Here is a 112,214-nt window from a genome sequence, read left to right as displayed (position 1 = left end):
GCGCCCGTGGACGGCGCCACCAGCGGGATCTTGTGTTCGGCCAGCAGCGGCACGATGGCCTGCGTGTGCGGCGTGCCGCGTGTCAGGAACAGCGCGATGACGCCCTGGTCGATGAGCTTCTTGGCGTTGGCGGCGGCTAGCTTGGGGTCGAACTGGTCATCCAGCGAGACGAGGCTGATGTGCTGGCCGTTGATGCCGCCCTCGGCGTTGATCATGTCGAAATAGATCTTGGCCCCCTGGGTCACTTCCTTGACGCTGCCGGCCACGGCGCCGGTGATGCCTGCCGTCTGGCCGACGGTGAGGTCTGCACGCGCCAGCCCCACGAGGCCACCGGTCAGGACGGCGGCGGCGAGCAGGCGGCGGGCGAGGGGGGGGAATGCGGTCATGGGTGTCTCCCTGCTCCCCTGCACGAAGGGGCGGGGTGGCGTTGTTGAAGCGAGCAACATTCAAGCATGGCTCGGCGCCGGTCGTGCGCGCAGAAATGAGACCGGACGAGGAGAAGTAGGCACGACGGCAGGGCTTGATCGCTCTGGTGCGGCTGCCTGGCGTTGGCCCGTTACCGTTCAGCGCACGTCGCGTGCCGCCAGGAACTTTTGCCGCAGCACGGCATCGCCGTCCGCGCGCCAGGCCGCGAACACCGTCGAGCCCTCGATGGTCTCGGCCAGCGGCCTGAAAGCCGCCCCCTGGATGCCGGCGCGCTGGAAGGCCGCCGGCACGATGGACACGCCCAGCCCCTGCGCCACCATCGAGACGACCGACAGCCAGTGACGGCCTTCGTGCTGCAGCCGCGGCCGGAAGCCATGCTGGTGGCAGATGTCGACGATGCGGGCGTGATAGTCCGGCGAGCCCCGGCGCGAGAACAGGATGAACGGCTGCTCGCTCAGCGCCGTCAGCGGGATCTCGGCCTCGGCCGCCAGCGGGTGGCCCGCCGGCAGGCAGGCGAGAAAGGGTTCGCTGTACAGCGGCTGGCCGGCCAGTTGCGGCGGCAGCCGGTCGGTGTGCACAAGGCCCAGGTCCAGCTCCTGGCCGAGCAGCGCGTCGATCTGGTCCTGGGAGTTCAGCTCGACGACGACGATTTCCACGCGCGGATGGCGCACCTGGAAGGCCTGCAGCCACATGGGCAGGCCGTTGAAAAGCGTGGAGCCGACGAAGCCCAGCCGCAGCCGCCCCACCTCGCCGGCCTGCACCTCGCGGGCCCGAGTGCAGGCCTCCTCGGCCCGTTCGAGCAGCTGCGTCGCACTGGCGCGGAAGGCCTCGCCGGCCGGCGTCAGGCGCACGCCCTTGCTGTCGCGGTCGAACAGTCGAGCGCCCACGCTGGCCTCCAGCTGCTGGATGGCCACCGACAGCGGCGGCTGCGAGATGGCCAGGCGCTGGGCTGCGCGGCCATAGTGCAACTCCTCGGCCAGCGCCAGGAAATAGCGCAGGTGGCGGAATTCCATCGACCGTGCAGCGGTCGCAGTTTCGATAGGCATGTCGAATCGTCAAAGTCGATTCTTGAATTGGACACGAATCGTCGGCGCAGGAATACTGGTGACCTTGCGGGCCCGCGCCACCGCCGGGCCTGATCGATCACACGGAGACCGCGTCATGGCCCACAAGGCAAGCTTTCATTGGGACGACCCGCTGCTGCTGAATGCGCAGCTCGACGAGGACGAGCGCCTCGTCCGTGACGCCGCGGCGGCCTACTGCCAGGACCGGCTCAAGCCCCGCGTGCTGCAGGCCTTCCGCCAAGAGCAGACCGACGCCGGCATCTTCCGCGAGATGGGAGAGCTGGGCCTGCTGGGCCCCACCATCCCGGCCGAGTACGGTGGCGCCGGGCTCAACTACGTGGCCTACGGGCTGATCGCCCGCGAGGTAGAGCGCGTGGACTCCGGTTACCGTTCGATGATGAGCGTGCAGTCCTCGCTCGTCATGGTGCCGATCTTTGAGTTCGGCAACGAGGCGACGAAGCGCAAGTACCTGCCCAAGCTGGCGACGGGCGAGTGGATCGGCTGCTTCGGCCTGACCGAGCCCAACCATGGCTCTGACCCGGGCTCCATGGTCACGCGCGCCCGCAAGGTGGCCGGCGGCTACGAGCTGACGGGCGCCAAGATGTGGATCACGAACAGCCCGATCGCCGACGTCTTTGTCGTCTGGGCCAAGGACGACGAAGGTGCCATCCGTGGCTTCGTGTTGGACAAGGGCACGCCCGGCCTGAGCGCCCCAGCCATCCACGGCAAGGTGGGGCTGCGAGCATCCGTCACCGGCGAAATCGTCATGGACAAGGCCTTCGTGCCCGAGGAGAACGCCTTCCCCGACGTGCGTGGCCTGAAGGGCCCGTTCACCTGCCTGAACAGCGCCCGCTACGGCATCGCCTGGGGTGCGCTCGGTGCGGCGGAAGACTGCTGGCATACGGCGCGGCAGTATGTGCTGGACCGTCACCAGTTCGGCAAGCCGCTGGCGGCCAACCAGCTGATCCAGAAGAAGCTGGCCGACATGCAGACCGAGATCACGCTGGGCCTGCAAGGCTGCCTGCGCCTCGGCCGCATGAAGGACGACGGCACGGCCGCGGTGGAGATCACGTCCATCATGAAGCGCAACTCCTGCGGCAAGGCTCTGGATATCGCCCGCATGGCGCGCGACATGCTCGGTGGCAACGGCATCTCCGACGAGTTCGGCATCGCGCGCCACCTTGTCAACCTGGAAGTGGTGAACACCTACGAGGGCACGCACGACATCCATGCGCTGATCCTCGGCCGTGCGCAGACCGGGATCGCGGCGTTCTGAGCTTGTTGGCGGGCTCAGTCCGTCACGCTGTCGACGATCTCGCGCAGGTAGGCCACATGCCGGCGGAACGCCTTGCGCCCCTGCGCGGTCAGCGTGACGAGGCTGCGTGCACGCGCGCCGCTGTTGTCCTTCTCGATGGCCACATAGCCCGATTGGTCCAGCGCCGTGAGGTGGCTGCCGAGGTTACCGTCGGTGGCTTCGGTCAACGCCTTCAGACGCGGGAAGTCCAGCGCCTCGCCGTCGGCATTCGCGTAAAGCGCCGCCATCAGCTTCAGCCGCAGGGGCTGGTGGATGAAGAAGTCCGGTTCCGCCATGGCTTCAATCGCGCATCAGCCAGACGCCGCCCAGCAGCAGGCCCAGCGACGCCGCGGCCATCCAGTACGGCAGGAAGGGCTTGAAGACGAAGAAGCCCACGAGCGTCAGCACGAAGACGTACGCGCCGACCCACAGGTAGCGGCGTGGCCCGAGCGACCCCACGACGCCGTAGATCAGGCCGATGAACAGGCCTGGCAGCGCCATGACGGCCGCGGGGTCGGCCGGCTGCGTCACCAGCGTCACGCAGGTCATGAAAACGGTGCAGGCGAGCCCGAAGCTCACCAGCCGCAATCCGACGCCGCGGCCGGCACCCGGCAGCGACTGCCCGCGCAGCATCGCCAGGCTGCCGGCCATGCCGATGGCGCTAAGCGCGAACCATGCAAGGCCCCATTGCGATCCCGGCAGCCAGGCCATGACCAGATAACCGGCGGCCCAAAGCAGGCCCCACATCATCAGCACCGGCCCGCCGGCGCGGTAGCTGCGCGACAGCTGCGTGCGCTGGATGGTGGCGTCGATGTCGGCCAGCGCGTCGGCGGCGTGCTGCGGCGAGATGGACATGGCGGGCTCCTGTTTGCTCTGTGTGGCAGAGTGTGCGTGCGCGGGCGAACTCTGTCAAACAGAGTGAGGCGGACGCCAGCAGCGATATGACTTGCAGCAGGCCGCCGGCGCGTGGGCATGCTGGACGCTTTCATGCCCGGGAGCTCCCATGACGACGCGCCGCCTTGCCTTGTTCGCGACCGCCAGCCTGCCGGCCTTGGCGCCATCCACCGCAGCGGCTGCCGACTGGCCCGGGGCCGACGAGATCGCACGTCGCGTGGCCGAGGTGACCGCGACGGAGTCCGCCTTTGCGAAGACGCTGGCCGACCGCGACCCGGCGGCTTTCCGGCACTTTCTCGCGGCCGACACCATCTGGCTCAACGGACGCCAGCCGTTGCACGGTCCCGACGCCGTCATGGCCGCCTGGGCTCGGTTCTTCGACGGACCCAAGGCGCCGTTCGCCTGGGTGCCGGAACTCGTCGTCGTGCTGCCCAGCGGCGAGCTGGCACAGAGCAGCGGGCCCGTCACCCGACCGGACGACGGCCTGGTGACGGCCCGTTTCCAGTCTGTGTGGCGCCGCAGGCCGGCCGGCGGCTGGGAGATCGTTTTCGACCAGGGCAGCGAGGTCTGCAGCTAGCGAGCGGCTCAAGCGCTCGCCGCGTTCAAGCTCCGCCAAGCGCCTTGAAGAGCTGCGCCTGGCGCAGCCACTGCTGCAGGCGCAGCTGGATGCGGGTCTGCTCGGCGTCCAGCAGCGCACTTCGTGCCTGCAGCCAGTCAGCACGGGCGATGACGCCGGTGTCGTAGCGCAGCGCGGCCAGACGCTCGTTCTGTGTGGCCTCGCGTAGGCGGCCGGCGTTTGCCTGCAGCTGCTGGCCGAGGCGGTCGGCCTCGATGTATTGGGTTTCGATGTCGGCCAGAGCCTTGTCGAGCGTGTCGCGTAGCGACAGCGCAGCGCCATCAAGCTCGCTGCGGGCGCTGTCGCGCTGCAGGGCCAGACGCTGCCAGTCGATCATCGGCACGACGAGGTTGGCGCCGAGCGAGGCCAGTGGCTGGGCCAGCCAGTCGCTCATGCGGGTGCCCCCAGTGCTGATGCCGCCGGAGAACGTCAGGCGCGGATAGCGATCGGCCTCGCTGACGCGCAGCCGCGCCAGCGCCGCGTCCACGCCGAGTCGGGCGCGCTGCACGTCGGGGCGCCTCGCCAGCACATCGGCCGGTTCGGCCAGGTGCCAGCGTGGCGGCTCGCCCGCAGGCAGCATGGCTTCGGGCGCCGGGCCTGGCAGCGGCTCACCCAGCAAGAGCGCCAGGCGCTGCCGTTGCAGCAGCGTATCGGCGGTCAGGTCGGCCAGGCGGTTCTCCGCCGCCTGCACGGTGACGGCGATCTTGTCCAGTTCCACGGGTAGCAGCTTGCCTTCGCGGACACGCTCGCGCGTGAGCGCCAGCGTCTCGCGGGTCAGCGCTAGTTGCGTGTCGGCCAGCGGTCGCTGCGCCTGCAGCGCGGCGAGGGTCCAGTAGGCCTCGGCCACCTGGCTGCGGATGGACAACCGCGCGGCCTCAATGTCGGTTCGCGCCGCTTCGGCGTTGGCCAGCTGCACCGCGTGGGCCTGCGCCAGGCGGTTCCACAGGTCCAACTCGTAGCCGACTCCGATGTTGGCGCCGTAGCTGCGCGTGATGCCCGTGGAGGTGGTGATGGGTACCGTCACACCGCCCACGTCGATGTTGCGCGTCGAACTCTGTGTCTCGATGGGGCGACTCGCGTTGGTGGACAAGTTGGCGCTTGGGGTCCAGCGCAGCGCGGCCTGCGCCGCGGTGATGCGGGCCTGCTGCCAGCGCTGGGCGGCCAGCCTGATGTCGCGGTTGGCCTCCAGCGCGCGCGCCTGCAGCGCGGCGAGCCTCGGGTCCAGCAGGCCGGACCAGTCTGGCGCCACATCCCCGCCGGCAAGGCTCCATGCAGCCGGCGGCGGCGCTTCCGGGGGCTGCGGAGTGGGGCCGGCACAGCCGCAGAGCACCGCCGCTGCCAGCGCCATCGAGGTCAGTCTCGTCATCGTCACCTTGTCACTCCCGGGCCAGTGCTTCCACCGGACTCAGTGCCGCGGCGCGCCGCGCCGGCAGCGTGCCGAACACCAGGCCCACGCCGCTGGACACTGCGAAGGCCACGCCCAGCGCCGTCCAGCTGACAACCACATCCACCTGCTTCTGCACTGCGTTCAGCGCCTGCGCGCCGAGCCAGCTCAGCAGCACGCCCACCAGGCCGCCGAGGCAGCACAGCACGACGGCCTCGATGAGGAACTGCAGCCGCACATCACCCTGGCGCGCGCCGACGGCCATGCGGATGCCGATCTCGCGCGTGCGCTCCGACACCGACACCAGCATGATGTTCATGACGCCTACTCCCCCCACCAGCAGCGATATCGCAGCCACACCGGCGAACACCGCCGCCATGGCGCTGGTGATGTTCTGGAACTTGCGGAACTCTTCCTCGGCGTTGAAGCTGCTGAAGTCCTCGCGGCCATGCAGGGCCTTCAGGCGATGGGTCAACTGCTCGCGGATCTGCTGGGGCGATACGCGGGTGTCGAGTTGCACATCGAAGCTGTAGATTTCGCCGCGTGCATCCAGCTTGCGCGTGAAAGTGGTGTGCGGCACGTAGAGCTGGCTCGTGCCGCCGTTGAAGCCGAGCGCGCCGCCGTCCGCCGCCGCGACGCCGATGACGGTGAAGGGCAGGGCGGCAGTCGGCAGCGCCTGCCCTGCGGACACCGCCATCGCATCGCCCAGCTGCAGCATCACCACCTGGCCGAGCGGCGACTCACCCCGCTTGAACAGTGCGTCGCGCGCCTTCTCGTCCAGCACCAGCACCTGGGCGCGCGACTCGAAGTCCATCGCACCAAAGTAGCGGCCGTCCACGAGCTTGAGCTTGCGCGCCTTCAGCGTGTTGGCGTCACCCCCGACGGCCTGGACTGTGGCGTCCCTGGCGCGGTGTTGCGCCGTCAGCTGCAGCTGGCGGTTCACGGTGATGCTGCGCACGCCATCCAGCGCGCGCAGCGACTCGATCTCGCTGGGCCGAAAGGGCTTGGCCTGCACACCCGGCGGCAGCGTCGGGTTGCCGATCCACACCGGGATGCGGCCCGACATCAGGCTGGCCACATCGCGTTCGATGGACGTCCGCGCGGCCGTCGTCAGCGCAACAATGCTGACGACCGAGGCGATGCCGATGCTGATGCCCAGCATCGACAGCGCCGTGCGCAGCCGGTTGCTGCGCAAGGCCAGCCAGGCCGTCGTCAGCGCCTCGCGCCATTGCACCTGCAGCCGCCGCAGCCAGCCGCCGCGCGGGACGGGCGGTGCCTCGGAGGGCTGCACTTCCCCGAGGCGGTGGCCGGCGGGCGTGCCGTTGTCGGCAATGACCTTGCCGTCCTTCAGCTCGATGACGCGATGGGCGTGCGCAGCCACGGCGGCGTCGTGGGTCACCAGGATGATGGTGTGACCGCGTTCGTGCAACTCCTTCAGCAGTGCCAGCATCTCGGCGCCGGACGCCGAATCCAGCGCGCCGGTCGGCTCGTCGGCCAGGATGATCTGGCCGCCGTTCATCAGTGCGCGCGCGATGGAGACGCGCTGCTGCTGGCCGCCTGATAGTTCGTTTGGGCGGTGGTGAAGCCGCCCGCCGAGCCCCAGGCGCTCCAGCAAGGCCTGTGCGCGTTGCCCGCGCGGCCCCGCGCCCACGCCGGCGTAGACGGCCGGCAGTGCGGCATTGGCGCGTGCGTCCAGGTGCGGCAGCAGGTGATAGCGCTGGAAGATGAAGCCGAAGCGTTCGCGCCGCAACGCAGCCAGCTCGTCGGCACCGAGCGTGCTCGCGTCCGTGCCGCCAATGAGGAAACTGCCGCTGGTAGGGTTGTCCAGGCAGCCCAGCACGTTCATCAGCGTGCTCTTGCCCGAGCCGGATTGGCCCATGATGGCGACGAACTCGCCGGCCTCGATGGCCAGGCTGACGCCGTCAAGCGCCGGAACGTCGATCTCGCCGAGCTGGTAGTGGCGGGCGACGTCGCGCAGTTCGATCAGCGGCATGTCAGCCGCCTGCGGCGCTGGCCGCCACGCCACCGCTCGGCGGCGCAAGCAGCACCTTGTCGCCGGCCTTCAGGCCGTCGATCACTTGCACCCTGGCGCCGTCCTGCAGGCCGGTCTTGACCTGGCGGGGCGCTTGCTGATTGCCCGCGTCCAGCAACTGCACGGTGAAGCGGCCGTCCTTGCCGCGCTCGCCGAGCGCGACGATGGGCATGGCCAGCACCTGCCGGGCGGTGCCGGTCTCGATGTCGACCTGCACCGTCATGTCGCTGAACAGCGTGTGGTCTCGGTTGTCCACGTCGAACAACACGTTGTAGAAGACCGCGTTGCCGACGCGCTCGGGCACCGGCTGAATGACCCGCAGCCGGCCCTCGTAGCGCTTGCCTTCGCCCGACAGCGTCGAGAAACGGGCGATTTGTCCGATCCGGATGGACTGGATGTCGGACTCCGGTACGCGGGTGCGCACGGTGATGGTGTCGAGGTCGGCCAGCGTCAGCATGACGGGCGTGACCTGCACGGCGATGACGGTCTGGCCGGCCTGGACCGGCAGGTTGACGACGGTACCGTCCATCGGCGCGGTGATGCGGGTGTAGGACAGGCGCAGCCTGCGGTTCTCCAGCTCGGCCTCCAGCCGTGCGACGGTCGCCGCCTGGCCGCGCAGCGCGGCCTCGATCTTGGCCAGGTCGGTCTCGGCGCGCTCTGCCTCCGTGGCGGCCGTCGCCTGGCCGCTCAGCAGGCGGTGCTGCCGTGCGACCTCACGCCGCGCCGCGTCGGCGTCGATCTTGCTGCTGTCCAGCTGCGCGCGGGCTTGGGCGAGTGCCGCCTCTGCCTGCGTGACGTCGCTGCGCGCCAGCTCCGGGTCCAGGCTGACGAGCAGGTCGCCTTTCCTGACCTGCTGGCCGAGCTGCACGTGCAGCGTCTGGATCTGGCCGCTGACCTGCGCGCCGACGTCGACGCGGGTTTTGGCCTGCAGCACGCCGGCGGCCTGCACGGTCTGCGTGATGTCGGCCAGCGCGACGAGGCCGCTTGGCGGCGCGGCCGGTGCGGCCGGCGTGCGGGTGAGCCACCAGCCCGTGGCGCCGGCGGCGATCAAGGCGACGACGGTCAGGCGCAGGCGCCAGCGTTTCCAGGCAGGGGATGTCATGTTCCTCCGGGGGCCACCAGGTCTGCGCCTGGCTGGCGGTGGTCAGCGTGATGAGGGTGTCGGGTCAACCGCGGACGGCATGCCGGCGCGGATGCGGCAGGCGCATGTTCTCGCATCGCGCCCGCCCAGGCGAAGGTCATGCGGGGGCAGTGCTTGCCTGTCAGCGGCTGTGTGATGTCAGCCGCGCCAGCGGCGACGCGGTGCTGACGCCCGGTGTCGCGATGCTGGCGCCGCGCGCGGGCCGGGCCTCGTCGTCCTCGCCGCTGGCGTCAAGTGCGGCGATGCTGTCCGGGCTGCGGCGCATCGCCACGCCGACCGCGAGGATGTCGATGAACAGCAAGTGCAGGATGCGGCTGACCATCGGCAGGTGGGTCGCGATGTCCTCGACGTGGTCGACGATGAGCGTCACGTCTGCCTTCTTGGCCAGCGGGCTCTGGCTGGCGGTGATGGCCACGACGCGGGCGCCGCGCTCCTGGGCCTTCTCGACGACGTCGAGCAGCTCGGGCAGGCGCCCGCCGCTGCTGATGACCACGGCCACGTCGTCTTCCCGCAGCACGCCGGCTGCCAGGCCTTGCAGTCGCGGGTCGGTACACGCGCCGCAGGGCATGCCGAAGCGCAGGAACTTGTACTGCGCGTCCTGCGCGACGACGCTGTAGTGGCCCAGCGCGAAGAATTCGATGCGGCCGGCGGCCAGCAGCATCTCGATGGCGCGGTCGATGGTGTCGCGGTTCAGGTGGCTGCGCACCTGCAGGATGGCGCTGGCGGTGTTGCCCAGCACCTTGGCGCCCAGTTCCAGCATCGAGTCGTTGGTGTTCACCTGCGTGTGCGTGACTGGCACCGTGCCCGTGAGGCCGGAGGCCAGGCGCAGCTTGAAGTCCGACAGGCCCTCGCAGCCGAGCGAGCGGCAGAAGCGGATGACGGTGGGCTGGCTGACGCCAGCGGCGCGGGCGATCTCGGCGATGGGATCGTTCAACACCGAGCGCGGCTGGGCCAGCACGAGGTCGGCCACGCGCAGCTCGGCCGGTGACAGCTCGCTGCGTGCGCGGCGGATCTGGCCCAGGATGGCCGAGCCGGGCGACGCCTGCAGATTGCGCAGCTGGTTCTCGAGGATGGCTGAGGCGCCCTTGAAGGTGGCTTGCTCGGCGGTGATGACGAAGGTGGGGATGGCCGAGACGTAGTCGCGGAAACGCCCCTTGTCCTCGAAGCGGGTGCGGAACGGGCTGCTGTCGAAGTAGGCGCCCAGCCGCGGCACGATGCCGCCGCCGATGTAGATGCCGCCCAGCGACCCCAGCGTCACGGCCAGGTTGGCGGCGGCCGTACCCAGCAGGCCGCAGAAGACGTCCAGCGTCTCGCGGCACAGCGCATCGCCGTCCTCCAGCGCGCGCTGCGTGATGGCGGGAGCGGGCAGCGGCGGCGTGTCCACGTGGTTGCGGGCGGCCAGCGCGCGGTAGATCAGCTCCAGGCCTGGGCCGGAGATGAGCCGCTCGTAGGAGACGTGGTCCTGGTCCGGACCCAGGCTTTGCCAGGCGAACTTCAGGATGTCCATTTCGCGCTCGTCACGCGGGCCGAAGTTGGTGTGGCCACCCTCGGTGCCCAGCGCGATCCAGCCTTCGCCGGCCGGGATCAGCCCCGACACGCCCAGCCCCGTGCCGGCGCCCAGCAGCCCGATGACGCTGGGCCGGCGCGCCTGGCCGCCGCCCACCTGGCGCACGTCGGCGTCGGCCAGCCGCGGAAGCGCCATGGCGAGCGCCGTGAAGTCGTTGACGACGACCAGGGTGTCCAGCCCCAAGCGCTGGCGCATCTCGTCGATGGAGAACTGCCAGTGGTAGTTCGTCATGCGCACGCGGTCGCCCTCCACCGGGTTCGCGATGGCCACCGCAGCGTGGGCAATCAGCTGCGGCTCGCCCTCGGGCCAGCTCAGGCCGCCAAGGTAGGCCCGCACGGCGGCGTGGAAGTCGGCATGGTCCGCGCAGCGTAGTGAGGCGGTCTGCGTGAATTCACCGGGGCTGGTTTCCAGCGTGAATCGGGCGTAGGTGCCGCCAATATCGGCAAGCAGGCGCGGGCTGTCGAAACGGGGCATGACGAAAATCGGGTCGGGAGGACAGAAAACAGCGGTCGATTATTCAGCAGCGCCGGCCAGGGGCGGTGCGACAAACTGGGCTGTAGCTTCACTACAAGGGTGCAGCGCGCCGCTTTCTCCTGGGAGAAGCGCCGCTTGACCGGACCCGTAGCGACGCTTGGGTGCTTCTGGGGCGGGCCGCATTGTAGATTTGATGTAGTTTTGCTACCGTCCGCGTCGACCGAAATTTCGAGCCTTCCAACCCGTGTTTGCCAAACCCTGTTTCCTCATTTCTCTCGCCCATCCTTCCATGTTTGCTGGAGCCCGCGCGTGAGCGCCGCGTATCCCTGGCTGGTGGCCGATGTCGGCGGCACCAACGCCCGTTTCGGCACCGTTTCCGGCCCTGGTGCTGCCGTGGAGGATGTGCGCGTGCTTTCGGTCGCCGGCCATGCCGGGCCGGCAGCTGCCGTGCGGGCTTATGTGGCCGGCAAGCCGGCCGGCAGCCCCGCGCCGCGCAGTGCGGCGTTTGCGTTGGCAACGGCGATCACCGAGGACCGCATTGAGCTGACCAACGGCGCGTGGAATTTCTCGCGCGCCCAGACGCAGGTCGAACTGGGCCTGCAGACGCTGCTGTGCATCAACGACTTCGAGGCCCAGGCGCTGTCGCTGCCGAGGCTGGCGCCCGCACAGTTGCGCCCGTGGGGCGAGCCGGCGCCGGCCGCCGACCGCGTGGCGGTGGGCACGGTGATGGCCGTCGTCGGTCCGGGCACGGGCCTGGGTGTGGGCGGGGTCGTGCGCGCACCCGGCCTGTGGCTGACGTTGCCGGGCGAGGGTGGGCATGCCACGCTGGCGCCGGCGGACGACTTCGAGAGCGCGGTGCTGAGCCATGCACGGCACGAGTTCCCGCATGTGTCGGCCGAGCGCTTCCTGTCCGGCATCGGCCTGCCGGTGTTGTGCCGGGCGGTTGCCGCGGTGATGGGGCAGGGGGAAGACGTGGCTGCGCTGCCCACGGAGCAGATCGTCGCGCGCGGGCTGTCCGGTGAGTCGCCGGCCTGCTCGCGCACGCTGGACCTGTTCTGCGCGATGCTCGGCGGCTTCTGCGGCAACGTTGCGCTGACGCTGGGCTGCCGGGGCGGCCTGTTCATCGGCGGCGGCATCGTGCCGCGGCTGGGCGAGCGCTTCTTCCAATCCGAGTTCCGCCGCCGCTTCGAAGCCAAGGGGCGCTTTGACGCCTTCCTGGCTGGCATTCCGACGGCCCTCATCACCGACACGCTGGCCGCGCTGTCCGGCGCTGCACTTGCGCTCGAGCAGACCGACGCCTGACCTTCCTCCGGCCTCGCCGGACGCCTCCCTCAGAACGCCGCATGGCCACGCCATGCGGCGTTTTGCTTTCTGGCGTCGTGTCTGATCCTCGTTGTGCGCATCACGCGCGAAGGACGATGTAGTTGAGCTACAAGATAGCGCTTTCCAACGGCGTATTTGTTGTGGTCGATTGGTGAAAACGCTTGGTGTACACGGGTTAACCCTTGGTATTTGGCTGAAATCCGGTCGCTTTTGCGCCACTCTAGGGTTTACGCAAGTTTGGTCGCAAATCTAGTTTTGATACAAACATGGCCAAGGCAAGACGTACTTGGCTGCCAGGACCGCGCGGGACAAGCGCGGACGCAGCGCGGGGCCGGCCGTTTTCCAATAACCCGAGGAGACTTCCATGAGCATCGACAAGCACGCGTGTGGCGCCGCGCCGACGCAGGCCACCTTCCGCATCCGTCCTGTGGCCGTCGGCTGCGCGCTGCTGATCGCGGCGGCCGCTGTGTCGGCACAGCAGCAGACCCAGCAACTGGAAACCGTGACGATCACCGGTATCCGCAAGGGCATCGAGGCCGCGATCTCGGTCAAGAAGAACGCCGACAACATCGTCGAGTCGGTCTCGGCGGAAGACATCGGCAAGCTGCCCGACGTCAGCATCGCCGAGTCCATCGCCCGCCTGCCGGGCCTGTCGGCCCAGCGAGTGGCCGGCCGTGCCCAGGTCATCAGCGTGCGCGGCCTGTCGCCCGACTTCGCGACGTCGCTGCTCAATGGCCGCGAGCTCGTCAGCACTGGCGACAACCGCTCGGTCGAGTTTGACCAGTACCCCTCCGAGCTGCTCGCCGGCGTCAACGTCTACAAGACGCCCGACGCGGGTCTTGTCGGCCAGGGCCTGTCGGGCACCATCGACATGAACTCGGTGCGCCCGCTGAACTTCGGCAGCCGCGTCGTCGCGTTGAACGTGCGCGGCCAGCGCAACTCGTTGGGTGCCGCCGCGGGCGCCAAGGCCACCGGCAACCGTTTCAGCGCCAGCTACATCGACCAGTTCGCCGATCGCAGCTTCGGTCTCGTGCTGGGCTACGCGCACCAGGAGACGCCGGTGCAGGAAGAGCAGGTTGGCCTGTACGAGCCCTGGTCCAAGTTGGGCGATGGCTCGCGCCCGGGCGTCGCGGCCGGCACCTATTACTCGGACGGCATCAAGGCGCTGCGCCGCACGGGCATCACCAAGCGCGACGCCTTCCTGGCCACCGCCGAGTTCCGCCCGACGAAGGACTTCACGAGCGTGGTGGACTACTACCACACGAAGGCGCACCAGGAAGACACGGCGAACCAGTTCGAGGTCAACCTCAGCGGCTACAACGGCAACTACACGCCGGGCCTGAGCATCACGTCGCCCGTCGTCAACGGCAACAACACCTTTGTCGGGGGCACCGCCAGCGGCCTGTATCCGCTGGTGCGCGGCATGTACAACGACCGCCACGACACGATCGACGCGTTCGGCTGGAACAACAAGCTCAAGTTGGCGGGCGGCGGTTCGCTGACGGCCGACGTGAGCTATTCCAAGGCCGATCGCGAGGAGGTCAGCCTGGAGAACAACGCCCAGCTGCCGCCCGTCGGCAGCACCGCGCCGCTCGACACGCTGAAGTTCAACTTCGCTACCGGCTCGTTCCCGACGCTGGTACCCACGCTGAGCTACGCCGATCCGACCAAGCTCTTCCTGCGCGGCACGATCTACGGCTCCGGCTACGGCAAGACGCCCAGCGTCAAGGATGAGCTGAAGTCCATCAAGCTGGCCGGCAACTTCCCGCTGCCGGAGTCGATGAAAGGGCTGTTCCAGGATGTCGACGTCGGCCTGAACTACGCCGACCGTTCCAAGAAGAAGCACCAGCCCGAGGGCAACATCAACGTCGGCTCACAGGGCGACACCGCCATTGCGAGCGACCTGCAGTACGCGCCGGTGGACCTGAGCTTCGCCGGGGTCGGGATGATCCCCGCGTGGAACGTGCCGGCCGCCGTGGCCAAGTACATGACGTTCAACCCAAGCGAGACCAGTGCGCCCTACCTGATCCCGAAGGCCTGGAACGTCTACGAGAAGACGACCACCGCCTTCGTCAAGGGCAACATCGACAGCGAATGGGCGGGCCTGCCGGTGCGCGGCAACCTGGGCCTGCAGGTGGTGCGCACGGATCAGTCGTCCACGTCCAACTACTGGGACAGCAATGCACCCAGTGGCAGCAACGTGAAGCTCAGCGCCAACGGTAAGGTGCGCACCGACGTGCTGCCCAGCCTGAACCTCGCGTTCTCGCTGGCCGACGACCAGACGCTGCGCCTGGCCGTGGCGCGGCAGATGGCCCGCCCGCGCGTGGACCAGCTGCGCTCGGGCATCGAGTTCGGCGTGGACACGGCCACCGGCAAGCCCGGCGCCAGCGGCGGCAACCCCAAGGCCGACCCGTGGATCGCCAACGCCTTCGACGTGTCCTACGAAAAGTACTTCGGCACCAGGGCCTACGTGTCCGCTGCCGCTTTCTACAAGGATCTCAAGAGCTACATCTACACGCAGAAGGTGGATGGCTACGACTTCAGCGAGTTCATCAAGGGCTACACCCCGCCGACGAGCTGCGGCTCCACGAAGGACCAGCAGTGCCCGGCCGTGCTGCCGACCGGCACGTTCACCGCACCGTTCAATGGCCAGGGCGGCAAGCTGAGCGGCGTGGAGCTGGCGGCCTCGCTGCCGCTGGAGCTGGTGTCGCCCAGTTTGAAGGGCTTCGGCATCCAGGCCAGCGCCAGCTTCACGCACAGCAGCATCAAGATCAAGGACCCCGAAAGCGCCTCCAGCGTGGGCGATGGCGACATCGCGCTGCCGGGTCTGTCCAAGCAGGTCTACAACCTGACTGCCTACTACGAGATCAACGGCTTCGAGGCCCGCATTAGCCAGCGGCGCCGCTCCGACTTCATCGGCGAGATCGGCAACTTCAACGGTGCCCGCACGCTGCGCTATGTCGTCGGCGAGAACATCACCGACGTGCAGGTGGGCTACAACTTTGCCGACACGAGCAGCTTCAAGGGCCTGGGTCTGCTGTTCCAGGTGCAGAACCTGACCAACGCGGCGTACAAGACCTACGCCAGCACGAAGGACCGCCCGCTGGAGTACATCAAGTGGGGTCGCATCTTCCTGCTGGGCGCGAACTACAAGTTCTGATCGCCCGCCGCACCTGGGCAGTGCTAGCGTGAGACCCTTGCCGGATTGTTCCGGCAAGGGTCTTTTCCGTTTCAGCGAGGCGCCCGCCTGCCATGCCCCATCCCCTGATCCGCGACATCGTCATCGTCGGCGGCGGTACTGCCGGCTGGATGACTGCCCTGGGCCTGGCCACGGTCGTGGGCGACCGCTACCGCATCCGGCTCGTCGAGTCCGACGAGATCGGCACCGTCGGCGTGGGCGAGGCAACCATCCCGCTGATCCAGCGCTTCAACCGCATCGTCGGGCTGGACGAGCGCGAGTTCCTGCGCGAGACGGGCGGTACCTTCAAGCTGGCCATCGAGTTCGTCGACTGGGGCCGCGTCGGCGAACGCTACATGCACGGCTTCGGCCGCGTGGGGCAGGACCTGTGGACGGTGGGCTTCGAGCAGTACTGGCACCGCATGCGCAGCCTCGGCCGCGCGCGGCCACTGGGTGAGTACGCCATCGCCCAGGCCGCCGCGCGCGCCAACCGCTTCATGCCGGCGCGGCGCGAGCCGGCGAATTCGCCGCTGGCCGACATCGCCTACGCGTATCACTTCGACGCCGCACGCTATGCCCGCTACCTGCGCCGGCTGGCCGAGGCCCGCGGCGTGCAGCGCCGCGAGGGGCGCATCACGCACGCGACGCTCACTCCGGCGGGCGATGTGGACGCCGTCGTGCTGGCCGGCGGCGAGCGCATCACCGCCGACTTCTTCATCGACTGTTCCGGCTTCCGGGCGCTGCTGATCGAGGAAACGCTGAAGACCGGCTTCGATGACTGGAGCCGCTGGCTGCCCTGCGACCGCGCCGTCGTCGTGCCCTGCGAGCCGGTGCGCCCGCTGACGCCGTACACGCGCTCGACTGCGCACCGTGCCGGCTGGCAGTGGCGCATCCCGCTGCAACACCGCACCGGCAACGGCCATGTCTACAGCAGCGTCCACATGAGCGATGACGAAGCGACGGCGACGTTGCTGTCCCACCTGGACGGCAAGGCGCTCGGCGAGCCCCGGCAGCTGCGCTTCAAGGCCGGCATGCGACGCCAGGCCTGGCATCGCAACGTCGTCGCCATCGGCCTGGCGGCCGGCTTCCTGGAGCCGCTGGAGTCGACCAGCATCCACCTCGTGCAGCAGGCCATCCAGCTGCTCATCGACTTCTTCCCGGACCGCGGCTTCAGTACCGCCGATGTGGCCGCCTTCAATGCACAAAGCCGCTTCCACTGGGAGCGCATTCGCGACTTCATCGTGCTGCACTACCACGTCAATAGACGCGACGAGCCCTTCTGGCGCGATGGCGCCGGCATGGCGGCGCCGGACACTCTGCGCGAGAAGCTCGAGCTCTACCGCAGCCATGGCCGTGTACGTCGTGTCGACGGCGAGCTGTTCACCGAGACGGCCTGGCTGCAGGTCTTGGCCGGGCAGGGGTTGCTGCCCGAGGGCTTCCACCCGCTGGCCGCGCTGCAGCCTGAGGACAGCGTGCACGCCTATCTGGAGGCGGTGCATCGCGCCGTGCACGCAGGCGTGGCACAGATGCCCGACCATGCCGATTTCCTGGCACGCCTGGGCCTGGCCTGAGCGCTGCGTGATTGCGCGGGCGTGCACGGGCCTTTCGGCTACATTGGTCCATCTGGGGCTCGCTTGCTGTGACACGGCCCCGACCTGGCTTGCTTGAAGCGCCACTGGCGGAAGCGTCGCCCTTGACGGGACAAGTCCTTGTGTGGAGTTGTCGGTCATGCCTTCCAGAATTCCGGTCCCCGATGCCGAGGACGCAGGCGACGCTGCGCTAGCGGCTCCGGACACCCCGCATCGCGAGCGCGCCGAGCTGCAGCGCCAGGGGGCCAAGGCGGCGCTCCGCGGCGAAGCGCTCGCCGCCAACCCGATGCTCGATGCGATCAACCGCCCGCTGACGACGGGCGAAAGCGAGTCCGTGTGGGCCGCCCGGCGCGACGACTGGGAGCGCGGTCACAGCGCGCAGCAGGACGCCGGCGCCATGCCCGCTACCGCGGTGGCCGGCAGTGCCGCGGAACTGAGGGCCCGGGACGAGGCGCTGTTCGGCGTCACGCGGGTGCTGACATTCAGCGGCGCCCGCGGGTTGTCGACCGCGAGCGGCTTCTTTTTCGAGCACGACGGGCGGCTCTTCCTCGTCACCAGCCGCCACGTGCTGTTCGATGCGCCCACCGCCCATGCGCCCGACCGCATCGAAATCGATTTGCACACCGACGCCAGGGACCTCACACGGCTGGCGCGGCTGTCGATCCTGCTGCACCGCGACGGCCTCAGCGTGTGGCACGAGGCACTTGACAGCGGCGGCGTCGTCGATGTGGCCGCCGTCGAGTTGGACCGTCAGGCGCTGCCCGTGGACGCGGTGCTGAGCGCCTTTGGGCCGCAGCACCTCGCCGCCGGGTTCGACCTGTTCGATGTGGGCGACCGGCTCGTCATCCCGGCGTTCCCGCTCGGCTTCTTCGACACGGTGCACCAGCTGCCCGTCGTCCGGCAGGCCAGCGTGGCGTCCTGCTACGGCGTGCGCTTCCAGGGCCTGGGCTACTTCCTCACCGACGGTCGCATGCACCGCGGCTGCAGCGGCGCGCCGGTGCTGGCGCGTGTCGACGCGCCCGCGGCGGGCCGCTCGCGGTGGTGCCTGCTGGGCGTGCATTCCAGCCGCATGGACATGGCCACCCGCGACCCGGTGCTGGACGAGCAACTGGGCCTGAACTGCGCCTGGTACGCCGATGTGCTGATGACGCTCACCGCCCACTCCCGTCAGGCCCAGTCATGACCCAACCCCTGCTTCAGGCCGCCGACCTGCGCGGCGCCGCGCGGCTGACGACGGATGCCGTCGCCGGCCTGGCCAGCCTCGTGGAGGCGATGCATGCACGTGTCCTCGACACCCCCGGGCTCGGCGGTGCCGGCGATGCCGGGCGCACTCGGGGCCTCACCGGTCTGGTTTACCAGACGGTGCGCGGCGTCACGCGGCTGGCGGGCGGCAGCGCCGAGGCCTTGCTGGGCTGGCTGACGCCAGCGCTGGGCGCGGCGGATGCGCAACTGGCGCCGCGGCCCGAGCGCGAGGCGCTGCTGGCGTCGCTCAACGGCGTGTTGGGCGACCACCTGGCCAGCACCGACAACCCGCTGGCCATTTCGATGCAGTTCCGCCATGAAGGCCGGCCGCTGCCGCTGGACCGCCATGCGTTGCGCAGCCGCCTGCCGGACGCCGGTCCCAAGCTGCTCGTGCTGCTGCACGGCCTGTGCATGAACGACCTGCAGTGGCAGCGCAGCGGGCATGACCACGGTCAGTCACTGGCCCGCTCCCTGGGCTACACGCCCGTCTACCTGCACTACAACACCGGCCTGAGCGTGTCGACCAACGGCCGCATCCTCGCGCAGCTGATGGAGGGTCTCTACAGCGTGTGGCCCGTGCCGGTCGAGCGGCTGACGCTGATCGGCCACAGCATGGGCGGGCTGGTGGCGCGCAGTGCCATCCACCACGCGGGGCTGCTGCAGCGCAACAACCCTCGCTGGGTGGCCCGCGTGAACGACCTCGTCTGCCTCGGCACGCCGCACCAGGGCGCGCCGCTGGAGAAGGCGGCGCACGGCCTGGATGTGCTGCTCGCCGCCACGCCGTATGCCGGCCCGCTGGCGCGCATCGGCAAGGTGCGCAGCGCCGGCATCAACGACTTGCGCCAGGGCAACGTCGTTCGGGCACCAGCAGACGGGGAAGGCGCCGGGCGCGGTGAGCGGGTGGGGCTGCCGGCGGGGACGCAGTGCTTCGCAGTGGCTGGCAGCCTCGGTCCGGAGCCTGGCAACCTGAAGGCGGCGCTGCTGGGCGACGGCCTTGTATCGGTGGCCAGTGCACTGGGCCAGCACGAGGACCCGGATCGCCGCCTGGACTTCGACCCGGACCGGCAGGCGGTGGTGCACGACACGGGGCACCTGGCGCTGCTGTCGAGCTCGGCGGTCGACGACCTGCTGCAGCGCTGGCTGCGCTGATGGAACACCGCAGGCGGGCGCGCCCGCGCAGCTATGGCGCCTCGCCGGGCTGCAGCCACAGCTCGCGGCGCTTGAGCGGCGTCTCGGGTGGCAGCAGCGGGTTGCGCAGCTTGATCACGCGGCCCGGCGATACCGGATGCGCATTGAGCACGGCACCGTAGAACTCGCGGTGCAGGCGCTGGAAGCTGCCGTCTGTCACGGCCGCCTCCAGCCCGCCCAGCAGATCGGCTGCCAGCTGCGGCCGGTGCGGGCCGACGAAGAGATAGGCTGCGGCCGGGTAGTGCAGCATCAGGTCGGGCGCAATGGCCAGCTCCGGATGGAGGTTGCGGGCCACCTCGGCATCGATTTCCAGGATGGAACGCGGGAAGTAGTCGATGCGGCCGGCGGCCAACATGCGGAACAGGGCGTCGTAATCGCTGCTCGTGCCCACCTGCAGCCCGTTGGCGCGCAGGATGGTGGTGTCCGGCCAGTCGTGGCCCTGGCCGGCCAGCCGGCCGCGGAGTTCCTCGAGGCCGGCCACCTGCGCCCAGGCGTCCAGTTCAGCGCGCCGCACCAGCAGCAGTCGCCAGCCGAGCAGGCCGCGGTCGATCGGTATGCGCACCGGCAGCAGGCCGCCGCTCTCGCGCTGCCTATCGGTCATTGTCCACATCAGGTCGACGGGGCTGCTGCCGGTGGCCAGTTCCACCAGCGTGCGCCCCTGTGTCATGTCGAGATTGACGAAGCGGATCTCGCGCCGGACGCCCGAGCGGCGAAGTGCCAGCTCGATGATGCGACGCACATAGGCCAGCTGCGGGTCCGGCATGCTGACGTGACGCGGCATGCGAACGACGTTTGGCTCGGCGGCGGTGCCGGGCTGGCCGGCCAGCAGGCAGGGCAGCGTCAGCAGGTCGCGGCGGCGCAGGAACGGCGGAAACGTGGGCATCGGCCCGCATCATGCGCCAGCCTGCCCGGCCGCCGGGCTGGCATCAACCCCGATGCCGCTCAGGCATGCGGGTAGCGGCGGGGCAGTTCAGCCCTTCACGCCGCCCGCTGTCAGACCCGAGACGATCCAGCGTTGGGCGAGCAGAAACACCGCCGTGATTGGCAGCCCGGACAGCACGGCCGCTGCGGCGAAGTCGCCCCATAGGAAACGCTGGTCGTGCAAGAAGTATTTCGACCCGACGGCGAGCGTGAGGTTGCCTTCCTCGCGCAGCAGCACGCTGGCCACCGGGTACTCGATGATTGTGCCGATGAAGGCCAACACGAACACCACCATCAGGATCGGCACGGCCATGGGCAGCAGCACGCGCGAGAAGGCCTGCCAGTGCGTCGCGCCGTCGACCTTGGCGTTCTCCTCGATCTCGACGGGAATCGTCTCGAAGTAGCCCTTGATCGTCCACACATGCGTGCCGATGCCGCCGAGGTAGGCGAGCACGAGGCCGGCATGCGTCTCGATGCCCAGCGCCGGCACGTAGTTGCCGATGGTCTCGAAGATCGCATAGATGGCCACCAGCGCCAGCACCGGCGGGAACATCTGCAGCAGCAACATGCCGTTGAGCACCGGCTTGCTGAAGCTGAACTTCAGCCGCGCGAAGGCGTAGGCCGCGGTTGTCGAGATGGCGACGATGAGGAAGGCCGAGGCGGTCGCGACTTTGATCGAGTTCCACAGCCAGGTCAGCACGGGGAAAGGGGGCTGCACGAGGCTGCCGTCGGCCGCCTGGTAGGGGATGCCCAGCGCCAGCTGCCAGTGCTCCAGGCTGATCTGCGTCGGGATCAGGCTGCCGGTGGCGAAGTTGCCGGGCCGCAGCGAGATCGAGACGACCGCCAGCAGCGGGAAGAGGGTGATGGCGATGAACACCCACATCACCGCGTGGGCGGCGAAGGAGCGCCAGCGGGCTTGCTTGCCGAGGACGATGGCCATTGGGTTTACCTCTGGGCTTTGGCGGACAGCCGCAGGTTGATGAGCGACAGCGCCGCGACCAGGAAGAAGATCAGCGTCGAGATCGCCGCGGCGAGGCCGAAGTCGGAGCCTGAGTCGCGGAAGGCGATGCGGTAGGTGTAGCTGACGAGGATGTCTGTCTGGCCCGCGGGTAGCTTGGTGGACAGGAAGTCCGGCCGGCCATCGGTCAGCAGCGCGATCAGCACGAAGTTGTTGAAGTTGAACGCGAATGCGCTCACCAGCAGCGGCGCCAGCGGCCTGATGATGAGCGGCGCAGTGATCTTCAGGAAGTTGGTCGCCGGGCCGGCACCGGCCAGCGCCGAGGCTTCGTAGAGATCGGCCGGGATGGACTTCAGCAGCCCCGAGCACAGGATCATCACGTAGGGGTAGCCCAGCCAGACGTTGACGATGACCAGCATGGTCTTTGCCAGGAACGGGTCCGCGAACCACGCTGGCTTGACGCCCACCAGCGCGTCCAGGATGGCGTTGATCTCGCCGAAGTTCTGGTTGAACAGGCCCTTGAACACGAGGATGGAGATGAAGCCCGGCACCGCGTACGGCAGGAACAGCAGCGTGCGGTAGGTGGCGCGGAACTTCATGCCCTCCCAGTTCAGCATCACGGCGAACAGCATGCCGATAGCCGTGGCGAAGAACACGGTCAGCGCCGAGAACATCACGGTCCACGTGAAGATGGACAGGAAGGGGCCGCGGAACTCCGCGTCGAACAGCATGCGGGCGTAGTTGCCCACGCCGATGAAGGCCTTGAAGCCGGGCTGCAGTGTCTCGACGCTGCCGTCGGCCTTGCGGGCCTCGAAAAAGCCGGTATCGCGGTTGGGCTTGAAAGCGATGCCGTCCGCGGCGCGCGTCAGGCTGTCGTCGGCGTTGGCCGTCCATTGCGGCTTGATGGGGCCGAACTCGCGCAGGCCGAGGTAGTGCAGTTCGGTCTTGTCGGGCAGCACCAGCACCAACTTGGCGAGCGCGTCGCGGTGCCTGATGAGCTCGGGCAAGGGCAGGGCGGTACCCGACGCCGTCGTGGCGTCTGCGGCGCTCATGTCGACGTGCAGATCCTTGCCGGCGCGCAGCGCCAGCGGTGGCGACACCCAGCGCGGCACAGCGTCGCCGTCCGCGTTCAGCACGAGGCGGTACTCGGCGCCTCTGGCGTGCAGGCTGTAGCCGAGCACCTGGTCTTCGACGGCGTCGTGCTGCTCCAGCAGGTACTCACGCACGCGGCTCTCGCCGAGCAGGTGGGTGCTGGAGTAGTTTGTGAAGCCGATCTGCGCCGTGTAGACGAGCGGGAAAGCGATGAAGATCAGCATGCCGGCGAGGCCGGGGAACAGGTAGCGCCATGCGAAGCCGCCGCGGCTGAGATACACGTAGAAGCCGGCCGCGAGCAGCACCAGCAGGCCCGTGGCCCAGGCGACCTGGCCGGTTGTGTAGACGACGAAGACGAAGTACAGCGCGCCGACGACGAGCGCCGCGACGGCGGGCCAGTACAGCCACCTTGCTAGCAGTCCGGTCAGTGTCGGTGGCAGCGTCGAGTAGCTGCCTTGTCCGAGCATGGAAGTGGTGGCAGCGTTCATTTGTTCAGCAGCATCCGTGCAGCGGCGCCGTCCAGCGCATCCTTCGGGGATTGAAGTCCGTTCGTGATGGCCTCGAGCGCCGCGTCCATCGCGGTCCAGAAACGGCCCACCTCGGGGATGTTGGGGATGGGCGCGCCGTTGCGGGCGTTGACCATGCTCGCCGCGATCAGCGGGTTGACCGACAGCTCTGCGTAGAAGGCCTTGTTGGCCGGCACGCCGATGGGCACGTCGGCATCGAGCACCTTCAGCGCCTCGGGGCGCATCAGGTGGTTTTCGATGAACTCCTTGGCGATGTCCTTGTTCTTGCTGGGCGCCGAGATCATGCAGCCCAGCACGCCGACGAAGCTCTTGCTCGGCTTGCCTGGCACGACGGCCGGGATGGGGGCGACGCCGAAGTCGATCCTGGCTCGCTTGGCGTTGTCCCAGGCCCAGGGGCCGGAGATCATCATGGCAACCTCGCCGCGGGCGAACGCGGATTCCATCTCGGCGTAGTTGGCGCCCTTGGGCATGTGGCCGCCCTTGATGAGGCGGTCGATGACTTGTGCGCCGGCCAGCGCGCCGGCGTTGTTGACGTCGACCTGCCGCGGGTCGAAATCGCCCTGCGCATCACGGCCGAAGATGACGCCACCGGCGCCGGCCATCACCGGCCAGCTGAAGAAGCTTTTGTTGTAGTGCCAGAGGATGGCGTGCTTGCCCTGGCTGACGAGCTTCTTGTCGAGGCCGATCACCTCGTCCCACGTGGCGGGCGGCTTGGAGACCAGGGCCTTGTTGTAGATGAGCCCAGTCGTCTCGATCGCCAGCGGATAGCCCCAGATGCGGCCGCGGTAGGTCATGGCCGCCCAGGCCTGGTCTTCGACCTCGGCCTTCAGCTTGGCCGACGGACGCAGCGGCGTCAGCAGGCCGGCCTTGGCCCATTCGCCGACGCGGTCGTGCGGCCAGCAGAAGATGTCAGGCCCTTTGCCGGCGCCGGCGGCCTGCTGGAACTTGTCGGTCACGTCCACCGGGTGTTCGACGACGACCTTGACGCCCGACACCTTCTCGAACGCGTTGCCCACCTTCTGCAGGCCGTTGTAGGCCTTGTCGCCATTGATCCAGACGAGCAGCTTGGGTGTTTCGGCCAGCGCCGGTGCCAGGGTCAGCGCCGCCAGCAGCGCGAGCCACTTCACGAGGCGAGCTCCGGCGCGGCGAGCCGGCGCAGCGCGCGGCCGTTGGCATCGAACACATACAGCGCCTCGGCCGGCAGGTGCAGCTCCAGCGCCTGGCCGCTGCGCAGCCGGTCGACGCCGTTGCGGCCCTCGAACTGGCAGGTCAGCGGTTCGTCCAGGCCTGGGTAGGGGCAGTAGGCGAAGGTGAGCCCGCCGAGCGATTCGACGAAGGCGACCTTGCACTGCAGTATGTTGCCCATGCCACCGAGGCGCACGTGCTCTGGCCGCACGCCGACAGTCACCGGGTCACCCACGGCGGCAGCGCCAGCATCCACCAGCGCGCGCAGCACGACCCCGCTGCCCGCCAGCTTGACGGCCACATGGCCGGCCTCGATGGCTGCCAGTTCTCCGGCGATGAAGTTCATCTTCGGGCTGCCGATGAAGCCTGCGACGAACAGGTTGCGCGGATGCTCGTACAGCTCCAGCGGCGACCCGACCTGCTCCACCTGGCCCGCCGACAGCACGACGATGCGGTCGGCCAGCGTCATGGCCTCCACCTGGTCGTGCGTCACGTAGATCATCGTGGTCTTGAGGTCCTCGTGCAGCTTGGCGAACTCGTATCGCATGCGCACGCGCAGGGCTGCGTCGAGGTTGGACAGCGGCTCGTCGAACAGGAAGACATTGGGCTTGCGCACGATGGCGCGACCGATGGCGACCCGCTGGCGCTGGCCGCCGGACAGGTCCTTGGGCTTGCGATCCAGCAAATGCTCAATATGGAGGATCTTTGCAGCCTCGCGCACGGCTGTCTCGATTTCCGCCTTGGGCACCTTGGCCAGCTTCAACCCGAATGCCATGTTGTCGAACAGGTTCATGTGCGGGTAAAGCGCATACGACTGGAAGACCATGGCAATGCCGCGCTCGGCCGGCGGCACGTCGTTGACGACGCGGCCGCCGATGGTCAGCTCGCCGCCGGTGATCTCTTCCAGGCCTGCAATGGAGCGCAGCAGCGTGCTCTTGCCACAGCCCGATGGCCCGACGAACACCATGAACTCGCCGTCGCGGATCTCCAGGTCGATGCCGTGGAGGATGCGTGTGTCGCCATAGGCCTTCTGCACGCCGGTGAGTCGAACGTCTGCCACTTCCTGACCTTTCTGTGCCTGGCGCTGCGCGCCGGCCTTGTCTCTTGTCGTTGGCCGCTAAATTCACGCATTTTGGCGGTCCGTGTAGACAATATACAGTCACGAGTTCCACATGGACAACGGCGACAACCCGCATGAAAACCAACGAATGCATTAAAGATCAATGGCTTGTGTTCGTTTGAGGGTTTTCCAGATGTAGTCAAACTACACAAGCTGTCTGGCGTCGCCGATACTTCGGCCGTCGCTGCCGTCGAGTAGCATCTTTGGCCCCCGTCGCTGGGGCCCGGCATTTCATGTCCCTGTCGATCCGCCCCAGCCCCGAGCTGCCCTTGCAACGCCATCCTCTGGCCGCTCCCGCGATGAAGAAGACCAACGCCCTGACCACCGAAGACCAGGCCCTGCGTGCGGCCTTTGAGAGCGCCTACGAGCGCGAGCTGTCGCAGTCGAGCCATGGGCCCACGCCCCAGGCCGCGCTGCATGCTGCAGCCCTGGCCTGTCGGGAGACGCTGGCCCGGCGCTGGGCCGCGACGCAGGCGCAGGATGCGCGGCGCGGTGACAAGGCGCCGACCCGTCGTGTGCATTACCTGTCGATGGAATTCCTGATGGGCCGGGCGCTGTCGAACGCGTTGTCGGCGCTCAAGCTCACTGACCCCCTGCAGGCCAAGCTGTCCCAGCATGGCATCGAGCTGGGCGACGTGCTCGAGCGCGAGCCGGATGCGGCGCTGGGCAACGGCGGCCTGGGCCGCCTGGCCGCCTGCTTCCTGGACTCATTTGCCGAGCTGGAGCTGCCGTCCTTCGGCTACGGCCTGCGCTACCGCTATGGCACCTTCGCGCAGGTCATCAGCCAGGGCCGCCAGCTGGAGCAGCCCGACGACTGGACGCGCGACAGTCCGGCGTGGGAGCTGCCCCGCCATGACGTTCGCTTCCATGTGGGTTTCGGTGGCCGGGTGGAGGCGGATGCTTCCGGCGTGCGCCGCTGGCTGCCCGCCGAGGAGATCGAGGCGCAGGCCTTCGACTTCATCGTGCCCGCTCACCACGGCGACCGCGTCTCCACGCTGCGCCAGTGGCAGGCCACGGCCGCGCCGATCGCGTTCAAGCCGTTCTGCGAGGGTGACTATGCCCGCGCTGCCCGCCACCAGGTGCTGGCCGACGCGCTGAACTGGGTGCTCTACCCGGACGACTCGACGGAAGCCGGCCGCGAGCTGCGCCTGAAGCAGGAGGCCTTCCTCGTCAGCGCGTCGCTGCAGGACCTGGTCGAGCGCCATCTGCGCGAGTTCGGCAGCCTGCACAACCTGGGCAAGACCAACGCCATCCACCTGAACGACACCCACCCGGCGCTGGCGCCGGCCGAGCTGATGCGCCTGTTGCTGGACGAGCACGGCCTGGGCTGGGACGAAGCCTGGAGGATCACGCGCCAGGCGGTGGCCTACACCAACCACACGTTGATGCCCGAGGCGCTGGAAACCTGGCCGGTACGCATGTTCGAACAGTTGCTGCCGCGCCACCTGGAAATCATCTACGAGATCAACCAGCGCTTCCTGAACGAGCTGCAGGTCCGTTTCCCCGGCGACAACGCGATCGCCTCGCGCGTGTCGCTGATCGACGAAGGCCACCACGGCGGCGAGCGTCGCGTGCGCATGGCGTCGCTCGCGCTGGTCGCGTCGCACCGCGTCAACGGCGTAGCGGCGCTGCACTCTGAGCTGATGGTGCAGACCATCTTTGCCGACTACGCCCGCATCTGGCCGGAGCGCTTCCACAACGTCACCAACGGCGTCACGCCGCGGCGCTGGCTGCAGCAGGCTAATCCGCTGCTCTCTGGCCTGCTGGACGGCCGTATCGGCGACGGCTGGCGCAGGAACCTGGCCGAGTTGGGTGAGCTCAGCACCCTGGCGGCCAACCGCGAGCTGGGCGAGGAGTTCCTGGCCGTCAAGCGCGCCAACAAGGAGCGGCTGGCCGGGGTGATCCGCCGCGAGCTGGGCCTCTCGGTCAATGTCGACAGCCTGTTCGACATCCAGATCAAGCGCATCCACGAGTACAAGCGCCAGCTGCTGAACCTGCTGCACGTCATCGCCCGTTACCAGGCGATCCGCGACAACCCTGACGCTAACTGGGTGCCGCGCACGGTCATCATCGCCGGCAAGGCCGCCTCGGCCTACCAGATGGCCAAGAACATCGTGCGCCTGGCGCACGACGTGGCGCGCGTCATCAACAGCGACCCGCGTGTGGGCGACAAGCTCAAGCTCGTCTTTCTTCCCAACTACAGCGTCACGCTGGCCGAGAGCATCATTCCGGCGGCCGACCTGTCCGAGCAGATCTCGACGGCCGGCACCGAGGCTTCGGGCACCGGCAACATGAAGTTCGGCATGAACGGCGCGGTCACGATCGGCACCTGGGACGGCGCCAACATCGAGATGGCCGAAGCCATGGGCGTGGAGAACATGTTCGTGTTCGGCCTGCGCGCCGACGCCGTCGCCAGAATCAAGCAGCTGGGCTACGACCCGCGCCTGTACGTCGAAGAGAATCGCCAGCTCAAGCGCGTCATCGACGCCATCTCGGCCGGTGTCTTCAGCAATGGCGACACCGAGCGCTACCGGCTACTCGTCGACAGCCTGCTGCATCGCGACGTGTACCTGCTGATGGCCGATTTCGCCGACTACGTCGCCACCCAGGCCAAGGTCGACCAGCTGTTCGCCGACCGGGCTGCCTGGGCCGAACGCGCGCTGCGCAACATCGCCGGCATGGGCCCGTTCTCGTCCGATCGCACGATTGCCGAGTACGTGGACCGTGTCTGGTCCCAGAAGACCTTGAACGACTGATGATTCCTGAAGCCGACCTCGACGCCCTGCTCGCCGGCCGCCACGCCGACCCCTTCTCCCGGTTGGGCCTGCACGCGGACGACGCCGGTCGGCTGTGGGTGCGCGCGCTGCTGCCCGGCGCGGCAACGGTCGCGCTGGTGGACACGGCCAGCGGCAAGCGGCTGGTGGACCTGGGCGAGCGGCGCCCCGGCTTCTTCGAGGCGCAGGTGCCGCGGCGCAAGCACCGCTTCGACTACCGGCTCGCGGTCAGCTGGGCCGGGGGCGGGGAGGGCGCGTCCTCGATCGCATCCGAGGGCCTATATGCGGACCCCTACGCGTTCTACCCGCAGCTCGAAGAGCGCGAGCTGCAGGCCTTTGCCGAGGGCCGCAACTTCCGACCGTGGCTGAGCCTCGGCGCCCACGTCGTGCAGCATGGCGATGTGCGCGGAGTGCGCTTTGCCGTCTGGGCGCCGAATGCGCGACGAGTCAGCGTCGTCGGCAACTTCAACAACTGGGACGGCCGTCGCCATCCCATGCGGCTGCGCCACCAGGCCGGCGTGTGGGAAATCTTCGTGCCGCACGCGACCGAGGGCGACCTCTACAAGTTCGAGATCGTCAATGGCGTCGGTGCGCTGCTGCCGCTGAAGGCCGACCCCTACGCCCGGCAGGCGCAGCTGCGGCCCGACAACGCGAGCGTCGTCGCGCCGCTGCCCGAGCCGGCGAAGCTGCCGCGCCAGCGCGAGCGTGCCAACCAGCGGCATGCGCCCATCAGCGTCTACGAGGTGCATGCCGCGTCGTGGCGCCGCGGGGTGGCGGGCGACTTCCCGACGTGGGACGAACTCGCCGCCGAGCTGCCGGCCTACGCCGTCGACATGGGCTTCACGCATGTGCAGCTGATGCCCGTTACCGAGCACCCGTTCGACGGCTCCTGGGGCTACCAGACGCTGGGCCTCTATGCGCCGAGCGCCCGCTTCGGCCCGCCGGAAGGCTTCGCCCGTCTCGTGAAGGCCTGCCATGACGCAGGCCTGGGCCTGCTGCTGGACTGGGTGCCCGCGCACTTTCCGATGGACGCGCATGGGCTGGCGGAGTTCGACGGGACGCGGCTCTACGAGTATGCGGACCCGAAGGAAGGCTTCCACCGTGACTGGAACACGCTGATCTACAACTTCGCCCGCACGGAGGTGCGCGAGTTCCTGATCGGCAGCGCGCTGTACTGGATCGAGCGCTGGGGCGTGGACGGCCTGCGCGTGGACGCCGTGGCCAGCATGCTCTACCGCGACTACTCGCGGCCCGCCGGCGAGTGGATTCCGAACCTCCGGGGCGGCCGCGAGAACCTTGAAGCCATTTCGATGCTGCGCGAGATGAACGAGCATGTCGGCGAGATCTCCGGCGCCGTTACCGTGGCTGAGGAGAGCACGAGCTTCCCCGGCGTCTCGTCGCCCACCTACGCGGGTGGCCTGGGCTTCCACTACAAGTGGAACATGGGCTGGATGAACGACACCTTGCGCTACATGGCCGAGGACCCGATCAACCGCCGCTGGCATCACGACAAGATGACCTTCGGGCTGATCTACGCGTTCAGCGAGAACTTCATGCTGCCGATCTCGCACGACGAGGTCGTGCACGGCAAGGGCAGCATGCTGGCCAAGATGCCCGGTGATGACTGGCAGAAGTTCGCCAACCTGCGCGCCTACTACGGCTTCATGTGGGGTCACCCGGGCAAGAAGCTGCTGTTCATGGGCCAGGAGTTCGCGCAGCGCAACGAGTGGAACCATGCCGAGGGGTTGCCGTGGGGCCTGCTGGAGGACGACCGCCACGCTGGCGTGCAGCGCCTCGTGCGCGACCTCAACAAGCTCTACCGCGAGCACAGCGCGCTGCACCGGCTGGATTGCGAGGCCGGCGGCTTCGAGTGGATCAGCGCGCACGATGCCGAGCATTCCATCTACGCCTGGGTGCGGCGCGACGGCACCGGCCGCATGGTGGTGGTCGTCGTCAACATGACGCCGGTGCCGCGCGAGGGCTATTCGCTGGGCGTGCCCGACGGCGTGACCGCGTGGAAGGAAGCGCTGAACACCGACTCGGCGTACTACGGCGGCAGCAACATGGGCAACGGCGTTGCCGCGGCAGGCCTGCCGGTGCAGGCGCAACCGGCGCATGGGCGCCGGCTGTCCATCACGATCAACCTGCCACCACTGGCGACGCTGTTCTTCACCCCGATCTGACCTGCGTGCCCGCAGCCGTACCGCATGCCGCAACTTCCCGACCTTCAACCCGGCTGGCATGAGCCGCTCGGCGCGCTGGCGCGCGACGGCGGCGTGAACTTCGCCGTGTTCAGCGAGAACGCCACGCGCATCGAGCTCTGCGTGTTCGACGGCGAAGGCCAGCGCGAGCTGCGCCGCTACGCGCTGGACGGCCCTCACGACGGCGTGTGGCACGGCTTCTTGCCGGGCGTTGGACCCGGCCTCGTCTACGGTCTGCGGGCGCACGGGCCATATGAGCCTGCGCAAGGCCACCGCTTCAACCCGCGCAAGCTGCTGCTGGACCCGTACGCCCGCGAGATCGTCGGTCGCTTCGGTTGGCGGGCCGAGCACCATGGCTATGAGCTGGGCCACCCTGACGGCCCGCGGTCGATCGACCATCGCGACAACGCCACGCAGGCGCTGAAGGCCCGCGTCGCACCGCCGCCGAGGGCGGGCGAGCGCCCGGCCAGGCCGCGCCGCGCGCCGGCCGATGTCGTGCTGTACGAGGTGCACGTCAAGGGCTTCTCCAAGCTGCTGCCCGGCGTGCCGGAGGAACTGCGAGGCACCTATGCCGGCCTGGCGCACCCCGCAGCCATCGCTCATTTCAAGCGGCTGGGCGTCACGACGCTGTCGCTGCTGCCGGTGCACTACTGCATCGACGAACCCCACCTCGCCGAGCGCGGCCTGCACAACTTCTGGGGCTACAACACGCTGGGTTTCTTTTGCCCCGACCCGCGCTGGGCGCAGGCGGCCCACCGGCAGGACCCCACGGCCGCCGCGGCCGAGTTCCGGCAGATGGTCGACGCGTTGCATCACGCCGGGCTGGAGGTGGTGCTGGACGTTGTCTATAACCACACGCCCGAAGGCAACGAGTTCGGCCCGACGCTGTCGCTGCGCGGGCTGGACAACAAGACCTATTACCGGCTGGTGGCCGGTGACTGGGGCCGCTACGAGAACCTGACCGGCTGCGGCAACACGCTGCACTGCTCGCACCCGCGGGTGACGCAGTTCGTGCTGGACTCCCTGCGGTTCTGGGTGACCGACCTGGGTGTGGACGGCTTCCGCTTCGACCTGGCACCGGTGCTCGGGCGCAGCTCGCAGGGCTTCGACCCCAACGCCGCGTTCTTCACCGCGCTGCGCCAGGACCCGGTGCTGGCCGGTGTCCACCTCATCGCCGAGCCCTGGGACGCCGCCTACGACGGGTACCAGGTGGGCCGCTTCCCGGGCCGCTTCCTGGAGTGGAACGACAAGTTCCGCGACACGGTGCGCAGCTACTGGCTGGGCGTCGGCGCCAGCCGCGGCGAGTTCGCGCGGCGCTTCACGGCGTCCAGCGACGTGTTCCACCACGGCCAGCGCCAGCCCATGGCGTCGATCAACTTCATCGCCGTGCACGATGGCTTCACGCTGGCCGACCTGACGAGCTACAGCGCCAAGCACAACCAGGCCAATGGCGAGGACAACCGCGACGGCCGCGACGGCGAGCTGTGCGCCAACTTCGGCGTCGAAGGTCCAACCGACGATGCTGCCATCGCCGCCGCCCGCGACCGCGTGCGCCGCGCGATGCTGGCCACGCTGCTGCTGGCCCAGGGCACACCCATGCTGTGTGCGGGCGACGAGATCGGCAACAGCCAGGGCGGCAACAACAATGCCTACTGCCAGGACAACGAGACCACCTGGCTCGACTGGGCCTGTGCCGATGACCGGCTGACCGGCCTCGTGGCGGCGCTGCTGGCGCTGCGCTCGCAGGAGCCGCTGCTGCGCCACCCGCGCTGGTTCGCCGCCGGGGCGGGCGAGGCCAGCATCGCCTGGTATGCGCCCAGCGGCCACGAGATGACGCCCAACGACTGGCACGACGCCGGCCAGCGCGCGTTCGGCGCCCAGTTGCGCGAGGCGGGTGCCGCCGCGCCGCGGCTGATGATCGTTTTCAACCCCGACGCCGAACCGCTGCCCTGCCTGCTGTGCAACGGGCCGTGGCAGCTGGTGCTCGACAGCAGCGGCGAGTCCGCCGCGCCTCTCATCCTCCCCGGCCAGCCGCTGAGCGTGCCGGGCCGCTCCCTCGTCGTCTTGCGCCACGTATGAACCTGAACGACCGCACCTCCGGCGTGCTGCTGCACATCACCTCGCTACCCGGGCCGCACGGCATGGGCGACTTCGGGCCCGACGCCTATCGCTTCGTCGACTGGCTGGAGTCTGCAGGGCAGGGCATCTGGCAGCTGCTGCCGACGACGCCCATCGGCCCCGGCGACAGCCCCTACCAGGGCGTGTCCGCCTTCGCCGGCAGCCCCTGGATGGTGGCGCTGGAGCCGTTGATCGCCAAGGGCTGGCTGGCCCCGCCGCAGGTGCCGGACTTCGACGCTGGTCGCGTCGATTACGGCCGCGTCACGCCGTGGCGCGAGCAGCAATTGCGCGCCGCGGCGCAGGGTTTCTTCGCCCGTGCCACGGCCGCCGACCAGGCCGCCTTTGCCGCCTGGTGCAAGGCCCAGCAGAGCTGGCTCGACGACTACGCGCTTTTCATGGCCATCCGTTCGCCGCTGAACGGCCAGCCCTGGTGGCTGTGGGACGACGGCCTCAAGCGCCGCCAGCCCCAGGCGCTGGCGCAGGCCCGCCAGCAGCATGGCGGCGAGGTCGCGTTCTGGCAGTTCGTGCAGTGGCAGTTCGACGCGCAGATCGGTGCGCTGAAGGCCTACGCCAACGAGCGCGGCGTGCATCTGATGGGCGACCTGCCCATCTTTGTCGCCCATGACAGCGCCGACTGCTGGTCGCGCCCCGACCTGTATTTCCTCGATGAGGACTTTCAGACCACCGTCGTCGCCGGCTGCCCGCCCGATGACCTCGGGCCGCTGGGCCAGCGCTGGGGCAACCCGCTGTACCGCTGGGACCGCATGGCCGCGGAGAACTACGCGTGGTGGACCGCGCGCATCCGCCGCGCGTTGAGCCAGGCGGATGTCTTTCGCATCGACCACTTCCGAGGCTTTGCCGGCTACTACGAGATCCCCGCCGACAGCCCCGACGCGCGCCGCGGTGAATGGAAGACCGGCCCCGGCATGCCGCTGTTCGACGCCATCCGCCAGGCTCTCGGCCCGCTGCCCATCGTGGCCGAAGATCTCGGCTTCATTACCGACGACGTGCACGAGCTGCGCGACGGCTGCGGCTTCCCCGGCATGAAGATCCTGCAGTTCGGGTTCGGCGGCGAGGGTGACCACGAGTTCCTGCCACACAACTGGCCCAGGACGTCGGTCGCCTACACCGGCACGCACGACAACGACACCGTGCGCGGCTGGTGGAACGCCGCCAAGCCACGTGAGCGCGCCTTCGTCGGCTCCTACCTCGCCTGCGGTGAGCACGACATTCACTGGGCCATGATCCGCGCCTGCGCCAACTCGGTGGCCAACATGGCCGTCTACCCGCTGCAGGACGTGCTGGGCCTGGGGTCCGAGCACCGAATGAACGTGCCTGGCGTGCTGGGTGGCAATTGGGGCTGGCGCTTCCGATGGGACATGCTGGGCCATGAGCCGGCGCGGGTGCTGGGCCTCATCACGGCCGCCGCCGGACGAGGGCCATTCGACCTGCTGAAGCTGCCGGACTGACCCGCTCCTCGGGCTGGTTCGCGGCGCGCTTTGCTCGCCGTCCATCGTCCATGGGATGCGAGCGTGATGGCGCTGGTGCAGGGCTTGTGGCCTCACAGGGCCCGATTTCCGAGGTCGGGAGCGCGCGTGTTCCACGCCGGCGGAGGCCCGGCAACGGCTCGCCGATGTGGTCGCGGCGCTGCACACGGGCATCCCCCCACACGTAGCGGTCTCCGGCAGCGCCTGCATCGCCGTGTCCACCTCCATAGGCGTGCATCGACTTGCTGAAGCGCCCGACTGATGGCGACCGCCGCCTGCCCCCCTCATTTGCGTGGGTCGTCGCTGTCGCGACTGGGTCTGTGGCGGCGTCTCTACCAAGGGGCGCATCTGCGGCTTCGTGGAACAAACGCCGCGATGTTGCGTTGCGGCTGTGAGGAGTGAACCGCCGTGTGAAGAAGTCCTCTCCGGCGGCCTCTCAACACGGGCCGCATCGGCGGACGTGATCGAGCCGCGCATCGCAGGCGCGCTCCCCCACACATCGACAGGAGAACGGCATGCTGAAACTTGCTTTCGTCGCTGCAGCGGCGCTGTGTTTGCTACCCGCTGATGGTGCCCGTGCGGAGACAACAACACTCCCCCTCGGCGCCTATTCCATCGCCTATAACCCGGACGGCGAGGGGCTGTCTCGTGCGACGCTCGGGTATATCGAAAAATTCAGCGAGGGGCCGAATGGCGTTTACAGTTTTGAGTGGATTCTTCCGAAGTACTCGTACTTTGGTGCGCCGGGTTCGATATATGCCGTGTCTTTCACGCTGTTGTTGAGTGAGGGTTTCGAATTCCGCGGAGGCCTTTCGGCGCAAGTCGGAGATTACATCCACGCCTGGGACAACAAAGGCGACAACGGTTTAAGTTTCTTCAACCGTTGGTCTGAAAACGTCGATGAATCTTACCATTCAATCTGGCTTAAGAGGCCCCGAGTCAAGCTCGCGAGCGCGAGCGTGCCGATCAGCGATCATGTCGAGCAATGGTCTGCAAGTGGAGTCGTGGTTGATCTGGAGGGCAAGCGAGCGCTGAAAGTCGTTTCAGAACTCTATATGGACGGCCCTGCATATAACATCCTTGACACACTGGAGGACGGTAGGCTCCGTTTCACGTTCCAGGCGGTGCCGGTCCCTGAACCCGACTCATATGCATTAATCACTGCGGGGCTGGCCGTGTTGGCGCTGTTTGCTCGCCGCCGCTTGTCAGGTTCAAACCAAGGGGCGCCATTGGGGCCTTCGTTGTTTAGGTCTGAGCCTGTGCCGCTTGCGACTGCCGAAGTTCGGCACGACCGCTCATATCCGCACTCGGGGCGTCCCGCTGCAACCTGAGTTCCCGGGACGTCGTCGCTTTGCCGATCTGAGACGCGAGCAGGCGCTCGGTGCCTCATGCCGCCACGCTGGAGCGTCTAGCTGCGGTGCTTGCAGTCCCCTGGATGCGGCGTTCTGTTGTGGCGCGCCGCCTTGCGACCAATCGTCCTTGCATTCAGGCGCCGCTCTTGCGCGCCTCTCGCGTGCTGTCAGCCGCGCCACTGCCATACATACACCTGGAGAATTTGCCATGAAAATGAAGTTTCTCGCTCTTGTGTTGATGTTGAATGCCGCCAGCTGCGCCATGGCTTTTGAGGATTCAGTAAATACTCAAGCCTATTCGTTGAACTATTCGTCGTACTTTATTGTGGGCGATCATGTTGATTTTAACGATGGTCAGGCCGCGCAAGAATTGACGTGGAAAATTTCCCCCAAAGTGAACGCTGGGGTGCCAAATGAAATCGCAAAATCCTATTCGTTTGGATTGGGTGATTTTGCGTTTTCGGCCAATGAGGGATATGTCCTGAAAGGGTTGAATGTTGAGCTCGGAGATCTAACATTCTTCAGAACCGCTACGACGTTTGGAGGTTCAGGTGTAAACGCAACGTTCTACTATGTAATTTCTGTTGATGGAGGGGAGGCTGAATGGATGCAGCCATCGTGGATGACCAGGACGGAATACGGTTCTGACGGTTACTCGTTCGGCACTTTTTCTGGAACTTACAATCTGATCGAAGGAAGTTTTAGAACTGCAGCGATGAGTCTGCGAGTAAGGCTCGACGTAACCGCGGGGCCAGGTGAGGCAGCGTTTGTAGGCGCCATCCCAGATACCCGTGCCAAGCTCACTTTTCAAGCACTTCCCGTCCCCGAGCCGCAAACCTATGCGCTGATGCTCGCTGGCTTGGCGGGTGTTGGCTTCATCGCCAGACGCCGCAGCAGCCGTTGACCTTACTTGCCCGTCCCTGGCGGTTCTCAGCATTGATCGCACGCACTGACGTGGCGCAATCGTTCTAGCGGGCCGCTGACACGTTGACGAGTCGGTAGTCGTTGGGCTCCTCAGTTAGCGCTTCAATTCCAAGATGAGTGGTGACCGCGCCGGCAAAGTGACTCGCTCACCGAGGGCAAGCCGCCGACCACTCATCACGTCAGTTGCGGATCGCTGGCCCGTAAGCCGTTCGCCGAATCGCGACAGCACCAGCTCCACCGGCTTGTCGTTCTTGTTCAGCGCGACCATCACTGTGCGCTCACTGTCGTAGCGGAAGAACACGTAGACACCGTCCATCGGCGCGTACTGCATGAGCGCGCCATCATGGATTGCGGTGGCCGTCTTGCGCCAGCTGAAAAGCCGGCGCGTCCAGTCGAGCATGTCGCGCTGCTGCTCGCTCAGGCCCTCGCCGGTGAAGGCGTTGACCGGGTCGCCCGGCCAGCCGCCGGGCATGTCGGCACGCACGCGGCCGTCGTCGCGTTCCGTCGGGCTGTCCATCAGCAGTTCGGTGCCGTAGAACAGCTGCGGGATGCGACGCGTGGTGGCCAGGTAGGCGAGGGCGAGCTTGGTGAGCCCCACGTCGTGCTTCAGCAACGGGAACAGCCGCGGCGTGTCGTGGTTGCCGTCGAACAGCACGAGGTTGCCTGCGTCGGGGTAAACGAAGTCATGCGCCAGACCTTCGTACAGCCGCTGCAGGCCGGTGTAGGCGCCATCGGCCTCGGTGAGGCCGCCCAGCAGCGCGCCGTTCATCGGGAAGTCCATCATGCTCGGCGCATAGGACACATAGCCGTCGTGGTTGTGCTTGCCGCGCTGCCAGTATGAGACCACAGCAGGGTAGGGGCTCCATTCCTCACCGACGATGTTGAGCCGCGGGTACTCCTGCATGACGCGGGCGGACCAGCGGGTCAGGAAGTCGCGGTCCGAGTAGGAATAGGTGTCGGTGCGCAGGCCCGACAGGCTGTAAGTCTCGATCCACCAGAGCGTCATCTGCGTGAGATAGGTCGCCAGCTCGGGGCGGCGTTGGTTGAGGTCGGGCATGCCGGGCACGAACCAGCCGTCGGTGAAGCGCTGGCGGTCGCTGGGCGCCGCGTACGGGTCCTGCAGCGTCATGCGCGCGTGATGCGTCTCCTGGTAGTGGCCTTCCGGCCCGTGGTTGAGCCAGTCCCGGGCCGGCAGGTCGGCCATCCACCAGTGGCCGGCGCCGATGTGGTTGAGCACCACGTCCTGGATGACGCCCAGGCCGTGGGCGCGGGCCTCGGTGACCAAGGAGCCGAAGTCGGCGTTGCTGCCGAAGCGCGGGTCGATCCGGTAGAAATCGGTCGCGGCATAGCCGTGGTAGCTGTACTGCGCGCTGTTGTTCTCTACCAGCGGCGTGGGCCAGACCTGCGTGAAGCCCAGGCCCGCGATGTAGCCCAGATGCTGGCGCAGGCCGGCCAGGTCGCCGCCGTGGCGGCCGTTGGGATCGGCGCGGTGGACGCCTTCCTTCATGCCGGCGTTTCCCAGCGCCGCGCCCTGGGCGAAGCGGTCGGGCACGACGAGATAGATCGCATCTTTCGAGCCGAAGCCCTGTCGCTCGGCCGAGCCCGGCGCGCGTGGGCGCAGCGGGTAGCGCAGCGTGGTGTCGGCCAGCGTCAGCGTCAGATCGCCGGGGGCGGCGTTGGGTCCGATGTCCAGGTCCACGAACAGGTAGTTCGGGCTGTCGGCGCGGTGGCTGCCCTTGAGCGTGACGCCGGGGTAGGGCGCCAGTTGCGGCGTCGCATCGGCGATACCGGGGCCGTGCAGCATCAGCTGCAGCGAGGTGTCGCGCATGCCCGTCCACCAATGGGGCGGTTCAACGTGTTGGAGGCCGGCGGCCAGCGTGGGCAGGGTCATCAGCAGGGCGGTGGCAAGGGTGATCAGGGACCTGAACATGGCTATTCCGGCAGTTGCAGGCGGTAGACGCGGACTGACAGCGGCGGCAGCACTGCTTTCGCTTGCCCGTTGCTGTCGGTGCGCAGCGGCGCGACGCCGCGCGGCAGCAGCGCGATGGCGCGCGCGCGCCGTGGCAGCGCATCGACGGTGACGGTGACCGGCGCGTCGCCGTAGTTGATGGCGACGAGGCTCAGCTCGCGGCCATGGCGGCGCGTGAACTGCCAGGCCGTGCCCTGCACTTGCCCGCGCTCATAGGTGCCGACGGTGAGTGACGGGGAGGCCCGGCGCAGCGCAATGAGCTCGCGGTAGAAGTTGAACAGCGAGCCGGCATCTCGCTGCTGGCTCTCGGCGTTGTGCTGGCTGCGGTTCAGCGCCAGTGGGCGAAAGGGCTGCGGGTTCGTCGAGAAGCCGCCGGACGGCGTCCAGCTCATCGGCGCGCGCAGCGGCGCGTCGTCGCTGGCGTCCTTGCCGTCGATGCCGGCCAGGCCTATCTCCTCGCCGTAGTAGACGAAGGGCGTGCCAGGCAGCAGCAGATAGCTTGCGGCGGCCAGTCGGTAGCGGGCCTCGTCGCCGTGCAGCTGGTCCCACAGGCGGCGGCCGGTGAAGATGTCGTGGTTGTGCAGGAAGGTCGCCATCGTCGGCAACATCGTGCGGTGGTAGTCCGCCACGCGCTGCACCGCGTCGGCGTCGCCCTTGGCAGCCTTCACGAGGTCGTAGTTCAGGTTGAACGCAAAGGCGCCGCCGCACAGCTCCGGCCTGCCGTAGGCGATGGGATCGGCCGTGGCTTCGCAGACGACGTAGCGTCCCGGGTAACTCTTGATCAGGTCCTGGAAGTGCTTGGTCAGCGCACGGCTCTCGGGCTGGTCGTTCCAGTCCTTCGCGTTGTTCTCGATGAGGTGCGGCGCGGCATCGAGCCGGTAGCCGTCCAGCCCGCGGTTGAGCCAGAAACGCAATGAGTCCTCGTGATAGCGCACGACGTCGGGGTTGCGCAGGTTGAAGTCCGGCATGGCCGGGCCGAAGGTGCCGAAGTAAGTGTCCGGCGCGCCGGGTGCCGGCTGAGGCAGGTCCTTGAGGTCGCCGGTCCATGTCCAGGGCTGCCGGCTAGCGTCGTACCACGGGTACTTGTCCCAGATGTTCCAGCCCGGGCCGGGGTCGGGGTTCCAGACGAACCAGCTGCGCCACGGGCTTGCGCGGTCGGCGACGGCCTGCTGGAACGGCGGGAATTGCCAGGAAGCGTGGTTGATGACGTAGTCCATGACGATGCCGATGCCGCGCCGGTGGGCCTCGCGGATCAGCGCATCAAAGTCAGCCAGCGTGCCGTAGGCCGGCTCGATGCGGCGGTAGTCCATGGTGGCGTAGCCATGGTCGTGGTCGCTGCTGGCGGTGATGGGCATCAGCCACAGGCCGCTGATGCCCAGCATCTTCAGATAGTCCAGCCGCTGGATCAGCCCGCGCAGGTCGCCGATGCCGTCGCCGTCGCTGTCCTGGTAGCCGCGGACAAAGACTTCCATGAAGACGCCGTTTTGCCAGTGCTCGGATAACCCGCTGGGCCGCGGCTCGGGCGGTACGGCGCGCGTGTCGACCCATGCATGCGCGGTCTGTGCGAGCGCTGCCGCCAGGCACATCAAGAGATTTTTGATCTTCATGTATTCAAACTACTTGTCTCCGGGGCGTGAGCTTAGCCTCCAGCTCGCTTTTGCATTGGCAGGGATTTCTCTTGGTGTAGTTTTGCTACGATCATTTCAACAACAAGGAGACATGCATGCGCCTGACCCACAGGCATCGCTGGCGCTGGCTGATGGCGCTTCTACTGGCCGTGGCCGCGATCGGCGCGAGTGGCGCTGATCTGGCGGACTGCAACGCCGGTGTGCCGCCCGCGGGGCCGTCAGTGCGCCCTCCGGCGCAGGCGTACTGGCTGGACGCCGCCACGCTGCAGTGGCCGGGGCTGCAGGTGCCGTCCAACGCTCGGCTGCGGCTGCATCACTCGGCCGCGGCAGCCCTTAAGGCCCTGCCAGGAGAGCCCGTCGCCGGCAGCGACGGCAGCGTGGCGTTGGTGCCGAGTGGCGCACCGCTGCCCGAGCGCTTGCGCTTCATTGGCGCTGGCCCGCGGTTCGCGCTGCCGGCGGGCGTCGACGCGGCGCCGCTGTTTCGCGAGCAACTGCTGCTGGTGCTGGAAGACGAAGCCGGCCGTGTCATCACGTCCACCGGCCTGCAACTGGCCGGCGCGCTGGACGACCGCTATGCCGCGGCAGATCAGGTGCAGGATTTCGGCGCGCATCCCACGCCCGCGCGCACGCGCTTTGTGGTCTGGGCGCCGACGGCGCAACGCGTCGTACTGTGCCGGCATGCCCGGCTCGAAGCACACGCTACGGCTGTCGACGCCATGCAGCGGGACGACACCACTGGCGTCTGGCGGGCAGAACTGCCGGGCGACCTGAGCGGCCAGGGCTACCGCTTCATGGTGGACGTCGTGACGCCCACGCATGGACGCGTGCGCAACCTCGTCACCGATCCCTATTCGGCGGCGCTGACGGCTGATTCGCGGCTCAGCGTCGTCGCCGACCTGGCCGCACCGGCACTCAAACCGCGCGGCTGGGACGCCGCACCGCGGCCGGCGCGCTTGAAGGCCGCGACCGACCAGGTCATCTACGAGCTGCACGTGCGCGACTTCTCGGCCAGCGACACGAGCGTGCGGCCGGCTTGGCGTGGCAAGTACCTGGCCTTCACCGAGGCGGCGTCCGACGGCATGAAGCACCTGAAGGCGCTGGCCCGGGCCGGGCTGACCGACGTGCACCTGCTGCCCGTCTTCGACTTCGCGAGCGTCCCCGAGCAGGGCTGCCAGCAGCCCGTCGTGCCGGCCGCGGCGCCGGACAGCGATGCCCAGCAGGCTGCCGTGATGGCCGTGGCGGCCGAGGACTGTTTCAACTGGGGCTACGACCCCTGGCACTTCGGCGTGCCGGAGGGCAGCTACGCGACCGAACCGCTTCGGCGCGTCGTCGAGTTCCGCCAGATGGTGATGGCGCTGCACCGCGCCGGCCTGCGGGTGGGCATGGACATGGTCTACAACCACATGGCCGCGGCGGGCCAGCATCCGCAATCGGTGCTGGACCGCCTCGTCCCCGGCTACTACCACCGGCTTGACGCGCACGGCCAGATTGAGCGCTCGACCTGCTGCGACAACACGGCCACCGAGCACCGCATGATGGCCAGGCTGATGATCGACACCGCGGCGCGGTGGGTGCGCGAGTACCGTATCGACTCGATGCGCTTCGACCTGATGGGTCACCAGCCGCGCGAGACGATGGAGCGGTTGCATGCCCGCGTCGATGCCGAAGCCGGCCGCCCGGTGCAACTGCTGGGCGAGGGCTGGAACTTCGGTGAAGTGGCCCATGGCGCCCGCTTCGTGCAGGCCTCGCAGCTGAGCTTGAACGGCAGCGGCATCGCGTCGTTCAGCGACCGCGCCCGTGACGCTGCACGGGGCGGCGGGGCGGGCGAGAGCGGGGACGACAGCGTGCGCCGCCAAGGCTGGCTCAACGGCCTGGTCTACGCACCCAACGCGCTGGCCGATGCCCGCCCGCAGGCGCTGCTGGAAGCGGCCGACATGATCCGCGTGGGGCTGGCCGGCACGCTGCGCAGCGTCGAGCTGACAACGTGGCGGGGCGAAAGGAAGCGCCTGGACCAGATCGCCTACGGCGACCAGCCGGCCGGCTTCGCCAGCGAGCCCGGCGAGGTCGTCAACTACGTCGAGAACCACGACAACCAGACGCTGTTCGACATCAACGCGCTGAAGCTGCCTCGCTCGACGAGCCGCGAGGACCGCGCCCGCGTGCAGATGCTGGGTGCGGCGCTGGTGGCCTTCAGCCAGGGCGTGGCGTATTTCCACGCCGGGCAGGACATCCTGCGCAGCAAGAGCCTGGACCGCAACAGCTACGACTCGGGAGACTGGTTCAACCGGCTCGACTGGAGTTGCCGCGGCAATCATTTCGGCACGGGATTGCCGCCCAGGCGCGACAACTACGGCCCGGGCGGCCGCGACTGGCAACTGGCCGCCGAGCGGCTGGCCGACGACAGCATCGCGCCGCGGCCGGCCGATGTCGCCTGGACGCGCGACGTGTTCCGCGACCTGCTCCGCATTCGCGCCAGCACGCCGCTGCTGCGGCTGGCCTCGGCGGCCGAGATCCGCCGGCGCGTGAGCTTCCCCGGCAGTGGCGCGGGCCAGAACCCGGTGCTCGTGGCGACCCGGATCGACGGCCGGGGGCTCGCCGGCCCACGGGCCGTGATGACGCTCATCAACGTGGCGCCGACGGCCCAGCAGCTCACGCTGCCTGAGGAGGCCGATGCGCGGTGGGTGCTGCACCCTGTGCAACGCCGCGGGGCGGATGCGCGTGTCAGGCGCGAGGCCCGTTTCCACGCGGGGCGGTTCTATGTGCCGCCGCGCAGCGCCGTCGTGTTCGTGCAGCCCTGAATCGCAGCGGCCACCGCTCTCAGCGGGCGTCTTCCGGCCGAAAGCGCAGCCCGTAGCGCTTGAACAGCCGCTCGATGCTGCCGTCGGCCAGCAGCGCCTCATGCGCCTGGCGCAGCCGGGCATGTTCGGCGTCGGTGACGCCGCTGTGGGCCGCCAGCCAGATGTCAGCGGACTCCAGGGTCAACCCCGTCTGCAACTGCGCCGGCGCCTGGCCGCTGCGGCGCCAGGCGTCGTTGTGGATCAGCTCGCTGCCGTAGAGCGCGTCGGCCAGGTTGCGCTGCAGCGCCCGCTGCATGTCGGCGATGCTGCTGAAGGCAATGAGCTGTCGCGGCCTGACGTCCAGCTCGTGCAGCCGTCCCTGGTTGGAGGAGCCGCGCAGCACCGCCACGCGCAGGCTTCGCGCCTGCTCGGCTGTGTCCACCCTTGGCTGGTGCGCCAGGTTCATGAAGCTGAACCGCTGCGCATAGAGCTTGATAAGCCACTGGAATCGGCCCTCGCGGTCGGGCGTCCGGTTGAGCGGCATGATCAGCGTGCGCGGCTTTTCACTTGCCAGCAGCATGGCACGTGCCCACGGGAAGAAATCCGGCTCCACGCTGAGATCGGCGCGCTGCAGCACCGCCTCGACGAGGTCCAGCAACACGCCACGCTGCCCCAGGCCCCCCTGCATTGCCATCGGCGGCAGGTCGCTCGTCACGAGCGTCAGCGGTGGTTGCGCAGCGGCGGCTGGCAGGGGTGGCCAGAGCAGCGCGGGCAGGGTGGCGACGAGGAAGCGGCGGCTGAGATGGTGCACAGCACCATCCTCTCAGCCTTGTGTGGCCGGGGCAAGCGGCCGAGGTCTGAAGGGCTTATTTCCCGCGCCGAGCCGGTTGGAAGGGTGGGTGACGAGAAGCGACCGGGGGACAAAGCGTGCAGATGACTCAACACGGCGCCCGGCCGGCGGACTAAGCTGAGGGATGGCCGGCGAAGCCCCGGCCCTTGACAGCGAGGAGACCTCCATGAACATTCGCGCCTGGGTCGCGGTGCTTGTCCTGACGGGCGCGGGCCTGAGCGGCTGCGCCACGGCTCCGGAGGCTGCGCCGCCGCCCGACGTGTTCGTAGATTCGGCGTTTGCGCCGCCCAGCATGCGTATCGACACCGAGGAGCCGCTGGCGCTGAGCCCGGCGATGAAGCGCTTTGCCGACACCGAGATGGCTAGCGAGATCCGCGCCAAGGGCGTGCGCCAGGGCCTCATCGACGCGCTCTACACCAAGGGCCGACTGCAGCTGGACTACGACAGCGAGATCACCCGCACCGCGGCAGAAGCCTTCGATGCCAAGCGCGGCAACTGCATGTCGCTGGTGCTGATGACGGCCGCCTTTGCCCACCACTACAAGCTGCCGCTGCGCTTCAACAGCGTCTACCTGGAAGAGAACTGGACCCGGTCCAACAACATCTTCTTCGTTGCCGGCCACGTGAACGTCAGCCTGGGCCGGGCGTCCGCGTCGGCGTCGCCGGCCAACGTCATGGTGTTTGGCGAGCCCGACCTGCTGACCATCGATTTCCTGCCGCCCAAGGAGCTCGGGCACAACCGCAGCCGCGCGATCGAAGAGTCCACGATCGTGGCGATGTTCCTGAACAACCGCGCCGCCGAGTCCCTGTCAATGGGCCGGCTGGACGACGCCTACTGGTGGGCCCGCGCGGCCATCATGACCGACTCTCGCTGGCTGGCGGCCTACAACACGCTGGCGGTGCTCTACCGTCGCAAGGGACTGCAGGCCAATGCGGAGGCCACGCTGCGGTTGGTGCTGGCTCGCGAGCCGCTGAACATGCAGGCCATGTCCAACCTTGTGCTGGTGCTGACCGATGTCGGCCGCCGCGACGAGGCGCAGAACTTGGCCACCCAGCTGGCTCAGATCCAGCCGGTGCCGCCTTACAAGTTCTTCGACGAAGGCGTGGCCGCGATGAAGGCCGGCGAGTACGCCGCGGCGCGCCAGTTGTTCCGCAAGGAAGTCGCCCGTGCCGCCTATGTGGCGGAGTTCCACTTCTGGCTGGCGCTGGCCAATTACGGGCTGGGCGACGTGGCCGGCGCGCGCGGCGAGATCACCAAGGCCTTGGAGAACAGCGCGACGACGCAGGACCGCCGGATGTATGGCGCCAAGCTCGCGTGGCTCAACGAGCGGCGCGAGCTTGGCGGGCGGCTGAAGGAGCCGCTGCGCGGCGCGTCGGGCACCTGAGCGGTCGAGCGGGCCGGCGCTCAGAGCGGCGCGAGGCCGTGCCGGGCGCGTGCCCGCGCACAGGCGTCATCACCGATGCCCATCGGCGCGCGCTCGCCGAACTCGCGGCACGGCGACGGGCGCCACTCGTGGATGCCGCAGCTCGCCTTCACGCCCACCTGGCCGCTGAAGGCGGCGCAGCGCGGCTGGGCATGGTCGGTGCCGCGCAGGCGCACCAGGCGCTCGGTCAGCTCGACGGCCAGGCCGTCCGGCACGCGCCCGCCTTCACTCTCCAGTTCGCTGCGGTCGAAATCCACGCGGAAGCTCGCGCAGCAGGCGCCGCAGCGCAGGCAGGGGTTGTCACTCATGCGGCGAGTTTAGGCAGGCCGCCGCGGGTCAACCCGCGCTGACGGCGATGCGGCGCGGCTGCGCGTGCGCCTGCTTGGGAATGCGCAGCGTCAGCACGCCGTCGCGCAGCTGCGCCTCGATGCGCGAGGCATCGAGCTCGCGGCTCAGCGTGAACGAGCGGCGGAAGCGCGGCACGCGCACTTCCGCGTAGACCGGCTCCAGGCCTCCCGGCGTCGCGGCGGCGACGCTGCCTTCGATGAGCAGCGTGTCGCCCTCGACCTGCAGCGCCAGCTGCTCACGGGCCACACCCGGCAGGTCGGCCAGCAGCGTGATGCCGGTGTCGTCCTCGCTCACGTCCACGCGGGGCAGCAGTGCGCGCTGCGTGGCGTCGCCTTCCGCGCCAGGTCGGGCCGGCGCGCGCGAGGGGGCGTTGTCGGTTTGAACGGCATGGGTGCTCATGGCGATGGCTCCTTTGAGGGTTACTGGACGGCGATGCGGCGCGGCTGGGCGTCGGCCTGTCGGGCGATGCTGATGCGCAGCACGCCGTCGCGGTAGGTGGCGTTCACCTGCGAGGCGTCGGCGTCGTCGGGCAGGGTGATCGCGCGGCGGAAGCTGCCGCTGAAGCGCTCGCGGCTGTAGCTGCGCGCGCCTTCGGCCTGGGCCGCGGCGGGCCGCTCGCCGGAGATGCTCAGCACGCCGCGGTCCACGGTTACGTCGATCTTGCTGGCATCCAGGCCGGGCGCGAAGGCGTAGATCTCCACGCTGGTGGGGGTGTTGCCGACGTTGATCGCCGGGAAGGTGCCGGGCGCGGTCGAGCGGATGCTGGATGGCGCGGCCAGGCCGCCGAAATGCTCATCGAACTCGCGGTTCAGACGGTCGACGTCGGCGAAGAAGCTGGGTGGAAAGGTCCAGAGTGACGAGTACATGCAAGCCTCCTTTCAGTTCGAGATGCCCGCATCCACGGGGCATCACCGCCGAATTAGGAGCGGCTTGCGACGTTTCAAGAGGTCGGCTGCGCTGGCTCGCGCACGACGGTGACCGTGCAGTCCGACTCGGCCACCACATGGCCCGACACGCTGCCGAGGTAGCGCCGCCGCGGGGACGCGCCGCGGGCGCCCATGACGATGTGGTCCACCCCATTGCGCCGCGCGAAGTCCACCAGTGCATCGGCGATGTCCGGCGCCTCCAGCACGTGGAAGGTCAGCCGCCCGTCCTCGAGGTTCAGCGCCTTGCTGATGGGCCGTGCCCAGTGCTTGAGGGCGATGAGCTGCTTCACGTGCAGGCTCTGGCCGTGCTGGTCGGTCAGCTCGTCGATGCCGATGCGGTTGATGCGCATGACGGCCACACACGCCAGCCGGGCGCCCGGCTCAGTCAGCATGATGCGGCGCACCGTCTCGCAGAGTTGGGCGCGCAATTCGTTCGTGCCTCGCTCGATCTCCACCGCCGCCATGACGATGGGGCTGCGGGCCAACTGCTCAGTCACCGGCTGGACGGGCGCGGGCTCGGCGCCCAGCGCGAAGAACCAGCGCTTCAGGTGGCGGATGGCGCCGCTGGCCTGCACCCGCTCCGCGCGCGCCGTCAGCGCCACGCCGGTGGGCTCGCGCAGGTCCAGCGCCAGCTGCGCCGCGCTCTGGTAGCGGCGCTCGGGCCGGACCTCCAGGCAGTGCAGGATGATTTCCTGCAGCCAGGGCGGCACGTCGGGGCGGATGGCCCGCGGAGGGACCGGTTCCACATAGAGGCGCCGGCGCAGCCCGCGCACGGAGTTCGGCTGGCCGAAGGGGCGCTCGCCGGTCGACAGGTGGTAGAGCATGACGCCCAGTGCGAACAGGTCGCTGCGTGGGTCGCTGCGCACGAACTGCACCTGCTCCGGGCTCATGTAGGGCCCGGTGCCCATGGGCAGCGTGAACTCCTCCTCCAGCAGGTCGGGCAGCTGCGCATGGCGGCTCAGACCGAAGTCCACCAGCACCGCGGTGCCATCGGGCCGGAACATGATGTTGCTGGGCTTGACGTCCAGGTGCACGACATGTTGTCGGTGCAGAGCGGCCAGCGCCGTGGCCACGCGGGCGCCGATGTCGGCCACCTCCTCCGGGGGCAGCGGCGCGTCGTCCAGGCGCGGGCGCAGCGTGTCGCCGGGGATGCGCTCCATGACGATGAAAGCCTGACGCGTCCAGTCGCCGCGCGCGACGTAGCGGGGCACGTGCGGGCCGCTCAGTTGCGGCATCAGCATCTGCTCGACCTCGAAGCCGACGATGGTGGCCGGGTCCTCCCCGCCCTTGATGCGCGGTACCTTCATCAGCAGCTCGAAGCCGTCATCCGACCCGTCGGCGCGGCTGACGCGCCACAGGTTGGCCATGCCACCCTGGTGCAGGCGCTCTTCGAGGCGGAAGCCGTCCAGCACCTGGCCGGCTTGCAGCGGCGCGGGCGGTGCCGGAGTGGGGGAGGCGGTGGTGGTGCTCATTCGCCGAGGGTGAGGCGGCGCGCGAGGCGCTCGGTGATGGCGGAAGGCATGGCCGTGGCGCGCAGCGCCGCGCAGGCGGCTTCAACGTCGTAGGCCACGCGCTGGAAGGTAATGCGGGCGTCGTCCAGGTCGGACTTGGCCGGGTCCAGAAGCGCATAACAGGCCGCCGGATTGCCGTCGCGCGGCTGGCCGCAGGAGCCCGGGATGGCTAGCCACTGGCGGTGGCCCGGCAGCGGCATCGGCACGCCCGACAGCGGCCGGAAGTCGCCCGCCTTGCCGGTGCCCGACAGGTGGTAGAGCATGGGCTCGTGCATGTGGCCGCAGACCTGCACGCGCGCATTGTTGGCGTGCAGGCTTTTCACCGCCTCGGCGCGGCCCTGCACGTACTCCCAGCTGGCCGGGTCGAAGGCATTCGCGTGGACGAACAGGCAGTGCCCCGGCTCGCCATGCGCCTGCAGCGGCAGCCGGCCGAGGAAACGCAGCTGGTCTTCGTTCAACTGGGCCCGTGTCCAGTCGATGACGGCGCGGGCGTCCGGGTGCATGCCGGGCATGCTGCCGTTGACGACGGCTTCGTCGTGGTTGCCCTGGATGGCGATGGCGCCATCGGCGGCGAGCGCCATGACCTCATCGACCACCCAGGCCGGATCGGCGCCGTAGCCGACGAAGTCGCCCAGCAGGGCGTAGTGGGTCACGCCTTGCGCTCGCGCGTCGGCGAGCACGGCCTCGAAGGCCTGGCGGTTGGCATGAATGTCGGTGATGAGAGCCCAGCGCATGCCGACAGCTTGCCATGAAGCGCTGACGCCGGCCCGACAGCGCCAGCGCTTCTATGGCGCCAGATCGGGACGGATGCTGGCCAGGGCCTCGCCCAGCTCACGCGCGGCGGCGGGGTCGCGTGCGGCGAGGGCCCGGGCCAGCCGTCGCAGCGGCTCGGCCGCCGGCTGGAAGTCCGGGCTCTGGCGCAGCACGGCCAGCAGTGGCGCGCCGACGCGCGTCAGCATGACGGCCGGATCGGCACTGGGCGCCGTGCGCCGGCCGAGGTCAAGGTAGGCATGGCGGGCGCGGGCATAGGCGTCCAGGCGTGGAGCAAGGTCAGGGCGCGTGAGCAGGCTGGTCGTCTCTACGCTGACCTGCGCCAGCAGGTTGAGCAGGCGGTCGCGGGGTGTCGTCTCCGGCGCGTACGTGACGCGAGGCGCCCGGTACGCCACCCATGGGCGGTCGTCGGTGTTGATCGGCGCGTCGGCGGCCAGCCGGCGCAGCGACGCGTTGTCGGCGATGAAGCTGCCCAGCACGGCGAGGTCGTCCCCCAGGCCGAAGGGGGTGGCCATGTCCGGCTTGGTGGTGCCAGCGCTGAAGCGCGTGCCGCCGGCCCGGCCGACGAGACCCAGCGTGGGCGTGTCGAGGCTGTTGCTGGCCAGCAGCGCGGCGCCGTCGGGAAACGCCTGCAGGAAGGCGGCGGTGATGCTGCGCAGCGTGTCCACGTCCAGTTGGTGCAGCGGCAGCCATTGGCAGAACACCCCCTGAGGCGCCAGCCGTTCGCGCACCGCCCGGAAATGCTCGACCGTGTAGAGCGCACCAGAGCCGCTGCGGGCGGGATGGAAGTTGTCGGAGACGATGACGTCGTAGTGCCCGGCCGCAGTGCGCACATAACGGCGCGCGTCGGCGGCGATCAGTCGCGGCGCCGGGCCGGCTCCCACTGAAGCCAGGGCCGGGCGGAACAGCGCGGTGGCCTCGATGACCTCGGGCAGCAGCTCCACGGCGTCGACCGACAGGCCTGGCAGCCGTCCGGCCACGCCTGACGTGACGCCGGAACCGACACCGAGGAACAGCGCGCGCTGCGGCGCGCCATGCAGCAGCAGCGGCAGCAGCGCCTGGCGGCCGTCAACCAGCACGGTCGCGCTGCTGCCTTCTTGCTGGCGGTTGTTGATGCGCAGGCGCGCGACGCCATCGGCGTCCTCGACGACGCTGACGGCCGCCATCGGGCCGTCGCGGTAGCTCAGCAGGTGGCCGCCGTCGGGGAGGGCGATGAAGGCCAGCGGCGGCGCCAGCAGCGCGATCGCCACCGCGGCGCCCGCCGGCGCCCACCAGCTGGCGCGTCGCCAGGCCGGTGCGAGCAACAGGTAGCCCGCGGCGACGAGTAGTAGCGCGCTCTTCGGGCCGAGGGCCGGCGCCAGCACGACGCCGAACAGCGGTGCCGCGGCCATCGCGCCCAGCGTGTTGACGCCCAGCGCCCGACTGAAGGGCTGGCCCGCGTTCGCCGCCTCGGCGCTGAGCTGGCAGAACAGCGCCCCCATCAGCAGCGTGGGCAGTGCAAAAACCGCCATCGCCAGCAGCGCCTCGGCGGCCAGTGCGCTCGCCAGTGTCGGCGGCAACAGCGTCAGCAGCGCCTGCTTCAGCGCCTCGGCACCCCACAGCGCAGCCATGCCCAGCAGCACGCTGGCGGCCAGCGCCTGCAGAAGCGCCGCGCGGTCGCGCAACCGGTGCCAGCGCGCAAAGGCTGCGGCGCCCAGCGCGCTGCCGGCGAGATAGACGGCCAGCAGCAGCGCGAAGGTGTAGACCGTGTCCTCTGCCACCTGGCTCAGCACGCGCACGGCCAGTACCTCGTAGCCGATGCCGAGCAGGCCAGTGGCAGCGAGCCGCCACAGCGCCCCATCCGGGCGCGGGGGGGGACAGGGCGACATCGGGCGCGATCGCAGAGCCATGCCGGCCAGTGCGGCGCAGCCGAGGTTGAGGCCGACGCACAGCCCGGCGCTGCGCGTGAGGCCCAGATCGGGGATCAGCCAGAACGCCGTGGCCAGCACGCCTGCGACGGCACCCAGCGTATTGGCGGCGTACAGCGGCGCCACGCCGGCCGTACCCAGCCGCGCCATCGCTGGCAATGTCGCGCCCATCGCGGCGGTGGCGGGCAGCAACAGCAGCAGGCTCGCGCCGAAGGCGACGCTCCATTGCCACAGCGGCGTGGCGTCCGGGCCGATGAGCTGCAGCGCGGCGCCGCTGGCTGCCGGCATGATGGCCATCAGCACGGCGCCCCAGATGCCAATCAGCGCCTCGCAGCCGGCATACCAGCGCAGCGGCGCCGCGCTCGCCTCGATGCGCCGCCCGAGCCACAGCGCGCCGAGCGACAGGCCACCGAAGAATGCCGCCACGACGGCGAGGACTGCGGCCGACTCATGGCCCAGCACGAGGCCGAACTGCTGCGTCCAGACGATCTGGTAGCCCAGCCCGGCAAAGCCGGACGCGGCCATCAGTGCCAGGGCGATGGCTCTCAACCGTTGAAGCTCAAGCTGTAGCCCCAGCTGTCCAGCCGCGTGGGGATGGCGTTGAGCGCCAGCGTGATGCGCCGCTCGCCGGCGTTGGGCGGCACGGCGTGCATCAGGTAGCTCGGGAACAGCATCAGATCGCCCGGGCTGGGCGATGGGCTGACCCACTTCTCGGCGTTGTAGGGGCCAGTCACGACGCCGGCATGGTCGTTCTTCAGCGAGAAGTCGTTGCCGCCGGGCGATTTCATGAAGACAGTGCGCGCCGAGTCGTGTGTCTCGGTCAGGTACACCACGCCCGAGGCGAAGCTGTTGGCGTGGTTGTGCATGGACTGCCGCCCGCCGGTGTCCAGCACGTTGACCCACATCTCCTTGATGGCCCAGCCCAGCGTCTCGCCGAACAGGTGGCGGCCGAATTCGGCGATCTTGGGCGTGATGAGCGCCGCGGCTTCGACGAGCAGCGGGCTGTCCGATGGCTGCAGCATTCGCGTGTGCGACAACGCGTCGGAGCTGTTGTTGGGCTGCAGCGCCTGGGCGCTGAAATGAGTCACCAGCGCGTCCACCAGCGCCGGCGGCAGCACGCCGGGCGCCCGCATGACCGGCGTCGGGAACAGCCCGACAACTTCGTCCTGGCCGCTCATGCGAACACCGCCGCGATGCGCAGCCACGACCAGTACGCCGCCACGCTGCCGATGCCGTAGAGCAGCGCCGTGCGCAGCCGCTGCGCGGCGGGCCAGCGGGCCGTCAGGCGCCACATGCACCAGCAGGCGCCCACCGTCATCAGCTGGCCGATCTCGACACCGACGTTGAACGTCAGCAGTGCGACGAGCAGGTGGTTCTCCGGCAGGCCGATGTCCTTCAGCGCGCCGGCAAAGCCCAGGCCGTGCACGAGGCCGAACAGGAATGCGACGACGGCCGGCCAGCGCCGCGCCAGCGTCTGCCGCTGGTGCAGCGCCTCGCTGGCGACCAGCACGATGGACAGCGCGATGGTGGCCTCCACCGGCGGGGAGCGCAACGTCAGGAGCCCGAGCGCACTGCTGGCCAGCGTCAGGCTGTGCGCGGCCGTGAAGGCCGTGATCGTCCAGACCAGCCGGCGCTGGAAGCCGACGAGGAACAGCAGGCCGATGACGAACAGCAGGTGATCGACGCCGCCCAGGATGTGCTCCACGCCCAGCAGCGTGTAAGCGCTGGCGATCTCGCCCATGCCGCGCGGGTCGTTGGCGGCGCCGTAGAGCTGCACCGTCGGCTGGGCCTTGGTGATCGTGTAGACGCGGCTCTCGCCATCCAGCCAAAAGACCTTGATGACGGCAGCCGAATAGCGCTCGCCGACACCCTTGACGGACAGCGTGCCGGTCAGACCCTGCTCGCCGCAGCGCAGCATGTTGGCCTCGGCCGTGCAGCGCTCGGGCCACACCGGCGTGAGGTCCTGCGAGATGGGACGCTTCTCGCCGGCCATCCACTGCCAGGTGAACACGCCGCGCTGCGTCTCGCGCAGCTGCATCTCGGCCATGCTCATCTCGTGGGCCGGCGCGGGCAGGGCGGCCACCGCCAGTACGAGCATCAGCACGGCCCGCAGCGCGATGAAGATGCGGCTCATGGCGCAGCTCATTGGGCCGTCGCCTCGACCTTGATCGTGTACTTCTTGGCCAGCGCCGCGACGGCCGCGCTGCGCTGCTCGGCCAGCGTCGCGTCCGTCCAGTCCTGCAGCACGACGCCCCGCAGCGCGTCGAAGTTGCCAGGCTTGGCGGGCGACGTCGAATCCAGCCGCACCGCGCGCCAGCCCTCGCGCGAGCCCAGCGCCAGCCATTGGCCGGGTGTTGCCTTTTCCAGCGTTTTCGCGAAGTCGTCGCCATAGCTCTGCACGAGATTGCCGTGCGGCCGGCCTTTGAAGACGCGCAGGCCGGCCTTAGCGTCGCCCGGCGTGCCGTTGTTGAGCTGGTTGACGAAGGCACGGACGGCGGCTTCGTCGGGATTGCCTTCCAGCACCGCCTCCTGGAAGTCGAAGCGCTCCGGCTCGTCGTATTTCTCGCGGTGCTTCTCGAACCAGCTGCGCAGTACGGTGTCGGAGACCGGCGGCAGCTTGGTGCCGCCGTCGACGACGCTCAGCGCCTTGAAGATGACGCGCTCACGGATGGCGGTGTCGCCCTTGTCGAGCTGCAGCGCCAGGCCTTCGCGGTACAGCACCTCGTTGTCGAGCCAGACCTTGCGCAGCGCGGCCATCTCCTCCGCGCTGGGCTCGCGGCCCCGCTGGGCCTTGAAGAGCTCGCGCGCCTCCTGCTGCACGTCGGCGCCGACGACGATCTCCTGCGCCGAGCCGGCCGCACCGTTGACGAGGCGATCCGCGCCGAACAGCGCCGCGCCCAGCAGCACGAAGTGCAGCAGCGGCTCGCGCGTCCAGCCGGGCAGGCCCGGGCGGTGGGGCGGCGCTTGCGTGGTGGCCGAAGTCAGGGGCAGCTGGGCGGACATGGGGCAGGGACCGGAAGGATCGACAGGCGGCGCATGCTAGCGACGCCGCAAGACAAAACGACGACAGGGTGCCGCCTCCAGCGGCGAAGCCACCCATGAAAAAAGGGCGCCGCATCGCTGCGGCGCCCCTTAGGCCAGGCCTGAGACGGCTTACTTCACGCCGGCAACGGTGAAGGAGTTGGCCACTTCGACGTAGATCGGGTTGCTGTAGAACCAGAGGTCCGACCAGGCCGCCACGTCATAGGACACGTACTTCTGGCCATTGACCGTCGCCAGGTGGGACGGGCAGCCGTCGATGGTGCCCTTGTCCTGCGTCCAAGTGGCACCCGTGGCCGGCACGTTGGTGCCGACGGTGTTGCAAGGGATGCGCAGCATCGACGGGTCGTTGGCGTTGGTGTAGATGTCCGACAGCGGGTTGCCGCTGGCGTCGGTCTCGTAGGGCACGGCCGCCGGCAGGTTGCTGCCGCGCAGGCGCACGTACTGCGAGGCCTGCACCGCCGGGATGCGGAAGCTCATTTTCAGGAAGGTCGTGTTGTCCACCCCCGACTGCACCGCCGTCCAGGCCGACGCGCCATTTCCGCTGAAGGTCTTCAGGATGGCAGCGGACAGGTTTTTCGCCGCGTCCGGCACGTTGGCCAGGCCCGTCGTCGTGCCGTCGGTCTTCAGCCAGTCGGTATTGCGCGGCCATTCGCCGGCGTAGCCGGCCGTGCCCGGCGTGCGATAACCGGTGACCTTGCCGCCGATGACGTCCACGTGGTCCAGCACCGGCTTGTTGATCGGCTGGGTGATGCCGATCTGGGCGAGGGATGGGTTCGGGAAGCTGTAAGGCGAGTAGTTGGTGCCGGCAGGATCACGCAGCACGACGGCCACGACGATGTCGGCGCCCGGACGGGCAGTGAGCTTTTCGCCCATCGTCGCGCAGCCGGCCTTGTCGATGTCGGTGGCGTTGGTCGCAGCGGCCAGCGCGATCGCTTCAACAGAGGCGTTGGTGCGGGCGCCGACGCCGGCGTAGGACGTGCAGGCAACGAAGGCCAGGCGGTCGATCAGCTGGCCGGTGGCCGACCAGGCATTGCCGGTGCGCAGGCCATCGACGATGGTCTGCGGACGGAGCTTGTCGGCGCCGTTGCGCACCAGCACGTGGGTGCGCTGGTACTCGCCAGGGTAGAAGTCCTGCGACGAGCGACGGTCATCCGGACCGAACTGGCCGCGGTTGTGCCAGTCGGAGCTGGCGAAGAACCACCAGTTGCGGCCTTCGCCCAGCAGCGCGTCCCACACGCCACCGATCTGCCCGGCGTACACGCCAGTGCCACCGTAGGTCGTGCCGCCGACGGAGTCGACAAGGCCGAAGCCGGCGAAGTTGTTGCGCTTGACCTGGTACTCGCCGCGGTTGTTGGCGGCGCCATGGCCCGGCTGCGATTCGAAGCCGAAGGCGATATTCGGTGCGGCGTTGTTGAAGTTGCGCAGGTGCTCGATGTTGAAGCCGTTGTTACCGTTCGGGTTGAACGGGCCGGCACGCTCCAGGTGGGCGGGCACGTAGTAGCTCTGCTGGCCGTGGAAGTTGGCCATCCACTTCAGCGCTTCCACCGTCTTCAGGTGGCCGCGCTCGCCGGTGCCGGTGCCGCCGGCGGGCAGCAGCTTCTTGGCGGCGTCGTTCCAGCCAAGCGTGGCGGACGTGGAGTCGGCGCTGGCCGGGTTGGCGCAGTTCCAGTTGTTGCCGGTCGTCGTGCCGGTGGTGTTGCCGCGGCTGGTGTCGGTGTCGCCACGGTCGAAGCAGTACGACCACTGGGCCAGCGCCGTGGCGTTGCCGAGCGCCGTGTAGCCGGGCGTCGTCGGCAGCGTGGCGGTGTCGACGGAGGCGGGCATCTGGCCGGTGATGACGGACATCGACGTGTGCTCGTGGCCGGCGACGACGGACTCCAGGCCGATGAACAGCGGCAGGTTCTTCTTCGCAGCGAGGTACTCGATGACGGGGTACTGGTACTCCTGCAGCGACTGCCAGCGCCACATGTTGCCTGTGCCGCCAACGCCACCGCCATCACCCTTGAGGTTGGCAGCGCCGATGCTGTTGGCCCAGGTCGTCGTGGGGCCCTTACCAGGGATGGTCGGGTAGGCGGGCGTCGACAGGTCCTGGTCGGCCTGCAGGGCCGGGTCTTCGGTCAGCGTGCAGTTGCGGTTGCCGTTGCCGCCGTGGCCGGCCTGGACAAACCAGTCGAGGCCCCAGGGCGTGTCGTTCTTGTCGGTGACCTTTTTCACCAGCTTCTGCATCGAGATCGAGCCGTCGGAGCAGGTGGTGTGGTTGTGGAAGTCGCCCGACACGTACTTGCCCGGCGTCTTGCCGGCAGCGGTGGCGAAGTTGGGCGCGATGACGGCGGCGCTGCCCAGGGCGGCGACGGCGGCCAGCGCGATCTGGCTCTTGGTGAGGATGTGGGTCATGGAAGCGGCTCCAGGGGAGATGAGTGGGGGGCCAAAAACGGGGCGGATGCTATGGACCGGCCATGACCTCGGCGTGACGGCTTGGCGACGTCGCGTGGCCCGAAATGCAGGGCTTCGGATCGGCGTCAGCTCAGGCCGGCGTAGTCCACGTTGAGCAGTGCATTGACCGGTTCGGCGGACTCGAACACCAGGCGCAGCGGGAAGCTGCGGCCCAGCTGCAGCGGCTGCTGCAGGTCCAACAGTTCCAGGTACTGGCCCTCTTCGCTGAGCGTCAGCGTCTGGCCCTCCGGGATCAGCAGCGACAGCCCGCCGCCACCCTCAGGTGCGCCCGGTCCGGCCAGCCGAACCCCCGCAGCCACGGGGGTCTCGACGCCGATCAACCGGTCCGTTTGCTGCACTTCGTCGAATCGCATGCAGAGCCTGGCGGTGTCGGCGTCGACGCGCGTCGCACGCGTCCAGGGGTGCCAGATGCGCATGCGGCTGCTGTAGAACTCGCAGGCGCGCGACGGGCGGGCGAGGCTGACGGCGGCCAGCGCCACCAGCAACTGTCGGCGGGGCAGGGTGGGGGTGGTCATGGTGGCAAGGCGGTGGGGCAGGGGCCGCGGACCATGGCAGCTGTCGATGACAGCGGCGTGAACCGCCCGCGTTGAAGGGCGGCTCTGCCTTCAAGACGTCACGTGGCTGTCGTCTTTGCTGACCACACTCCGCCCCCGTTCAGACGCTGCGGCCTCAATGCCGCCCCATCCTTCCCATCCCTGGAGTTTTCAATGAAGCTCGCCACCCTCGCCCTGGCCCTCGGCCTGGCTTCTCCCGCCTTCGCCGCCGCCCCGCTGTCCATCGACTTCGAGCAAGACTGGGGCTACGGCACCCCCGTCGACGACACCTACGCCGCGCAAGGCGTGAGCTTCACCAACGTGCTGGGTCTGTCGAACGTCGACGCAACGCCGTTCTACAGCAACGCACCGTCGTCGCAGGGCATTGCCTTCGCGCAACTCGACGGTACCGTCAACCAGGCGGCCTACATGAACGTCGCCGCCGGCGTGACGGGCGGCTTGAGCTTCTACTACGCTGGTACGGACACCGCCGTCGTCAAGGCCTACTCCGGCGTGAACGGTACTGGCAGCCTGCTGGGTTCCATCACGCTGACTTCCACCGGAGGCTATGACAGCTGGAAGCAGACCGTGCTGAGCTTTGGCGGTTCCGCCAAGTCGTTCGACCTGACCGCCACCGCGGGCATCGCCGCGCTGGACAACATCGCCGCCGTTCCCGAACCCAGCAGCGTCGCGCTGCTGCTGGCCGGTGGCGCGCTGATTGCCGCCCGTCGCCGTCGCGGTTGAACCGTCGTCGCCAAATGAAAAGCCGGCTGCGCGAGCAGCCGGCTTTTCGTCATGGGTGCTGGAAGCGGTTCAGCCAATCCGCCCGAGCAGCAAGTACTCCATGAGTGCCTTCTGCACGTGCATCCTGTTCTCAGCTTCGTCCCAGACGACGGATTGCGGGCCATCGATGACCTCGGCAGCCACCTCTTCACCGCGGTGCGCGGGAAGGCAGTGCATGAAGAGGGCGTCGGGCTTGGCGCGGGCCATCATGTGGGCGTCCACGCACCAGTCCGCGAACGCGGCCTTGCGGGCCTCGTTCTCGGCCTCATAGCCCATGCTGGTCCAGACGTCGGTCGTCACGAGGTCGGCACCCACGCAGGCCTCGCGCGGGTCCTTGAAGACCTTGTAGCAGCCGGCGTCCTTCACGCCGGCCACGGCCGGGTCGATTTCGTAGCCGCTGGGTGTGCTGACATGCACGGTGAAGCCGAGGATCTCCGCCGCCTGCAGCCAAGTGTGGGCCATGTTGTTGCCGTCGCCCACCCAAGCCACGACGCGGCCCTTCAGCGCGTCCATGTCGATGGCGCCCCGGCGGTCCATGCCGCGTGCCTCCAGGAAGGTGAACAGGTCGGCCAGGATTTGGCAGGGGTGGTACTCGTTCGTCAGGCCGTTGATGACCGGCACGCGCGAGTGCGCGGCGAAGCGCTCGATCTTCTTTTGCTCGAAGGTCCGGATCATGACCAGGTCGACCATGCGACTGATGACGCGCGCGGAATCCTCCACCGGCTCGGCGCGGCCGAGCTGGCTGTCGCCGGTCGTCAAGTGCACGACCGAGCCGCCCATCTGGTACATGCCCGCCTCGAAGCTCACCCGGGTACGCGTGGACGCCTTCTCGAAGATCATTGCCAACGTGCGGTCCTGCAGCGGCTGGTACTTCTCGTAGTTCTTGAAGCGGCGCTTGATGATGGCTGCGCGCTCGAACAGATAGGTGTATTCCTCGGTGCGCAGGTCCTTGAACTGCAGGTAGTGACGCATCAGTCCGTCTCCCGGCTTCATGGCTTGGGTTGGGCCACAAAGGCCTTGATCAGCGGCACAAGGATGGCGGCGATCTGCCGGGCCTCGTCGTGGGTGAGGATCAGCGGTGGCAGCAGGCGCACGACGCGGTCGGCCGTGATGCTCAGCAGCAGGCCGGCGTCCAGCGCCTGGCCCAGCAATGCGCCTGCCGGCCGGTCCAATTCCACGCCCAGCATCAGGCCCTGGCCGCGGATTTCGACGACGCCGGCCTCGCCGGCCAGCCCTTCGGCCAGCGCGCCGCGCAGCGTGGCACCCACGGCCTCGGCGTTGGCCAGTAGGCCGTCTTCTTCCATGATGGTCAGCGTCTCGAAGCCGGCACGCATGGCCAGCGGATTGCCGCCGAACGTCGTGCCATGGTTGCCGGCCTTCAGTACGTCGGCCGCGCGCGGGCCGCAGATGACGGCACCGATGGGCACGCCGGAGCCCAGCCCCTTGGCCAGCGGCATGACGTCCGGCTTGATGCCGGCCCACTGGTGGGCGAACCATTTGCCAGTGCGGCCGACGCCACACTGCACCTCGTCCAGCATCAGAAGCAGGTTGCGCTCGTCGCAGATGCGGCGCAACGCCTGCAGGAACTCGACGCGGGCCGGGTTGATGCCGCCTTCGCCCTGGATGGTCTCCAGGAAGATGGCCGTCAGGCCGGGATGCTCCGCGACGGCGGTTTCCACCGCCAAGATGTCGTTCAGCGGCACGCGCACGAAGCCCGGCACCAGCGGCCCGAAGCCGGCTTGGATCTTGGGGTTGGCCGTGGCCGACAGCGTCGCGATCGAGCGGCCATGGAAGGCGCCTTCGAAGACCATGATCTCCGGTGCCTCGATGCCGCGGTCATGGCCGAACTTGCGGGCGATCTTGATCGCCGCCTCGTTGGCTTCCAGCCCGCTGTTGCAGAAGAAGACGTTGGCCAGCCCCGACAGCTCGCACAGCTTGGCGGCCAGCTGCTCCTGCAGCGGGATGCGGTAGTAGTTGCTGGTGTGGATCAGCTTGGCGATCTGGTCCTGCAGCGCCGGCACGAGGCGCGGGTGGTTGTGGCCCAGCGTGTTGACCGCGATGCCGCCGAGGCCGTCCAGCAGTCGTCGGCCGTCGGTGTCCCAGACCCAGCAGCCCTGGCCGTGCGACAGGGCGACGGGCAGGCGGCCGTAGGTCGGCATCACGTGCGGTTCGGACGAGGTGGGGACAGCGTTCATCGGGTCTCCGGGTTTGTGCAAAAGTGAATCAATGATTCTAGGTTCGACGTCGCGCTGAATGCTGCGCCGCAACAGTTGGATTCCGGTCCAGGGCACAATAGCCGTTTTTGCAGCGCCAGCCGCTGTACCGAGACGCTGCTTCCCTCCATGACCGTTGCCCAACCGCCGCGCGAAGTATTCATCCAAGGTGTGACACTGGATGGACGGACCTTCCGCCCGAGCGACTGGGCCGAACGGCTGGCTGGCGCGATGTCGAGCTTCCGCCCGGGTGGCGTGCGTGGCGGCATCGGCGCCCACATCGGCTACTCGCCGTTGTGCGTCCCTACTGTCATCAATGGTGTCAAGTGCGTCATCGTGAACGAGGAACTCAAGCGCCTGGAACCCATGGCCTGGGACTTCGTCATGAACTTTGCGCGTGACAACAACCTGCAGGTCGCCGATGCCTGCCTGCTGCCTGACAACAAGCCCGGTGCCTGACGGCGACTAGCGTCAATCCCAGGCCGCGGGCGCCTCGGCCGCCGCTATCCTGAGCGGCTACCAGCTTTCAATGCCGATGACCCTCCGCGCCGCCGCCGTCGATCCTCTGTCTGCTGCTCCGGGCGCGGTGCAGGCGCGTGCGCTGTCGGCGGTGCACAGCCGCTGGGTGCTGCTGCGCGGGCTGTCCCGCGAGAGCGGCCATTGGGGCGTCTTCCCGGAGCATCTGGCGCGCGAGCTGCGCGCGCTGCAGCCGGCGACCGACGTCATCTCACTGGACCTGCCCGGCACCGGCACGCTGCGCCGCCAGGCCAGCCCGACGCAGGTATCGGCCATCGTCGATGCCTGCCGTGCCGAACTGCGCCGCCGCGGCGTCGCCGGACCGTTGTCCCTCGTCGGCATGTCGCTCGGTGCAGCGGTGCTGAGTGACTGGGTCAACCGTTATCCGGAGGAAGTCGAGGCGGGTGTGCTGATCAACCCCAGCCTGCGTCCGTTCAGCGAGGTGTTTCGCAAGCGGAGCCCGCTGAACTACATTGGCCTGGCGCTGTTGTCGCTGAGCCGCTTCAGCGCGCGCCTGCGGGAAGAGCGTGTGCTGAGCCTGACGACGCGGCTGACCCCGCCGCAGGCCGTCATCGACCGCTGGGTGGAATTGCAGCGCCAGCATCCGCTGGGCGTGCGCAACACGGCGCGCCAGTTGCTGGCCAGCCTGCGCTACCGCGCGAGCCGCACGCGCCCGGCGGCCCCGATGCTGCTGCTGTGCAGCAAGGCCGATGATCTGGTGGACTGGCGTTGCTCGCAGGCCATCAGCCGCGCCTGGGGGGCGCCGCTGCGCCTGCATACCAAGGCCGGCCACGATCTGCCGCTGGACGACCCGCAATGGGTGGCGCGCGCCGTTGTCGACTGGCTCCGGGATCGCAGCCGGCACGGTGTCGAGCCGGGCGAGTGGCATTGAACTGTCACGCCTCCTCGTCCGCTCTCGCCTGACTGATGACGGCGAGACTGACGGGCTTGTGCCTTTTGGCGGCGATGTCGGCGGCGATGTCGCCGCATGGGGCTGCTCTCGCATTGCCCGCGGTCTAGCTTGGGGCGGATCTGCGCCGCTCTGGGTGTGGCATGCTCAATGCCGAAAGCACAAATGCAAAAGGCCCGCAGAGCGGGCCTTTGGCTTGCACCAGAGCTGGATTGGGTGTCAGGCGGCGAGCGCCTTGATCTTGGCGGACAGGCGGCTCTTGTGACGAGCGGCCTTGTTCTTGTGGAAGATGCCCTTGTCGGCGACGGAGTCGATGACGACCTGGGCGGTCTTGAACAGGTCGGCGGCCTTGGCTTTGTCGCCAGCCGTCACGGCCTTTTGCACGTTCTTGATGACCGTGCGGAATTTGGAGCGCAGCGCCGTGTTGGCGGCGTTCAGTTTGACGTCCTGGCGAGCGCGCTTGCGGCCCGATGCCAGGCGAACCGTCTTCTTCTTGGCTTTGGAGCTGGTTGCCATGCTGTATCTATACCCAGATGGTGCAAAGACAGCGAGTATAGCCTGCAAATGGTGTCAAGGCCAAGTGTTGGCGGCTGGATTCGAAACTGCCGTGATTGCGACACAGATAATCCGCCGCCATGAATCTGTTGCGCGCTGCGTCGACCATCTCCCTTCTGACCCTGACCTCGCGCATCACCGGCCTCGTCCGCGAACAGATGGTGGCCGGGCTGTTCGGCGCGACCGGTTTCACCGACGCCTTCCTCGTCGCCTTTCGCATTCCCAACCTGCTGCGGCGGTTGTTCGCCGAGGGCGCGTTCTCGCAGGCCTTCGTGCCGCTGCTGGCGGCGTCGCGGACGACGCAGGGCGACGAGGCGACACATGAACTGATCGACGCCGTGGCGACCGTGCTGCTGTGGGCGCTCGCGGCCACCTCAGTGCTGGGCATCGTCGCGGCACCGTTGCTGGTGTGGCTGCTAGGGGCAGGGCTGTCGGCGCAGACCTTCGACGCGTCGGTGGTCATGACCCGCTTTATGTTCCCGTACATCGGCTTCATGTCGCTGGTGGCGCTGTCGGCCGGCATCCTGAACACATGGCGGCGCTTCGTCGTGCCGGCGGCGTCGCCGGTGCTGCTGAACCTCAGCATGATCGCCTGCGGCTGGGCGCTGGTCGGGCCGTTGGAGCGAGCGGGATTGCCGGGCATCTACGGCATGGCGGTCGGCGTCATGCTGGGTGGCGTGTTGCAGCTGGCGGTGCAGTGGCCGGCGCTGGCCCGCATCGGTATGCGGCCGCGCATGCGCTGGACGTGGCGCGGCCTGCGCCAGTCGCAGGCACATCCGGGCGTCAAGCGCATGCTCATCAACATGGTGCCGGCGCTGCTGGGCGTTGGCGTGTCGCAGCTGTCGCTGATGATCAACACACAGATCTCTACCCATCTTGGCGACGGCGCGACCTCGTGGCTGAACTACGCCGACCGGCTCATGGAGTTCCCCATCGGCCTGCTGGGCGTGGCGTTGAGCGCGGTGCTGACGCCGCAGCTGTCGGCCGCGCAGGCCGGTGGTGATGCCGAGCGCTACAGCCGCCTGCTCGACTGGGGCCTGCGCATGGTGCTGCTGCTGGCGCTGCCTTGCGCCGTCGCGCTGCTGGTGTTTGCCGAGCCGCTGACCGCGGTGCTCTACCACCGCGGCAAGTTCACCGCAGCCGACGTGATGCACACGGCGCAGTCCGTCATGGGCTGGGGCGTGGGGCTGCTCGGGCTCATCGCCGTCAAGGTGCTGGCGCCGGGCTTCTACGCCCGCCAGGACACCGGTACGCCGGCCAAGATCGCCGTCGGCGTGCTGGTGCTGACCCAGTGCTTCAACCTCGTCTTCGTGCCCTGGGTGGGCGTCGCGGGCCTGGCGCTATCGATCGGCCTGGGCGCGCTCGTCAATGCCAGCTGGCTGTTGTGGGGGCTGAGGAAACTGGGCAGCTACAGGCCTGAGCCGGGCTGGGCCATGTTCTCACTGCGCGTGGCGCTGGGTTGCGCGGCCATGGGGCTGCTGCAGTGGCAGCTGGCGGGGCGGCTGGACTGGATCGGCCTGGGCGCCCAGGAATTCCAGCGTGCGCTTGCGATGGCGGTCAGTCTGGGTGCCAGCGCCATCGTCTACTTCGCCGTGCTTTTGGCCGCGGGCATGCGGCCGAAGGCGCTGGGACGGCCGGGCTGATGCGTTACGCCGCGCCGACGCCGCTGGCGTATTTCGCGAGCCTTGTCGCCGAGGACGACAGCCTGAACCTGCTCGAAGCCGCGACCTGCCTGGCCCAGGACGACGAGCCGGGGCTGGACGTGCAGGCGGTGCTCGCCGAGGTGGACGGCCTCGCGCGGCGTCTGCGTGCGCGGATCGCGCCCGAGACGCCGCCACCCGAACGCCTGCAGGCGCTGACGCGCTTCTTCCATCGCGAGCTTGGCTTTGCCGGCAATCTGAACAACTACTACGCGGCCGAAAACAGTTTCGTCCACCGCGTGCTGCAGACGCGTCGCGGCATCCCCATCACACTGGCGGTGCTGCTGCTGGAGCTGGGCGAGCAAGCGGGCTTGCGCATGGCGGGCGTGGCGTTTCCCGGGCATTTCCTCGTCAAGTGCCGCGTCGGCTTGGGCGAGGTCGTGATTGACCCGTTCACCGGCGACACGCTGTCGCAGAGCCGGTTGGATGAACGGCTGGCGGTCTATCGCCATGGCAGTGGCTTGCCTGACGATTGGGAGCTGCCGCTGGAGTTCTTTCTGCGCGCAGCGACCAAACGGGAGATCCTCGCCCGCATGCTGCGCAATCTGAAGGAAGTGCACCGCGCGGCTCAGGACTGGCCGCGGCTGCTCGCGGTGCAGGAGCGGCTCGTCGTGCTGCTGCCGCAGGATGCCGCCGAGCGGCGCGACCGCGGCCTCGTGCTGGAGGCGCTGGGTGCCCATGCCGCGGCGGCTGCGGACCTGGGCTTCTACCTTGAGGTGCAGCCGGATGCGGCGGACGCCCCGGCGTTGCGGCAACGGCTGGCGGTGCTGCAGGCGCAGCGGTCGCCTCCGCTTCAGTGACAATCCGCGCCCTCGCGTTGCCATGATGAAGAACTGCAGCCCCTCTCGACATGCCGCTCCCGCCCGGGTGCCGGCGACCGCTCCCGTGGTGCGGCCTTCGCTGCTGCCCGCCCGCTGCGACGCCGAATGAGGCAGATCCCGCTCGCCTTGCTGGCGCCGCCGTCGCCCAGCTTCGACAACTTCCTCCCCGGCACAAATGCCGAGGCGCTGGCCTACCTGGATGGCCTGCGGCCCGGCGACCCGCCGGTGCTTTTGTGGGGGCCGACCGGCTCCGGCAAGACGCATCTGCTGCGCGCGCTGGCCGAGCGTTGGCAGGCTGCGGGCCAGCGCGTGGCCTGGTACGACGCCGAGACCGCCTTGCCTTGGGAGTTGCCGCCGCACGAGAGCCTGCTGCTGCTGGACGATTGCCAGCGCTTCGACGCCGGTCAGCAGCATGCGGCCTTCGCGCTTTTTGTCGCGTCGGCAGGGCAGGGCTACAACGTCGTTGCGACGGCCGATGCGCCCGCGGTGGACCTGGACATGCGCGAGGACCTGCGCACGCGGCTGGGCTGGGGGCCGGGCTTCCAGCTGTCGCCGCTGCGTGAGGCCGAGATGCGCGCCGTGCTGCGCCGCGAGGCCGACCGTCGTGGCTTGCTGCTGGGCGACGATGTGCTGAGCTATCTGCTGACCCGCTTCGAGCGCAACCTCAAGGGGCTGATGGCGCTGCTGGAACGGCTGGACGAATTCGCGCTGGCCAGCAAGCGAGCGCTGACGCTGCCGCTGCTCAAGGCCATGCTCGCCGACGAAACGGGCGAGAAGAAATTGGACTCTGACCCCACTTTATGAATCTCACGCTGTTCGACCTGGACGGGACCTTGATCCCGGTGGATTCCGACCATTCCTTCGGCCAGTTCATGGTGGAGGTCGGCTGGGCGGATGCAGCCGTCTGGGGCGCGAAGAACGACGAGTTCTTCGCGCACTACAACGCTGGCACGCTGGACCTGGCGGCCTATGTGGCGTTCGCCACGTCCGCCTGGCGCGGCAGGCCGCTGGACGAGGCGCTGGCGATGCGCGAGCGCTTCATGGCCGAGGTCATGGCGCCGGCGCTGAGGCCCGAGGCGGTGGCGTTGGTCGAGCGGCACCGCGCCGAGGGTGACCTGATCGCCCTCGTCACCGCGACCAACGAGTTCGTCACCGCGCCGATCGCCGAGGCCTTCGGCATCGAGCACCTGATCGCCGTGCAGCTGGAACGCGATGCTGCCGGGGCCTACACCGGTGCCGTCCGTGGCGTGCCGAGCTTCCGCGAGGGCAAGATCCAGCGGGTGCAGGCCTGGCTGGAAGGCCTGGGGGCACAATGGCGCGATTTCGGGCGGGTCACGTTCTATAGCGACTCGACCAACGACTTGCCCTTGCTCGAACGCGTCAGCCACCCCGTGGCGACCAATCCCAGCGCGTCGCTGGCCGCCATCGCGGCCGAGCGCGGCTGGCCCCAGTTGCAACTCTTCGCATGATCAAGAAGTTCATCGACAAGCTGCTCGGCAAACCCGCCGCAGCGACCAGCAAGACGAGCCCGCTGGGCAAGCGCGTCGAGATCCCGGCGGATGTCCATGGCATCGATCCCGGGCTGCTCGACGAACGCGCGGTCAAAGTAGTCAAGACACTGACCGATGCGGGCTTCGAGGCCTACATCGTCGGCGGCGCCGTGCGCGACCTGCTGCTGGGGATGCGCCCCAAGGATTTCGACGTTGCCACCAACGCGACGCCCGAGCAGGTCAAGGGCCTGTTCCGCCGCGCCTTCATCATTGGCCGGCGCTTCCGCATCGTGCACGTCGTCTACGGCCGCGGCCGCGAGCACGAGGTCATCGAGGTCTCTACGTTCCGCGCGCTGCCGACCGAGTCCGAAGCCGTGCAGGGCAACGAGAAGACGGCCAAGGCCGAACTCGACGGCAAGCACCACGCGGTGGACGCAAGTGGCCGCGTGTTGCGCGACAACGTCTGGGGGCCGCAGGTGGAGGATGCTGCGCGCCGCGACTTCACGGTCAACGCGATGTACTACGACCCGCAGCGCCGCCTCGTCGTCGACTACCACGGCGGCCTGGCCGACGCCAAGGCCAAGTTGCTGCGCATGATCGGTGACCCGGAGACCCGCTACCGCGAGGACCCGGTCCGCATCGTCCGTGCCGTGCGCTTCGCGGCCAAGCTCGGTTTCGAGCTGGAGAAGAAGACGCTCGCGCCGGTCAAGGCCTGCATCCCGCTGCTGGCGGGCGTGCCGGCGTCGCGGCTGTTCGATGAAATGATCAAGCTGCTGCAGACCGGCCATTCGCTGTCCAGCCTCGTGCAGCTGAAGAAGCTGGGGCTGGTGGGGCCCGGCGCCAAGGTGTTCGCCGTGCTGGACGCCATGCTGACCGACGGGGGTGACCTGCCCGATGGCGTGCGCGGCAACTTCATCCGCCAGGCTTTCGAGGACACCGACCGCCGCGTCAACGAAGGCCGCGGCGTCAGTCCGAGCTTCATGCTGGCCTGCATGCTGTGGCACGAGGTGCTGGACCGCTGGACCAAGATCCGCAACGGCGGCGAGCCGCCCGTGCCAGCGCTGGCGCAGGCCATCGACGCGGTGTTCGATGCCCGCATCGGCGACATCTCCGGCCGCGGCAAGCTCGCAGCGGACATGCGCGAGATCTGGATGATGCAGACTCGCTTCGAGCGCCGCAGCGGCTCGGGCGTGTTCACGCTCATCGAGCAGCCGCGCTATCGCGCCGGCTTCGACTTCCTGCGACTGCGCGCCGACGCGGGCGAGATCGACGCGGCGCTGGCCGACTGGTGGGAGGACTTCGCGCTCGGCAGCGACGACGACCGTCAGGCCTTGCTGGCCGATGCCCGCGCCGCGCAACAGAAGCAGCCTCGCGTCGTACGCGCGCCCAAGACCGAGGCCCCTCAAGCCGACGACGGTCACGGTGATGGCGATGGCGAGGAGGCGGAAGCCGCTTCGACCGATGCGCCGGCCAAGAAGCGCCGGCGCCGGCGCCGCAGGCCGGCGGGTGGCGGTGAAGGCGCTCCGCCCGCGCCGACTTCTTCGACCGAGTGACGGTCCGCGCCTACGTCGGTCTCGGCGCCAATCTCGGTGCCGACATCACCGCCACGCTGACGCAGGCGGCGCTGCAACTGGCTGCACTGCCAGGCACGCGGATTGCCCGGCTGTCCAGCGTCTGGCGCAGCGCGCCTGTCGATGCCGGCGGGCCGGACTTTCTGAATGCCGTCGCGGCCATCGACACCGCGCTGGCGCCCGTCGAGTTGCTCGACGCGCTGCAGGCCATCGAGCTCGCCCATGGCCGCCAGCGGCCCTACCGCAACGCACCGCGCACGTTGGACCTCGACCTCCTTCTCTACGCCGACCTCGCGCTCGATACGCCGCGGCTGAAGCTGCCGCACCCCCGTCTCGGCGAGCGCGCCTTCGTGCTGCAGCCGCTGCTGGAGATCGCGCCGGAACTGGCCCACCTGGCCGTTGGCGATGGCTGGAAGGCGCAGCGCATCGAGCGCCTCGGGCCGCTTTCCCTCTGACCTAGGAGTTCACGATGTTCACGACCCTCGCCGGCTGGCAGACCGTGGGACTGCTGATGCTGTCCAACGTCTTCATGACCTTTGCCTGGTACGGCCATCTGAAGAGCCTGGCTTCCAAGCCATGGTGGATCGCCGCCGTCATCAGCTGGGGCATCGCGCTGTTCGAGTACCTGCTGCAGGTGCCGGCCAACCGCATTGGCCACGGGGCCGGCTTCACGCTCGCGCAGCTGAAGATCACGCAGGAGGTCGTCACGCTGGCCGTCTTCGTGCCGTTCAGCATGTTCTACATGGGCGAGCCGCCGAAGCTGGACTTCCTGTGGGCGGGGCTGTGCCTGATGGGTGCCGTCTATTTCATCTTCCGGTCATGAAACCCGGCTAGGTAAACTCCCGTCCTTCACGTCAGAACGATTCGAAGGACGCCATGCTTTTTGGCAAGTTGCTGCCCCGCGAGGGCAATTTTTTTGAGCTGTTCAACGAGCATGGCGCGTTCATCGCGGAGGGCGCCAGGGCCTTCCTGAAGATGATCGAGAACTACGCCGACCCGGTGCTGCGCCAGCAGTACGCGGACGACGTGGACCGTGCCGAACATGCGGCCGACCGCGTGACGGCCGAGGTCAATCGGCTGCTGCACCGCACCTTCATCACGCCGATCGACCGTGAGCAGATCCACGGCCTCATCAATGCGATGGACGACATCGTGGACCTGCTGCAAGACTCGTCGGAAACGCTGTCGCTGTACGACGTGCGCGCCGTGCCCGAGCCTGTGTTGCAGCTGGCAACGTTGTCGGTGCGCTGCTGCGAGCGCGTTCAGCATGCCGTGACGCTGTTGCCCCACCTCAGCGAGCCGGCCACGACGGAAGCGGCCATCAAGACCTGCGAGGAAATCGACCGCCTGGAGTCGGACGCCGACCGCGCGATGCGCTCGGCCATGTCGCGCCTGTTCCGCGAACAGGAGGACGTGCGCGAGCTCATCAAGCTCAAGGCGATCTATGAGCAGCTCGAATCCATCTCCGACCGTTGCGAGGACGTGGCCAACCTCATCGAGGGCATCGTCCTCGAAAACTCCTGATCCGGGAGCGACCATGCCTCAGGCAGAAATCGCCTTCTGGGTGGTGGCGTTGCTCGTCGTGCTGGCGCTGCTGTTCGACTTCATGAACGGCTTCCACGATGCGGCCAACTCGATCGCCACCGTGGTGTCCACCGGCGTGCTCAAACCCCAGCAGGCCGTGCTGTTCGCGGCCTTCTTCAATGTCGTGGCGATTTCAATCTTCCAGCTGAAGGTGGCGGCCACGGTGGGCAAGGGCATTGTCGAGCCCGGCGTCGTCGACCACCATGTCGTGTTCGGCGCGTTGATCGGCGCCATCGCGTGGAACGCCATCACCTGGTGGTGGGGCATCCCGTCGAGCTCCTCGCATGCGCTGATCGGTGGCATCTCCGGGGCAGTCGTCGCCAAGGCGGGCCCGCAGGCGCTGGTTGCCGCCGGCATCTGGAAGACGGTGGCCTTCATCGTCATTTCGCCGCTGCTGGGCTATGTGCTGGGCTCGCTGATGATGGTGCTCGTCGCGTGGATCTGTCGCCACAAGTCGCCGATGCGCATAGACCGCTGGTTCCGTCGGTTGCAGCTGGTGTCCGCCGGCCTCTACAGCCTGGGCCATGGCGGCAACGATGCGCAGAAGACCATCGGCCTCATCTGGATGCTGCTGATCGCCGCCGGCTTCGTCGCGACGGGCGACAAGGCGCCACCGACCTGGGTCATCGTCTGCTGCTACCTTGCCATCGGCATGGGCACGATGTTCGGCGGCTGGCGCATCGTGCAGACCATGGGTCAGCGCATCACCAAGCTCAAGCCCGTGGGTGGCTTCTGCGCCGAGACGGGCGGGGCGATCACGCTGTTCGTCGCCACCGCGCTGGGCGTGCCGGTGTCAACGACGCACACGATCACCGGTGCCATCGTCGGCGTGGGCTCCACGCAGCGGGCATCGGCCGTGCGCTGGGGGGTGGCCGGCAGCATCGTCTGGGCCTGGGTGCTGACGATTCCCGCGTCCGCCGCCGTGGCGGCCGTGTGCTACTGGGTCAGCTTCACGCTCTATTGAACGGCCTGCGCCTCGAAATAGCGCTGGGCGCTGAACGCGATCGTCGACATCAGCGCGATGCCCCCGACGAAGAGGCACAGCACGACGCCGATGATGGCGACCCAGCCCGATGAAGGCGCGGGCTGCGAGGGGTTGAAGCGGGCGTTCCAGCGTTCATCGGGCGTCAGCCCATAGACGATGCCGCCCAGCAGCGCGGCCACCAGGCTTGCGCCGAGGCAGGGGATCAACACCCAGGCCAGGCGGTCGTCCTGGCCGAAGCTGTCCATGCGCTGCAGGCCCGTGAGGCCCAGCAGCGTCGGCAGCGGGAACAGCCATCCCCAGCGGTCCTTCAGGCCGTGCAGGTAGAAGCGGTGCACACCGAAGACGCCCACCAGCAGCGCCAGCCAGGTGGCGACGGCCTTGCGCTTGACGGCGGTCATTCCGCAGCGGCGCTGTCGCCGAGCCCCAGCGCGCGCTGCATCAGCACGACGTCGAGCCAGCGGCCGAACTTCCAGCCTGCGCTCTTCAGCACGCCGGTGTGTGCGAAGCCCAATGCGGTGTGGACGCCGATGGAGCCGGTGTTGTTCGCGTCGCCAATGACGGCCAGCATCTGGCGTGCGCCGGCCGCCTCGCAGCGGGCGATGAGCTCGGCAAGCAGCAGCCTCCCGACGCCCTGGCCCTGGGCTGCGGGTGCAAGGTAGATCGAGTCCTCGACACAGAAGCGATAGGCCAGCCGCGGACGGAAGTAGTTCGCATAGGCGTAGCCCAGCACCGTACCGTCGCGCTCTGCGACGAGCCAGGGAAGGTTGCGGCCCAGCACCTCGGCGCGGCGGCGGCCCATCTCGTCGACGCTGGGCTCCTCCGTCTCGAAGGTGCCGGTGCCGTCGCGCACGGCTTGGCCGTAGATGGCCTGGATGGCGGGCAGGTCGGCGTCAGTGCTGGGGCGGATGAGCAAAGGAACGGCGGAAGAGGGTATCGACATGGTTTTCGAGTTTATAATGCGCGGTTTCGGTGCTGGCTGCAGATGGCTGCGGCGTATCTACGGTGCCACCCCCGGCAGGGGTTCCTGCTATTCGACTTGCTCGCCTTGAGTGTCTCCTCGTGCGGTAGTCGCCCCAAACATTCTGGAAACATCATGGTTGTGATTCGTCTGGCCCGCGGCGGCTCCAAAAAGCGCCCCTTCTACAACATCGTCGTGGCCAACAGCCGCCAGCGTCGTGACGGTCGCTTTATCGAGCGCGTCGGGTTCTACAACCCCATCGCCTCCGGCGCTGCCGAAAAGCTGCGCGTTGAACAGGACCGCGTGAGCTACTGGATCGGCGTTGGCGCCCAGCTGTCGCCCACGGTCGAGCGCCTGGTCGGCGAGGCCAAGAAGGCCGTTGCCGCCTAATCACGTGGCGGGCAACAAGCCTCAGCAAGACGGCGCCTCGGCGCCGTCTTTTGCTTCCAGGGGCGGCTCGGCGCCGTCTGGTGAAGCCTGGCCCGACGATCTCGTGCCGGTCGGCCGCATCCTCGATGCCTGGGGCATCAAGGGCGGCCTCAAGGTGCAGGCGTACTCGACCGATGCGGACGCGCTGTTCAGCGCCAAGCGCTGGTACCTGAAGGCCACCGGCCCCAAGCCGGCCCAGGTCGCGCTGGCTGTTCGCTCGGTGCGCGAGCAGGGCGAGGGCATCGTCGCGACGGCCGAAGGCGTGGACGACCGCAATGCGGCCGAGGCGTTGCGCGGCCACGAGATCCACGTGCCCCGTAGCGCCTTCCCGCGTACGCCCGATGGCGAGTACTACTGGATCGACCTGATCGGCCTGGACGTCTTTAACCGCGAGTCCCAGGCGCTCGGGCGCGTCATCGGCCTGATCGACACGGGACCCCACGCCGTGCTGCGCATCCTGCCGCCGGGCGTCGAGGAGCCGGCCAAGCCGGACCAGGAGCGGCTGATCCCGTTCGTCGGGGCCTTCGTCGATGACGTGGACCTCGCCGGTCGGCGCATCACCGTCGACTGGGGTCTGGACTTCTGACCGGGCGGCCATGCGCTTCGACGTCCTGACGATCTTCCCGGAGCTGTTCGCGCCGCACTTGACGCAAGGCGTCACGCGGCGCGCCTTCGAGAGTCGGCAGGTCGACGTGCGGCTGTGGCCGCTGCGCGATTTCGCCGAGGACAACTACCGCCGCGTCGACGACCGTCCCTACGGCGGCGGCCCCGGTATGGTCATGCTGGTCGAGCCGCTGGAGCGCGCATTGGCCGCCGTGCGTGCCGAGCGTGGCGAGACCGAGGTCATCCACTTCACGCCGACTGGCCAGCGGCTGGACCAGGCGATGGTTCAGCAACTCGCTGCCGGCAGCGGCGCGATTCTGCTGTGTGGCCGATACGAAGGTATCGACCAGCGCGTGCTGGACCGGCATGTGACGCGGGAAGTCAGCCTGGGTGACTTTGTGCTGTCCGGCGGCGAGCTGCCGGCGCTGGCGCTGCTTGACGCCGTCGCGCGGCTACAGGAGGGCGTGCTGGGTGATGCTCAGTCGCACCAGCAGGACAGCTTCTCCGACGGCCTGCTGGACTGCCCGCACTACAGCCGCCCGGAAGTGCTGGCCGATGGCCGTGAAGTGCCTCCGGTGCTGCTGTCGGGCCACCATGCCGACATCCGCCGCTGGCGTCGCGAGCGGTCGCTGGCAATCACGGCGGCGCGCCGACCCGATCTCATCGAGGCCGCGCGTGCCGCTGGCCGCCTGAGCCGCCAGGACGAGGCTTTCCTGGCGCGGCTCTAGCCAGGAGCGCTCGCGCCGCGCTATAATCGAGGGCTGTCCGATCCGCTGGCACTCGAGTGGCGCACATGCTTTGCTTTTGGCTTTGCATCTGCGCTGCAAACACCCCGATAAATAGCGAGCCGCCAAGATCCTAGGAGCACAGATGGACCTGATCCAAACCCTTGAGCAAGAAGAAATTGCTCGCCTGAACAAGACCATCCCGGCCTTCGCCCCCGGCGACACCGTGATCGTCAGCGTCAACGTCGTCGAAGGCACCCGCAAGCGCGTGCAGGCCTACGAAGGCGTCGTCATCGCCAAGCGCAACCGCGGCCTGAACAGCAGCTTCATCGTCCGCAAGATCTCCAGCGGCGAAGGCGTCGAGCGTACGTTCCAGCTCTACAGCCCGCTGATCGCGTCGATCGAAGTCAAGCGCCGCGGCGACGTCCGCCGTGCGAAGCTGTACTACCTCCGCCAGCGTTCGGGCAAGTCGGCTCGCATCAAGGAAAAGCTCGCCTGAGCGAAGCTCAGCGGTGGCCGCAGGCCACTGTGGATTGCCCAGCAATCTGCTGCGAGCTTGGGGCAGAGTTCATATCGCAAAGCGATGTGAACAAAGCCCAAAGCTGGCCTCGTGTCCCCAAAGCCGCTTGGAGCCCCGCTCCCGGCGGCTTTTTGCTTTTGCCTTTGAGTGCATGACCCGTCCCCTCATCACCCAGCCGCAGTCGGTGCCCGTCATCAGCGTGGACCGGCACCTGCCTGCGGTGCCGCCGTCCGCGCTGACGCCCGATGCCATCCGCGCCCGGCTGGGCGCCGTGTCCGGCTGGACGCCCGAGTTCACGGGTGATGGCGGGCGCTTCGCCGGGCGGTCGCCAGCCGGTGCGGCGGTGCTCGTGCCGCTGGTGCAGCGCGAGGGTGGCCTGACGCTGCTGCTGACGCGCCGCACCGACCAGCTCCGCAACCACGCCGGCCAGATCAGCTTCCCGGGCGGGCGCGTCGAGCCCGAGGATGACGGCCCGGTCGCGACAGCGCTTCGCGAAACGGAGGAGGAGATCGGCCTGCCGCGAAGCCACGTCGAGGTCCTCGGCCAGCTGCCGGTCTATTCGACCGTGACCGCCTTCCAGGTCACACCGGTCGTCGGACTCGTGACGCCCGGCTTCGCGTTGGTGCCCGACGGCGCGGAGGTGTCCGAGGCCTTCGAGGTGCCGCTGGTCTTCCTGATGGACCCGGCGCACCACCGGCATCACCGCGTGGAGGTCGATGGCGTCGAGCGCCGCTTCCTGTCCATGCCATGGACGGGGCCGGAGCGCGACTACTTCATCTGGGGCGCCACAGCCGCGATGTTGCGCAACCTCTACCGACTCCTCAGCGGCGCCTGATCGCGCCACTATCATCCCGGCCCATGAATTTCTTCGCGGTGCTGTTGGCCTTGTTGTGTGAGCAACTCAAGCCCCTGAGGCATGGCAACCGCGTGCACCAGTCCGTCATCGGCTGGGTGCGCTGGACAGGCCGCAACTTCGACGCGGGCGACGAGCACCACGCAATCATCGTCTGGACCATCACCGTCCTCGTGCCCGGCCTCGTGCTGACGCTGGCCTACTGGGCGTTTCGCCATTTCAGCCTGCTGCTCGCGCTGGTGCTGAACGTGCTGGTGCTGTACATGACGCTGGGCTTCCGTCAGTTCAGCCATTACTTCACCGACATACGCGACGCGCTGGAACGCGGTGACGACCAGACCGCCCGCCAGTTGCTGGCCGACTGGCGCCACCTCGACGCCAGCGAGCTGCCTCGCACCGAGCTGATCCGCCACGTCATCGAGCACTCGCTGCTGGCCGCGCACCGCCATGTGTTCGGCGTGTTCTTCTGGTTCATCGTCTGCTCGACCTTCGGCCTTGGCCCGGCGGGCGCGGTCATCTACCGCATGGCCGAGTTCGCGAGCCGCTACTGGGCTTTCAAGAGCCGCACGCTGGACGCGCCGACCAACCCGCGGCTGCTGGCCCTGTCGCGCCAGGCCTTCATGGCCATCGACCATGTACCGGCACGGCTGACGGCGGCCGGCTTCGCCATCGTCGGCAACTTCGAAGAGGCGGTGAACGCGTGGCGCCGCGACGCCCAGCTCTGGCTGCATCCCAACGAAGGCATCATCCTCGCGTCCGCGGCCGGCGCCGTTGGCCTGCAACTGGGCGGTGCCGCGGCGCCCGGCATCACGCCGGATCGCAGCCGCACGTTCAACGCCGGCTCCGAGCCCGAGGCCACGGGCGCTGCCGGCTCCACGGCCGGCGCGCTGCCGCAGCTGGGCCACCTGCAAAGCGTCGTCGGGCTCGTCTGGCGCTCGGTCGTGCTGTGGATGCTGCTCCTTGCCCTGTTGACGCTCGCCAATCTGGTGGGCTGAATCCTGCCTCATGCAATTTCCTGAACTGCCGGCCCTGGCCGAGCCTCAACTCGCCGCGCGCGTCCAGCACGCGCTCGATCACAAGACCAAACCGCTCGGCGCGCTGGGCCGGATCGAGGCGCTGGCGCTGCAACTCGCGCTGATCCAGGGCGTCGAGCGGCCAGCGATGCGCGACCCGCAACTGGTCGTCTTCGCGGCCGACCATGGCCTCGCCCGTCGTGGTGTGTCGGCGTACCCGCGCGAGGTCACGCCGCAGATGGTCGCCAACATGCTGGACGGCGGGGCGGCCGTCTCGGTGCTTGCACGCCAGCAGGGTCTGGCGCTGACTGTTGCTGACTGCGGCGTCGATGCGCCGCTGGCGCCGGGCGCCCAGGACCTGCGCATCGCGGCCGGCACGGCCGACGCCAGCGCCGGCCCCGCAATGACGGCCGCCCAGGCCGCGCGCGCGTTGCACAACGGCCTGGCCCTCGTCGAGCGTCTGCCGGGCAACGCCTTGCTGCTGGGCGAGATGGGCATCGGCAACACGTCGGCCGCGAGCCTGCTGATGCAACGCCTGACCGGCCTGCCGCTGGCCGACTGCGTGGGCCGTGGCACCGGCGTGGACGACGCGGGTCTGGCCCGCAAGCTGGCCGTGCTGGCCGAGGCGCTGGCGGCCAACGCGTCGGCGCAGACACCGCTGGACGTCGCCGCGGCGCTGGGCGGCTTCGAGATCGTCACGATGGCCGGCAGCGTCATCGCCGCCGCAGCCCAGCGTCGCGTCGTCGTCGTTGATGGCTTCATCACGACGGCGGCCATCGCGCTGGCCGAGGCGCTGCGGCCCGGCGTGCTGGCGGCCTGTGTCTTCGCGCACCAGTCGGCCGAAGGGCCGCATGCACGCTGGCTGCAGCGGCTGGGCGTGCGCCCGCTGCTGGACCTGGACCTGCGCCTGGGCGAGGGCAGCGGTGCCGCGCTGGCCTGGCCGCTGTTGCCGGCCGCCTGCGTGCTGCTGTCGGACATGGCCAGCTTCGAGAGCGCCGGCGTCAGCAACCGCGAGCCGTGAGGCTCTTCCTCGTCGCACTGCAGTTCCTGACGCGTCTGCCGGTGCGGCTGGGGCGCTTCGAGCCGGCGTGGCTCAACGACTGCGTGCGGCATTTCCCGCTGGTCGGCGCGCTGGTCGGCGCGGTCGGTGCCGGCGCACTGGTTGGCGCGGCGCAGTTCTGGCCCGCGTGGGTGGCCGCAGTGCTCGCACTCGTGGCGACGGTGCTGCTGACGGGGGGCTTCCACGAGGACGGCCTGGCCGACACCTTCGATGCGCTGGGCGGCGTGGTCAGCCGCGATAAGGCGCTGGTGATCATGAAGGACTCGCGGCTGGGCAGCTACGGAGCGTTGGCGCTGGTGTTGTCCCTGCTGCTTCGTGCCGCGCTGCTGGCCGTGCTGGCGACGAGGCCGCTGGCCGGTGCCGTAGCGGCGCTGCTGGCCAGCCATGCACTGGCTCGCGGCGCAGCTGTAGGCGTCATGGTGAGCCTGCCTTATGGCGGCGACGTCGAGCACGCCAAGGCCAAGCCGCTGGCGCTCGCCGTCGCGCCGGGCAACTTCGCCATGGCCATAGGCTGGTGCGCGCTGCTGCTGGCCGCGTTGACCGTGGCCGGTGTGGACGTCGCGAAGCTGGTCGGCGCCGTCCTGTCGGCGACCTTCGTGGCGCTGCTGATGCGCCAGTGGCTGAAGCGCCGACTGGGCGGCTACACCGGCGACGGGCTGGGTGCGACCGAGCAGCTGGCCGAGATTGCCGTGCTGCTGGCCTTCACGGCGTCGATCTGATGTTCACGATCTGGCGTCACCCCAGGCCGCAAGGCGCTGAGGGACGCTGCATCGGCGGGCGCACGGACCTGTCGGTCGACCCGCGCAAGGCGAAGCGCCTCGCTCATCGCATCCGCGCCCATGCACGGCAGCTGGGCTTGCCGCGCGAGGTCGTCACGTCGCCGCTGCAGCGCGCTGCCGAAGTCGGGCGGTGGTTGAAGCGCTGGGGCTTTCGCTGGCGCGTCGATCCGGCCCTGGCCGAGATGGACTTCGGCCGCTGGGACGGCCTGGCCTGGAGCGCCATCCCGCACGCCGAGTTCCAGCGGTGGATGGCTGACTTCTGCGGCTTCGATTTCGATGGCGGCGAGTCGCTGGAGGCGCTGCTGGCCCGCGCCGCTGCCTGGCAGCCACCGTGCGCGCTGGCGGTGGGGCACGGCGGCTGGATCACCGCGCGCCACTGGCGAGGCGAGGCGCCTACACCCTCCCTCTGGCCAAAGCCACCGAGGTACTCCGAACCCACCCAAGGCGCGTAGCCGCCACCGTCCCTCCAGCGACTCCTGCAGATCCGGCTTTGCCGGTCTGCGCAGAGTTTCCCCGTGAGGGCGCCGGCGTAGCCGGTAGGGGGCTACTTCAACACCGTCTGCTGCATGAACAGCACCGTCGCGTAGAACTGGTAGTCCTGGTTTTCCTTGCGCTGGAAGCCGTGGCCCTCGTTCTCGGCGCGCAGGTACCACACCGGCGTGCCGCCTTCGCGCACCTTGGCGACGATCTGCTCCGCCTCGGTGTAGGGCACGCGCGGGTCGTTCTTGCCCTGCACGACGAACAGCGGCTTCCTGATCTTGGCGGCGTTGGTCAGCGGCGAGATGCGCTCCAGGTGCTCGCGCATCGCCGCGTCGCGTTCGTCGCCGTATTCGACACGGCGCAGGTCGCGGCGGTAACTCTCGGTGTTCTGCAGGAAGGTGACGAAGTGCGAAATGCCCACCACGTCGATGGAACCTGCGATCCGGTCGGCGTAGTGCGTCGACACGGCCAGCGTCATGTAGCCCCCGTAGCTGCCGCCGGTTACGAGCACGCGCGAGGCGTCGAGGTCCGGCTGCGTGGCGATCCAGTCGAGCAGCGCGCCGATGTCCTTGACCGAGTCCTCGCGCTTGAAGCCGTTGTCCATCGCCAGGAAGCTCTTGCCGTAGCCGGCAGAGCCGCGCACGTTGGGCTGGATCAGCGCCATGCCCAGCTCCTGCACGAAGTAGGCGTTGCGGCCGAGGAAGCCCACCTGGGCCTGCGACTCCGGCCCACCGTGGATGGAGATCAGCACCGGCCGCTTGCCGGTGAACCTGGCTGGCGGCGGCGTCAGCAGGCCTGAGATCGTCGCGCCGTCAAAGCTCTTCCAGCGCACGATCTTCTGCTCGGAGAACGTCGAGGTGTCGATGCCCGCGGGTGCCTGCGCGCGCGTCCAGGCCTGCACCTGGCCGTCGCGCGTGACCGAGTAGACCTGGCCTGGCCCCTGTGCATTGCTGACGGTGAAGGCCAGCTCGGCGCGCGCCGCAGCGTAGTCCGCATTGCCGACGTTGCCGGTGGGCAGGGCGGCGGCGGGCAGTTCCTTGCCGGAGGCGGTGTCGAAGAAATGCAGTTCGTGGCGGCCGTCGATGTTGAACTGAGCGGCCAGGCGGCTGCCGTCCTCGGTCAGCGTCACGTCGCTCGCATCCCACGGAATGTGGCTGCTGATGCGCTGGAAGCGGCCCGTCGCCAGGTCCAGCTTCATCAGCTCCTTGAACTCGCCGGCGCGGTCGCTGACGACCCACAGCGAGCGGCCGTCAACTGTCCAGCCCACGGCGGCATGAGTGGCGCGGGGCTCCGTGCTGCCAACGGCCGGGACCACCTGCTTGACCAGACCGCTGGAAATATCCAGCAGCCAGACCTGGGACTCGTTGGCCGACAGATAGCGCGTCAACGTGACGAGGCGCTCGTCGTGCGACGCGTGGCCCGCCGACCAGCCGCCGCCATCCAGCTCGACGAGCTTGCGCCGGCCCTCGGGCCTCTCGGGGTCTATCAGCCACAGCGTCGTCGTGACCTTGGCCCGCGTGCCGCCCTGGGCGGTGCGGTCGATGGGCACGGCGCTGTAGATCAGCTGGCCGCTCTTGCGCAGCCAGGTGTTCATCGCGTTGCGTTCGTTGGGGTGGGTCAGCAGCACCGGCTGGGCGCCCGGCTCGGTCAGTGGCAGGCGATATAGCTGGCCCACCTCGTTGCCGCCGGTGGCGCGCTCGAAGACCACATAGCGGCCGTTGCGCGGCTCGTAGGTGGCGCGCGTGACAGGGTCGGCGCTGTCGGTCAGCTGCTGCGGTTCGGCCAGCGGCGCGGTCACGCGGAACAGCTGGACCGTGTTGGCACCGGCCTTGCGGTGGCTGACGAGCATCTCGCGCTGCGCCGGATGCCAGTCTACGAAGGCGTGGCCGCGGAAGTCGTTGTAGCGGCTGACGGCATCGGCCAGGCGCTGGGGAACAGGCGGAATGTCCTGGACGACGAGATTGGCGTTGGGCGTGACGACGGCGTCCGGCGGCGTGGGCGCGGAGGCGCAGGCCGTCAGCAGCGTGATGCCGAGGGCGCAAAGCGAGAGTCTGATCATGGGCTGCATGCTGAAAAGAAGAATGGGCGCTTGTGGCGCCCATGCATTGTCCCGTTGAGTGCGGGACGTTCGGCGGTGCGGACCGCCGCTCAGGCCGTCTGCTGGATGCCGGCGATCAGCCAGCCTTCACCCGACTGCACCAGATGCCAGACCTCGTCGAATTCAACGGACCCGGACTCGCCGTCTTCCCGCACGAGGCCCGAGAAGCGCACCGAAACGATCTGCTGGCCATCCTCGTGGGCGACGTCGACGACGCTGGCATTCAGCGCCAGCACGTCAGTCCGCTGCGTCCGGCCGCCGCGCTCCAGCAGGTCGTGCTGGATGCTGGCGTACATCTGCGGCGTCGTGAAGCGGCGCAGGTCGGCCTGGTCGCCCGCGTCGTTGGCGGCCTGCAGGCGCAGGAACACCTGCTTGGCGATGCTCTCGAAGCCGGTCGCGTCGAAGCCTGCCGGTGCAGCAGACGTGCTCGAAGCGGCTGCCATGGGCTGCACAACCGCCGGCTGGAAGGCCGCAGCACCGTTCGGCACGCCGGCCAGCTGCATCTTGGGCCGGGCAAAGCGGCGGATCAGGAAGCCGATGACGACAAAGGCCAGCACGCCCAGCAGCAGCAGGGTCATGAAGTTGGCCAGTTCGGCGCCGAAGCCCAGATGGCTGGCCAGTGCCGCCAGCCCCAGGCCGGCGGCCAGGCCGGCCACGGGCCCCAGCCACGAGCGCTTGGGCGCGGCCGCGGCGGCGCCGGCCTGTTGGGGCGCGGCCGGCCTGGCGGGGGCCGCCTGCTGAGGCCCGGCGGGCTGGCCTGGCGGCGTTTGCGGCGCAGGTTGAGTGGGGACGCTGCGCTTCATGCCGCCGCCGCCCAGGCGCTTGGCGTCGGCGTCGTGGACAGGCAGCGCAACGGCCAGCAGGGCGGCAAGGCTGAGGGCAAGGATGCGGTTCACTTGGGTCTCCAGTTCAATGTGGGGCACATGCGCGCCCGACGCTGCATTTCAACCGCGCCGACGCCATGCCGCCAGCATCCTGGGGCTGAGCATTCCTCAGGGGAAAGCGAGGTGACGACATCCGCCGGCACGGTGTCATGCGTCGCGGACGTCGGCGATGACCTGCTGGCCGAAGTCCGGTCGCGCCAGGTAGCGCAGCACGGCCTCGGCCGTGGCGTCGGCGGTCTGCAGCTGGCCACCGTCCTTCAGGCCCTGGAAGCGTGACTGCTCGGGGAAGCGTTCGGGGTCGGCGCCGCGCAGCTGGACCTGCATGTCGGTGTCGATGACGCCCGGTGCCAGCGACACGACACCCACGTCCGGCGCCTCCAGCGCGAGCGCGCGGCTCAGGTGGTCCAGCCCGGCCTTGACGGCGCAATAGGCCGCGCTGCCCGCCATGGCCCGGCGGCCCAGGCCCGACGAGATGTTGAGGATGCGGCGCGTTGGCACGCCGGCGGTGCCGGCGAGGAAGGCGCGGGTCAGCAGCGCCGGCGCTTCCAGCCCCACGCGCAGCGCGGCGGACAGCGTTTGCAGCTCGGTCGCGGCCAGCGGGCCGGGCGGGCTCAGCAGCGCGGCGTTGTTGATCAGCGTGGCGCCGGCCCAGCCGGTGTGGGCCTGCAGCCAGGTCTGCAGGCGCTCGGCGGCGGGCAGGGGATCGGCGAGGTCCAGTGTCCACTGCTCGGTGGACAGCAGGGCGTGACGCTGTCGGGAAATGCCGATGACGGTGTGGCCCGCCGCGACGAGCTGCTGGGCCAGCGCGGCGCCGAGGCCGCGGGAACTGCCGGTGACGATGTAGAGCTGCATTCAGAACTCCGGTGGACTGGTGAAACGGTGGTCTCCGACGCGCAGCTCGCTGGCGTGCAGCAGCAGGCGCGGGCTGGCCGCGGCGATGTCGGGCGGCGCATACAACGCATCGCCCAGGATGGCATGGCCCAGCGCGGCCAGGTGCACGCGCAGTTGGTGGCTGCGGCCCGTGATGGGCTCCAGCACCACGCGGGTGTGCGGGCCGGCGGCGCCGAGCACGCGCCAGCGGGTCTGCGATGGCTTGCCGTGCTCGTGGTCCACCTGCTGGCGCGGCCGGTTGGGCCAGTCGGCCGCCAGTGGCAGGTCGATGAGCCCGTCGCCCTGCAGGCCACCGGCGACGATGGCCACATAGGTCTTGCCAACGCGGCGCCCGGCGAAGTCGGCGCTGAGCTCGCGCTGGGCCTTGGCGCCGCGAGCGAACAGCAGCAGCCCCGACGTGGCCTGGTCCAGCCGGTGCACGACGAGGGCGTCGGGGTAGAGCGCCTGTACGCGGACCGATGCGCAGTCCGCCTCCAGCCGGCCCGGCACGCTGAGCAGGCCGCTGGGTTTGTCGACGACGACCAGCCGGTCGTCCACATGGACGATGCGCATCACCGCGACGACACGACGATGCCCGTCGCGATCAGTGCGAACGCCGCGCCGTGGTACCAAGCCGGCAGCGAGCCCAGCAGCGCGGCCGAGATGATCGCGGCGAACACGGGCGTCAGGTTGACGAAGAAGCCCGCCACGGCCGGCCCGGCCTCAGCGACGCCCAGGCCCCAGCAGCGGTAGGCGATCAGCGACGGGCCGATGGCGACATAGGCCAGTGCCGCCACGAGCTCCGGGCTCCAGTGGATGGCGGCCGGTGCGACGACCTGTTCCACACCCGCTGACACGCCCGAGAACGCAACGCCGAACACCAGTTGGGCCATCAGGAACTCGGCCCACTGCCAGTCGGGCCGCTCGCCGATGCGCAGCCCCGGCGCCGGCCGCGCGAGCATCCACGAGTACAACGCCCAGGTGAAGATCGCGACGAGCATCAGCAGGTCGCCCGGCACGAAGTGCACGGCCAGCAGCGCGGTCGGGTCGCCGCGGGCGATGACGAGCGCCACGCCCGCGAGTGACAGCGCCGCGCCGGCCAGTTGCCGACGCGTGGGCTTCACGCCGTAGCCCACGGCACCGACCCCTAGCATCCAGACCGGCATGCTGGCTGCGATCAGCGTGACGTTCAGCGGCGACGACGTGTGCAACGCCAGGTACTGCAGCGCGTTGTAGCAGCCCATGCCGAGGAAGCCAAGCCACGCGAGGCCGCGCCAGCGCACCAGCATGTCCCCGGGCCGCCGCAGCACGCGGCGGGCGAGCGGCGCCAGCAGCACGAGGGCGAGCGTCCAGCGCAGCGCGTTGAACGTCATCGGCGGGATCGCCTCGCGCACCGCCCGGCCCAGCACCGCGTTGCCGGCCCAAAGCAGCGGCGGCAAAGTCAGCAGCAGGGCCAGACGTGGGGGCAGCTTCATTAACGGCGGTGCGCGGGGCAAAGGGCTGGCACGATACCGGACCTTGGCATCTGGAGAATTGAATGAGCGAGAAGGTGGCCGTCATCGAGGTCCCGGGCGGGCCGGAACAGTTGAAGATCGTGGACGCGCAGGTCGGCGAGCCGGGACCCGGCGAGATCCGCATCCGCCACGCCGCCTGTGGGCTCAACTACATCGACGTCTACCACCGCAATGGCGCCTACCCGCTGCCGCTGCCCGCCGCGCTGGGCATGGAGGGCTCGGGCATCGTGGAGGCGGTGGGCGAGGGCGTCACGCATCTGCAGCCCGGCGACCGCGCGGCCTATGCCAGCGCGCCACCCGGCGCCTACGCCACCGCCCGCGTGATGCCGGCCAAGGCGGTTTTGAAGCTGCCGGACGGCATCGACTTCGAGACCGCCGCGGCCATGATGATCAAGGGCCTGACCGTGCAGTACCTGCTGCGCAAGACCCTGCCGCAAGGTGGCCTGCAGCCGGGCGACCATGTGCTCTTCCATGCCGCGGCGGGCGGCGTCGGGCTGATCGCGTGCCAGTGGGCACGGGCGCTGGGCCTGCAGCTGATCGGCACGGCGGGCAGCGACGAGAAGTGCGCGCTGGCGCTGGAGCATGGCGCCGCCCATGCGATCAACTACCGCCGCGACACCGACTTCGCCGCGCGCGTGCGCGAGATCACCGGCGGCCGCGGCGTGAAGGTCGTCTACGACTCGGTGGGCGCCGACACATGGGAGGGTTCGCTGAACTCGCTGGCGCCGTTCGGCCTGCTGGCCAGCTTCGGTGGCGCGTCGGGGCCGGTGCCACCCGTCAACATCGGCACGCTGGCGACCAAAGGTTCGCTGTACGTGACGCGCCCGACGCTCTTCACCCACATCGCCACGCGTGAGGGCGCCCAGGCCATGGGCGACGAGCTGTTCGCGATGGTGGGATCCGGCCAGGTCAGGATCCGCATCGACAAGCGCTACGCGCTGGCCGACGTGGCCCAGGCGCACCGCGACCTGGAAGCGCGGCAGCTGACCGGCAGCGCCGTGCTGCTGCCGCCGCAGGGCTAGGCTGCTTTCTGGTCGGGCGTGGCGCGCTCGACAGCCTCGGCGATGTCCGGCATCTGGGCCATGCGGCCCAGCGAGATCTCGAACCGGAAGCTGGAGCCCACGCCAGGCTCGCTGTCCACGCGCACTTCACCGCCCATCAGCGCGACGAGGCGCTGGACGATGGTCAGGCCCAGGCCCGTGCCGCCGTAGCGGCGCGTGATGCTGCCATCGGCCTGCGTGAACGGGTCGAAGATCTGGGCGATCTGCTCGCGCGTCATGCCGATGCCGGTGTCGGTCACGGCCAGGCTCAGGCGCAGGCGGTCGTCCGCCTCGTCGGGGCGGGCCTCGCCCGGCGAGATTTCCACGCGCACTTCGCCGCGGTCGGTGAACTTCAGCGCGTTGCCGACGAGGTTGATCAGCACCTGGCGCAGCCGCAACGCGTCGCCCACCAGCCAGACCGGCACCTCCGGCGCCACGACGACATGCAGCTGGATGCCCTTGTCATGCGCCTGGAGCAGCAGCGGTTGAAGTGACTCATTGAGGCAGTCGTGCAGGTCGAAGGGCTGCTCGTCGATGACGATGCGGCCGGCCTCGATCTTGGCCACGTCCAGCAAGTCGTTGATGATGGTCATCAAGCCCTTGGCTGACTGGTGTGCCATGCCGATGAAGCGGCGCTGGCGGTCGGTCAGCTCCGTCTGCAGCACCAGCTCCGTCAGACCCAGCACGCCGTTCATCGGAGTGCGGATTTCGTGGCTCATGTTGGCGAGGAAGCTGCTCTTGGCCTGGCTGGCGGCCTCCGCGGCCTCGCGCGCGGCGACGAGCGCGGCCTGGCTGGCTTTGAGGTCGGCGATGTCACGCGCATTGAGCAGCATGACCGTGTCGCCCGTGACCGGGTCGCGCATCGGACGCGCGTCCAGCGCATGCCAGCGGGGGCCGGCGAGCGTCAACAGCTCGGCGTCCTGCCGGCAGGCCTCGCCACGCTGGACGCGTGACAGGATGCCGGCCGCGTCGTTCCAGTGGGCGAACAAGCGGCTGAACTCGCTGCCGCCCTGGGGCGGTGGTGTGTCGCCGAAGGTGAGGGCGGCGGCGGGATTGCGCATCAGCAGCTCACCACCGTCCAGCCCGAACACGGCGATGCGGACCGACGTGTGTTGCAGCGCCTCGACGCCGCGCAGCATGGCCAGGTCAGCACCGCCCCCGAGCGAGTCGGCGGCGAACAGCATGACCTGACGGCGGTCCGGCGTGCGCATGCCGCGCGAGACCAGCATCACCGTTGTCGGTTCGCCCTTGGGGTAGAGCGTCCACATCTCTCGGACGATCTTTCCTTGGGCATGGTCCGCCGCGGTGACAGCCAGGCGCTCCTGCACGGCGTCACCGTGCTCCGTGAAATCCCGGGACAGGAACTCCTCCGCGCTGTCGGCATGCCAAAAGCGCAGCGCCGCGGCATTCGCCCACAGGTTGCGCTGGCGTTGGGGGTCGAAGACCCAGAGTGGGACATCGAGCCAGTCGTAATGGCTCAGGCTGGCGAAATCGAGGAGCATTGGGCGTCGTGGGCGAGCCCGGAATTGTCACATCTCGTGACGTCTCTAACCGTGAAGTCCTGCGCGTGAAGCCTCGGGCGCTGGGTCGGCGAGCGCGTCGCGGTAGGCATGCCAGCTCGCATGCCCCAGCCAGGGGCCGACGACAAGCAGGCCGGCGAAGAAAGGCAGCATCGCCAGCACAACGAGTCCGCCCAGCAGCACGGCCCAGAACAGCATGACCAGCGGTTGCGTCAGGCACAGCTTCAGGCTGGCCAGACCGGCGCTGACGGCATCGGTGTCGCGGTCCAGCAGCAACGGCATTGCGATGACGCTGATGCCATAGATCAGCCCCGCGAAGACCGCGCCGACGGTCAGGTAGGCGGCGATGAAACCGAGGTGGTCGGCGCTGAGCAGCTTGGCCAGCGAGCCGGCGAAATCCGGCATGCCGTTGAAGGTGACCGCGAAGACAATCAGTGCCGCTCGCCCCCACAGCATCTCGAGGATGAGCAGCACGAAGCCGAAGATGGCGATCTGCCGCACGTTGGCCAGCCAGGCGCCCAGCGCATCCTCGATGCTGGGCCGCTCGCCGCGCTCCAGCCGCAGGCTGACCTGGTAGAGGCCCAGGCACAGCAGCGGTCCGAGCAGCAGGAAGCCGGCGCACAAAGCCAGCGTGTAAATGGGCGCGTGCCGGAACACCATCAGCACGGCCAGGCCCATCAACGCAAAGCACGCGCCGAAGAAGGTACCGATGGCCGGCGCCCGGCGCAGGTCGGCCCAGCCGAGCCGCAGCCACTGCAGCGGCGCCGACAGCGGCAGCCGCTTCAACCGCGGTCCGAGCTCGACCGTGGGTTCGGGAACGTAGGGGACGTAGCCGGGTGGGTCAGGTGCGGCGGACACGGCGGAGTTCATCCAGGATCAACAGGATGGCGCCGATGGTGATCGCACTGTCTGCGACGTTGAAGGCGGGGAAATACCAGCCGCCCGCGTGAACCTGGATGAAGTCGACCACGTAGCCGTGGATGGCGCGGTCTATGACGTTGCCCAAAGCGCCGCCCAGGATGAGCGTCAGCGCCCAGGCGAACACTTTCTGGTGGCCGTGGCGGCGCAGCATCCAGGTGATGAAGGCCGCCGCGGCCAGCCCCAGCCCGAGGAAGAACCAGCGCTGCCAGCCCGAGGCCCCGTGCAGGAAGCTGAAAGCCGCGCCGTAGTTGTGGGCGCGCACCAGGTCGAAGAAGCTGGTGACGGGGTGGACGTCACCCAGCCGGAAGGCGCCGATGATGAGGATCTTCGTGAACTGGTCGGCCACGATGATGAGCGTGGCGATCAGCAGCCACTGCAGCAGACCGGCGTTGGACGCGTTCTTGCCCGCCATCGTCAGGCCACCTTGCGGACTTCGCCCGCGCCATAGAGGTTGCTCTCGCAGCGGCCGCACAGCGTCGGATGCTCCGGGTTGCGACCGACGTCGGCGCGGTAGTGCCAGCAGCGCTCGCACTTGGCGTGGGCGCTGGGCGTGACGGTCACGCCGAACTCCGCCGCCGACACCAGCTTGACCGCCGACGTGATGAACACGAAGCGCAGGTCGTCGCCCAGGCTGGCGAGCAGGGCCTGGTCCTGCTCGTTGACCTGCAGCACCAGTTCGGCCTGCAGCGATGCGCCGACGGCGCCGGTCGTGCGCACGGCCTCGATGGCCTTGTTGACCTCGTCGCGGATCTCGTGGATGCGCTGCCACTTGGCCAGCAGGTTGGCGTCGGTCGCGCCGAAGTCCCAGTAGGTTTCAGTGAAGATGCTGTCGCCCTTGGCGAACACGGCCCAGGCCTCCTCGGCGGTGAAGCTGAGGAAGGGTGCCATCCAGCGCAGCATGGCGTGCGTGATCTGCCACAGCGCGGTCTGCGCCGAGCGGCGGGCCAGGCTCTTCGGCGCCGTCGTGTAGAGGCGGTCCTTCAGCACGTCCAGGTAGAACGCGCCGAGGTCTTCGGAGCAGTAGACCTGCAGCTTGGCGACGACCGGGTGGAACTCGTAGCGCTCAAAGTGCGCCAGGATCTCTGTCTGCAGCTCGGCCGAGCGGGCCAGCGCGTAGCGGTCCACCTCCAGCAGCTCGGCCGGCGCGACGGCGTCGGCGGCGGGATCGAAGTCGCTGACGTTGGCGAGCAGGAAGCGCAGCGTGTTGCGGATGCGGCGATAGCTGTCGACGACGCGGGCGAGGATCTTGTCGTCCAGGCCAAGGTCGCCGGAGTAGTCGGTCGCGGCCGTCCACAGGCGCAGGATCTCGGCGCCGTACTTGTCGGACACCGCCTGAGGCGCGACGACGTTCCCCTGCGACTTGCTCATCTTGCGGCCCTGGCCGTCGACGACGAAGCCATGGGTCAACAGGCCCTTGTACGGCGCACGGCCGTAGAGGGCGCAGGCGATCAGCAGCGACGAGTGGAACCAGCCGCGGTGCTGGTCGTGGCCTTCGAGGTACAGGTCGGCTTCCGGCCCGGTCTCGTGGGCGGCGCCCTTGTGGCTGCCCTTGAGCACGTGCTCGAAGGTGGAGCCGGAGTCGAACCAGACATCCAGGATGTCGTTGCCCTTGGTGTACTGCGCGGCCTCGGCGCCCAGCCAGTCGGCCGGGTCGAGCTTGGACCAGGCCTCGATGCCGTGCTGCTCGACGAGCTGGGCGGCGCGCTCGATGAATTCCAGCGTGTTCGGATGCGCTTCACCCGTGTCCTTGTGCAGGAAGATGGGCAGCGGCACGCCCCAGCTGCGCTGGCGCGAGATGCACCAGTCGGGCCGGCCGGCGATCATGTCGTGCAGGCGGGCGCGGCCATTCTCGGGGTAGAAGCTGGTCGCCTCGATGGCCGCGAGCGCCGTCTTGCGCAGGCTCTGCGGCGCCTTGTCGGTCGTGAACAGGCCGTCGCCTTCGTCCATGCGGACGAACCACTGCGCCGCGGCGCGGTAGATGACCGGCGTCTTGTGGCGCCAGCAGTGCGGGTAGCTGTGGGTGATCTTGCTTTGCGCCATCAGCCGGCCCGCATCCAGCAGCGCCTGCGCGATGACCGGGTTGGCCTTCCAGATGTGCTGGCCGCCGAACAGCGGCAGGTCGGCGGCGTAGGCGCCGTTGCCCTGGACCGGGTTCAGGATGTCGTCGAAGGCGAGGCCGTGGGCGACGCAGCTCTGGAAGTCGTCCAGGCCATAGGCGGGCGCGGAGTGGACGACACCGGTGCCATCGTCGGCGGTGGCGTAGTCGGCCAGATACACCGGGCTTTCGCGGTCGTAGCCCGGGTGGACGTGAGCCAGCGGGTGCTTGAACTTCAGCAGCTCCAGCTTGCGGCCTGGCACGACGGCGACGACGCTGCCTTCCAACTGCCAGCGCGCCAGGCACTTCTCCACCAGCGCCTCGGCGACGACGAAGTAGCCCCTGGGCGTGTCGACCAGCGCGTAGGGCAGCTCGGGGTTCAAGTTCAGCGCCTGGTTGGCCGGGATGGTCCAGGGCGTCGTCGTCCAGATGACCGTGAATGCTTCCTTGGCGAGCGGCGCGACGCCGAAGGCGGCGGCCAGCTTTTCGGGCTCGGCGCTCAGGAAGGCCACGTCGACAGCCGGACTCTGCTTGTCGGCGTACTCGATCTCGAACTCGGCGAGTGACGAGCCGCAGTCGAAGCACCAGTACACGGGCTTCAAGCCGCGGTAGACGAAGCCGCGCTCGAACATGCGCTTCAAGACGCGGATTTCGCCGGCCTCGTTGGCGAAGTTCATCGTCTTGTACGGATTTTCCCACTCGCCCAGCACGCCCAGCCGCTTGAAGTCCGAGCGCTGGCCGTCGATCTGCTCGGTGGCGTAGGCGCGGCTCTTGGCCTGCACCTCGTCGCGCGGCAGGCCGCGACCGAAGGTCTTCTCGATCTGGTTCTCGATCGGCAGGCCGTGGCAGTCCCAACCGGGGATGTAGGCCGCGTCAAAACCGGCCAGCTGCCGCGCCTTGACGATCATGTCCTTGAGGATCTTGTTGGCGGCGTGGCCGATGTGGATCTGGCCATTGGCGTAGGGCGGGCCGTCATGCAGAACGAATTTCGGCTTGCCGCAGCGGGCGTCGCGAAGCCGCTTGTACAGGCCTTGCTCCTCCCAGGCCTTGACCCAGCCCGGTTCGCGCTTGGGCAGGTCGCCGCGCATCGGGAAGGGCGTGTCGGGCAGGTTGAGCGTGGAGCGGTAGTCCGGGGTGGTCATGGCGTGCGGCCAGACGGAAGGTCTGGCGGTTCGGAAGCGGGGAGGGCGGAGCGAAGAGCGGCGGGGGGCGCCGCTTCAAATTCGGTCGCGCGTGGTCTGGCGGCTGACCTTGGCGTGGGTGGCCAGGAAGGCGCGTGCTGCCGCAGTGTCGGCAGCGATGGCGGCGGTGAGCGCCTCCAGCCCGTCGTACTTGGCTTCGTCGCGGATTTTGTGCAGCAGTTCCACGTGGGCGAGTTTACCGTAGCCCCCCTCGGCCCCCAGGTGCCAGGCCAGGCAATGCACCTCCAGCAGCACGCGCCCGGCGTCTTCGACGGTGGGTCTGTTACCGAGGCTGGCCACGCCCGGCAGCGGCTCGGGCGCCAGGCCGTGGACGAGCACCGCGAAGATGCCGTGGGCGGCGGGCTTGTCGTGGCCGAAACGCAGGTTGAGCGTGCGGAAGCCGTCTGCTGCGCCGGGCGTGCTCTCGCCGAGCTGCCGGCCGAGCTTGCGCCCGTGCGTGACGTGGCCGGAGATCGTGTAAGGGCGACCCAGCAGCCGGGCCGCGGCCGCCATGTCTCCGCGTGCGAGCGCCTCACGCACCGCGGAGCTGCTGACGCGCAGGCCGTGGACCTCATAGCTCATCATGCGGGCCACGTCGAAGCCGCGGGCGCGGCCGGCGGCGTCCAGCGTCGCGTAGTCGCCCTGGCGCTTCGCGCCGAAGCGGAAGTCGTCACCGACCAGCACGTACCGGGCGCCCAGGCCTTCGACGAGCACCTGGCCGATGAAGTCCTGCGGTGGCAGGCCGGCGAGTGTCTCGTCGAAGCGCAGGATGACGACCTGGTCGATGCCGCAACGCTCCAACTCGCCGAGCTTGTCCCGCAGCGTGGCGATCCGGGATGGCGCCAGTTCCCGCTTGCCGGACTTGGCGGCGAAGAAGTCGCGCGGATGCGGCTCGAACGTCAGTACGCAGGTCGGCAGGCCGCGGTGGCGAGCCTCGGACTGCAACAGCGCCAGCATGGCCTGATGGCCGCGGTGCACGCCATCGAAGTTGCCGATGGTCAGCGCGCATGCGGGCGCTATACCCGGATGGTGGAAGCCTCTAAAAACTCGCATGGACCTCATTGTCCCCACACGTCGGCGGGGCTGGCGATCCAGCGCCACTCGCCAGGCTTCAGGTCATCCGGCAAACGCAGTGCGCCGAACTGCGGCCGGTGCAGGCCCTCCACCCGGTTGCCGACTGCGGCGACCATGCGCTTGACCTGGTGGAACTTGCCTTCTATCAACGTCAGCCTCAGCAGCGTCTCGTCGACGATCTCGGCCGCCTCGGCTTTGCTGACCTCGGGCGGGCGCTGGAACTTGCCTTCGGGCTCGCGCAGTTCGACACCGGCGAGCAACTGCTCGGTCATGGCTGCCGTCAGCGGGTGTTTGCAGCGGGCCTCGTAGACCTTGGGCACATGGTGCTTGGGCGACGTGAGCTGGTGGATCAGCGTGCCGTCGTCCGTCAGCAAGAGCAAGCCGGTCGTGTCCTCATCGAGCCGGCCGATCGGCTGTACGCCGCGCTCGCGCAGCGGCGCGGGCAGCAGGCTCATGACGCTCGGGTGGTGCTTGGGCTTTTGCGAGCACTCGTAGCCGGCCGGCTTGTTCAGCAGGATCAGCGCCTTGTCAAACCAGGGCCACTCGGTGCCGGCAACGGTAAACCGCAGCCCGGCCGTCTCGAACTCCGCATCCGGGTCGTCGACGATCTCGCCGTTGACAGCGACTTCGCCGTTCCACACAAGGCCGGTACACAGCCGGCGAGTGCCGAAGCCCTGGCTGAACAGGATCTGGGAGAGACGCTGCTTCAAGGCTTGACCTGGGATTTCATGGGTTGGATGTCACCGCAATCGGCGCCCAGCCAGCGGCCCTCGCCGCTGATGCGCATGGTCTCGGTCTTGCCCTGGCTGGGGCGCCGCACCGTCACATCGTTCGTGAAGCCTTCGCTTCCTTTCAGCGTGACGGTTGCGTCGCCCTCGGAGGCGGGGTTGGTGCAGACGAAATGGGTCTGGATGACGTTGCCGCTGCGCTTGACGTCCTGCGTGCAGTTGCCCTGGTTGGTCATCGGCGCGATGTTGCGTTCGGCTTGTTCCTTCGTGACGCAGGTCCGGACCGAGAGCGTGCCGCCGTTCATGTTCACGCTGACGCCCCGCTGGGCCATCATCTGTTCCATCAGCTTGCGCTGATCGGGCGGCATGTTCTCCATGGCCTTCTGGGCCTGGGCCATCTGCGCCTGGTGGGCGGCGTCGAGCTGGGGCGTCTGCTTGAACTCCCAGAGTCCGGGCTTCATCGTCTGGGCCTGCGCAGCACCGGCCAGGCCGGCGACTAGCAGCACAACGGGGAATTTCATCGGCAACCTCCATGGTCGGGCGAACAACCCGGGAGTGTCCCGCATCCGGCGGTGCGTCTGGCGCAGGTGCGTCGCCTTCTCTCGAGCCGCGGGCCGAAAAGCAAGAAGGCACTCCGAGGAGTGCCTTCTTGTGGGACGGTATGCCGGATCAGGCGCTGGCCTTCACCTGGCGACGGCGCAGGCCGGCGACACCCAGCAGCGCGACGCTGGTCAGCGCCAGCGTGGCAGGCTCGGGCGTCTTGGACGTCGTGCCGCCGCAGACGCCCTTGGAGTCGACGGTGCTGGTGCACTTGGTGCCGGCCACGGAGTACAGCTTGAAGTAGTCGCCGCCGTTGTCCAGGCTGCCTCGCGATTCGGAAGCCGTCTGGCTGAAGCCCGAGTTGTAGGCACTGATCAGCCACCAGCTCGACGTCTTGCCGGATGAATTGACCAAGTTGTACGGATTGCTCGTGTCGGTGACCATGTCGCCGTAGTTGCCGACCAGCTCCCAGCCCGCCATCGCGGTGGAGGATTGGCCGACCAGCGGCGTCGGATTGCCCGTAGGCGTGCCGGTTCCGGTCCAGCGGAACAGGGAGACGTCGACCTGCGTCTGGCCGTTCTGCACCAGCGACCAGCCGCTGCCCAGGCTAGAACAGCTCTGGTCATTGGCCAACGTCTTGGAGGCCTTGGTTGTCGAGTTGTAGCAGGTGCCGTTGGACGTGTAGCCCAGGCCGATGCTGGTCAGCACGGTGCTGGCGCCGAATTTCAGCAGCACGGCTTCGGTGTTGCCGTTGTTGTCCAGCGCATGGTTGGGCGTCTGGCTGCCGTCCGAGCTCATGCCCTGGCCGTTGTACTGATACCAGCTCAGCGACGCAGCCGTCCAATTGCCGTTGACGGCGCCGGTCGACGTGTTGTTGGTGGTGTAGACCCCGCTCAGCGACAGCGTCGGGTCGCCGCCGTTGGTGCCCGCGAGGTTGGTGACATTGGTCTGATCGAAGGTCCACACCGCGTGGGCGCTCGTCGACAGCAGTGCGGCGCAGGTGCCCAGGGCCATCAAGCTCCAGCGGATGTTTTGAATCTTCATCGTTGTTCCTTTGTTCGGTCGCCGGGCGGCGGAAGTCTCCGGCAACTTATTAGCAAAGCTGATGCCAGCGACGAAACTCTTTGCCGCACAAGGAGTTGCAATTCATGCCCCGCCTCGATGCACCAAATTGTAAGAACGACCGACACGCCGCCAAGTGACCCGAGCCCCCTCAGTTGAGGGTCGCGAGCAGCTGCTTGGCGTCGGCGGCCGTGGCGAATGTCGCACCGTTGCGCAGTGCAGCATTCAGCTCTTCCCGCGCTTCCGCCTTGCGCCCTGCATGCGCCAGCACCGCGGCGAGGTGGTAGCGGATGTCCGGGTTGTCCGGTGCGCGCAGGCGGGCGTCGCGCAGCAGCTGCAAGGCACGGTCGGAGCGTCCGGCTTGATGGCTGGCCCAGCCGGTGGTGTCGAGGAACACCGGATTGCGGGGGGCCGTCTTCAGCGCCTGCTCGGCGGTGTCGGCGGCGCCGGTCGCGTCCTTCAGCTCGAGGAGGACGTTGGCCAGGTTGTTCAATGCCTCACCGTTGTCGGGCCGGCCTTTCAGCAGCGTTTCGTACTGCCGGCGGGCGCCGGCGAAGTCATGCGCGCGCACCAGCAGCTCGGCCAGCGCATTGCGAACGGCTACGTCGCCCGGCGCCTTGCGCAGCCAGGCCTCGCCCAGATCGGTGGCCACCTTTTGTGCGGCGGCGTTTCCCTGCGCGGCCTGGACGCGCATCAGCCGCGTCAGCGTCGTGGACGACTTGTCGATGTCGTGCGCCTTGCGCAGCGAATCGACCGCCGCAGCGCCCTGGCCGCGGCGCAGCGCCACTTCGGCGAGCAGGTTGTAGCCAAGCGCTGACTTGGGATTGGCATTGATCACCTGCTGGGCGCGCTGCTCCGCCGACGCCAGATTCCCCTGGGCCAGCTCGACGCTGGAGGACATGGCCAGCGATGCCGGATCGTCGGGCGTGCCGCTGAGGGCCTTCTCCAGCGAGTAGGCGGCGCCCTTGAGGTCCTGCGCCTGCACTTGCAGACGGGCGACTTCCACGAGGCGAGGCGTGTCGAACGCAGCGCGGCGCGATGCGTTAGTGAGGCTGGTCCGCGCGCCGGGGGCATCGCCGTTGGCCAGCTGCGCCGCGGCGTAGGCCTGCAGCGCGTCGGCGTCCTCCGGCGTCTTGGACAACAGCACCTTGGCCGCCTCCATCGCTCGCGCCGGCTGGCCCTTTCGCAGGTGCCAGGCGACGAGCGCGAAATTGATGCGTGTCTCACGGGGGCCGCTAGCGGAAGCGGCGCTGTCCAGCCATTTCAGCGCTTCGTCGTCCTTGCCGCGCAGCTCGTTGACGACAGCCAGCTCGAACAGCAGGTCGACGTTGCGCTCGTCGTTCTTCAGTGCGGCGCGAAGCCGCTTCTCCGCGGCGTCGTAGTTGCCGGAGAGGGCATCCAGGCGGGCCAGGCCCAGCTGAGCTTCAAGCTGGCCGGGGTCGAGCTTCAGGGCCTTCTCATAGCCGGCGCGGGCGCCGGCGTAGTCCTTTGCCTGGGCCTTGGCATAGGCTTGCACCATGACAACGGTCGGGTTGTCCGGATTGGCGCGCGCCAGCGAGTCGGCCACTGCCAGGGCCTTGGCCGGCTGATTGGCGCGCAACTGCACGGTGACGAGCGCCAGACCCGCGTAGGTCTGGCGCGGGTCGGCCTTGTAGGCCTTTGCGAGCTGGTCTTCTGCCATGGAGGCCTGGCCGGACTGCAGCAGCGACAGCCCCAGCGCCGTGCGGTACTCCGGGGCGTCCTTGGCCTTCAGGGCGTCCTGCATCAACTGCGTGGCGCGGGCATGGCGGCCCTGGCGCATGTGGGCGTTGGCCAGCATCAGTAGGGCCTGGCCGTCGCCGGGGCGCGCCTTGACGTAGGCTTCCAGAAGTTCGACCGCACGGTTCACATTCGGTTCGGCGAGTGCGATCTGCGCCAGCAGCTTGGTCAACGGGCTGCCGGGCTGCTGCCGCGAAGCGAGTTCGAGGAAGGGCTTGGCCTTTTCCATCTCGCCCAGGCTGTAATGCGCCAGGCCGTTGAGCATCAGCAGCTGGGTGCGGTAGCGGATGAACTCGATGGGCACCGGGTCCAGCAACTCGGTGATGCGCTTGAGCGCCGCCTTGGACGCCGGCAGGTCGCCGGCGCGCTCGGCCAGCACGGCGCGCAGGTAGGCGCCGCGCGGGTCGTTGGGCTTGAGGCGCTGCAGCTCGTTGACCTCGGCCAGCGCGTCCGCGTCGCGATTGAGGTCGACGAGCAGGCCGGCGCGGGCAAGGTGGGCTTCGGCATGCCGCGGCTGAGCCTTGATAGCGCGCTCGTAGCCGGCCAGGGCCTGGGTGGCCTGGCCATTGGCGTGGTAGATCGACGCCTTCTGGTAGAGCGCCTCACCGTTGTCGGGCGCCAGCTTGAGCGCCTGGTCCGCGGCGGCTGTGGCTTCAGCGAACTGTCGGTTGCGCAGCCGCAGCGGCACTTCGGCCACCCAGGCGTTGGCGTCGTTGGGGTTGACGGCGCGCGCGTCCATCACCGTGGCCAGCGCCGCCTTGGTGTCGCCCATGTCGGACTGGGCCAAGGCGCGCTCCAGCAACAGCTGCTGCTGGACGCCGGGCGGCAGGCCGGCGGGCTGCAGGCGAGGGTCTTCCAGCGTCTGCGTCTGCTTGCCCTGCGCATTCAGCGCCATGGCCAGCGGAACGACGACCTCGGCGCGGTTGACGCCTAGGCGGATCGCCTCACCGAGCTGGAACTCCGCGGCCGACGGCTGGCTGTCGGCGAGCAAGGCCTTGCCGAGCAGTACATGCACCGGCAACTGCGTCTTGTCGGCCTGCAGCGCGTTCTTCAGCTGGATGATGGCGCCAGCGACATCGTGCTTCTCGTAGCGCTGCAACGCGTCTTCGTAGAAGCGCGAGGCTTTGGTGGCGCCATCCTCGGCCGCCCCGGCCAGCGGTGCGGCGGCAATCAGCAGGGCGGCCAGCAGGCCGGAGAACGAGGCGGAGGGACGTGTCATCGAGGCGGGCCGGCTGGGAAGGCGCCGAATTCTTGCAGAACGCCCCCACGTTGATCAGTAGCGCAAGTCCAGGGTCATGACATCGTTCTCGCGCCGCATCTGGAAACGGCTCAGGAAGCTGTTGCCGAGTAGGACATGGTTCATCTGGCCGGGGATGACGATGGCGGTCACGTCGCGGACTTCGACCTCGCCGATGCGGATGCTCATCAGCTGGATCATGTAGGCCGGCACGGCACCGTTGGCCGTCTGCGTCATGACGCGCCGACCGTTGGCGTAGCGCAGGCCAAGCCGCTCGGCCTCGATCTGGCTGATCGCGACGCTGGTGGCGCCGGTGTCGAGCAAGAAGCTGGTGGTCTGGCCGTTGATCAAACCGCTCGTCGTGAAATGACCGCCGGGGCCAGCGGTCATGACGATCTGGCGCACGGTCGGCCCCGCGGGTGCCAGCCGTGCGGGAGAGGTGCCGAGCGCCAGGCTCTGGCGACGGCCGGCCACCTCGATGACGGCATGGTCGCCCTCCAGCGCCACAAGGCGCACGCCGCGGGCCGAGGCGCCCACCTCCAGCGTGCGCGGCTCGCCGTCGATGATGAGCAGCGCGGCGCGCGAACCCAGCATGCCGTTGAGCTGCACCTGCGTCGGCGCCGGCTGCGCGATGGCTGCCCCGAGTGCCGGCAGCAGGAACAGGCAGGCGCGGCGATGCATGATCAGTCGCGGAAGTTGTTGTAGTTCAGCGGCGTATCGCTGAAGCTCTTCTTCAGGTGGGCGATTGCCACCTGCAGGTCGTCGCGGTTCTTGCCCGTCACGCGCACCGTGTCTCCTTGGATGCTGGCCTGGACCTTGAGCTTGCTCTCCTTGAGCGAAGTCACGATCTTCTTTGCCAGGGCGGCCTCGATGCCTTCCTTGATCTTGTAGACCTGGCGCACCTTGTCGCCGCCGAGCTTGTCGACCTTCTCGGCCTTGTCGAGGAAGCTGATGACGACGTCCTGCTTGGTCAGCTTGCCGTACAGCACGGCCTCGATCTGCTCCAGCTGGAACTCGCTGTCGCCGGTCGCGTGGATCTCCTTGTCCTTCTCCTTGAGCTCGACCTTGGCGCCGGTGCCCTTGAAGTCGAAACGGGTGCCAATCTCCTTGATGGCGTTGTCCACGCCGTTGCGGATCTTGACGTGGTCGGGTTCGAGGACGGTATCGAAGCTGGGCATTTGGAGTGGTCGGTCTGTGCGTCTGCGAAAATTTTGCGGCTTGCGCGCCGCGCAACACCTAAAAGTGTCCCATGTCCATGCCCTCAGAGTCCCCCTCGAACGCAGTGCCCGCAGGTGTGCCGATTTCCCTTCGCATCGAGGAGGACGTCAATCTCAGGCCCTACAACACCTTCGGCCTGCCTGCCGTGGCGCGCCGGCTGGTGCGAATCCGTGAGGCGGCCGACGTGCGCCGCGTCGTGGACCACCCGGAACTGGGCCGCGCGCCGAAGTTCGTGCTGGGCGGCGGCAGCAACCTCGTGCTGACGAAGGATGTGGAAGCGGTCGTGCTGAAGGTGGAGATCCCCGGCATCCGGCTGCTGGAAACGCGCGACGACGCCTGGATCGTCGAGGCCGGCGCGGGCGTCGTCTGGCACGACCTGGTCTGCTGGACGCTGGAACAGGGCTTCCCCGGGCTGGAGAACATGGCGTTGATCCCCGGCACCGTGGGGGCGTCGCCGGTGCAGAACGTCGGTGCCTACGGCATTGAGGTCAAGGACCGGCTGGAAGCAGTGGAGGCGATGGATCTCGTCACTGGCCGGCCTGCGCTGCTGCCGGCCGAGGTCTGCCGCTTCGGCTACCGCGACAGTGTCTTCAAGCACAGCGGCTTTGGCGGTCTGGCTGGCAAGAGCGTCATCACGCGCGTGCGCTTCCGGCTGCCGCGGCCCTGGCAGCCGGTGCTGGGCTACCTGGAGATCGAGCGCAAGATGGCCGAGACGGGCGTCACCCATCCGACGCCGCGGCAGATCTTCGACTGGGTCTGCGCCATCCGCCGCGCCAAGCTGCCCGACCCGGCAGTCATCGGCAACGCCGGCAGCTTCTTCAAGAACCCCGTCGTCACGGCCGAGCAATGCCGCGACATCATCGGCCGCGACCCGGGCATCGTGCACTACCCCATGCCGGATGGCAGCGTGAAGCTGGCTGCGGGCTGGATGATCGACGCTTGCGGATGGAAGGGCAAAGCCGTGGGAGGTGCGGCGGTCTACGACAAGCAGGCGCTGGTGCTGGTCAACAAAGGCGGCGAGGCGCGCGGTGCCGAAGTCGTCACGCTGGCGCGGGCCATCCAGGAGAGCGTCTACGGGCGCTTCGGCATCCGGCTGGAACCCGAGCCCGTGGTCGTCTGAAGCTGGAGCCGGCGCATCGATGCGCTGTCGGCCACGGTGCGCCGTGCGGAGCCGGTTGACGCCGGATGGCGGCGCGTCCGCTAACGCGTCTTCGAACTGCCGGCCGGGGAGGGCACGTTCCAGCCACCGACGGAGCAGCTCAAGACACTTGGCAGCGACATCGTCGTGCCGGTCGAGCAGCAGTGCTGCGCGACGAACGCCGAGCTGCGGGCGGGGCTGAAGCAGGTCGCCGACGGCGGCGGTGAGGGGCTGGTGCTGCACCGGGCGGACGCGCCTGTCTCATCACGTCGCAGCGGCCTGCTGCTCAAGCTCGAGCCGCTGGCGGATGCTGAACCGTCGTCGTCGTCCAGCTCGGCGCGCTGGATCTGCAGACGCCGGAGGGCGTTCGTTTCAAGCTGGGCACCGGCTTCACCGATACCCAGCGTCGCGACCCGCCACCCATCGGCGCGACGGTCACCTACCGCTACCGCGACTTGACGCCGACACGGAAGCCGCGGTTCTCGAGCTTCCTGCGCGTCGCCGAGGCGTTTTGGTCAGTTGGGGACAGCGCTACTCGCTGCGTTCGATGGTCTGTCCCGCAAGAGCTCTAGCCTTCCAGCTTCGGCAGCCCGCCACCCGCCAGCAGGCCGGTGCCGGTGTAGATGCCCAGCTTGGCGCGGGTGTCGGTGATGTCCAGGTTGCGCATCGTCAGCTGGCCGATGCGGTCTGCCGGGCTGAACGGGGCGTCCTCGACCTTTTCCATCGACAGCCGCTCAGGCGCGTAGGTCAGGTTGGGGCTCTTCGTGTCCAGCAACGAGTAGTCGTTGCCGCGGCGCAGCTCGATCGCCACCTCTCCGGTGACAGCGCGGGCCACCCAGCGCTGGGCGGTCTCGCGCAGCATGATGGCCTGCGGGTCGAACCAGCGGCCCTGGTACAGCAGGCGGCCGAGCTTGCGGCCGTTGTCGCGGTACTGCTCGATGGTGTCCTCGTTATGAATGCCGGTGACGAGGCGCTCGTAGGCGATGTGCAGAAGCGCCAGCCCCGGGGCTTCGTAGATGCCGCGGCTCTTGGCCTCGATGATGCGGTTCTCGATCTGGTCGCTCATGCCCAGGCCATGGCGGCCGCCGATCTTGTTCGCCTCGGCCAGCAGGGCCACCGGGTCGCGGTACTCGACGCCGTTCAGCGCGACGGGCACGCCTTCCTCGAAGCGCACCGACACCTCTTCGGCCTTGACGACCACGTCCTCACGCCAGAAGGCCACACCCATGATGGGGTTGACGATGCGGATGCCGCTGTTCAGGTGCTCCAGGTCCTTGGCCTCGTGCGTGGCGCCCAGCATGTTGGAGTCGGTCGAGTACGCCTTCTCCGCGCTCATCTTGTAGGCGAAGCCCTTCTCGGTCATGAAGGCCGACATTTCGGCGCGGCCGCCCAGCTCGTCGATGAAGGTCTGATCCAGCCAGGGCTTGTAGATCTTCAGCGCCGGGTTGGTCAGCAGGCCGTAGCGGTAGAAGCGCTCGATGTCGTTGCCCTTGAAGGTCGAGCCATCGCCCCAGATATTGACGCCGTCGGCCTTCATCGCGGCCACCAGCATCGTGCCGGTCACGGCGCGGCCGATGGGCGTCGTATTGAAATAGGTCACGCCAGCGGTGCTGATGTGGAAGGCGCCGGCCTGCAGCGCGGCGATGCCTTCATGGACCAGCTGCGCGCGGCAGTCCACCAGGACGGCCTTCTCGGCGCCGTACAGCATGGCCTTGCGCGGGATCTCGTCGTAGTCCGGCTCATCGGGCTGGCCCAGGTTGGCCGTGTAGGCGTAGGGCAGGGCGCCCTTGAGCTTCATCCAGTGCAGCGCGGCAGAGGTGTCGAGGCCACCGGAGAAGGCGATGCCGACCTTCTGGCCGACGGGAACGGATTGCAGGATCGTGGACATGGTGTGTTCTTCTCTCAAGCGACGAGGTGTTGCCACTCGGGGTGGCGCTGGATGTAGGCGTGAACGTAGCTGCAGGCCGGCTGCACTCTCAGGCCCTGGCCCTGGGCCCATTGCAGGCCGGCTTCGACGAGGTGGGCCGCCAGGCCCTGGCCCTGGTACGCGGCTGGTACGCCGGTGTGGACGAAGGCGACCCGGCCGTCACCCAGCTGGTAGTCCAGCACGCTGACCGGCGTCGTCGGCAGCGTGAAGCGCTGGCGCTCGGGTTCATGCCTCGGCGTCATGCGGTGGGTGCCTTCAATGCGACGGGGTGGATCTCGACGTTGGCTTCGGTCGTCGAGACATAGATGCTGCCGTCCTGGATGCTGATCTGCAGCTGCATGCTGCGCGCGGCCAGCTGGGCCAGCGCCTGCGACTGTTCGGCCGGGATCTGCCAGACGGCCAGCTTGGGCGCGCGGGTCAACTTGCTCTCCAGATTGCGCCACCAGACATCGGTGCTGCTGGCAAAGCTGTAGACGCTGACGCGCTCGCTGCGGCCGTGCGCCTTCATCAGCCGGCGGTCGTCGGGCTGGCCGAGGTCGATCCAGTGGACCACGTCGCCGGTGAGGTCCAGCTGCCAGAGATCGGGCTCGTCCACGTCGGACAGTCCCTTGGTGAATTCGAGCCGACCGCGCAGGTCGTCGGCCGGCACGTTGAGCGCGTACGCCAGCACGCGGATCATCAGCCGCTCCTCGGTTTCGCTCGGGTGGCAGGCGAGCGTGAGGTTGTGGTCGCCATAGACATGGCGGTCCATGTCGGCGATCTGGAGCTGGGCTTTGTAGATGGTGGCTTTGAGCGCCATGGACGAGGTGGTAACCAAGGGCAGCCGAGGATTATCGGCCGGAAGCCTCGTGGCTATCATCCTGCTTCCCGTTCCGAACCTTCGCAACCCGGTTGCGCCCTCTTCATGAAACGCATTCTTCTTCCGCTCGCCCTGGTCATCGCCTTCTCCGCGCACGCTCAGGTCGCCAACAATCCCAAGGCCAAGGTCGATCCGAAGAACAACAAGGTCGCCAATCCGGTCGTCGAGAAGCCCAAGGCCAAGCTGATGTCGCGCGACGAACTGCGCGCCTGCATGGACCGCCAGGAAGCCAACGCCAAGGAGGCCGAGGCCATCAAGGGCGAGCAGGCCGCCTACAAGACCAGTGCCGAGCAGCTCAAGGCCGAGAAGGCCGAAGTCGAGGCTGGCGAAGCCGCACTGGCCAAGCAGGTCACCGAAGTGCGCGCCGAGAAGGACGCCATCCTCGCTGAGCATGCAGCGCTGACGGCCGAGGCGCCCAAGCTCTCGAAGAACGATTTCAAGGCTCGCAGCGACGCCTACCAGGCCCGCACGACGGCCTTCAACGCGCAGTTCGAGACCGTCAAGGCCGCGGACGTGGCGCAGGGTGCCAAGCGCAAGGCATTCGGTGACAAGGTCGACGCACTGGATGCCCAGTTCAAGGCCATCGAGGAGCGCCAGGAGAAGTACTTCGACGCCAACGACAAGTGGAAGGCTGAGTGCAGCAACAAGCCCTACGACGAGAACGACGAAAAGGCCATCCGCAAGGAAAAGGCCGCCGCCGCCAAGTGATGGCTTGACCAGAGCCGACTGCATGCGAGGGCCGCTTCCGGCAGGATGCGGCCCTTGCTGTTTCTGAAGGACCCCGCATGAGCACCAACCCGCTGCTGCAGGACTGGACGGGCCCACACGGCCTGCCGCCGTTCGCCGACATCCAGCCGGCGCACTTCCCCCCGGCCTTCGATGCGGCGCTGGCCGAACATCGCGGCGAGATCGAGACCATCGCCAGCCAGGCCGAGCCGCCGACGTTCGACAACACGCTGGCCGCCTTCGACGCCAGCGGCCGGCTGCTGACGCGGCTGGAGCACCTCTTCTACACGCTGGCCGCGTCGGCCACATCGCCCGAGCTGCAGGCGGTGCAGCGCGACCTCGCTGCGCCACTGGCCGCGCACAACAGCGCCGTCTACATGCACGCGAGGCTGTTCTCGCGTGTCGATGCGCTGTTCGAGCAGCGCGAGCGGCTGGGCCTGACGTCGGAACAGCAGCGGCTGCTTGAGCGGGTGCATCTGGACTTCGTCCGCGCCGGTGCCCGGCTGGCGCCGTCAGCACAGGTGCGTTACGCGGCCATCATGGCGCGGCTGGCCGAGCTGAACACCCGCTTCGCGCAGAACGTGCTCGCGTCGGAAAACGGCTACCAGCTGCGGCTGACGACCGAGGACGAGCTGGCCGGCCTGCCGGGGTTCGTCCGTGCGGCAGCGCGGCAGGCCGCTGTCGAACGCGGGTTCGGCGAAGGCGTCCACGTCGTCACGCTGTCGCGCTCGCTGATCGTGCCTTTCCTGACCTTCAGCGCGCGCCGCGATCTGAGAGAGCAGGCCTGGCGAGCGTGGGTGGGCCGGGGCGACGGCACCGGCCAGGAGGACGCAGGCGACAACCGCGCTCTCTGCCGCGAGATCCTGCAACTGCGCGCCGAACAGGCGCGGCTGCACGGCCATGGTTGCTATGCCGACTTTGCGCTGGAGGACACGATGGCGCGAAAGCAGGACGCCGTCATGAGTCTCCTGGAACGTGTCTGGCAACCGGCGCTGGCGGCGCAGGCGCGCGAGCGCGAGGCGGTGTTGGGCGCAATGGCGACGTCCGGCGCGACGCATGCGCTGGAGCCCTGGGATTGGCGCTACTACGCGGAACAGGTGCGACGTGCGCGCTTTGAGCTGGACGAGGCCGAGGTCAAGCCCTACTTCCCGCTGGAGCGCATGGTGGCAGCGATGTTCGACTGCGCCAGCCGCTTGTTCGGCCTGCAGTTCAAGCCGCGCGCGGACATCGCCGGCTACCACGCCGATGTGAAGGCTTACGAGGTCTTCAACGCCGACGGTTCGCTGCGCGGCCTGTTCCTGCAGGACAACTTCGCACGCCCGCCCAAGCGCAGCGGCGCGTGGATGAACGCGCTGCGCAACCAGAGCGGGTACTTAGGCCCCCGTTCGGCGAGTACACCGACCGCCCCTCGCGGTGGCGAAGCGGCCCTTGGGAGCGGCCCGGCGGGCGGCTTCCGGCTGGGCGTCACGCCCATCATCCTGAACAACAACAACTTTGCGAGGGGTGCGGCGGGTGAGCCGACGCTGCTGAGCTTCGACGACGTCCGCACGCTGTTTCACGAGTTCGGCCACGGCCTGCACGGGCTGTTGAGCGATGTCGAGCACGAGCGCCTGGCCGGCACGCAGGTGCTGCGCGACTTCGTCGAGCTGCCGTCGCAGCTTTACGAGCACTGGATGGCCGAGCCCCAGGTGCTGAAGAAATTCGCCCGCCACTGGCAGACCGACGAGCCGCTGCCCGACGCGCTACTGGCCAAGCTGCAGGCCGCGCGCCAGTTCGGCCAGGGCTACGAGACGCTGCGCTACACGGCCAGCGCCATCGTCGACATGGCGGCCCATGCGCTGCCCGAGGCGCCGGCCGATGTGGTGGCCTTCGAAGCCGACACGATGCGCCGCTGGGACCTGCCGTCCGAGGTGGGCATGAACCATCGGCTGACGCACTTTCAGCACCTGTTCAGCAGCGCCGGCTACGCAGCCGGCTACTACGTCTACCTGTGGGCCGAGGTGCTGGATTGCGATGCGTTCGACGCCTTCGTCGAGGCGGGCGACGTGTTCGACCCGGCCGTCGCGGCCCGGCTGCGAGAGTGCATCCTGTCGGCCGGCAACAGCGTGGAGCCGGGTACGGCCTTCCGTGCCTTCCGGGGCCGCGATCCGGTGGTCGAACCGATGCTCAAGGACCGCGGGCTGCTGCCGGCCTGATGCCGGATGCCGGCTATTTCAACCCGCCGCTGAGGAACTGCTGCAGCCGCTCGCATTGCGGGCGCAGCAGCATCTCCTTGGGGTTGCCTTCTTCCTCCACGCGGCCCTGGTGCAGGAATAGGCAGTGGTTGGACACCTCCCGCGCAAAGCCCATCTCGTGCGTGACGACGACCATCGTACGGCCCTCGGCGGCCAGGTCGCGCATGACCTTGAGCACCTCGCCCACCAGCTCCGGGTCCAGCGCCGAGGTCGGCTCGTCGAACAGCATGACCTCGGGGTCCACCGCCAGCGCGCGGGCGATGGCGACGCGCTGTTGCTCGCCGCCGGACAGCTGCGCCGGGTAGACGCCGGCGCGGTGCGCCACACCGACGCGGGCCAACAGCGCTTGGGCGCGCTCGACAGCTTCCGCCTTGGATTTGCCCAGCACGTGGACGGGTGCTTCCATGACGTTCTCCAGCACCGTCATGTGCGCCCAGAGGTTGAAGTTCTGGAACACCATGGCCAGCCGCGCGCGCCAGCGCTGCAGTTGCTTCGCGTCGGCGGCCTTCAGGCTGCCGTCGCGATCCCGCGTCAGCGTCAGTGCCTCGCCGCCGAGGCGGAGCTCGCCTTCATGCGGCTGCTCCAGCAGGTTCAGGCAGCGCAGGAAGGTGCTCTTGCCGGACCCGGAGGAGCCGATCAGCGTGACGACGTCGCCGCGCCGCGCCTGCAGCGAGATGCCCTTGAGCACCTCGCGGTCGCCGAAGCGCTTGTGGATGTCGGTGGCCTGCAGTTGAAAGTCGCTCATGGCGTCACCGCGCTCCCAGCAGCTTGCCGGTGCGCCGCGCTTCGTGGCCAGCCACCTTGGCGACACGCATGCCGGCGTTGGCGAAGCGCAGGAAATCGCGCGCGAAGAACAGGCCATCGACGGGGCTCTTCAGCTCGGTGACTTCGGCGGTGATCGGGTCGATGACATGCGCTAGCACGTCGCCGGCCTTCACTTCGCTGCCCACGTCCTTCAGGAAGGTCAGGACGCCGGGCTTCGGCGCCGTGATGGGCATGCTGCCCGCCAGCGGCCGGGCGTCGCCCATGGCCTCGGGCAGCGCCGGCCTGTCGCCGCGGATGAGGCCGCGCCAGCGCAGGAAATCGACGATGCGCCGGGCGTCGTCCGCAGCCAGCTCGTGGCTCACGTCGGTCGCGCCGCGCAGCTCCACTGTGGCTGACAGGCAGGCCTGCGGGATAGGGAAGCGGCCACCGAAGTGTTGCTGCCACTTCCACCAAACCTGCGAGCAGGCTTCGTCGAAGGGGTTGTCGCCCGAGTCCTGCGCCAGCAGCGTCAGGCGAGCGCCGAGGAAGCGTGCCAGCGGCTCGCAGTCGGGCCAGCAGGGCGTCTCGGTGTAGAGGTGCATGACGGCTTGCGCGTCGCAGTGCAGGTCCAGCACGATGTCGGCGTCACAGGACAGGCCCATCAGCGTACGGCGCTGCGACTGCAGCTCGGTCTCGACGGGGGAGGCCAGCACCGCGGCCTTCAGCGCGCGGCGCAACAGCGCGACGTTGGCCGCCGGATCAGGCCCCAGTTGCGGTTCGACGGCGGCAGCTACCGTGGCGATCTGGTCGGGATAGTGGCGGTTGAAGTTCTCGCCGGTCGTCAGCTCGAAGCGGCCCAGGTGGGCATGCAGCATGAACTGGCTGAGGCCGATGGGGTTGGCCATCGGCACCAGCACGATATCGCCGCAGACCTGGCCGGCGTCGTCCAGCGCGCCGAGCTGCTGGCGCAGGTGGTGGGCGACGAGCATGCCGGGCAGTTCGTCGCCGTGCAGCGATGCCTGGATGTAGGCCTTGCCGGCGGAAGACGGGCCCGGCTGGCCGTAGTGCAGCGAGACGAGCTCGCGCTGCGTGCCAGGGGCTGGGGAGAGCAGGGGATGTCGGAGGAATTGCATGTCAGCGGCGCCCGACCGCCCGAAGGCGCCGGCGCGCCCCCTCGGGGGGTAGTGACTGGAAGGAAGATGAGGGCTTCATGGCTAGCGGGACATCATCGGTTTGAGCCAGCGGTTCTCGGCCCAGCGGAAGGCGCCGACCAGCGTCAGCGTCAGCGCGAAGTAGAAGGCCCCGGCCGTGATGAAGGACTCGAAAGGCAGGTAGAACTTGGCGTTGACCTCGCGGGCGGCGCCGGTCACATCGAGCAGCGTGACGACGCTGGCCAGCGACGTGCCGTGCAGCATGAAGATGGCTTCGTTGCCGTACGCCGGCAGCGCGCGCCGCAGTGCCGCGGGCAGCACGATGCGACGCAGCATCAGGCCGCGGCCCATGCCGAGTGCCTTGGCGGCCTCGATCTCGCCGACGGGCAAGGCGCGGATGCTGCCGGCGATGATCTCGGTCGTGTAGGCCGCCGTGTTCAGCGTGAAGGTGAGCCAGGCGCAGAAAGTGGCGGACGATAGCCACGGCCAAGCCCAGCTGTCGCGCACGGCCTCGAACTGCGCCAGCCCGTAGTAGCAGAGAAACAGCTGCACCAGCATCGGCGTGCCGCGGAACGCGTAGGTATAGACCCAGACGGCCCGCGACGGCCAGCCGCGCGAGACGGTGCGCACGAGGGCCAACGGCACCGCAAGCGCCAGGCCGCAGACGAGCGACAGCACCAGCAGCTTCAGTGTGACGGTCAGCCCGGAGAGGTACAGCGGGAAGTTCTCGCCAATGGCTTCGAAGTTCACAGCCGGCCCTCCTTCACGCCGATGGCCAGACGGCGGTTGGCCCAGCTGAACACCAGCTCAGAGACGCTGGTGAACGCCAGGTAGATCAACGCCACGGCCAGATAGAAGCTGAAGGGTTCACGCGTGTTGCCGGCTGCCTGCTGGCCGCGCGTCATCAGGTCGGACAGGCCGATGACCGACACGATGGCCGTGCTCTTGATCAGCACCAGCCAGTTGTTGGAGACCCCCGGCAGTGCATGCCGCAGCATCTGCGGCAGCGTGATGCGCCACAACACCCGACCTGGGCTCATTCCGAAAGCCAGGCCGGCCTCGCGCTGGCCCGGTGGCACGGCCAGGAAGGCGCCGCGGAAGGCCTCGGCCAGGTAGGCGCCGAAGATGAAGCCGATGGTCAGCACGCCGGCCACGAACGGGTCAATGTCGATGTAGTCCTCATGGCCCAGCATCGGCGCGACGGTGTTCACGGCCACCTGGCCGCCGTAGAACACGAGAAGCATGAGCACCAGGTCCGGAACTCCGCGAATCAGCGTCGTGTAGGTGCCCGCCACCGCGCGGGCTAGGCGCGAGCGGGACAGCTTGGCCAGCGCGCCGAGCAGCCCCAGCACAGTGGCCACGCCCAGTGAACAGAGCGCCACGCCTAGCGTGACGGTGGCGCCTTCGAGCAGGCTGGGAAGAAATCCGTGCAGCAGCATGATCAGCGCAGCGAAACGAGGTCGAAGTTGAAATAGCGGTCGTTCAGTGCCTTCAACGTGCCATTGGCACGCAAGGTCGCCAGCGCGTCGTCAATGCGGTGCCCGAGCGTGTTCGCGTCGGCCTTGCGCAAACCCACGCCAATGCCTTTACCGTAGTAGCGCTCGTCGCGCCCGAAGTCCGGCCCGACGAAGCCGAATCCGCGGCCGCCGGCCTGGTTCAGGAAGCCGAACTGCGCGATGACGACATCCACCAGCGTGGCGTCCAGCCGGCCGGAACGGAGGTCCAGGAAGGCCTGGTCCTGTGTGGCGTAGCGCATCACGTGGCTGTCGCGGAATTGCTCGGCGAGGAAACGTTCATGCACCGTGCCGCGCTCGACGCCGATGCGCCGGCCCTTCATGCCGGCCGGTGTCGCCTCCAGCCGCGTGTCGCTGCGCATCACCAGGCGCACCGGCGAGAAGTAGTAGGGCGCCGAGAACGCGATGGCCTGCTGCCGCTCGGCCGTGATGGACATCGAGGCCATGATCGCGTCGATCTTGCGGGTTTTCAGCGCCGGCACGAGGCCGTCGAAATCGAGGATGACCGGCACGCATTGCACGACCAGCCGCATGCACAGCGCCTGGGCCAGGTCGATCTCGAAGCCGCGCAGCTGGCCGTCGGTACCGATCTCGCTGAACGGCGCGTAGCCCACCGCGAAACCGATGCGCAACCGCTGCGGCGCCACCTGACCGAGCGCCACCGCGCCGACAAGCGACAGCGGGGCGGCAACGGCGAGACGGCGGCGCATCGACGCGGGTCAGGTTCAGCGGATCAGGGCTTCACGCGGGGCGAGAGGTCGTAGTCGAAGTAGCGATCCGCCAGCTTCTTGAACGTGCCGTTGGCCTGCAATGCGTCGATGGCGGCGGTGAACTTCTTGCCCAGCGTGGCCTCGTCGGCCTTGCGCATGCCCACGCCGGTGCCGACGCCGAAAATCTTGTCCTCGATGTTCGGGCCGACGAAGGCGAAACCCTTGCCTTCGGGCTTTTTCAGGAAGCCGAAGTCGGCGGCCGGGGTGTCCATCAGCGTCGCGTCGATGCGCCCGCTCTTGAGGTCCAGGAAGACCTGGTCCTGGCTGGCGTAGCGCACGATCTCGCTCTGCGTGAAGGTCTTGACCGCATAGGCCTCGTGTGTCGTGCCACGCTGCACGCCGATCTTCTTGCCCTTCAGGCCGGCGGCGGTCGGCTCGAACTTCGTGCCGGCCTTGGCGACGAAGCGGGCCGGTGTGTTGTAGTAGGGCTTGGAGAAGGCAATGACCTTCTGTCGTTCCTCGGTGATCGCCACGCTGGCGAAGATCGCATCCACCTTGCGCGATTGCAGCGCCGGGATGAGGCCGTCGAACTCCTGCTGCACCAGCGTGCATTGGGCCTTCATTTCCGCGCAATACGCCATCACGAGATCGATCTCAAAGCCCTTGAGCTTGCCGTCGGGACCGATCTCGGAGAAGGGCGGGTAGGCGCCTTCGACGCCGATGCGGATCTTCTTCCAGTCGGGGGCCTGGGCCTGGGCCATCGAGGCGGCCAGGGCCAGCGCCAGCGCAAGGGTTTTCTTCATGCGGGAGACCTTTTGGGTGTGTTCAACGGGTGACCTGGGGTAGCCAGTCGCGCAAGGCCGCAAGGGTAGCAGCCGGGTCTTCCTCTTGCGGCACATGGCCCAGCTCCGGGAAAACCACCAGCCGGCTGCCCGGGATGGCCCCGTGGAACTTTTGGGCCCAGATCGGCGGGATGAGCCGGTCCCTGCCGCCCCAGAGGATGAGGGTGGGCACGTGGAGGTCGGGCAGCCGCTCGACGGGGCCGGGCACCATGTGGTCCAGCCGCTGCACGAGCGCCACGCGGTTGCCTTCGCGCAGCGTCAGCTCGTAGTAGCGGTCGACGAGCGCGGCCGTCACGCGGTGCGGGTCGCCGTAAACGTCCGTGACGCTGTCCTCGATGGCACGGCGCGGCAGCACCCAGCGCATCAGCTCGCGCACCACCGGCATGCGCGCGAGCCGGAAGCCCAGCGGCAGCGACTCGGGCACGAACTCGTAGCCCATCGCATCGATCAGCACGAGACCCGCGACCTGCTGCGGCGCCGCCAGCGCCAGTTGCCAGGCCACCTCGCCCCCCAGTGAGTTGCCCACCGCGATGACGCGGCCCACGCCCAGGCGGGCCAGCACCTGCCGCACGAAGGCGACGTCGCGGGTGACACGGTAGTCGCCATCGGCGCTTGGGCCGGTGAGGCCGAAACCCGGCAGGTCCAGGCTGATGACCCGCCGCGTGGGGGAGAGCCCGGCGGCCCAGGCTTCCCAGGTGTGCAGGCTGGCGCCGGTGCCGTGGATCAGCAGCAGCGGCAGCGGGTCGCTGCTCGGCCCCTGGTCGCGGACGTGGACCACGCCGCCGTCCACGTCGATGAAGTCCGAGGGCGGCGGTGCCCAGCGCGGCACCAGACTGTCCAGCGAGCGGTCCGGCGCCTTGCTGACTGCGAAGCCGAGCGCGGCCAGCATCAGCAGGATGCCCAGCGCCTTCAGCGCGAGATCGCCGAGGCGCGGCTTCACGCGACGGGGCGGAGGTCCGGCGCCAGCGATTCGCGCTCGTCGAAGACGAAGCAGCCGCCGTGGTAGTGCTTGCCGCCCGTCTCCTCGAAGTACTTCAGGATGCCGCCGTCCAGCTGCCAGGCCTGCAGGCCTTCGGCCTCCAGCACCATGGCCGCCTTCTCGCAGCGGATGCCGCCCGTGCAGTAGCTCACCACCGTCTTGCCGGCCAGCTCGTCGCGGTGGGCGGCCAGCGCCCCGGGGAAGTCGCTGAACTTGTGCAGCCGCCAGTCGATGGCGCCGTCGAACGCGCCGTGGTCCACCTCGAAGCCGTTGCGCGTGTCGAGCATGACCACCTCGCGCCCGTCGTCGTCATGCCCCTGGTCCAGCCAGCGGGCCAGCGTCGCCGGCGGCAGCGCCGGCGCGCGCGGCGCCTGGTCCGGGCGGACGGTCGGCCGGTTCATGCGGATGATCTCGCCCTTGACCTTCACCTTCAGGCGCTGGAAGGGCTGGGTGTCGCTCCAGCTTTCCTTGGGCGTCAGCGTGGCGAAGCGCGCGTCGGCGCGCAGCTCATCGACCCAGGCGTTCACGGCCCCGGCCGGCCCGGCCAGAAAGAGGTTGATGCCCTCCTCGGCGATCAGCACGGTGCCCTTGAGCCCGAGGGCGTCGGCCCGCGCATGCAGGCGATCCCGCAGCGCGGCCGTGTCGGCCAGCGAGACGAAGAGGTAGCAGGAGATGTTGAGGATGGAGCCAGACTGCATAACTCCCGAATTATCGAGGCGGTCGGCATCTTCGCGGGTCGAGTGCCGGGCTGCCCCAAGCCGGCCGCCTGACGATGTGCTAGCGGGCCACACCCGCGAGCGTCGCGGCCCCCTCGCACGAGGGGCGCCAATCAATCTGCCCAACGCGAAGCAATCTCCCGCACGCGGTCCACGCACGCCTCCAGCGCCGCAACGATGCCCGGGTCGAAATGCGTGCCGCTGCCGTCGCGGATGAAGGCCAGGGCCTGGTCGTGCGTCATCGGCGGCTTGTAGGGGCGCTCGCTGATCAGCGCGTCGTAGACGTCGGCCACCGCCATCAGCCGGGCGGCCAGCGGGATGGCCTCGCCGATGAGGCCGTCGGGGTAGCCAGTGCCGTCCCATTTCTCGTGGTGGTGCCGGGCGATCTGCTTGCCGAACGTGAGCATCAGGCCGGCGTCGTCGCCCAGCCGGTCGATGGCACGCTGCAGCAGGTCGGCACCGTGCTCTGCGTGCGTCTTCATGACGCGCCATTCGTCGGCGGACAGCTTGCCTGGCTTCAGCAGGATGCCGTCCGGGATGGCGACCTTGCCGATGTCGTGCAGCGGGGCGGCCTTGGCCAGCTCGTCGATCGCGAAGTCGGTCAGGCCCACCGGGCCTTCGGGGCGCGCGGCCAGCCACTGCGCCAGCGTGCGCACGTACTCCTGCGTGCGCTGGATGTGGTTGCCGGTGTCCACGTCGCGGAACTCGGCCAGGCTGACCATGACGAACAGCGTCGTGTCGCGCAAGCGCTCCACCTCGCGGCGGCGCGCCTCCAGCTCGCCGCTGAGCTGCGCGTTGTGCCGTAGCAGGTGGTCCTCCGCCAGCTTCAGCTGCAGGTGCGTGCGCACGCGGGCCAGCACGGTGGTGGGGTTGAACGGCTTGTGGATGAAGTCCGCGCCGCCGGCCTCGAAGCCGGCACTTTCGTCCTCGGTGCGGGTCAGCGCGGTCAGGAAAATCACCGGCACGCGTCGCGTCGCGGGGTCGGCCTTCAGCAGGCGACAGACCTCGTAGCCGTCCATCTCCGGCATCATGACGTCCAGCACGATGAGGTCCGGCGGCTGCCGGCGGCAGATCTCCAGCGCCTTGTGGCCGTTGACGGCCAGCTGCACGCGGTAGTCCGGCTTGAGCACCTGCGCCAGCAACGTCAGGTTGGCCGGCGTGTCGTCGACGACGAGGATGGTGGCCTGCGGTACGGCGAGGGTCTCGGTCGGCGTCATGGTCGATGGTGGTTGTCGCCGCGCAGGGCGGCCAAGGCCTCGTCGAAATCGAAGCGCTGCATCGCGCCCGCCAGCGCCTGGGCCTGAGGCTCCGGCAGCATGTCAATGAAGGCGGAGGCGTGCTGCTCCCATAGCGTCAGTGCATGGCTGTCGGCCTCGTTCAGCAGCGTGTCGAGCTGACTCATCAGCGTGACGGTCTCGTCGGCGCTGAAATTGGTGTCCTGCGGCGTCGCCATGACCTCCACCGCGAGAGGGCGCTCCAGGTCCAGCAACCGGCGCAGCGTGTGCGGCAGCAGCGGCTTTGCGCACATCGCCTGTGCACCCCGCCGCAGCGCACGCTCGCGCAGCACCGGCGTGTCGAAGGCGCTCAGCAGTGCGATGCGCCGCACCCGGGGCGGCCCCACCTCTGCCAGCTGGCGAAGCAGCTCGCCCCCCTCCATATCGGGCAGCACCCAGTCCACCAGCATCAGGTCGTGCGGGTGGTCGTGGGCCGTGCGCGCCAGTCGACCCAGTGCATGGCTGCCCTGCGTCATCACTTCGAGTTGCGCGGCCGGGGCCAGCGCCTTGACGAGCGCCAGCAGCGCTTCGTGGCCGGCGCTGTGCGGCGCCTGCACGACCAGCACGCTGTGCACGTTGGCGCGGCGCTGTGGCGGCAGTTCAGGGCAGGGCGGCAGCGGCAGCAGCAGGTCGAAGGTGCTGCCGCGCCCGGGCGTGCTGCGTGCCGTCAGCGTGCCGCCCATGCGTTCGGCCAGGGCCCGGCAGATCGCCAGGCCGAGGCCCGTGCCGCCGAAGCGTCGCGCTGCGCCCGCTTCGGCCTGCGCGAACGGCGAGAAGAGCCGGCCCATCTGTTCGGCCGACATGCCCACGCCGCTGTCCCGCACGCTCAGCCGCCAGGCGCCACCCGCCTCCAGTGCGGCCGTGAGCCTGACGTGGCCGGCCGGCGTGAACTTGACCGCGTT

The 112,214-nt window shown here is 68.6% G+C and carries 102 protein-coding genes (2 of these 102 running past the window's edge); 41 read left to right on the top strand and 61 right to left on the bottom strand.

All coding sequences use genetic code 11. The features are described 5' to 3' along the window. Both LXT13_RS12325 and LXT13_RS12320 read right to left on the bottom strand, forming a co-directional pair. On the bottom strand, positions 1–386 hold the 5' end (the start) of the coding sequence (locus LXT13_RS12325) for an ABC transporter substrate-binding protein (RefSeq protein WP_233372225.1). Its footprint begins 736 nt before the window's first position; the window shows 386 of its 1,122 coding nt (coding positions 1–386); the start codon lies at positions 384–386; its stop codon lies off the left edge, out of view. 177 nt (positions 387–563) lie between these two features. After that, positions 564–1,439 carry a LysR family transcriptional regulator gene (locus tag LXT13_RS12320; protein WP_233372389.1) on the bottom strand — a complete coding sequence of 292 codons (876 nt, stop codon included), beginning with the start codon at positions 1,437–1,439 and terminating at the stop codon, positions 564–566. A 148-nt stretch (positions 1,440–1,587) separates the two neighbouring features. Here LXT13_RS12320 and LXT13_RS12315 point away from each other — a divergent pair, with 148 nt between their 5' ends. Continuing rightward, positions 1,588–2,766, top strand: coding sequence for an acyl-CoA dehydrogenase (locus LXT13_RS12315; protein ID WP_233372224.1), 1,179 nt, complete (start codon positions 1,588–1,590; stop codon positions 2,764–2,766). A gap of 14 nt (positions 2,767–2,780) precedes the next feature. On the opposite strand, the gene LXT13_RS12310 is transcribed toward LXT13_RS12315, so the two are convergent. Together LXT13_RS12310 and LXT13_RS12305 are read right to left on the bottom strand one after the other, a co-directional pair. Beyond that, positions 2,781–3,080, bottom strand: a complete 300-nt coding sequence (locus LXT13_RS12310; RefSeq protein ID WP_233372223.1) for a transcriptional regulator — start codon at positions 3,078–3,080, stop codon at positions 2,781–2,783. Positions 3,081–3,084: 4 nt separating this feature from the next. Then, positions 3,085–3,639, bottom strand: a complete 555-nt coding sequence (locus LXT13_RS12305; protein WP_233372222.1) for a hypothetical protein — start codon at positions 3,637–3,639, stop codon at positions 3,085–3,087. A 148-nt stretch (positions 3,640–3,787) separates the two neighbouring features. Here LXT13_RS12305 and LXT13_RS12300 point away from each other — a divergent pair, with 148 nt between their 5' ends. Continuing rightward, positions 3,788–4,255: a YybH family protein gene (locus LXT13_RS12300; protein ID WP_233372221.1), complete on the top strand. Its 468-nt coding sequence runs from the start codon at positions 3,788–3,790 to the stop codon at positions 4,253–4,255. 25 nt (positions 4,256–4,280) lie between these two features. On the opposite strand, the gene LXT13_RS12295 is transcribed toward LXT13_RS12300, so the two are convergent. The 4 genes from LXT13_RS12295 to LXT13_RS12280 form a co-directional block, all read right to left on the bottom strand. After that, positions 4,281–5,660, bottom strand: a complete 1,380-nt coding sequence (locus LXT13_RS12295; RefSeq protein ID WP_233372220.1) for a TolC family protein — start codon at positions 5,658–5,660, stop codon at positions 4,281–4,283. Between the two features lie 10 nt (positions 5,661–5,670). After that, on the bottom strand, positions 5,671–7,671 hold the full coding sequence (locus tag LXT13_RS12290; protein WP_233372219.1) for an ABC transporter permease: 2,001 nt from the start codon (positions 7,669–7,671) through the stop codon (positions 5,671–5,673). 1 nt (position 7,672) lies between these two features. Then, positions 7,673–8,812, bottom strand: coding sequence for an efflux RND transporter periplasmic adaptor subunit (locus LXT13_RS12285; protein WP_233372218.1), 1,140 nt, complete (start codon positions 8,810–8,812; stop codon positions 7,673–7,675). Positions 8,813–8,972: 160 nt separating this feature from the next. Next, on the bottom strand, positions 8,973–10,892 hold the full coding sequence (locus LXT13_RS12280; RefSeq protein WP_233372217.1) for a glucokinase: 1,920 nt from the start codon (positions 10,890–10,892) through the stop codon (positions 8,973–8,975). Positions 10,893–11,201: 309 nt separating this feature from the next. Here LXT13_RS12280 and glk point away from each other — a divergent pair, with 309 nt between their 5' ends. The 5 genes from glk to LXT13_RS12255 all read left to right on the top strand — a co-directional run bounded on the left by glk (position 11,202) and on the right by LXT13_RS12255 (position 19,373). Next, positions 11,202–12,194 carry a glucokinase gene (gene glk / locus LXT13_RS12275; RefSeq protein ID WP_233372216.1) on the top strand — a complete coding sequence of 331 codons (993 nt, stop codon included), beginning with the start codon at positions 11,202–11,204 and terminating at the stop codon, positions 12,192–12,194. 385 nt (positions 12,195–12,579) lie between these two features. Further along, positions 12,580–15,375, top strand: a complete 2,796-nt coding sequence (locus tag LXT13_RS12270) for a TonB-dependent receptor (protein WP_233372215.1) — start codon at positions 12,580–12,582, stop codon at positions 15,373–15,375. A 92-nt stretch (positions 15,376–15,467) separates the two neighbouring features. After that, positions 15,468–16,964, top strand: a complete 1,497-nt coding sequence (locus LXT13_RS12265) for a tryptophan halogenase family protein (RefSeq protein ID WP_233372214.1) — start codon at positions 15,468–15,470, stop codon at positions 16,962–16,964. A gap of 157 nt (positions 16,965–17,121) precedes the next feature. Beyond that, positions 17,122–18,165 carry a CrpP-related protein gene (locus LXT13_RS12260; RefSeq protein ID WP_233372213.1) on the top strand — a complete coding sequence of 348 codons (1,044 nt, stop codon included), beginning with the start codon at positions 17,122–17,124 and terminating at the stop codon, positions 18,163–18,165. Then, positions 18,162–19,373, top strand: a complete 1,212-nt coding sequence (locus LXT13_RS12255) for an esterase/lipase family protein (RefSeq protein ID WP_233372212.1) — start codon at positions 18,162–18,164, stop codon at positions 19,371–19,373. Before LXT13_RS12260 ends, LXT13_RS12255 begins: the two co-directional genes overlap by 4 nt. Positions 19,374–19,404: 31 nt before the next feature. Here the strand turns inward: LXT13_RS12255 and LXT13_RS12250 are convergent, their stop codons facing one another. From LXT13_RS12250 to LXT13_RS12230, 5 genes are all read right to left on the bottom strand, one after another. Next, positions 19,405–20,295 (bottom strand): transporter substrate-binding domain-containing protein, encoded by an 891-nt coding sequence (locus LXT13_RS12250; RefSeq protein ID WP_233372211.1) that lies wholly within the window; start codon positions 20,293–20,295, stop codon positions 19,405–19,407. A gap of 87 nt (positions 20,296–20,382) precedes the next feature. Then, positions 20,383–21,273, bottom strand: coding sequence for a maltose ABC transporter permease MalG (gene malG, locus LXT13_RS12245; protein WP_233372210.1), 891 nt, complete (start codon positions 21,271–21,273; stop codon positions 20,383–20,385). A gap of 5 nt (positions 21,274–21,278) precedes the next feature. Further along, positions 21,279–22,871 carry a maltose ABC transporter permease MalF gene (malF, locus tag LXT13_RS12240; RefSeq protein WP_233372209.1) on the bottom strand — a complete coding sequence of 531 codons (1,593 nt, stop codon included), beginning with the start codon at positions 22,869–22,871 and terminating at the stop codon, positions 21,279–21,281. After that, positions 22,868–24,037: a maltose/maltodextrin ABC transporter substrate-binding protein MalE gene (gene malE / locus LXT13_RS12235; protein ID WP_233372208.1), complete on the bottom strand. Its 1,170-nt coding sequence runs from the start codon at positions 24,035–24,037 to the stop codon at positions 22,868–22,870. Before malE ends, malF begins: the two co-directional genes overlap by 4 nt. Continuing rightward, complete coding sequence (locus LXT13_RS12230) at positions 24,034–25,155, bottom strand: ABC transporter ATP-binding protein (RefSeq protein ID WP_233372207.1); 1,122 nt, start codon at positions 25,153–25,155, stop codon at positions 24,034–24,036. The genes malE and LXT13_RS12230 overlap by 4 nt, the downstream gene beginning before the upstream one ends. Before the next feature lie 359 nt (positions 25,156–25,514). Between LXT13_RS12230 and LXT13_RS12225 the strand changes: the two genes are divergently transcribed. From LXT13_RS12225 to LXT13_RS12200, 6 genes are all read left to right on the top strand, one after another. Continuing rightward, complete coding sequence (locus LXT13_RS12225; RefSeq protein ID WP_419964673.1) at positions 25,515–27,971, top strand: glycogen/starch/alpha-glucan phosphorylase; 2,457 nt, start codon at positions 25,515–25,517, stop codon at positions 27,969–27,971. Continuing rightward, a complete protein-coding gene (glgB, locus tag LXT13_RS12220; protein ID WP_233372205.1) occupies positions 27,971–30,172 on the top strand; it encodes a 1,4-alpha-glucan branching protein GlgB in 2,202 nt (733 codons plus the stop codon). Before LXT13_RS12225 ends, glgB begins: the two co-directional genes overlap by 1 nt. A 24-nt stretch (positions 30,173–30,196) precedes the next feature. Beyond that, on the top strand, positions 30,197–32,269 hold the full coding sequence (gene glgX / locus LXT13_RS12215; RefSeq protein ID WP_233372204.1) for a glycogen debranching protein GlgX: 2,073 nt from the start codon (positions 30,197–30,199) through the stop codon (positions 32,267–32,269). Further along, the gene (malQ, locus tag LXT13_RS12210) at positions 32,266–33,777 is read left to right on the top strand and encodes a 4-alpha-glucanotransferase (protein ID WP_233372203.1); all 1,512 of its coding nucleotides are present in this window, start codon (positions 32,266–32,268) and stop codon (positions 33,775–33,777) included. The genes glgX and malQ overlap by 4 nt, the downstream gene beginning before the upstream one ends. Before the next feature lie 533 nt (positions 33,778–34,310). Continuing rightward, on the top strand, positions 34,311–35,126 hold the full coding sequence (locus tag LXT13_RS12205) for a PEP-CTERM sorting domain-containing protein (protein ID WP_233372202.1): 816 nt from the start codon (positions 34,311–34,313) through the stop codon (positions 35,124–35,126). Between the two features lie 229 nt (positions 35,127–35,355). Then, a complete protein-coding gene (locus tag LXT13_RS12200; RefSeq protein WP_233372201.1) occupies positions 35,356–36,051 on the top strand; it encodes a PEP-CTERM sorting domain-containing protein in 696 nt (231 codons plus the stop codon). A gap of 114 nt (positions 36,052–36,165) precedes the next feature. Here LXT13_RS12200 and LXT13_RS12195 read toward each other — a convergent pair whose 3' ends face one another. Both LXT13_RS12195 and LXT13_RS12190 read right to left on the bottom strand, forming a co-directional pair. Then, positions 36,166–38,001 (bottom strand): glycoside hydrolase family 13 protein, encoded by a 1,836-nt coding sequence (locus LXT13_RS12195; RefSeq protein ID WP_233372200.1) that lies wholly within the window; start codon positions 37,999–38,001, stop codon positions 36,166–36,168. 2 nt (positions 38,002–38,003) lie between these two features. Then, a complete protein-coding gene (locus LXT13_RS12190) occupies positions 38,004–39,647 on the bottom strand; it encodes an alpha-amylase family glycosyl hydrolase (protein ID WP_233372199.1) in 1,644 nt (547 codons plus the stop codon). A gap of 116 nt (positions 39,648–39,763) precedes the next feature. Here LXT13_RS12190 and LXT13_RS12185 point away from each other — a divergent pair, with 116 nt between their 5' ends. Beyond that, complete coding sequence (locus tag LXT13_RS12185) at positions 39,764–42,466, top strand: alpha-1,6-glucosidase domain-containing protein (protein ID WP_233372198.1); 2,703 nt, start codon at positions 39,764–39,766, stop codon at positions 42,464–42,466. Between the two features lie 19 nt (positions 42,467–42,485). On the opposite strand, the gene LXT13_RS12180 is transcribed toward LXT13_RS12185, so the two are convergent. Beyond that, on the bottom strand, positions 42,486–43,256 hold the full coding sequence (locus tag LXT13_RS12180; RefSeq protein ID WP_233372197.1) for a substrate-binding periplasmic protein: 771 nt from the start codon (positions 43,254–43,256) through the stop codon (positions 42,486–42,488). 205 nt (positions 43,257–43,461) lie between these two features. On the opposite strand from LXT13_RS12180, the gene LXT13_RS12175 reads away from it, so the two are divergent. Beyond that, positions 43,462–44,679 carry a tetratricopeptide repeat protein gene (locus LXT13_RS12175; RefSeq protein ID WP_233372196.1) on the top strand — a complete coding sequence of 406 codons (1,218 nt, stop codon included), beginning with the start codon at positions 43,462–43,464 and terminating at the stop codon, positions 44,677–44,679. A 20-nt stretch (positions 44,680–44,699) separates the two neighbouring features. Here the strand turns inward: LXT13_RS12175 and LXT13_RS12170 are convergent, their stop codons facing one another. The 11 genes from LXT13_RS12170 to LXT13_RS12120 all read right to left on the bottom strand — a co-directional run bounded on the left by LXT13_RS12170 (position 44,700) and on the right by LXT13_RS12120 (position 56,192). Next, on the bottom strand, positions 44,700–45,026 hold the full coding sequence (locus LXT13_RS12170) for a YkgJ family cysteine cluster protein (protein WP_233372195.1): 327 nt from the start codon (positions 45,024–45,026) through the stop codon (positions 44,700–44,702). A gap of 28 nt (positions 45,027–45,054) precedes the next feature. Beyond that, complete coding sequence (locus tag LXT13_RS12165) at positions 45,055–45,465, bottom strand: Hsp20/alpha crystallin family protein (RefSeq protein ID WP_233372194.1); 411 nt, start codon at positions 45,463–45,465, stop codon at positions 45,055–45,057. Positions 45,466–45,485: 20 nt separating this feature from the next. Further along, the gene (locus LXT13_RS12160; protein ID WP_233372193.1) at positions 45,486–45,932 is read right to left on the bottom strand and encodes an Hsp20/alpha crystallin family protein; all 447 of its coding nucleotides are present in this window, start codon (positions 45,930–45,932) and stop codon (positions 45,486–45,488) included. Positions 45,933–46,006: 74 nt separating this feature from the next. Next, the gene (locus LXT13_RS12155) at positions 46,007–47,464 is read right to left on the bottom strand and encodes a bifunctional serine/threonine-protein kinase/universal stress protein (protein WP_233372192.1); all 1,458 of its coding nucleotides are present in this window, start codon (positions 47,462–47,464) and stop codon (positions 46,007–46,009) included. Then, a complete protein-coding gene (locus LXT13_RS12150; RefSeq protein ID WP_233372191.1) occupies positions 47,461–48,237 on the bottom strand; it encodes a metallophosphoesterase family protein in 777 nt (258 codons plus the stop codon). The genes LXT13_RS12155 and LXT13_RS12150 overlap by 4 nt, the downstream gene beginning before the upstream one ends. A gap of 51 nt (positions 48,238–48,288) precedes the next feature. Beyond that, positions 48,289–50,730, bottom strand: a complete 2,442-nt coding sequence (locus LXT13_RS12145) for a spermine/spermidine synthase domain-containing protein (RefSeq protein ID WP_233372190.1) — start codon at positions 50,728–50,730, stop codon at positions 48,289–48,291. After that, positions 50,727–51,359 carry a putative 2OG-Fe(II) oxygenase gene (locus LXT13_RS12140; protein WP_233372189.1) on the bottom strand — a complete coding sequence of 211 codons (633 nt, stop codon included), beginning with the start codon at positions 51,357–51,359 and terminating at the stop codon, positions 50,727–50,729. Before LXT13_RS12140 ends, LXT13_RS12145 begins: the two co-directional genes overlap by 4 nt. After that, complete coding sequence (locus LXT13_RS12135) at positions 51,356–52,315, bottom strand: HupE/UreJ family protein (protein WP_233372188.1); 960 nt, start codon at positions 52,313–52,315, stop codon at positions 51,356–51,358. Before LXT13_RS12135 ends, LXT13_RS12140 begins: the two co-directional genes overlap by 4 nt. Before the next feature lie 8 nt (positions 52,316–52,323). Further along, a complete protein-coding gene (locus LXT13_RS12130; protein ID WP_233372187.1) occupies positions 52,324–53,184 on the bottom strand; it encodes a peptidyl-prolyl cis-trans isomerase in 861 nt (286 codons plus the stop codon). Positions 53,185–53,334: 150 nt separating this feature from the next. Further along, complete coding sequence (locus LXT13_RS12125) at positions 53,335–55,617, bottom strand: hypothetical protein (protein WP_233372186.1); 2,283 nt, start codon at positions 55,615–55,617, stop codon at positions 53,335–53,337. Positions 55,618–55,742: 125 nt separating this feature from the next. Then, entirely contained in the window at positions 55,743–56,192 is a 450-nt protein-coding gene (locus tag LXT13_RS12120) for a copper chaperone PCu(A)C domain-containing protein (RefSeq protein ID WP_233372185.1), read from the bottom strand. Between the two features lie 192 nt (positions 56,193–56,384). Here LXT13_RS12120 and LXT13_RS12115 point away from each other — a divergent pair, with 192 nt between their 5' ends. Beyond that, positions 56,385–56,954 (top strand): PEP-CTERM sorting domain-containing protein, encoded by a 570-nt coding sequence (locus tag LXT13_RS12115; protein ID WP_233372184.1) that lies wholly within the window; start codon positions 56,385–56,387, stop codon positions 56,952–56,954. Between the two features lie 69 nt (positions 56,955–57,023). Here LXT13_RS12115 and argF read toward each other — a convergent pair whose 3' ends face one another. Next, positions 57,024–57,986 carry an ornithine carbamoyltransferase gene (gene argF / locus LXT13_RS12110; protein ID WP_233372183.1) on the bottom strand — a complete coding sequence of 321 codons (963 nt, stop codon included), beginning with the start codon at positions 57,984–57,986 and terminating at the stop codon, positions 57,024–57,026. Beyond that, a complete protein-coding gene (locus tag LXT13_RS12105; RefSeq protein WP_233372182.1) occupies positions 57,983–59,188 on the bottom strand; it encodes an aspartate aminotransferase family protein in 1,206 nt (401 codons plus the stop codon). Before LXT13_RS12105 ends, argF begins: the two co-directional genes overlap by 4 nt. A gap of 147 nt (positions 59,189–59,335) precedes the next feature. Between LXT13_RS12105 and LXT13_RS12100 the strand changes: the two genes are divergently transcribed. Next, the gene (locus LXT13_RS12100; protein WP_233372181.1) at positions 59,336–59,665 is read left to right on the top strand and encodes a DUF3579 domain-containing protein; all 330 of its coding nucleotides are present in this window, start codon (positions 59,336–59,338) and stop codon (positions 59,663–59,665) included. Between the two features lie 70 nt (positions 59,666–59,735). Beyond that, on the top strand, positions 59,736–60,614 hold the full coding sequence (locus tag LXT13_RS12095; RefSeq protein WP_233372180.1) for an alpha/beta fold hydrolase: 879 nt from the start codon (positions 59,736–59,738) through the stop codon (positions 60,612–60,614). A gap of 237 nt (positions 60,615–60,851) precedes the next feature. Here LXT13_RS12095 and rpsT read toward each other — a convergent pair whose 3' ends face one another. Next, complete coding sequence (gene rpsT / locus LXT13_RS12090; protein ID WP_233372179.1) at positions 60,852–61,148, bottom strand: 30S ribosomal protein S20; 297 nt, start codon at positions 61,146–61,148, stop codon at positions 60,852–60,854. Between the two features lie 119 nt (positions 61,149–61,267). Between rpsT and murJ the strand changes: the two genes are divergently transcribed. The 9 genes from murJ to LXT13_RS12045 all read left to right on the top strand — a co-directional run bounded on the left by murJ (position 61,268) and on the right by LXT13_RS12045 (position 69,317). Next, positions 61,268–62,830: a murein biosynthesis integral membrane protein MurJ gene (gene murJ, locus LXT13_RS12085; protein ID WP_233372178.1), complete on the top strand. Its 1,563-nt coding sequence runs from the start codon at positions 61,268–61,270 to the stop codon at positions 62,828–62,830. Further along, positions 62,830–63,687, top strand: a complete 858-nt coding sequence (locus LXT13_RS12080; protein ID WP_233372177.1) for a SirB1 family protein — start codon at positions 62,830–62,832, stop codon at positions 63,685–63,687. The genes murJ and LXT13_RS12080 overlap by 1 nt, the downstream gene beginning before the upstream one ends. A gap of 126 nt (positions 63,688–63,813) precedes the next feature. Beyond that, positions 63,814–64,512 carry a DnaA regulatory inactivator Hda gene (gene hda, locus LXT13_RS12075; RefSeq protein ID WP_233372176.1) on the top strand — a complete coding sequence of 233 codons (699 nt, stop codon included), beginning with the start codon at positions 63,814–63,816 and terminating at the stop codon, positions 64,510–64,512. Beyond that, positions 64,509–65,177, top strand: coding sequence for a histidinol-phosphatase (locus LXT13_RS12070; RefSeq protein WP_233372175.1), 669 nt, complete (start codon positions 64,509–64,511; stop codon positions 65,175–65,177). The genes hda and LXT13_RS12070 overlap by 4 nt, the downstream gene beginning before the upstream one ends. Next, positions 65,174–66,751 (top strand): polynucleotide adenylyltransferase PcnB, encoded by a 1,578-nt coding sequence (pcnB, locus tag LXT13_RS12065; protein ID WP_233372174.1) that lies wholly within the window; start codon positions 65,174–65,176, stop codon positions 66,749–66,751. The genes LXT13_RS12070 and pcnB overlap by 4 nt, the downstream gene beginning before the upstream one ends. Then, the gene (gene folK / locus LXT13_RS12060; RefSeq protein WP_233372173.1) at positions 66,748–67,224 is read left to right on the top strand and encodes a 2-amino-4-hydroxy-6-hydroxymethyldihydropteridine diphosphokinase; all 477 of its coding nucleotides are present in this window, start codon (positions 66,748–66,750) and stop codon (positions 67,222–67,224) included. Before pcnB ends, folK begins: the two co-directional genes overlap by 4 nt. 14 nt (positions 67,225–67,238) lie before the next feature. Beyond that, the gene (locus LXT13_RS12055; protein ID WP_233372172.1) at positions 67,239–67,592 is read left to right on the top strand and encodes a DMT family protein; all 354 of its coding nucleotides are present in this window, start codon (positions 67,239–67,241) and stop codon (positions 67,590–67,592) included. Positions 67,593–67,645: 53 nt separating this feature from the next. Beyond that, a complete protein-coding gene (locus LXT13_RS12050; protein ID WP_233372171.1) occupies positions 67,646–68,293 on the top strand; it encodes a DUF47 domain-containing protein in 648 nt (215 codons plus the stop codon). Between the two features lie 13 nt (positions 68,294–68,306). Continuing rightward, positions 68,307–69,317: an inorganic phosphate transporter gene (locus LXT13_RS12045; RefSeq protein ID WP_233372170.1), complete on the top strand. Its 1,011-nt coding sequence runs from the start codon at positions 68,307–68,309 to the stop codon at positions 69,315–69,317. Here the strand turns inward: LXT13_RS12045 and LXT13_RS12040 are convergent. Next, positions 69,311–69,736 (bottom strand): TM2 domain-containing protein, encoded by a 426-nt coding sequence (locus tag LXT13_RS12040; RefSeq protein WP_233372169.1) that lies wholly within the window; start codon positions 69,734–69,736, stop codon positions 69,311–69,313. The two genes, LXT13_RS12045 and LXT13_RS12040, sit on opposite strands and share 7 nt — an antisense overlap. Next, positions 69,733–70,278, bottom strand: a complete 546-nt coding sequence (locus LXT13_RS12035; protein ID WP_233372168.1) for a GNAT family N-acetyltransferase — start codon at positions 70,276–70,278, stop codon at positions 69,733–69,735. Before LXT13_RS12035 ends, LXT13_RS12040 begins: the two co-directional genes overlap by 4 nt. 153 nt (positions 70,279–70,431) lie before the next feature. Between LXT13_RS12035 and rpsP the strand changes: the two genes are divergently transcribed. The 9 genes from rpsP (at position 70,432) to LXT13_RS11990 (ending at position 76,730) form a co-directional block, all read left to right on the top strand. Continuing rightward, complete coding sequence (rpsP, locus tag LXT13_RS12030; RefSeq protein WP_233372167.1) at positions 70,432–70,686, top strand: 30S ribosomal protein S16; 255 nt, start codon at positions 70,432–70,434, stop codon at positions 70,684–70,686. Positions 70,687–70,789: 103 nt separating this feature from the next. Further along, positions 70,790–71,311, top strand: a complete 522-nt coding sequence (gene rimM / locus LXT13_RS12025) for a ribosome maturation factor RimM (RefSeq protein ID WP_233372388.1) — start codon at positions 70,790–70,792, stop codon at positions 71,309–71,311. A gap of 10 nt (positions 71,312–71,321) precedes the next feature. Next, a complete protein-coding gene (trmD, locus tag LXT13_RS12020) occupies positions 71,322–72,056 on the top strand; it encodes a tRNA (guanosine(37)-N1)-methyltransferase TrmD (protein ID WP_233372166.1) in 735 nt (244 codons plus the stop codon). A 142-nt stretch (positions 72,057–72,198) separates the two neighbouring features. Then, complete coding sequence (gene rplS, locus LXT13_RS12015) at positions 72,199–72,552, top strand: 50S ribosomal protein L19 (protein ID WP_089417256.1); 354 nt, start codon at positions 72,199–72,201, stop codon at positions 72,550–72,552. A gap of 172 nt (positions 72,553–72,724) precedes the next feature. Then, the gene (locus LXT13_RS12010) at positions 72,725–73,408 is read left to right on the top strand and encodes a CoA pyrophosphatase (protein WP_233372165.1); all 684 of its coding nucleotides are present in this window, start codon (positions 72,725–72,727) and stop codon (positions 73,406–73,408) included. Between the two features lie 23 nt (positions 73,409–73,431). Next, complete coding sequence (locus tag LXT13_RS12005) at positions 73,432–74,421, top strand: CobD/CbiB family protein (RefSeq protein WP_233372164.1); 990 nt, start codon at positions 73,432–73,434, stop codon at positions 74,419–74,421. A 10-nt stretch (positions 74,422–74,431) separates the two neighbouring features. Next, positions 74,432–75,460, top strand: coding sequence for a nicotinate-nucleotide--dimethylbenzimidazole phosphoribosyltransferase (gene cobT, locus LXT13_RS12000; protein WP_233372163.1), 1,029 nt, complete (start codon positions 74,432–74,434; stop codon positions 75,458–75,460). Next, positions 75,457–76,218 carry an adenosylcobinamide-GDP ribazoletransferase gene (gene cobS, locus LXT13_RS11995; RefSeq protein WP_233372162.1) on the top strand — a complete coding sequence of 254 codons (762 nt, stop codon included), beginning with the start codon at positions 75,457–75,459 and terminating at the stop codon, positions 76,216–76,218. Before cobT ends, cobS begins: the two co-directional genes overlap by 4 nt. Next, positions 76,218–76,730 carry a histidine phosphatase family protein gene (locus tag LXT13_RS11990; RefSeq protein ID WP_233372161.1) on the top strand — a complete coding sequence of 171 codons (513 nt, stop codon included), beginning with the start codon at positions 76,218–76,220 and terminating at the stop codon, positions 76,728–76,730. Before cobS ends, LXT13_RS11990 begins: the two co-directional genes overlap by 1 nt. 92 nt (positions 76,731–76,822) lie before the next feature. Here LXT13_RS11990 and LXT13_RS11985 read toward each other — a convergent pair whose 3' ends face one another. The 5 genes from LXT13_RS11985 to LXT13_RS11965 all read right to left on the bottom strand — a co-directional run bounded on the left by LXT13_RS11985 (position 76,823) and on the right by LXT13_RS11965 (position 82,085). Beyond that, positions 76,823–78,817, bottom strand: a complete 1,995-nt coding sequence (locus tag LXT13_RS11985) for a S9 family peptidase (protein ID WP_233372160.1) — start codon at positions 78,815–78,817, stop codon at positions 76,823–76,825. Positions 78,818–78,906: 89 nt separating this feature from the next. After that, positions 78,907–79,752: a Tim44 domain-containing protein gene (locus LXT13_RS11980; protein WP_233372159.1), complete on the bottom strand. Its 846-nt coding sequence runs from the start codon at positions 79,750–79,752 to the stop codon at positions 78,907–78,909. A gap of 135 nt (positions 79,753–79,887) precedes the next feature. Then, positions 79,888–80,592 carry an SDR family NAD(P)-dependent oxidoreductase gene (locus tag LXT13_RS11975; RefSeq protein ID WP_233372158.1) on the bottom strand — a complete coding sequence of 235 codons (705 nt, stop codon included), beginning with the start codon at positions 80,590–80,592 and terminating at the stop codon, positions 79,888–79,890. Further along, on the bottom strand, positions 80,593–81,183 hold the full coding sequence (locus LXT13_RS11970; RefSeq protein ID WP_233372157.1) for a pseudouridine synthase: 591 nt from the start codon (positions 81,181–81,183) through the stop codon (positions 80,593–80,595). Continuing rightward, positions 81,183–82,085, bottom strand: coding sequence for a DMT family transporter (locus tag LXT13_RS11965; protein ID WP_233372156.1), 903 nt, complete (start codon positions 82,083–82,085; stop codon positions 81,183–81,185). The genes LXT13_RS11970 and LXT13_RS11965 overlap by 1 nt, the downstream gene beginning before the upstream one ends. A 62-nt stretch (positions 82,086–82,147) precedes the next feature. Between LXT13_RS11965 and LXT13_RS11960 the strand changes: the two genes are divergently transcribed. Further along, the gene (locus LXT13_RS11960; RefSeq protein ID WP_233372155.1) at positions 82,148–83,146 is read left to right on the top strand and encodes a quinone oxidoreductase family protein; all 999 of its coding nucleotides are present in this window, start codon (positions 82,148–82,150) and stop codon (positions 83,144–83,146) included. Here LXT13_RS11960 and LXT13_RS11955 read toward each other — a convergent pair. From LXT13_RS11955 to LXT13_RS11905, 11 genes are all read right to left on the bottom strand, one after another. After that, complete coding sequence (locus tag LXT13_RS11955; protein WP_233372154.1) at positions 83,143–84,666, bottom strand: hybrid sensor histidine kinase/response regulator; 1,524 nt, start codon at positions 84,664–84,666, stop codon at positions 83,143–83,145. The genes LXT13_RS11960 and LXT13_RS11955 overlap by 4 nt on opposite strands. 45 nt (positions 84,667–84,711) lie before the next feature. Then, positions 84,712–85,542: a DUF2189 domain-containing protein gene (locus tag LXT13_RS11950; RefSeq protein ID WP_233372153.1), complete on the bottom strand. Its 831-nt coding sequence runs from the start codon at positions 85,540–85,542 to the stop codon at positions 84,712–84,714. Next, positions 85,526–86,017: a signal peptidase II gene (gene lspA, locus LXT13_RS11945; RefSeq protein ID WP_233372152.1), complete on the bottom strand. Its 492-nt coding sequence runs from the start codon at positions 86,015–86,017 to the stop codon at positions 85,526–85,528. The genes LXT13_RS11950 and lspA overlap by 17 nt, the downstream gene beginning before the upstream one ends. A 2-nt stretch (positions 86,018–86,019) precedes the next feature. Then, positions 86,020–88,842, bottom strand: coding sequence for an isoleucine--tRNA ligase (ileS, locus tag LXT13_RS11940; protein WP_233372151.1), 2,823 nt, complete (start codon positions 88,840–88,842; stop codon positions 86,020–86,022). A gap of 75 nt (positions 88,843–88,917) precedes the next feature. Beyond that, positions 88,918–89,934 carry a bifunctional riboflavin kinase/FAD synthetase gene (locus LXT13_RS11935; protein WP_233372150.1) on the bottom strand — a complete coding sequence of 339 codons (1,017 nt, stop codon included), beginning with the start codon at positions 89,932–89,934 and terminating at the stop codon, positions 88,918–88,920. 5 nt (positions 89,935–89,939) lie between these two features. Continuing rightward, entirely contained in the window at positions 89,940–90,665 is a 726-nt protein-coding gene (locus LXT13_RS11930) for a 16S rRNA pseudouridine(516) synthase (RefSeq protein ID WP_233372149.1), read from the bottom strand. Next, entirely contained in the window at positions 90,662–91,204 is a 543-nt protein-coding gene (locus LXT13_RS11925; protein WP_233372148.1) for a DUF3617 domain-containing protein, read from the bottom strand. Before LXT13_RS11925 ends, LXT13_RS11930 begins: the two co-directional genes overlap by 4 nt. A gap of 148 nt (positions 91,205–91,352) precedes the next feature. Beyond that, a complete protein-coding gene (locus LXT13_RS11920) occupies positions 91,353–92,267 on the bottom strand; it encodes a PEP-CTERM sorting domain-containing protein (protein ID WP_233372147.1) in 915 nt (304 codons plus the stop codon). A 169-nt stretch (positions 92,268–92,436) separates the two neighbouring features. After that, entirely contained in the window at positions 92,437–95,262 is a 2,826-nt protein-coding gene (prsT, locus tag LXT13_RS11915) for an XrtA/PEP-CTERM system TPR-repeat protein PrsT (RefSeq protein WP_233372146.1), read from the bottom strand. A 54-nt stretch (positions 95,263–95,316) separates the two neighbouring features. After that, complete coding sequence (locus LXT13_RS11910; RefSeq protein WP_233372145.1) at positions 95,317–95,961, bottom strand: retropepsin-like aspartic protease family protein; 645 nt, start codon at positions 95,959–95,961, stop codon at positions 95,317–95,319. Positions 95,962–95,963: 2 nt separating this feature from the next. After that, positions 95,964–96,458, bottom strand: coding sequence for a YajQ family cyclic di-GMP-binding protein (locus LXT13_RS11905; RefSeq protein ID WP_233372144.1), 495 nt, complete (start codon positions 96,456–96,458; stop codon positions 95,964–95,966). Positions 96,459–96,535: 77 nt separating this feature from the next. On the opposite strand from LXT13_RS11905, the gene murB reads away from it, so the two are divergent. Then, positions 96,536–97,618 (top strand): UDP-N-acetylmuramate dehydrogenase, encoded by a 1,083-nt coding sequence (gene murB / locus LXT13_RS11900; protein WP_419964672.1) that lies wholly within the window; start codon positions 96,536–96,538, stop codon positions 97,616–97,618. A 359-nt stretch (positions 97,619–97,977) separates the two neighbouring features. Next, on the top strand, positions 97,978–98,208 hold the full coding sequence (locus LXT13_RS28960) for a hypothetical protein (RefSeq protein WP_419964671.1): 231 nt from the start codon (positions 97,978–97,980) through the stop codon (positions 98,206–98,208). Here LXT13_RS28960 and argG read toward each other — a convergent pair. Genes argG through LXT13_RS11885 form a run of 3 tightly spaced genes read right to left on the bottom strand, consistent with a single transcriptional unit; the run spans position 98,205 to position 100,362 of the window. Beyond that, entirely contained in the window at positions 98,205–99,524 is a 1,320-nt protein-coding gene (gene argG, locus LXT13_RS11895) for an argininosuccinate synthase (protein WP_233372142.1), read from the bottom strand. The two genes, LXT13_RS28960 and argG, sit on opposite strands and share 4 nt — an antisense overlap. 14 nt (positions 99,525–99,538) lie before the next feature. After that, entirely contained in the window at positions 99,539–99,805 is a 267-nt protein-coding gene (locus tag LXT13_RS11890; protein ID WP_233372141.1) for a GNAT family N-acetyltransferase, read from the bottom strand. After that, a complete protein-coding gene (locus tag LXT13_RS11885; protein WP_233372140.1) occupies positions 99,802–100,362 on the bottom strand; it encodes a YaeQ family protein in 561 nt (186 codons plus the stop codon). The genes LXT13_RS11890 and LXT13_RS11885 overlap by 4 nt, the downstream gene beginning before the upstream one ends. Positions 100,363–100,467: 105 nt before the next feature. On the opposite strand from LXT13_RS11885, the gene LXT13_RS11880 reads away from it, so the two are divergent. Both LXT13_RS11880 and LXT13_RS11875 read left to right on the top strand, forming a co-directional pair. Then, a complete protein-coding gene (locus LXT13_RS11880) occupies positions 100,468–101,130 on the top strand; it encodes a hypothetical protein (RefSeq protein WP_233372139.1) in 663 nt (220 codons plus the stop codon). A 77-nt stretch (positions 101,131–101,207) separates the two neighbouring features. Beyond that, positions 101,208–103,343 carry a M3 family metallopeptidase gene (locus LXT13_RS11875; RefSeq protein WP_233372138.1) on the top strand — a complete coding sequence of 712 codons (2,136 nt, stop codon included), beginning with the start codon at positions 101,208–101,210 and terminating at the stop codon, positions 103,341–103,343. A 13-nt stretch (positions 103,344–103,356) separates the two neighbouring features. Here the strand turns inward: LXT13_RS11875 and LXT13_RS11870 are convergent, their stop codons facing one another. The 10 genes from LXT13_RS11870 to LXT13_RS11825 form a co-directional block, all read right to left on the bottom strand. Beyond that, on the bottom strand, positions 103,357–104,127 hold the full coding sequence (locus LXT13_RS11870; protein ID WP_233372137.1) for an ABC transporter ATP-binding protein: 771 nt from the start codon (positions 104,125–104,127) through the stop codon (positions 103,357–103,359). Between the two features lie 4 nt (positions 104,128–104,131). Continuing rightward, complete coding sequence (locus tag LXT13_RS11865) at positions 104,132–105,259, bottom strand: succinylglutamate desuccinylase/aspartoacylase family protein (RefSeq protein ID WP_233372136.1); 1,128 nt, start codon at positions 105,257–105,259, stop codon at positions 104,132–104,134. A gap of 81 nt (positions 105,260–105,340) precedes the next feature. After that, complete coding sequence (locus LXT13_RS11860; RefSeq protein WP_233372135.1) at positions 105,341–106,027, bottom strand: ABC transporter permease; 687 nt, start codon at positions 106,025–106,027, stop codon at positions 105,341–105,343. After that, positions 106,024–106,716 carry an ABC transporter permease gene (locus LXT13_RS11855; RefSeq protein WP_304622811.1) on the bottom strand — a complete coding sequence of 231 codons (693 nt, stop codon included), beginning with the start codon at positions 106,714–106,716 and terminating at the stop codon, positions 106,024–106,026. Before LXT13_RS11855 ends, LXT13_RS11860 begins: the two co-directional genes overlap by 4 nt. Positions 106,717–106,718: 2 nt before the next feature. Then, positions 106,719–107,501, bottom strand: coding sequence for a transporter substrate-binding domain-containing protein (locus tag LXT13_RS11850; protein ID WP_233372134.1), 783 nt, complete (start codon positions 107,499–107,501; stop codon positions 106,719–106,721). 23 nt (positions 107,502–107,524) lie between these two features. Then, complete coding sequence (locus LXT13_RS11845; RefSeq protein WP_233372133.1) at positions 107,525–108,304, bottom strand: ABC transporter substrate-binding protein; 780 nt, start codon at positions 108,302–108,304, stop codon at positions 107,525–107,527. 22 nt (positions 108,305–108,326) lie between these two features. Continuing rightward, positions 108,327–109,283 carry an alpha/beta fold hydrolase gene (locus LXT13_RS11840; protein WP_233372132.1) on the bottom strand — a complete coding sequence of 319 codons (957 nt, stop codon included), beginning with the start codon at positions 109,281–109,283 and terminating at the stop codon, positions 108,327–108,329. Then, a complete protein-coding gene (locus LXT13_RS11835) occupies positions 109,280–110,020 on the bottom strand; it encodes a sulfurtransferase (RefSeq protein ID WP_233372131.1) in 741 nt (246 codons plus the stop codon). Before LXT13_RS11835 ends, LXT13_RS11840 begins: the two co-directional genes overlap by 4 nt. Before the next feature lie 131 nt (positions 110,021–110,151). After that, on the bottom strand, positions 110,152–111,255 hold the full coding sequence (locus tag LXT13_RS11830) for a response regulator (RefSeq protein ID WP_233372130.1): 1,104 nt from the start codon (positions 111,253–111,255) through the stop codon (positions 110,152–110,154). Then, positions 111,252–112,214, bottom strand: partial view of an ATP-binding response regulator gene (locus LXT13_RS11825; protein ID WP_233372129.1) — the 3' end only. The gene runs 1,056 nt beyond the window's last position; the window shows 963 of its 2,019 coding nt (coding positions 1,057–2,019); the start codon falls outside the window, past its right edge; it ends in the stop codon at positions 111,252–111,254. The genes LXT13_RS11830 and LXT13_RS11825 overlap by 4 nt, the downstream gene beginning before the upstream one ends.

The sequence above is a fragment of the Pelomonas cellulosilytica genome, assembly GCF_021353265.1.
Lineage (GTDB): Bacteria > Pseudomonadota > Gammaproteobacteria > Burkholderiales > Burkholderiaceae_C > Pelomonas > Pelomonas cellulosilytica.
The sequence above is the reverse complement of the archived record's forward strand: the minus strand, read 5'-3'. Positions and strand labels throughout refer to the sequence as shown.

What these genes read in the sequence shown, in the direction of transcription:
- LXT13_RS12320 (WP_233372389.1), bottom strand. Translation starts at nt 1,439, where the DNA reads ATGGAATTCCGCCACCTGCGCTATTTCCTGGCGCTGGCCGAGGAGTTG.
- LXT13_RS12315 (WP_233372224.1), top strand. Translation starts at nt 1,588, where the DNA reads ATGGCCCACAAGGCAAGCTTTCATTGGGACGACCCGCTGCTGCTGAAT.
- LXT13_RS12310 (WP_233372223.1), bottom strand. Translation starts at nt 3,080, where the DNA reads ATGGCGGAACCGGACTTCTTCATCCACCAGCCCCTGCGGCTGAAGCTG.
- LXT13_RS12305 (WP_233372222.1), bottom strand. Translation starts at nt 3,639, where the DNA reads ATGTCCATCTCGCCGCAGCACGCCGCCGACGCGCTGGCCGACATCGAC.
- LXT13_RS12300 (WP_233372221.1), top strand. Translation starts at nt 3,788, where the DNA reads ATGACGACGCGCCGCCTTGCCTTGTTCGCGACCGCCAGCCTGCCGGCC.
- LXT13_RS12295 (WP_233372220.1), bottom strand. Translation starts at nt 5,660, where the DNA reads ATGACGAGACTGACCTCGATGGCGCTGGCAGCGGCGGTGCTCTGCGGC.
- LXT13_RS12290 (WP_233372219.1), bottom strand. Translation starts at nt 7,671, where the DNA reads ATGCCGCTGATCGAACTGCGCGACGTCGCCCGCCACTACCAGCTCGGC.
- LXT13_RS12285 (WP_233372218.1), bottom strand. Translation starts at nt 8,812, where the DNA reads ATGACATCCCCTGCCTGGAAACGCTGGCGCCTGCGCCTGACCGTCGTC.
- LXT13_RS12280 (WP_233372217.1), bottom strand. Translation starts at nt 10,892, where the DNA reads ATGCCCCGTTTCGACAGCCCGCGCCTGCTTGCCGATATTGGCGGCACC.
- LXT13_RS12270 (WP_233372215.1), top strand. Translation starts at nt 12,580, where the DNA reads ATGAGCATCGACAAGCACGCGTGTGGCGCCGCGCCGACGCAGGCCACC.
- LXT13_RS12265 (WP_233372214.1), top strand. Translation starts at nt 15,468, where the DNA reads ATGCCCCATCCCCTGATCCGCGACATCGTCATCGTCGGCGGCGGTACT.
- LXT13_RS12260 (WP_233372213.1), top strand. Translation starts at nt 17,122, where the DNA reads ATGCCTTCCAGAATTCCGGTCCCCGATGCCGAGGACGCAGGCGACGCT.
- LXT13_RS12255 (WP_233372212.1), top strand. Translation starts at nt 18,162, where the DNA reads ATGACCCAACCCCTGCTTCAGGCCGCCGACCTGCGCGGCGCCGCGCGG.
- LXT13_RS12250 (WP_233372211.1), bottom strand. Translation starts at nt 20,295, where the DNA reads ATGCCCACGTTTCCGCCGTTCCTGCGCCGCCGCGACCTGCTGACGCTG.
- malG (WP_233372210.1), bottom strand. Translation starts at nt 21,273, where the DNA reads ATGGCCATCGTCCTCGGCAAGCAAGCCCGCTGGCGCTCCTTCGCCGCC.
- malF (WP_233372209.1), bottom strand. Translation starts at nt 22,871, where the DNA reads ATGAACGCTGCCACCACTTCCATGCTCGGACAAGGCAGCTACTCGACG.
- LXT13_RS12225 (WP_419964673.1), top strand. Translation starts at nt 25,515, where the DNA reads ATGAAGAAGACCAACGCCCTGACCACCGAAGACCAGGCCCTGCGTGCG.
- glgB (WP_233372205.1), top strand. Translation starts at nt 27,971, where the DNA reads ATGATTCCTGAAGCCGACCTCGACGCCCTGCTCGCCGGCCGCCACGCC.
- glgX (WP_233372204.1), top strand. Translation starts at nt 30,197, where the DNA reads ATGCCGCAACTTCCCGACCTTCAACCCGGCTGGCATGAGCCGCTCGGC.
- malQ (WP_233372203.1), top strand. Translation starts at nt 32,266, where the DNA reads ATGAACCTGAACGACCGCACCTCCGGCGTGCTGCTGCACATCACCTCG.
- LXT13_RS12205 (WP_233372202.1), top strand. Translation starts at nt 34,311, where the DNA reads ATGCTGAAACTTGCTTTCGTCGCTGCAGCGGCGCTGTGTTTGCTACCC.
- LXT13_RS12200 (WP_233372201.1), top strand. Translation starts at nt 35,356, where the DNA reads ATGAAAATGAAGTTTCTCGCTCTTGTGTTGATGTTGAATGCCGCCAGC.
- LXT13_RS12195 (WP_233372200.1), bottom strand. Translation starts at nt 38,001, where the DNA reads ATGTTCAGGTCCCTGATCACCCTTGCCACCGCCCTGCTGATGACCCTG.
- LXT13_RS12190 (WP_233372199.1), bottom strand. Translation starts at nt 39,647, where the DNA reads ATGAAGATCAAAAATCTCTTGATGTGCCTGGCGGCAGCGCTCGCACAG.
- LXT13_RS12185 (WP_233372198.1), top strand. Translation starts at nt 39,764, where the DNA reads ATGCGCCTGACCCACAGGCATCGCTGGCGCTGGCTGATGGCGCTTCTA.
- LXT13_RS12175 (WP_233372196.1), top strand. Translation starts at nt 43,462, where the DNA reads ATGAACATTCGCGCCTGGGTCGCGGTGCTTGTCCTGACGGGCGCGGGC.
- LXT13_RS12170 (WP_233372195.1), bottom strand. Translation starts at nt 45,026, where the DNA reads ATGAGTGACAACCCCTGCCTGCGCTGCGGCGCCTGCTGCGCGAGCTTC.
- LXT13_RS12165 (WP_233372194.1), bottom strand. Translation starts at nt 45,465, where the DNA reads ATGAGCACCCATGCCGTTCAAACCGACAACGCCCCCTCGCGCGCGCCG.
- LXT13_RS12160 (WP_233372193.1), bottom strand. Translation starts at nt 45,932, where the DNA reads ATGTACTCGTCACTCTGGACCTTTCCACCCAGCTTCTTCGCCGACGTC.
- LXT13_RS12155 (WP_233372192.1), bottom strand. Translation starts at nt 47,464, where the DNA reads ATGAGCACCACCACCGCCTCCCCCACTCCGGCACCGCCCGCGCCGCTG.
- LXT13_RS12150 (WP_233372191.1), bottom strand. Translation starts at nt 48,237, where the DNA reads ATGCGCTGGGCTCTCATCACCGACATTCATGCCAACCGCCAGGCCTTC.
- LXT13_RS12140 (WP_233372189.1), bottom strand. Translation starts at nt 51,359, where the DNA reads ATGAGCGGCCAGGACGAAGTTGTCGGGCTGTTCCCGACGCCGGTCATG.
- LXT13_RS12135 (WP_233372188.1), bottom strand. Translation starts at nt 52,315, where the DNA reads ATGAGCCGCATCTTCATCGCGCTGCGGGCCGTGCTGATGCTCGTACTG.
- LXT13_RS12130 (WP_233372187.1), bottom strand. Translation starts at nt 53,184, where the DNA reads ATGTCCGCCCAGCTGCCCCTGACTTCGGCCACCACGCAAGCGCCGCCC.
- LXT13_RS12125 (WP_233372186.1), bottom strand. Translation starts at nt 55,617, where the DNA reads ATGACCCACATCCTCACCAAGAGCCAGATCGCGCTGGCCGCCGTCGCC.
- LXT13_RS12120 (WP_233372185.1), bottom strand. Translation starts at nt 56,192, where the DNA reads ATGACCACCCCCACCCTGCCCCGCCGACAGTTGCTGGTGGCGCTGGCC.
- LXT13_RS12115 (WP_233372184.1), top strand. Translation starts at nt 56,385, where the DNA reads ATGAAGCTCGCCACCCTCGCCCTGGCCCTCGGCCTGGCTTCTCCCGCC.
- argF (WP_233372183.1), bottom strand. Translation starts at nt 57,986, where the DNA reads ATGAAGCCGGGAGACGGACTGATGCGTCACTACCTGCAGTTCAAGGAC.
- LXT13_RS12105 (WP_233372182.1), bottom strand. Translation starts at nt 59,188, where the DNA reads ATGAACGCTGTCCCCACCTCGTCCGAACCGCACGTGATGCCGACCTAC.
- LXT13_RS12100 (WP_233372181.1), top strand. Translation starts at nt 59,336, where the DNA reads ATGACCGTTGCCCAACCGCCGCGCGAAGTATTCATCCAAGGTGTGACA.
- LXT13_RS12095 (WP_233372180.1), top strand. Translation starts at nt 59,736, where the DNA reads ATGCCGATGACCCTCCGCGCCGCCGCCGTCGATCCTCTGTCTGCTGCT.
- rpsT (WP_233372179.1), bottom strand. Translation starts at nt 61,148, where the DNA reads ATGGCAACCAGCTCCAAAGCCAAGAAGAAGACGGTTCGCCTGGCATCG.
- murJ (WP_233372178.1), top strand. Translation starts at nt 61,268, where the DNA reads ATGAATCTGTTGCGCGCTGCGTCGACCATCTCCCTTCTGACCCTGACC.
- LXT13_RS12080 (WP_233372177.1), top strand. Translation starts at nt 62,830, where the DNA reads ATGCGTTACGCCGCGCCGACGCCGCTGGCGTATTTCGCGAGCCTTGTC.
- hda (WP_233372176.1), top strand. Translation starts at nt 63,814, where the DNA reads ATGAGGCAGATCCCGCTCGCCTTGCTGGCGCCGCCGTCGCCCAGCTTC.
- LXT13_RS12070 (WP_233372175.1), top strand. Translation starts at nt 64,509, where the DNA reads ATGAATCTCACGCTGTTCGACCTGGACGGGACCTTGATCCCGGTGGAT.
- pcnB (WP_233372174.1), top strand. Translation starts at nt 65,174, where the DNA reads ATGATCAAGAAGTTCATCGACAAGCTGCTCGGCAAACCCGCCGCAGCG.
- LXT13_RS12055 (WP_233372172.1), top strand. Translation starts at nt 67,239, where the DNA reads ATGTTCACGACCCTCGCCGGCTGGCAGACCGTGGGACTGCTGATGCTG.
- LXT13_RS12050 (WP_233372171.1), top strand. Translation starts at nt 67,646, where the DNA reads ATGCTTTTTGGCAAGTTGCTGCCCCGCGAGGGCAATTTTTTTGAGCTG.
- LXT13_RS12045 (WP_233372170.1), top strand. Translation starts at nt 68,307, where the DNA reads ATGCCTCAGGCAGAAATCGCCTTCTGGGTGGTGGCGTTGCTCGTCGTG.
- LXT13_RS12040 (WP_233372169.1), bottom strand. Translation starts at nt 69,736, where the DNA reads ATGACCGCCGTCAAGCGCAAGGCCGTCGCCACCTGGCTGGCGCTGCTG.
- LXT13_RS12035 (WP_233372168.1), bottom strand. Translation starts at nt 70,278, where the DNA reads ATGTCGATACCCTCTTCCGCCGTTCCTTTGCTCATCCGCCCCAGCACT.
- rpsP (WP_233372167.1), top strand. Translation starts at nt 70,432, where the DNA reads ATGGTTGTGATTCGTCTGGCCCGCGGCGGCTCCAAAAAGCGCCCCTTC.
- trmD (WP_233372166.1), top strand. Translation starts at nt 71,322, where the DNA reads ATGCGCTTCGACGTCCTGACGATCTTCCCGGAGCTGTTCGCGCCGCAC.
- rplS (WP_089417256.1), top strand. Translation starts at nt 72,199, where the DNA reads ATGGACCTGATCCAAACCCTTGAGCAAGAAGAAATTGCTCGCCTGAAC.
- LXT13_RS12010 (WP_233372165.1), top strand. Translation starts at nt 72,725, where the DNA reads ATGACCCGTCCCCTCATCACCCAGCCGCAGTCGGTGCCCGTCATCAGC.
- LXT13_RS12005 (WP_233372164.1), top strand. Translation starts at nt 73,432, where the DNA reads ATGAATTTCTTCGCGGTGCTGTTGGCCTTGTTGTGTGAGCAACTCAAG.
- cobT (WP_233372163.1), top strand. Translation starts at nt 74,432, where the DNA reads ATGCAATTTCCTGAACTGCCGGCCCTGGCCGAGCCTCAACTCGCCGCG.
- LXT13_RS11990 (WP_233372161.1), top strand. Translation starts at nt 76,218, where the DNA reads ATGTTCACGATCTGGCGTCACCCCAGGCCGCAAGGCGCTGAGGGACGC.
- LXT13_RS11985 (WP_233372160.1), bottom strand. Translation starts at nt 78,817, where the DNA reads ATGATCAGACTCTCGCTTTGCGCCCTCGGCATCACGCTGCTGACGGCC.
- LXT13_RS11975 (WP_233372158.1), bottom strand. Translation starts at nt 80,592, where the DNA reads ATGCAGCTCTACATCGTCACCGGCAGTTCCCGCGGCCTCGGCGCCGCG.
- LXT13_RS11970 (WP_233372157.1), bottom strand. Translation starts at nt 81,183, where the DNA reads ATGCGCATCGTCCATGTGGACGACCGGCTGGTCGTCGTCGACAAACCC.
- LXT13_RS11965 (WP_233372156.1), bottom strand. Translation starts at nt 82,085, where the DNA reads ATGAAGCTGCCCCCACGTCTGGCCCTGCTGCTGACTTTGCCGCCGCTG.
- LXT13_RS11960 (WP_233372155.1), top strand. Translation starts at nt 82,148, where the DNA reads ATGAGCGAGAAGGTGGCCGTCATCGAGGTCCCGGGCGGGCCGGAACAG.
- LXT13_RS11955 (WP_233372154.1), bottom strand. Translation starts at nt 84,666, where the DNA reads ATGCTCCTCGATTTCGCCAGCCTGAGCCATTACGACTGGCTCGATGTC.
- lspA (WP_233372152.1), bottom strand. Translation starts at nt 86,017, where the DNA reads ATGGCGGGCAAGAACGCGTCCAACGCCGGTCTGCTGCAGTGGCTGCTG.
- ileS (WP_233372151.1), bottom strand. Translation starts at nt 88,842, where the DNA reads ATGACCACCCCGGACTACCGCTCCACGCTCAACCTGCCCGACACGCCC.
- LXT13_RS11935 (WP_233372150.1), bottom strand. Translation starts at nt 89,934, where the DNA reads ATGCGAGTTTTTAGAGGCTTCCACCATCCGGGTATAGCGCCCGCATGC.
- LXT13_RS11925 (WP_233372148.1), bottom strand. Translation starts at nt 91,204, where the DNA reads ATGAAATTCCCCGTTGTGCTGCTAGTCGCCGGCCTGGCCGGTGCTGCG.
- LXT13_RS11920 (WP_233372147.1), bottom strand. Translation starts at nt 92,267, where the DNA reads ATGAAGATTCAAAACATCCGCTGGAGCTTGATGGCCCTGGGCACCTGC.
- prsT (WP_233372146.1), bottom strand. Translation starts at nt 95,262, where the DNA reads ATGACACGTCCCTCCGCCTCGTTCTCCGGCCTGCTGGCCGCCCTGCTG.
- LXT13_RS11910 (WP_233372145.1), bottom strand. Translation starts at nt 95,961, where the DNA reads ATGCATCGCCGCGCCTGCCTGTTCCTGCTGCCGGCACTCGGGGCAGCC.
- LXT13_RS11905 (WP_233372144.1), bottom strand. Translation starts at nt 96,458, where the DNA reads ATGCCCAGCTTCGATACCGTCCTCGAACCCGACCACGTCAAGATCCGC.
- murB (WP_419964672.1), top strand. Translation starts at nt 96,536, where the DNA reads ATGCCCTCAGAGTCCCCCTCGAACGCAGTGCCCGCAGGTGTGCCGATT.
- argG (WP_233372142.1), bottom strand. Translation starts at nt 99,524, where the DNA reads ATGTCCACGATCCTGCAATCCGTTCCCGTCGGCCAGAAGGTCGGCATC.
- LXT13_RS11890 (WP_233372141.1), bottom strand. Translation starts at nt 99,805, where the DNA reads ATGACGCCGAGGCATGAACCCGAGCGCCAGCGCTTCACGCTGCCGACG.
- LXT13_RS11885 (WP_233372140.1), bottom strand. Translation starts at nt 100,362, where the DNA reads ATGGCGCTCAAAGCCACCATCTACAAAGCCCAGCTCCAGATCGCCGAC.
- LXT13_RS11880 (WP_233372139.1), top strand. Translation starts at nt 100,468, where the DNA reads ATGAAACGCATTCTTCTTCCGCTCGCCCTGGTCATCGCCTTCTCCGCG.
- LXT13_RS11875 (WP_233372138.1), top strand. Translation starts at nt 101,208, where the DNA reads ATGAGCACCAACCCGCTGCTGCAGGACTGGACGGGCCCACACGGCCTG.
- LXT13_RS11870 (WP_233372137.1), bottom strand. Translation starts at nt 104,127, where the DNA reads ATGAGCGACTTTCAACTGCAGGCCACCGACATCCACAAGCGCTTCGGC.
- LXT13_RS11865 (WP_233372136.1), bottom strand. Translation starts at nt 105,259, where the DNA reads ATGCAATTCCTCCGACATCCCCTGCTCTCCCCAGCCCCTGGCACGCAG.
- LXT13_RS11855 (WP_304622811.1), bottom strand. Translation starts at nt 106,716, where the DNA reads ATGCTGCTGCACGGATTTCTTCCCAGCCTGCTCGAAGGCGCCACCGTC.
- LXT13_RS11850 (WP_233372134.1), bottom strand. Translation starts at nt 107,501, where the DNA reads ATGCGCCGCCGTCTCGCCGTTGCCGCCCCGCTGTCGCTTGTCGGCGCG.
- LXT13_RS11845 (WP_233372133.1), bottom strand. Translation starts at nt 108,304, where the DNA reads ATGAAGAAAACCCTTGCGCTGGCGCTGGCCCTGGCCGCCTCGATGGCC.
- LXT13_RS11835 (WP_233372131.1), bottom strand. Translation starts at nt 110,020, where the DNA reads ATGCAGTCTGGCTCCATCCTCAACATCTCCTGCTACCTCTTCGTCTCG.
- LXT13_RS11830 (WP_233372130.1), bottom strand. Translation starts at nt 111,255, where the DNA reads ATGACGCCGACCGAGACCCTCGCCGTACCGCAGGCCACCATCCTCGTC.